Raw genomic sequence first — 111533 nt, forward strand, 5'->3', positions numbered from 1 at the left:
ACGACGCCGACCCCCGGCTCGTGCCCGACGCGCGCCGCATCGCCGCCCTGTCCTACGACGACGTGGTGCTGCTCGCCCGGCACGGCGCCAAGGTGCTCCACCCGGAGGCCGTGCGCGCCGCCGAGCGCGGCGGGGTGCGGATCGTGTGCCGCCTCAACTCCGGTGACTTCGCGGCCGGTTCGGTGATCGACGCGACGGGCTCGGGGCGCGGCGTGGACGCCGTCCTGCTCGACGCCCGGTCCGTCGTGGTCGCCTTCGGCACCGCAGGTGAGGCGGACGCCGCCCACACCGCCGTCGAGGCCGCGGGCGCCCCCGCGCACCGCCCGGCCGCCGCCGAGTCCGACGGGCGTCACCTGCTGGCGGTCAGCGGTGGCTTCTTCGACGTACGCCGCTGCCTCGACGAGGCCGGGCTCGGGGGCGAGATCACCGGCGAGCGGCTGCTCGCCGCCGTGACCGGGTCCCGTACCGCCCTGTACGTGGCGGCCGACCAGGACGCGGCGCTGGCACTCGGCCGCGACCTGCACCGCGACGTCTGCGGCGCGCTCCAGGCGGCCTGACCCCGCACGGGCCCACGGGCCCACGGGCCCGCAGGCACCCCGTGCACGCCCCGCACACGCCTCGCTCCGGCCGGCGCGGCGGGCGGACAGCCGGTGGCACCCGGCCGTCCGCCTTCATCGCGACGGTTCACGCACGCACCAGGAAAGACCCGACCTTCGAAGAGGAGTCCCCTGTGACCACCGCACCCGTAGCCATCGGCACCGAGTGGGAGATCACCCCGGAGTTCACGTTCACCGACGAGGAGCGTACCGCCCTCGAAGCGGCGCTCGGCGCGGTGACCGCCAACCCGTACCGCCTCTACGAGGCGCATCTGTTCCAGATCGACGCCGTCATCGCCGGCGGCGCCGTACCGCGGCGCTTCGTCGACTACGTCGCCACGCTGGCCGACCGCGACCGGGCCGAGGGCCCCGCGGTCGTCCTCAAGAACGTGCCGTACGACCGTGACGTCCCCGTCTTCGACTACGACGAGCCCGTCAGGTCGAAGTACGAGCTGAAGAAGACCTTCGTCGCCGAGAGCTTCCTCGCCCTGTTCGCGCAGCTCGCCGGGACCCCCGGCATCGGCTACGTCAACGTCAACGACGGCGACGTCTACCAGGACATCTACCCCAAGCGGGCCATGCGGGAGAGCCAGTCGCAGAAGGCCCTGCACCGGATCTACTTCCACAAGGACCTGGCCAACCACTTCGTCCGGCCCGACCAGGTCTACATGGTCGGGATGCGCTCCAACCCGGCGAACGAGGTGTACACCTCCTTCGTCCGCAACATCGACGTCCTCGCCGCCTTCGACGAGGCCGAGATGGAGGTCCTGCGCAGCCGCGAGTTCTACACGCCCTTCGACGACCTGACCGTGATGGGCGGCTCCCTGGAGCTCGGCGACGCCGACCTGCACCCGGTGATCGGCGGCGAGGACGACCTGCGCTACTTCGAGAACCGCACGGTCGGCGTCACGGACCGGGCCAAGGCCCTCGTACCCAAGGTCAACGAGGTGCTGCACGCCCTCAAGCGGCGGGTGTTCATCGAGCCGGGCGACTTCGTCATCACCTACAACAACCACACCGTGCACGCCAAGGAGGTGGTGTCCGTGGGCGACCCGGAGGCCCTGCGCACCCGCTGGATCATCAAGACGGTCAACGTCGACTCGATCGAGCCGCACCGCGCGCATCTCGTACCCGGCACCCAGCACCTCGTCAACGGCTGACGCCATGGGGATCGCGGCGACCACTGCCCGCCGGATGGTGCGGGCGCACCGGCCGGTGCTCTATGCCGGACCGGGTGCGCGGTGCGAACTCCTGCGTTTCGTGGCGGAGTTCGAGAACATCCCGGTGGTCGCCGGGCCCGGCGGGCCGGCCTTCGCCGGACTCGCGCAGTACCTCGGCGGCGTCGGCCGCGAGGGCCTCGCCGACCGGGTCCTGCGGGAGGCGGACGAGGTCTTCGACGCCACCGCGCTCGACCCGGCCCTGCTGGCCGACCTCCCGGCGGAGCGGGCGAGCGGCCCGTGCACCGAGCGCCTCGACTGGTGGGCCCGGATCACGCTGTGGCGCTTCGCGACGCGGGGCGGGGGCGGGAGCGGGAGCGGGGGCTCCGCGAGGGCCCGGGCCCACCCCGCCACGCACCACGACACGCACCACTCCACACACGGCGACGACAAGGAAGGACCCCGCACATGACAGAGCGCCCCACGGCCCCCACGGCCCCCATGGCCGCCCCGCTCCGCCGCAGGCCGGTCGCGCTGCTCGCCGCGGCGACCTTCGCCGACTCCGCGGGCAGCGGGCTCTTCCTCTCCTCCGCCGCCGTCTTCTACACCCGCCACCTGGGCCTGACCGCCACCGAGGTCGGCCTCGGCCTGTCGATCGCGGGCGTGGCCGCGCTCCTCCTCGGCACCCCGCTCGCCGGTCTCGCCGACCGGATCCCGGCCCGCACCCTGCGGATCTGCTTCGACCTGTGGCGGGCCGCGGCCATCCTCGGCTTCCTGCTCGTGGACGGCTTCCTCGGCTACACGCTGGTGCTCTCCCTGGTCCTGGTCGCCGACCGGGCCAACGGCACCACCTTCCAGATCCTCGTCGGCGGCCTCGTCCCGGCCGAGCGGCGGGTGGTGACCATGGCCCGGCTGCGGGTCGCGTTCAACGCCGGGTTCACCGTGGGCGCGCTGCTCGCGGGCCTCGCGCTGCTGCGGCCGGACGCCGGGACCTTCCGTACGGTCGTGCTCGTCGACTCGGCGACCTTCCTGCTCGCGACGGCGCTGATCGCGCTCGTGCCGTCGGTCGCGCCGGTCGCCGCCGGGGAGCGCGGGCGGGGGGCCGGCTGGGCCGAGGGGTGGCGGACGGCCGCCAAGGACCGCCCGTACCTGCTGCTCACCGCGGCGAACGGGGCGCTCAGCCTGCACCAGACCCTGGTCGGCATCGCGATCCCGGTCTGGGTCGCGACCCGCAGCGGGCTGCCGGGGCCGACCGTCGCCGCGCTCGCCGCCGTCAACACCGTGCTTGCCGTCACCCTCCAAGTGCGGGCGGCGCGCGGGGCGACCAGCCTCGACGGCGCCTCGCGCGCCCTGACCAGGGCCGGGTGGGCGCTGGCCGCCGGATGCGGGGCGATGGCCCTCGCGGACGCGGCCGGAGCCCGCTGGAGCGTGCTCGCCCTCACCGTCCTCGCGATGCTGTTCGTCACCGGCGCCGAACTGTGGCAGTCGGCGGGCGCGTGGTCGGTGGCGTACGAGCTGGCGCCCGAGGTGGACCGGGGCAAGTACCTGTCGGTCTTCGACCTGGGCGTCAACGCGGAACGCCTGGCGGGCCCCGCCCTGCTCACCGCCCTCGTGCTGCCCTCGGGCCCGGTCGGCTGGCTGGCCGTCGGAGTCCTCCTCGCCGCCTCGGGCCTGGGCGCCCGCTTCGCGGTGAGCCGCCACCGAAACGCGGGGGCGAGCGGCGACGCGGGTACGGACGCGGGCGCGGGTACGGACGCGGGCGCGGGTACGGACGCGGGCGCCGCGCCGGTCGGGGCGGAGGCGGCCCGATGAGCACGACGAGCATGGCGGGCGCGGCGAGCCCGACGCCCGGGCCCGAGGGCCAGGACGTGCTGCCGCTGGTCGCCGTCGCGTACGGCCTCGGTGCGGCGGGGCCGCTCGCGGTCGGCGCGGCGGCGGACGGCCTGTGCCGGGTGGTGTGGCTGTGCGACAGGACCGACCCCCACACCGCCGAGGTGCTGGCCTTCCTGGAGCGCAGCGGTGACGTCCTGGACGTCACCGGGCGCACGCCCGAGGAGGTCGCCGGGGCGCTGCGGGCCGCCGGTGCGCGAGGCGTCACCACCTTCAGCGAGGGCCGGATCCGGTGGACGGCCGAGGTCGCCGCCGTGGCGGGCCTCGACTACCACCGGCCGGACACCGCCCGCGCCCTCACCGACAAGTCCGCGCAGCGGGAGCTCTGTTCGGGTACGCCCGGCGCGCCCCGCCACGCGCGGATCGTCGGCCGGGCCGACGCACCGGCCGACGCACCGGCCGACGTACTGGCCGCCGCCCGCGCGGTCGGCTTCCCCGCCGTCCTCAAGCCGCTCTCCGGCTCCGGCAGCCGGGACACCGCCGAGGTCGCGGACCTCGCCGCCCTGCGAGCCGAACTGGCGGGCCTGGAGGGCGAGTTCGTTCTTGAGGAGCGGCTGATCGGTGATCCGGCGGTGGCGGGCGAGGGCTGGGGCGACTACGTCTCCGTCGAGACCCTCTCCACCCGGCGCGGACACCATGTCCTCGCGGTGAGCGGCAAGTTCCCGCTGGCCCCGCCCTTCCGGGAGACCGGCACCTTCTACCCCGCCACGCTCGGCCCCGCCGCGCTGCGGGCCGCCGAACAGGCCGCCGTCGCCGCGCTCGACGCGCTGGGCGTCACGTACGGCGTGAGCCACACCGAGCTCAAGCTGACCGCCGCCGGGCCCCGCCTCATCGAGGTCAACGGCCGCGTCGGCGGCGGCACCGCGCGGACCGTCCGCTCCGTCGGCGGCCCCGACCTGCTGCGCACCGCCCTGCTCGCCGCGCTCGGCCGCACCCGGGACGAGGTGCGCCGGTCGGCCGAAGGGCGGCCGTTCCCCGACCGGATCGGGTACGAGTACCTGCCGCCCGCTCCCCGCGCCGACGGCACCGTACGGGCCCTGGGTGGCGCCCGTGAGGTGCGGCGGCTGCCCGGCGTCGACGTCTTCACCCCGACCGTCCGGCGCGGCGCCCGCCTCGACTGGCGCACCGGGACCCTCAGCCACCTGGGGATGGTCTACGGCACGGCCGCCGACCACCGGGCCCTCGCCGGGACGGTCGCGGCGATCGACCGGGCCCTGGTCCTCGACCTCGACCTGGACCTCGACCTGGACCTCGACCTGGACCTGGCCCCCGACCCCGACCCCGACCAGCTCTTCTCCACCCCTCCCACCGGACAGGCGGCACAGCGATGACCGAGACCTTGACCTCCGCTCCCGGCGTGGCCGGGCCCGCGCCCGCGCCCGCGCGCTCGCTGTGCGGTGCGCTCGCCGCGCACGCCGCCGCGAACCCGACGGCCGTCGCCCTCGTCGACGGTGAACAGCGCGTCACCTACGACGAGTTGATGCGCGCGGCGGCCACGATCCGGGCGTCCTTCGACGCGTACGGCATCGGTGCGGGCCGCCGGATCGGGGTCGGGCTCGCCCGCTCGTGGCGGGTGGTCGCCGCCATCGTCGCTGTGCTCCAGCACGGGTGCACCTATGTGCCGCTCGACCCCGAATACCCGGCCGACCGGCTGGAGTTCATGGCCGAGGACAGCGGTCTGAAGGCCGTCTGCGTGGACCCCGGGGCCGCCTGGCCGTACGGGGCGGGGGCGACCGCCCCGTACCGCGTCGACGTCACCGGTGCGCGGGCCGGGGCCGAGGGCGGGGCCGGGCCGCTCCCGGCGGCCGTGCCGCCGCTGCCGGACACCCCCGCGTACCTGATCTACACCTCGGGCTCCACCGGCCGCCCCAAGGGCGTCGCCGTCTCCGAGAAGGCCGTCCTGAAGCTGTTCGCCTCGACCGATGAGCACTTCTCCTTCGGCCCCGACGACGTGTGGACGCTGCTGCACAGCTACAACTTCGACTTCTCCGTCTGGGAGATCTGGGGCGCGCTGCTGTACGGCGGCCGGCTCGTCGTCACCGGCAAGGACACCGCCCGCGACCCCCGGCTGGTCGCCGAACTCGTCGAACGGGAGGGCGTCACCGTCCTCAACCAGGTGCCGAGCGCCTTCAAGTCCCTGGTCCGCGCCCTGGACCGGGCCTCGGAGACGGAGCCGCGGACCCTGCCCTCGCTGCGCTATGTGATCTTCGGCGGCGAGGCGCTGGACCGGCCGTCGGTGCGCCGCTGGTTCGAGGCGGGGTACGGGGTGGGGGCGGGCGCCGCGGGCGGGGCCGGGCGGTGCGCGCTCGTCGACATGTACGGCATCACCGAGATCACGGTGCACGCCACCTACGCCCTGCTGACGCCCGAGGACGTGGCCGCCGACACCGGCCCGACCCGTATCGGGCAGCCGCTCGCCCACCTGCGGGCCGCCGTTCTCGACGAGCACGACCGGCCGGTGGCCGACGGCACCCCGGGCCAGCTCCACCTCGCGGGCCCCTCGCTGGCGCTCGGCTACGCGGGCCGCCCCGAGCTGACCGAGGAGCGCTTCCCCCGGCTCGCCCTCGACGGCGCCCCCGCCCGCTGGTACCGCACCGGCGACCTGGTGCGGCGGCGGCCGGGCGACGGGGAGCTGGAGTACCTGGGGCGGATCGACTCGCAGATCCAGCTGGGCGGCTTCCGCATCGAGCTCGGCGAGATCGAGGCCGTGCTGCGCCGGGCGCCCGGGGCCGCCGACGCCATGGTCGCCGTCCGCACCCTGCCGGGCGGGGAACCGGTGCTCGCCGCGTTCGTCGTCCCGGCCGACCCGGCGGCGCCGCCGGTCACGGCCGAACTCCGCGCCCACTGCCGGGGTGCGCTGCCCGCGCACATGGTGCCGCAGCGCTTCAAGGCGGCGGCCGCGCTGCCGCTGACCCCGAGCGGAAAGCTCGACCGGTCCGCCGACCCCGCCCCGCTCGCCTGACCACCCGTCCTCCCTCCCTTCTCGTACTGGAGCACTTCATGTCCAAGCCCGAACTCCTCGATCTGGTCAACGAGTTGTGGGAGGAGGTCCTCGGCGAGGCGCCGTCCGCGCCCGACGCCGACTTCTTCGACGACGGCGGCACCAGCCTGTCCGCCGTCAGCCTCACCTTCCTCCTGGAGGACCGCAGCGGCGTGCCGGTCCCGCTGGCCGTCCTGCTCAGCGACGGCACCCCCGAGGGCCTCGCCCGCCACCTCGCCGCCGCCTGACCCGTACCGCTCCCGTACCCGACCCCGTACCGCTCTCGCTGCCGCTCCCGTCTGGAGACCCACCATGACCACCTCCGCCGCTCCGGCCCCCACCACCTCCACCCCCGCCCGTACCGCCGCCGCGACCACCGGGAGCGCGCTGCTGCTGCGCCGCTCGCGCGCCGAGGAGGTCCGCGGTTCGGTGTTCTGCGCGCACGGCGCGGGCGGCGGCTGCCTGTTCTTCATGCCGGTCGCCCGGCGGATCTCCGGCGAGCACGACGTGTACGGCTTCCAGGCGCACGGCATGGACCACACGGTCGCCCCCGACACGACGCTCGCCGAGATGGCCGCCCGCTACGCCGCCGACCTGCGCGCGGCCGACCCGGTCGGCCCGTACAAGCTGCTCGGCTACTCGATGGGCGGGATCATCGCCCACGAGGTCGCCCGGATCCTGCTCGCGCAGGGCGCGCGGGTCGAGCTGGTCGGCCTGCTGGACACGCTGTTCCCGGCGCCCGCCGTGCGCAGGCCCCGGGAGGCGACGCTGACCCTGTGCTCGATCGCCCTCGCCCTGCCCGAGCAGTACCACGCCGCCGAGGGGCTGACCTGGGACGAGCAGTGCGACCGCTTCCTCGCCCACGCCCAGGCGAGCGGTTCGCTGCCGCAGGGCTTCGACCGGGCGCGCCTGGAGCGGATGGTCGACCTGTACGACATCAACCAGGACGCGGTCGCGGGCCACGAGCCGGCCGAGCTGCCGGTCCCGCTGCACATCCTGCTGACCGCCGACGGTTCGGCCCGGCACGACGTCGACCGCTGGAAGGCGACGGCGGCCGAGGGCACGGTCGTCGACACCATCGACGCCGATCATTTCAAGCTGATGAGCGAGGCGCACGCGGCGGAGGTCGCGGAGATCGTGACGCGCTGGCTGTCGGCGGCAGCGGCCTGAGGGGTACGGGGCGCGGGAGCGGGTGGCCGTCCCGGGCGGGCGCTGGCGTCCGGCGGCGCAGGGGCGACAATGTGAACATGGACGACATCGACCCCGTGGAACAGTCACTCCACGCCGCCCGTGCCCTGATCCTCGCCGACCTGGCGGCCCGCGAGGTGGCCATGGCCGAGGTGGTGTCGATGGTGGAGGAGGCGGTGGCGCACCGCCGCTGGTGGGTCGAGCAGTGGCCGGAGGGCCGGGCGTTCGTCGCGGGCCTCGTCGCCCAGGACGTCCAGGACGCGCTCCTCGAACGGTACGGCCGCTGGCCGATCTGCCCCGTCTGCTCCTCCGGCGACCCGCACGCCCTCGACGTCGAGCCGGAGATGGGCCCGGACCCGCACTGGGTCTGCGGCAAGCAGGGCGTGGTGGTCGCTCCGGTCGGCGGCCTGCGGTGACCGGCCCCGGGGCGACGGGGGTCCGCCGGTGACCCTCTACATCGACCCGCCCACCTGGCCGGGCCACGGCCGGATGTGGTCGCACCTGGTCAGCGACGTCTCCTTCGAGGAGCTGCACGCCTTCGCCGCCACGATCGGCTGCCCGCCGCGCGCCTTCGAGCGCGACCACTACGACATCCCCTCCGACCGGTACGACTCCGCCGTCGCGGCGGGCGCGGTGGAGGTCGGTTCCAAGGAACTGCTGCTGCGCCTGACGGAGGCGGGCCTGCGCCGCCCGAAGGGCCGCCCCGCGGATTAACCAGCGCCTCCGAAGCGGCTCACGGCAGCTCTCCGTACCTCACGGCAGCCTGGTCACGCCGACCTGCAGGTGGAAGTGGTTCTGGTGGGCCGCCGCCAGGGCCGGGTCCTTGTGGTCCGGGTAGATCACGAAGCCGCCGCCGCCCAGCTCGGGCATCGGCCACCGGTTCTGCGGGCCGATCGCGGTCGCCTCGCACTCGTAGGTGCCGAACCGGAAGACCGTCGTGAACAGGCCGTAGCCCAGCGCGTCGGCCGACGCGGAGATCCGCACCTTCACCCCGGCCGGGCGCGGCAGGTCGCCCCAGTGCTGCTGCACGGACCGGGCGAACGCCGTCCCGTCGACCGTACCGCTGATGCCGGACAGGTCGATCGCCCGGCCCTGGTTGTGGCAGTCCTTGGGGTCGCCGCCGCCGTGGCCGATGCCGAGGTGGAGGAGTTCGGCGACGTCCGGCTTCGAGGCGTTGATCCACCGGGTCAGCCGGTGCAGGACGATCAGCATCCGCTGGTCGAGGTTGTCGATGACGGTCGAGGCCGGGGCGATCTGGTTGGTGTAGCGGACGGCGCCGAAGGACGGCGGGCTCACCACCACCCGCTGGTCGGGCTTGGGCGACACGATCCCGGCCGGGCCGTCCACGAACGCCGGGCTCTTCAGGGTCAGCACCCCGCGCCGGATCAGGTCGGCCATCAGTCCGTTGGCCTGCGGCAGGGTGAGCAGTCGCGCGGCGGTGACGGCGCCCGAGGGGGTGGGCGCGAAGCGGAAGGAGGCGTCGAGCGGGCCGCTCGCGTCCACGGCGTCGGCGTCCACGTCGAAGCGGCGGTACTGCCCGCCGCTGAAGAAGTAGGCGTACCGGCCGCCCGCGTACGTCACGGCGTCGATGCCCGAGGGGAACACCCCGGCCCAGTTGCCCGCGATCGGCCGCGGATAGTCGGGGTCGGCCCGGTCGGCGGTGAGGTCGTAGCGCAGATACGAGCCGCCCTTGAAGAGGTACAGCTTGCCGTTGCCCCAGTTCACCGCCGCGTCGAAGCCGGTCCGCCAGTCCGGTCCGCCGGCCGAGCCGTCGGGCAGTCCGGCCCAGTTGCCCGCGATCGTGAACGGCGTGTCCAGATAAGCCTGTTCGACGCCGTCCGGGTTGGCGGCCGTGACCACGGTGGGCTCGTTGTAGCGGAGGTAGGTGGCGCCGGTGAACGCGTACGCCTTGTCGGCGCCCCACCACACGAAGGCGTCCGGCGAGCGGGGCAGCCGGGGCCAGTTCGACAGCGGCTGCCCGGTGGCCTCCGGCAGGCCGCTGACCGAGTCGTAGCGGGAGTAGGTGTCGTCGTCGTGGAAGAGGTACGTCTTGTCGTTCGGCCAGGAGACGGCCGTACGGAGGAGGGCCATGGTCTCGGCTCCTTTCCCGTGGGGTTCCTGTGGGGATTCCCATGGGTTTCCCGTGGGGTTTCCCGTGGGGCCGGGTCGCCGGTTGCTCGGCCCGGCCCCTCCCCGTCCCTCACGGGGCTCTCGTAGGACTCGTAGGACCCGGAGGACTCGGAGGACTCAGCGGGCTCACAGGACGCCGGTCCACCGGCAGCCCCCGGTCGGTGCGCACGTCCACCCCCGCCCGTACCCGTGCACGAGGGGTGCGGGGTCGGCGGGCAGCGGCCCGAAGGGCCCCTTGGGTGGCTGTTGCACCAGGAACTCGGGAAGGCCCGGGGGATGGGCGGTCACGATGATGCGGAACGGCAGGTAGTGCTCCCGCCGGTCCACCGACGGTGCCTGTATCGGCAGTTCGCGTCGCATGGCACTTCCTCTGGCACTTCCTCGTACGGAGAGTGGTGTGCCCGGTCGTCACCGGGCGGGTGCGCGGTGACGACCGGGACAGGTGGCCAGGTGACCTGGCGACCAGGTGACCAGGTGACCAGGTGACCAGGTCACTCAGAACGGGAACAGGTCGTCGATGCTCTGGCCGATGCTGCCCAGCCAGCTGCTGGCCTCACCGCCCCCCGAGAGGTAGCCCTCGGGGTGCTTGCCGCGCCGCACGGGCGCGGACTGCTGGGGCAGCTGCGTGCGGAGCTGTCCCGCCGCCGACCGGCGGGAGCCGCCGGTCTCGGCGTTCGTCGTGTCGTGGGTCTCGTCGAACATGGGGTGTTCTCCTTTCCCTTGGCTCTGTCCTGATGGGCGTCGTCTCCGGCGCTCTCGTGGCCCGCCGGGTCAGAACGGCAGGACGTTGCCGAGGACGTCGCCCAGGATGCTGAACAGACCGTTGGCCTCGGCGCCGCCCGAGGCGTGACCCTCGGGGTGCTTGCCGCGCTCGACCGGGGCGGACTGCTGGGGGAGCTGCAGCCGGAGCTGTCCGGCGGGGGACCGGCGCGGCGTGCCGCCGCCGGTGTCGTGGGTGGTGAGGGTCTCGTCGAACATCACGCTGTCCTTTCCACGGTTCCACGGTGTCCTTCAGGACGACTCGGTCAGGATCGGTCAGGTGGCCACGCCGTAACTGCCGTAGCACATCTGCCTGGCCGGGCCGGTCAGGGTGGCGCAGGGGGACTTGGCGGCCCCCGCACCGGTACGGGATGCCGCGCCGGCCTCGTACACGTCGCGGGAGACGGGGTGGGCGAGCAGGGGTGGTGCGCCGGGGCGGCCGGGGGGCGGGTTGCGCCGGGTGTTCATGGGGTTCTCCTCTCGTGACGCGCGTTCGCGATCGGTGATCCGTGATCGGATCCGTGACCGGCGATCCACGATCCTCAGTAGGAACCGAGGAAGGTGTGGAACGGCGCGAGGGTGACCGGGAGTTCGTCGCTGACGTCGATGGTGAACTGGTACGAGAGCCGGGACCTGCGTTCGTCCTCGGGGTCGTAGAAGGTCGCCGTGACGTCCTGGCAGTCCGAACCGACGCGGCAGTACGGGCTCTTGGTGACGGTGATGGTGTCGAGCGCGTACAGGTTCTTGCTCGATCCGGGCACCTTGCTCGCGGACAGCAGCCCCTGGGCGAGCAGGTTGCTGAACGAATAGGTGTTGGTGCCCATGAAGTTGAGCGCGCGGTCGGCCGAGGTCTGTCCCAGGTTGCGGAACTGGTAGTAGATCTTGTCGAGGAACGCGCGGATGGTGAGCCGCAGTTCGTCGAGGTTGCGGACCTCGGTGGCGGCGTTCGCGGCCTCGTCGGTGATCTGCTGGATGACGGCGTCGACGAGCAGCGACTCGTGCCAGGTGTACAAGCCGCGGCTCTTCACCTCGACCACGGGCACGATCTGGCCCGAGTAGAGACGGGTGGTGCGGCCGGTGAGGACGCCGGGGATCGACACCCGGGAGATGTACTCGTCACGCTTGTCCTCCTGGCGCTCGACGTTGATGGCCTGGCCCGCGATGGCGTCGCGGAACACCCGGTAGACGGTCGACACCGGGGGACTGGACAACATCTCGATGATCCGGTCGAGGTCCGGGTTCTTGGCGACCGCCAGGTCCCGGACCGGCTTGCGGGTCTCCTGGGCCTCCTCCGGGAGCACCAGGGGCTGGCTCCAGTCCATCGCCACGGCGGGCTCCGCCTCAAGGGCGTACACGGTGGCCCCGTCCATCACGAGGGTCCAGGTGAGTTTGGAGCAGGCCCACGGGGTGCTGACGAGGTAGTCGTGCAGCTGGTGGACGTTGTACGGGTCGGGTTCCTGCTCGACCTCCTCGTCGCCGACCGTGGCCGTGACGTACGGCATCTGCTGCCGGAAGCTGTCCCGGCGGGCCTCGGTCGGGTAGTCGAAGCCGATGGTGCCGATGGCGTAGATCAACGGGGGTCCGGCCGCCGGACCGCCGCCCCCGCCGCAGGTGCACGCGGCCGGGTCGCCGCCCCCGCAGCCGCACGCGGGGCGTACGCCGGAGTGCGTGGGGGCGTATGCGGGGGCGTACGTGGCGGCGGCGGCCGGGGGCGGCGCCGGGACCGGGGTCTGGGCGGCGACCGGGGCGGGGGCCGGGGGCTGGGCCGGTGCCGGTGCCGGGGCTTGGGCCACCGGGGGCGGCGCGGGTGCCCCGCCGTCCGCGGCGACGCCTGCCGGCACCGGTGCCGGGGCCTGGGGGAAGGCCGCCTGGGGGGCGACGGCCTGGGGGGCGAAGCCCTGCGGCGTGACGGCCTGGGGTGCGGGGGCCGGGGGCGGCGGGGCGGCCTGCGGCTGCTGGGCGGCCTGCGGGCCGGGCGCGGCCGGGGCGGCCTCCTGCGGCACGGGAACGGAAGCGGCTGCGGGAGTGGTCACGGCTGTCTCCTCTTTCCTGGTGGTGAGGGCGAGCGCCCGGACGGCGTCCAGGCTGCCGCCGAGCCCACGGCGGCAGGCCGGGGCTTCCGGATCGGCACAGTCGGAAGGGGCGGAGGCCGTCGTGAGCAGGGTCTGCCCGGCGCCTCTCGGGTCCGCCGCGCCCCCGCCGGCCAGCTGCGCGGCGACGAGCAGTGCCGCCGTACCGGCCACGAGCGGGGTGGCGAAGCTGCTCCCGGTCGGGGCGGCGAGGCCGCCGCCAGGGGCGGCGCCCTCGATGTCCTGGCCGGGGGCGAGGATGCCGTGGGTGCGGTACGCGGCACCCCAGTTGCTGAGATCGAGCGGTCTGCCGTCGGTCCCGGCGGCGCCGACGGCCAGGACGGTGGGATGGGCGGCGGGCACCTGGAGGGTGTCGGCGCCGTCGTTGCCGACGGCGGCCACGAGGAGCACGCCGTGCTCCTCGCAGAGCCGCAGGGCGCGGTCGAGCAGGGGGTCGGCCTGTCCGTCGGCGACCCGTTCGCCGCCGCTGATGTTGATGATGTGCGCGCCCGCCTCGACCGCCTGCTCGATGGCGCGGGCCAGGTCGAGCTGGGGCACCCGGCCGTCGCCGTCGTCGCGGAAGACCGGCAGCAGCAGTCCCCGGCAGTACGGGGCGAGCCCGGGGGCGGGTCCGTCCGGCACGCCGAACAGGACGCTCGCGACATGGGTGCCGTGCCGGGACATCGGGCCCTGCCCCGCGGGTTCCGCGACCACGGTGGGCAGCCGGGTGAGGTCGGCGCCCGCGAAGCAGGGATGGGCCAGGTCGACGGGGCCGTCGAGGAGCGCCACGCACACCCGGGGGTCGCCGTACGGCGCGGCCGTCCCGGTGCGGAGTCCGCCGAGGATCTCCCGAGGTCTCATGCCCGCCTGCCTTCCGTACCGGGGTGCGCGGGGCACCGCCCGGCGGGGGTGGGTGCGGAGGTGCTGTCGGTAGGAGCCTCGGCGGCCGGTGTGCGCGGGGTGTGCCCCGGACCGTCACCCGGACTGTCCAAACGGCGTCCCCGGAGCGTTTCCGGCGCATCGCCGTGACCGTTTCCGGAGCGTCTGCGCGCCGGTCAGACGGCTGCCCGGACGAGCGTCGGCGGGGGGCGGGGAGGGCCGGAAAAAAGTCGGTGCCGGGTCGGGAAGCCCGGAGTCAGGGGGTGGCGCGGGCGCGGGGCGCGGATGCGTGATGCAGCGGTCGGTTGCACAGTGAGGGATGTGTCATCGAACGGCGTATACCTCGAACTGCTCGGTGCCTTCGAGCTCTCGTACGCCGGATGCCGCATTCCCCTCCCCTCGGGGGCCCAGCGCCTGTTGGCGCTGCTCGCCGTGCACACGGCCGGTGTGTACCGGGGTGCGGCAGCCGAGCTGCTCTGGCCCGACTGCGTACCGCGCAGGGCGTCCGCGAACCTCAGGACCGCGCTGTGCCACGGGCGCAGGGCCGGGCCCGTGACGGCGGTCGAGTGCGTGGACCAGCGGCTGCGGCTCGCGCCGGTGGTGGACGTCGACCTGCCTCTCGTACGGGTGACGGCGCAGCGTGCGGTGACCGAGGGCACCCCGGCGGCGGAGCGCGAGGCGCTGGTGGGGCGGCTGCGGGACGAGCTGCTGCCGCGCTGGCCCGACGAGTGGCTGGTCCTGGAGCGGGAGCGCTGGGACCAGCTGCGGCTGCACGCCCTGGAGGGGCTGGCGGAGCGGCTGCGCCGGGAGGGCGAGTATCTGGACGCGTTCCAGACGGCGTTGACCGCGACGCAGATCGATCCGATCCGGGAGACGGCGCAGCGGATCCTGGTCGAGATCCATCTCGCGGAGGGCAACCGGGCGTGTGCGGTGAAGCGCTATCAGGAGTACCGGCGGTTGCTGCGGCGGGAGTTGGCGGTGGAGCCGTCGCCGTTGATGACGCGGCTGGTGCAGGACGCGATCTCGGCGTAGGGCCGCTCGGCGTGGTGCCGGGGCCGGGGCCGGGGTCGCGCCCTGCCGCCCTTCCCGTCCGCCTCGTCGTCAGACGGTGTAGGTGATCGCGGCGCCGTGTGTCCGGGCGATGGTGCCCGAGGTGTGGCCGTCGTGGATCAGGACCGGGTTGCCGCTGACGTTGCGGACCTTCAGCGTGGTGCGGACCTGGGGGCAGCCGGCGAGCTGGGCGGTGGTGAGGGTGAGGGTGTTCGCCGCGGTCTGGTGGTGCTTGGCGTCGGTGATGTTCCAGCGGGAGACCGGGCCGGTCAGCGGCGCGCCGCAGGGGGTGCCGTCGGCGGTGCGCGGCTGGGCCTCGACCCAGGTCTCGACGACGGTGCCCTGGTGGGCGGAGGTGCCGCCGGAGCAGATGTCCGAGTTGACCATGCAGGTGGAGAGGGCCGCGTCCTGGTAGAGCGAGACGCGGTTGCCGGTGGTCGGGGTGACCGTGTAGCCGAGGGTGGTGGCGGTGCTGCCCGCGGCGACGATGACACCGCTGCCCTGGGGCAGGGTCCAGCGCGGCATGTCGTTGTACACGGGGGCGGTCTGGCGGGCGAGTTCGGCACCGGCGGGGACCCGCATGGTGACGGTGCGGCCGTTCACGATGATCGAGGAGTACGACACGATCGACAGGCGGCAGCTGTACGAGCCGTCGGCGGGCGCGACGAACACCCAGCGCAGCGCGGCGGTCAGCGAGGTCTCGCCGGGCGGCACCAGGTTCGCCGCCCAGTAGGCGCCGCCCTCGGTACCGGCGGGCAGCGCGGCGCCCGTGGCCGTACCGCAGCGGATGGCGAAGGTGTTGCCGATGTTGTCGCCCTTGCCGACGGCGTCGACGGGGCCGGTGGCGAAGTTGCGCGACCACAGGTAGGAGCGTTCGCCCGCGGCGGCGTCGAAGGTGATCTCGGTGCCGGGCACGTCGAGGTAGGCCCCGGCCCCGCGGGTGACCTCGTAGCTGAAGGCGCCGGTGGCCGGGGCGGCGCTCGCGGCCGGTGCGGCGGCGAGGGCCGCCGCACCGGCGAGGAGGAAGGCACCGGCCGCCGCGACGGCGGTCCGGAGGGTGGTGAGTCGCACGGAGGTCTCGCTGCTCTCGTCGTGGTCGGTCCCGTCCGGGACGCGGGCGACCGGACGGCTGATCAGCTGATCAGCGAGACGATACGCGGCGGTCCGCCACGGCCTCCGTGGTGGTGGCCGCCTCGGTTCCGGTGCTGCGGGCCACCACCCGGGAACGGGTCCGGCCGAGGCGCAGCGAGATGATCACGGCGGCCAGGCCGACGACGGTCATGGCGGCGCCCGCCCAGGCCGGGGAGGCGAAGCCGTGGCCGGCGTCGATGACGGCGCCGCCGAGCCAGGGGCCGCCGGTGTTGCCGAGGTTGAAGGCGGCGGTGGTGGTGGCGCCCGCGAGGGTCGGGGCGGCGCCCGCGACGTTGAACATCCGGGCGTTGAGGGCGGGCGCGGTGTAGAAGGCGGAGACGCCGAGCAGGAAGGTCAGCACGATGGTGGCGACCGGGCTGCTCGCGAGCAGGGCGAGCGCGACGAGGAAGACGGTGGAGGCGGTGATGCCGGTGAGCAGCACCCCGAAGAGGTGGGCGTCGGCGACCCGGCCGCCGATGTACGTACCGATCAGGGCGCCGATGCCGAAGAGCGCGAGGACGCCGGAGACCCAGCCGTCGGCGAGGCCGGAGACGTCGGTGAGCAGCGGGGCGAGGTAGGAGAAGGCGCAGAAGACGCCGCCCGCGGCGAGCGCGGTGATCACGATGGAGAGCAGCACCTGCCGGTCGCGGTAGATGACCAGCTCGTCCATGAGGCGCGGCCGGGTGTCGGGCAGCGGGATGCGCGGGATCCGGGTGACGACGCCGACCAGGGCGATCGCGGAGGCGGCGCCGACGGCCCAGAAGGCGGAGCGCCAGCCGAGGTGCTCGCCGAGGAAGGCGCCGGCGGGGACGCCGAGCACGTTGGCGATGGAAAGTCCGCCGATCATCACGGCCATGGCCCGGGCCCGGGCGCCGCGCGGCACCATGGCGATGGCGACACCCGCGCCGACCGCCCAGAACCCGGCACAGGCGAGCGCGCTCACCACCCGTGACACGAACAGCACCGCGTAGTTCGGGGCCAGCGCGCCCGCGACCTGCCCGAGGCCGAAGAGGGTGATGAGGGCGATCAGGGTGGTCTTGCGGGGCAGCCGCAGGGTGGCGACGGCGAGCAGCGGGGCGCCGACGACCATGCCGATGGCGAAGGCGGAGATGAGCAGCCCGGCCCGGGGTATGGACACCCCCATGTCCTCGGCGATCGGCGGCAGCAGCCCGGACAGCATGAACTCGCTGGTCCCGAGCGCGAAGACGGAGAGGCCGAGGATGTAGACGGCTTTCGGCATCCGGGTGGTCGGGGCGGCGGGCGCCGCTGCGGTCGGATCCGACGGGTCGGGGTCGGGGTCGGAGGGGGCGGCTGCGGCGTCTGTCGAGGGCATAACAGGGGCAACCGGCCGTTCACCCCTGTCATTCCTGACCCCCCGATCGTCTCGCGATACGGAACGGTCACTTAGGGGGGCGGGGTGGGTCCGTCGGCCGAGCATGGCCTGTTCACGCCAGTCACGTCGTCCGCCTTGACGATCGCTTCGTCCGGCGAGACCGTCACGCGCAAGAACCCGCAACCGATGTGGTCAGGGAGCGCGTTGTGGATCTACAGTTCATCGGGATCGATCCGAGCACGGGCGGCGGTGGCTCGCCGACGGTGTGGGTCGACGAGGAAACAGCTGATCTGGTGCTCCAGGGCGTCAAGGCCGAGGCAGTGCTGGAGGCACTCGTCAGCGATACGGAGTGGGTCGCCGGGCATGAGCGAGGGATCCCTCCGCACGAGACCGTGATCCGCATTCCGGCCCGCATGGTGCCGATCTTGAGGAAGGCGTGCGATGTCGCGGACCGACGTGCCGGACTTCGGTGAACTTCTGCGATCGGCGGAGCACTCGGCCGTGCACCTGGAGATGCGGGACCTCTATGCGGTCGGTGACGAGGCCGAGGAGATCGCGCAGTTCAAGCGGACGGGCACGGTGGACCTCGACCCGACGGCGCGGTGGTGGCCCGAATGGCTGGGAATCGTGCGGGAGAGCGTCAGCCGGGGTGTGGCGATCCGCCGGGCCCGGATCGTCTCCGAGCCGGTCACCGACTACATCCGGTGGGAGCACGCGGTCACCTCGCTCAACGTCGGCGCCGGTGAGCAGGTCCGTTGGCTGCCTCGGCGCCTCGCCTCGGATCTCGCACTGCCGGGCAACGATCTGTGGCTGATCGACGACAGCCGTGTTCTCTTCCACTGGTTCACCGGGGACGGCGACTGGGCGGGGCACGACTTCAACGAAGATCCCGCAGTGGTCAAAATGGTGCGCGACGCCTTCCACGCGGTCTGGGAGCGTGCCATCCCCCACGAGCGTTTCACCGTCTGACCCGAGTCAGGTCCATGCCCGTATCTCCTTCCTCCAGTGCCCAGGCGGCGCGTGAAGCGCTTGCCGTGCGTCTCAACCATCTGCGCGTCGACTCCGGACTTTCGGGAAAGGAGCTCTCGGCACGATGCGGCTGGCACCCCGCGAAGACCAGTCGGCTTCAGAAGGGCGAAGCGCAGCCCTCGGACGCGGACATCCGCGCATGGTGCGCCGCCTGCGGTGCTGATGATCAGGTGCCGGACCTGATTGCCACGGCCCGCGCGGTCGATTCGATGTACGTCGAATGGCGACGGCGACACCGCAACGGCATGCGGAAGACCCAGGAGGACTTCTACGCGCTGTACGAGCGGACGGACGTGTGCCGCGTCTACGTCTCCAACGTCGTGCCCGGATTCTTCCAGACGCCGGCGTACGCAACAGCGCTGATGGAGTCGATCACCAGCTTCCAGGGCACGCCGAACGATGTCCCGGAAGCCGTCGCCTCACGCGTCGCCCGGTCCCGTTTTCTCTATGAAGGCGGACATCGCTTCGCTGTGGTCATGGAGGAGAGCGTGCTCCGCTTCCGTATCGGGGACCGGGAGACCATGGGTGACCAACTCCGGCACCTTCTCGCCGTCATGGCGCTGCCCGCCGTCTCCCTCGGAGTCATTCCCCTGGCCGCCACCCGGACCATGTGGCCTCTGGAAGCGTTCTACCTGCACGACGACACGCGCACGATCGTCGAGACCCTGACCGCAGAGGTCAACATCGTCCAGCCTCGTGAACTCGCCGACTACGCCAAGGCGTTCCGCGCCCTCTCCGCGATGGCTGTCCACGGGGCCCGTGCCCGCTCGCTCATCGAGTCGGCCATCGACTCCCTCGGATGATTCCCCCGCAATAGTCCGCAACCTCGTTGAGGGCGAATCACCCGTCTCCTTAGCGTGTGGAGTGCTGCCAGGGAGGCTGGTCCTCACGGCAGCTCCGCCGAGAAGCCGGACGCATGCGTCCCGCCTTCATTCAGGAGATGGCAATGATCGAGCCCAGTCCTCCCGCCCGCCCGTGCCAGGAACTCGCACTCCACGGACTGCCCAGCCCCGAACTCGCCGCCCGCGCCGCTTCCGGGTTCGCGAGGTTCCTCGCCCGCTGCGGTCAGGAGGACCGCAGCGGCGAGGAGCGCGCCCGGTGAACGGTCTCGGTGCCGGTTCCGGCACCGGCGTCGGCTCCTGCTTCCACGAGGACGACCACCCGTGGCTGCACCGCACCGTGCGGGACATCGCCAGTCGGGGCGAGGGCGAACTCACCGCGGTCGTCCACGAGGAAGCCGCCGGCCGGACCGTACGGGTCGCGTACATCCGACCGGCCTCCGGCGTGGAGTGGACCACGGCCGTCGACAACATCCAGCTCGTGTCGTGAGTGCCGAAGGATCCGCCGAAGCACAAGAAGGACTAGGGCCTGTCTGACAATTCCCGTCGGGTCCGGCCCGCCCGGCACGCACGCTCGCCGCACGGCCGAAACGCCCAAGTAGCTCCGCTACAAGGGCGCCCCGGCCGCACGCCGATCGCACGCACCGAACGACCCGGCCTGATCCGACGCGAATTGTCAGACAGGCCCTAGCGCGCGTGACGACATCGGATCCCGCCGCGGCCGAGCGGAACGCCCTGCGCGCTCTGCTCGGCATGGTGAGCGACGAGTTGGGGGCGCCGTTGGCGCCCGAGTGGGAGCGCGCCGCGTGGGTGGTGCCGCGCTCCGCGTTCGTTCCCGACCGGGTCTATCTCGGTGATGGGCTGGAGCCGTGCGACCGTGGCGAAGCTCCGGACACGTGGCTGCGATCGGTCTACGCGGACGACCCCGTGGTGACACAGATCAACGACGGCGTCGAACCGGGCGACGGCGAGCGGTGGCCGTCGTCCTCGGCGTCCGCCCCGTCCATCGTGTTCCGGATGCTGCACATGCTCGATGTACGTGAAGGACACCAGGTCCTGGAGATCGGCACGGGCACCGGCTGGAACGCGGGTCTGCTGGCGCACGTCGTCGGGCCGGACCGGGTGACGACCGTGGAGGTCGACGCGGCCCTGGCGTGCGGAGCCGGGGAACGACTCCGTAACAGGGGCGTGCGTGCTGCGGTGATCACCGGGGACGGCGCCGAGGGGTACGTGGACAGCGCGCCGTACGACCGGCTCGTGGCGACGTGTTCCGTGCGGTCCGTCCCGCGTCCCTGGGTCGATCAGGTGAAGCCCGGAGGCGTCATCCTCACGCCGTGGGAGAGCCCATGGTTCTGTTACGGGCTGCTGCGGATGGTCGTGGACGGCAACGGAACGGCGGCGGGGCGGTTCTCGCCGCACTCCGCGTTCATGCTGATGCGCAATCAGCGCACGGACCTGCGGATCTTCCGTGACGTGGTCCGCGACGACCACCGGCCCGACGAGTCGGCCACCGGCCTTCCGCCGTGGCGGGTGGCCGGTGACGATCCCGCCGCGCGGTTCGCCCTGGGGCTGCGGCTCCGTGACGTGTGGTGCACGTGGCACGACGACCCCGACGTGGCAGGGGTCGCGTCCCGGCTGTGGATCGCCACGACGGACGCCACGTCATGGGCCGCCGTGGACTGGGACGGGAAGGCGGACGACCGGTTCACCGTGTGGCAGCACGGACCGCGTCGGCTCTGGGACGAGGTGGCGGCGGCGTACGCCTGGTGGCTGAGGAACGACCGTCCCGGCCCCGGGCGGTTCGGGCTGACCGTCGCCGCCCAGGGGGAGTCCGTGTGGCTGGACGACCCCGGGCGGCCTCTTTCGCCCGGAGGCGGCTGACCGGCGCCCGCTACGCGCCGGGCTCCGCCAGTTCCGCCAGTTCCGTCAGCTCCCGTTCCAGGTTCTCCCGGGCCCGCTCCTCCCAGGCCGCCGCCCCGTACGGGGTGCGGAAGAGGCGGGGGAGGGCGAGGAGGTGGGTGAGGACGGCGGTGCGGCCGGTGCGGAAGGCGTCGTCCGGGACGAAGGCGTACTCCTCGCGGACCGCCCTCGTATACCCCCTATAGGTATCTGGGGAGCCGGCCAGGACGGCGAGGTCGGCGTCGCACAGGGTCTCGCCGTTGAGGTCGCCCGGGGCCGGGTCGTGGGTGATCGTGAGGCGGACCAGACGGGCCACCTCGGCCACCTCGTGCGGGGTCAACCCGGCCTCGGTCAAGGCGAGTTCGGCGAGGTGGGCGGAGCGTTCCTCGTTCTCCGAGCGGTCCGGGCGGTAGACCGCGTCGTGGAACCAGGCGGCCAGCCGCACCAGTTCGAGCTCCCCGCCCTCGTCGCCCTGGTCGGTGAGCTCGTCGATCCGGTCCAGGACCGCCCGCAGGTGGTCGACGGTGTGGTAGCGGCGCTGCGGCTCGGCCCAGCGGGCCAGCAGGTTCCGGCCGTACGGGAGGGGGTCGGGGCCCTCGCGGCCGGAGCGCGCGGCGAGCAGGGTCGCCGTCCAGCGGCGGAGCAGGTCGAGGTCCTCGTGGCCGGGTTTCCGCTCGCGTTCCCGCTGGTCACGGCCCTCTCGGCCGTGTCCGTCCGGCCCGCTCTCGGCCCCGTCGCGGTCGTCCAGGTCGTCCCGGTCGCGTTCTTCGGCTGCGGTCATGCCCCGCATTCTGCCGCTCCGTACCCGCCTCCCGCGCCCGCCCCGCGCCCCCGACCGGGCCGGAATCCGCACCCTCATCTCACCCTTACATACCCCCCATGGGTATGCTACGGTGCTCCACGCAGGTACCCCCTGGGGGTATGCATCGCCGAGTGAAGGGTCAGGGCAATGTCAACCTCAACCGTCAATCCCCGGCGCTGGTGGGCACTTGCCGTGCTCGCCGCAGCGCAGTTCATGGTCATCATGGACACGTCGATCATCGGGGTCGCGCTCCCGAAGATGCAGGAAGAGCTGGGCTTCTCGCAGGGCGAGCTCCAGTGGGTCTTCAACGCCTACGTCATCGTCTTCGGCGGCCTGCTGCTCCTCGGCGGCCGCCTCTCCGACCTCGTCGGAGCCCGCAAGATCTTCGTCTCCGGCTGGGCGATCATGATCGCCGGTTCGATCGTCGCGGCGGCCGCGCAGACCGCCTGGGTCGAGATCGTCGGCCGCGCCGTCCAGGGCGTCGGCGGCGCGCTCATCGCGCCCTCCGCGATGACCCTGCTGATGATGCTGTTCATGCACGACCCGCGCGAGCTCGGCAAGGCGATGGCCCTGTACGGCGCCGCCGCCCCGGCCGGCGGCACCGCCGGTGTCTTCCTCGGCGGCGTGTTCACCGAGTGGGCCGCCTGGCAGTGGTGCTTCATCATCTACGTGCCGATCGGCCTCGCCACCCTCGCCGCCACCAAGATCCTGCCCGACGTCGAGTCCCGCCGCGGCTCCGTCGACGTCCTCGGCGCCGTCGCCGTCACCGCCGGTCTCGCGCTCGCCGTGTTCGCCGTCGTCCGCGCCCCCGAGGTCGGCTGGGGCGCCACCGCCACCATCCTCGAACTGGTCGGCGCCGCCGCGCTGCTCCTGGTCTTCTTCCTGATCCAGAAGTCCCTGCGCGAGCCGCTCATGCCGCTCAGCGTCTGGCGGGTCCCGCGCCTCGGCTCCGCCAACCTGGCGATGACGCTGCTCGGCGCCGCCTGGATCCCGATGTGGTACTTCCTCAACCTCTACCTCCAGCAGGTGCTCGGTTACGGGGCCTTCGCCTCCGGCGCCGCCCTGCTCCCGATGACCGTGCTCCTCATGATCTTCATGACGGCCATCACCGCCCGGCTCATGGCCAGGTTCGGCGCCAAGCCGCTCATCGGCGGCGGACTCCTCGTCCTCGCCGCGGGCCTGGTCTGGCTGTCCGCCGTCGAGCCCACCGGCAGCTTCGTCGTCGACGTGCTGCCCGCCTCGCTGGTCGCCGCCCTCGGCATGTCCCTCGCCTACATCCCGGCGATGATCGCCGCCATGTCCGGCGCCCCGCAGGAGCAGGCCGGTCTCGCCTCCGGCATCGTCAACACCACCTACAACGTCGGCTCCGCGCTCGGCCTCGCCGCCCTCACCGCGGTCGCCATGTCCCAGGGCGCCGACCAGCTCGGCAACCTGCCCAAGCTCACCGACGGCTTCTCGTCCGCCTTCATCGGCGCCGCGATCATCGCCGCGGTCGGCGGTGTCATCACCCTTCTGGTGATGAAGAGCGACAAGGCGCTCGCCGCCGCGGCCCCGGCCGCCGACGCCCCGAGCGAGCAGGGCGCCAAGGTCTCCGCGTGAGCTGAGCCAGAAGCACCTCGGCACACCCCCGCACACCCCGGCACACCCCCGCACACCCCGGCAGACCCGGAAGGGGCCGCCCGACGTCCGTCCACCGGACCTCGGGCGGCCCCTTCCGCCGTACTGACCTTCGTACCGCTCCCATGACCGGAAGGACCCTCATGGAACTGACCACCCGCGCCGTGCACGTCGCCAACCCGCCCTTCCCGGACGGCAGTCGGCCGCTCTCCGTGCCCCTCGTCCAGTCCTCCGCCTTCGCCTTCGAATCCGCCGACGCGCTCGCCGAGGCCATGGCGGGACCCGACGGGCGGTACGTCTACAGCCGCCGCGGCAACCCGACCGTACGGGCCCTTGAACAGACCCTCGCCGGACTTGAGGGCGGCGCGGGCGGAGCCATCGCCTTCGCGTCCGGGATGGGCGCGATCAGCGGCGTGCTGCTCGCGCTCCTGAAACCCGGCGACCGGGTCGTCGCCCAGCGCTGCCTGTACGGCGGGACCTACGCCGTCCTGTCCGACCTGGCCGCCCGCTACGGCATCGACGTCGTGTACGTCTCCGGGGACGACGTCGCCGAGTTCGAGGAGGCCGCCCAGCACCCGGCGACCCGGCTGCTCGTCCTGGAGACCGTCGCCAACCCCACCGGGCAGGTCCCCGACCTGCCGGGACTGCTCTCCGCCGCCCGCTGGCTCGGCGTCACCAGCGTCGTCGACAACTCCCTCGCCTCGCCCGTCCTGTGCCGCCCGCTGGAACTCGGCGCCGACATCGTCGTGCACTCCACCACCAAGTACCTCTCCGGGCACTCCGACGTCCTCGGTGGCGCCGCCGTCTTCGCCGACGACGAGCTGCGCCGCACCGTGTGGCCGCGCACGGTCGAACTCGGCGCCTGCGCCGACCCGTTCGCCGCCTGGCTGACCCTGCGCGGGATCCCCACGCTGCCGCTGCGGATGCGCGAGCACTGCGCCAACGCCGAGGCGCTGGCCGCGCGGCTCGCCGCCCGGGACGACGTCGAGGCCGTCCACTACCCATGGCTGCCCGGCCATCCCTCGTACAAGAACGCCCGCTCCGTCCTCTCCGGCGGCGGCGGGCTGCTGTCCTTCGAGCTCGCGGGCGGGCGCGCGGCCGGCCGGGCGTTCATCGAGCGGGTCGGGATCGCCCGGCTCGCGCTGTCGCTCGGCGGTGTGGAGTCCCTGGTCACCCACCCCGCCTCCACCTCGCACCGGGAGCTGGACGGGCCCGCGCTCGCCGCCGCGGGGATAGCGCCGGGACTGGTGCGGATGTCCGTCGGGATCGAGGCGGTCGACGACCTGTGGGCGGACCTCCGGCAGGCGCTCGAACAAGGCGCTCCCTAGCGGGGGTTGGTGCCCGAACAGACTTGTCTCTTCTCGCACTTCGCCATTCTTTTGGCTTGACAAAATAAATGGCTGATTCGTAAATTAGGTGATGCCAGGGAACGACCACTCCTAGGTCAAGGAGGGCGCGCGATGCGCTACTTCGAGGACTTCCGGCCCGGCGACGTCCACCAACTGGGCACCGTCACCGTCACGACGGAGGAGGTGCTGGAGTTCGGCAGGCGCTTCGACCCGCAGCCCTTCCACACGGACCCCGAGCGCGCCAAGAACTCGCAGTTCGGCGGGCTGATCGCCAGCGGCTTCCACACCCAGTCGATGTTCATGCGCCGCTACGTCGACGGACTGCTCGCCTACAGCGCCTGCATGGGCTCGCCCGGCATCGACGAGGTCCGCTACCTGCGGCCCGTCCGCCCCGGCGACGTGCTCACCGCGCGCGTCGAGATCCTGGGCGCCACCCCGTCCCCGTTCAACTCCACCAGCGGCACCGTCAAACCGCGCTGCACGCTGGTGGCCGCCGACGGGACGGCCGTGTTCAGCATGATCCTGCACAGCATCTTCCGGCGCCGTCCCGCCGGATCCGAAGCGGCCCGACCGTCGTCGATGCCCGCCGCAGAGGACCCGGCCGGGTGCTGCACCCGGCCGCGGCAGAGCGCCGCCGCAGCGGCCATGAGCGCCTGAGGGCCACCCGGCCCGCACCGCGCCCGAACACGGCCGTCCGTACTTCTGATCCGGGATCTCGGATCCGATATCCAACATCCAACAGCTCGGATCTCGGATCCAACGTCCGGGATCCAACCTCCCGGATCTCGGATCCCGGATCCCGGATCCAACGTCCTGGATCCAACCCCCCGGATCTTGGATCCAACCTCCCGGATCCAATGCCCCGGATCCAACCTCCCGGATCTCGGATCCCGGATCCAACCTCCCGGATCCAGAATCCCGCATCCCACCCACCAGCGAAGGGGGACCTCCTGTGGAGGCCGTATCCCGCACCGCCCAGTGGACCGCCGCCGCGCGTGCCCTGGAGACCGAGCGCGAGGACCGGCTGTTCGCCGATCCGTACGCGCGCACCGTCGCCGACCAGATCGGCTTCGAGCTGCTGGAGCGCTACGCGGGCGGCGGCACCGTGCCGTTCCTCGCCATCCGCACCACCTACCTGGACCGCGCGATCGTCGCGGCGGTCGAGGAGCGCGGCATCCGCCAGGTCGTGTTCCTCGCCGCGGGCATGGACACCCGGTTCTTCCGGCTGCCCTGGCCGGACGGCGTCACCGTGTACGAGCTGGACCGCCCGGCGCTCCTGGCGGCCAAGGCCGCCATGCTCGCCGACGAGCCGCAGCCGGCCGGCCGGACCAGGATCACCGTCCCCGTCGACCTCACCCAGGACTGGACCGGGCCGCTGAAGGAGGCGGGCTGGAAGAGCGACGAGCCCGTCCTGTGGGTGGTCGAGGGCCTGCTGTTCTTCCTGCCCGAGCAGGCGGTACGGACCCTGATCTCGACGCTCGCCGCGCACGCGGCGCCCGGCTCGGTGCTGCTCGGTGACGTCATCTCGCGGGCCGCCCTGGAGAACCCGCTGGCCCGCGGCTTCCTCAAGGCCCTTGAGGAGGACGGTAACCCGTGGCTGTTCGGCACCGAGGAGCCCGAGGCGCTGCTCGACGACTGCGGCTGGGCGGTGCGCGAGGTGCGCCAGCCCGGTGAGCCCGGCGCCGACTTCGACCGCTGGCCCTACCCCGTACCGGCGCGGTCCGTGCCGCGGATCCCCCGGTCCTTCCTCTTCACCTGCGACCTGCCCACCGGGCAGCGGGAGGCGGCCGCATGAGCGCCCACGACTTCCACCAGCGGGTCATCTCCGACGCGGGCGCGGCCGTGCGCGGACTGACCGTCGCCCTCGGCGAACGCCTCGGCCTCTACCGGGCGCTCGCCGAACACGGCCCGCTCACGGCCGCCACCCTCGCGGAGCGGACCGGCACGAACGAGCGGTACGTCGAGGAGTGGCTGCACGCCCAGCTGTCCGCCGGGTACGTGGAGCGGCACCCCAGCTCGCGCACGTACACGCTGCCCGCCGACCACGTCGAGGTGCTGGCCGATCCGACGGCCGTCACGTACGCGGCCGGGTTCTTCACCGCCCTGAAGGCGCTGTACGCCACCGAGGACCTGCTGGTCGAGGCGTACCGCACCGGCGACGGGGTCGGCTGGGCCGAGCACGACGCGGCGCTCGACACCGGGATGGGCTCGTTCTTCCAGCCGACGTACGAGCACAAGCTGGTCGCCGACTGGCTGCCCGCGCTGCACCAGGTCACCGACAAGCTGGCGGCCGGCGGCACCGTCGCCGACGTGGGCTGCGGGGTCGGGCACACCACGCTGCTCATCGCCCGCGCCTTCCCGAACGCGACCGTGCACGGCTTCGACTACTCGGAGGAGGCGATCTCGATCGCCCGCCAGCTCGCCGAGGAGGCCGGGCTCTCCGACCGGGTCGTCTTCGAGGTGGCGTCCGCCGACGACTACCCGGGCACCGGCTACGACCTGGTGTGCTTCTTCAACGCCCTGCACGACATGGGTGACCCGGTCGCCGCCGCGCAGCACGTCCACAAGTCCCTGGACGGCGACGGTACGTGGATGCTCGTCGAGTCCAACGTGTCGCCCGAGGACATCGACACCCAGACCCCGGCCGCCCGCATGTTCATGGCGCTGTCCGCCGTGATGTGCCTGCCGGTGGCGGTCGCCCAGCGCGGCCCGCACGCCCTCGGCAACCACTCGGGCGAGCGCGCCTTCCGCGCCATCGCCGAGGAGGCGGGCTTCACCCGCTGGCGCCGCGCGACCGAGACCCCGGTCAACGCGGTCTACGAAGTCCGTCCCTGAGCCGGTCCCCACCCGCACCGAGCCACAAAAGAAGGAGCTTCCTCATGGGCGCCACGGCCCCGCTGCCCGTCACCGACCGGTTCATGGAGGTCCTGGAGCGGCTCAGCGAGCGTTCCGTCGAGGACTACTACAACCCGTACCAGACCTTCCAGTGGCCCGAGACCCTGGAGGAGAACCGTTTCTGGATGACTCCCGAGCTGCTCACCGTCTACGGCACCGAGCACTACGACCGCCTCGGCGAGGAAACGCTTCAGCGCCTCTCCAAGTGGGAGTCCGTCAACTTCTACAGCCTCAACGTGCACGGCATCCGCGAGCTCCTCATCGAGGTCGTCGGGCGGATCCACATGCCCGGCTTCGAGGTCCCCTCGGACTTCTTCCACCACTTCATCGGTGAGGAGAACGAACACATGTGGTTCTTCTCCGAGTTCTGCCGCCGCTACGGCCACAAGATCTACGGCTCCACCGCCATGCGCGCCGACGCCGCCTGGGAGCCCGAGGTCGAGAACTTCCTGGTCTTCACCCGCATCCTGTTCTTCGAGGAGCTGGTCGACCACTACAACTCCCGGATGGCCAAGGACGATTCCCTCTGCCACACCATCCGCGAGGTCAACCGCATCCACCACCAGGACGAGTCCCGCCACATCGCCTTCGGGCGCGAGCTGGTCTCCCTCCTCTTCCAGCGGATGTGCCAGGCGGTGAGCGCCGACCGGGTCCGTGAGGTCGAGGCGTACCTCAAGCGCTACGTCGTCTACAGCGTCAACTCGCTCTACAACCCCCACGTGTACAAGGACGCCGGCATCCCCGACCCGCTCGCGCTGCGCAACGCGCTGATCGCCGACGGGTCCCGCCGCGCCCACGAGCGCAAGGCGATCCGCAAGCCGCTCGCCTTCTTCCTGAAGACCGGCATCTTCTCCGACGACACCCTGCCCGTCCTCTGAGAGCCCGGTCCCGAGCGCGAATCTCGAATCCACCCGAGAGGTGCACCGACCATGACCGCGACCATCCCCGAGAACGCCGGGGCGACCAGGGGCCTGCCGGTACTCGGCCCCGAGGGGACCCGCCTGCTGCGGCTCCTCGACGACACCTTCGAGGGCTGGGGGGTGGCCGCGGGCGCCCGCCCGATGACCATGCCCCCGCTGCTCCCGGCCGCCGACCTGGCCCGGCTCGACTACTACGACAACTTCCCGCACCAGGCCGTCGTCGCCGCCCCGCTCGACCTGGACCGACGGGCGTCCGCGCCCTTCGCCACCGACACCGGCTGCTTCCCGACCGCCGCCCTCGAACCGGCCGCGCTCGGACTGCCCTCGGCGTCCTGCTACGCCGTCTACCTCACCCACCAGGGCCACCGGGTCGCCGACGACACCCTCGTCACGATCTGCTCCTGGTGCTTCCGCAAGGAGACCCACTACGAGGGCATGCGGCGCCAACTCGGCTTCCGTATGCGGGAGATCGTGGCGATCGGCGCGCAGCGGCACGCCGAGGACCACCTGACCGCCTTCACCGACCGCATCCACGCCTTCGCCGCGGCGCTCGACCTGCCGCTGCGCAAGGAGGCCGCCTGCGACCCGTTCTTCGACAAGGGCGGCTCCAAGGCGCTGCTCCAGCGGCTCACGCCGGTGAAGCACGAGTTCCTGTACGAGGACCTGGCGATCGCCTCGGTCAACACCCACCGCAACTTCTTCGGCGACCGCTGCGCCATCACCCTGGAGTCGACCGGTGGCCCGGCCTTCACCAGCTGCGTGGCCTTCGGTCTGGAGCGCTGGCTGTCCGCGCTGACCCGCAGGCACGGCAGCTGGGCGGCCGCCACCGACGCGGTGCTCGACGCGAACGCCCGGATGCGGGCCGGAGCGAGCGCCACGGCCGGGCCGGTGATCTGACGTGCCGGCCCGTCCCGTGGCCCCGCCGGCGGGCGGCCTGGGCTGGGCGAATCTCGGCATGGACATCGTGTCCGTCAACCGTGTCCGCAGGCTTCTCGCCGAGTACGGGGAGAAGTTCTTCGAGCGGATGCTCACCCCCGGCGAACTCGCCGACTGCCGTACCGCCAGCGGGCTCGACGTGCTGAGCCTGTGCGGCCGGATCGCGGCGAAGGAAGCGGCGTTCAAGACGTTACGGGTCAGGGGCAGGTTCCTGCCCTGGCCGGACATCGTCGTACGGCGTTCCGAGGGCGGCTGGCCGCTCGTGGAGCTGCGCGGCGCCGCGGCCGAGATGGCCGGCGAGTCCGGCATCTCCGAGATCACCGTGTCCATCAGCCATGACGTGGACTACGCGGTCGCGGTCGCCGCGCCGATCATCGCCCCGACCCTGCCCGCCCCCACTCCGCCCGCCGCCCCGGCCCTGCCCGCCCCTGTTCCGCCCGCTCCCACCCCTCCCAGCCCGTCAGTCCCCACCCCTTCCGCCATCAGCAGCAGCTAACAAGGAGAGCAACCATGTCCGACGGCCTGCAGACCGTGAAGAGCTGGATCCTCGACCGTCACCCGGAGCGCGAGGACATCGCGCCCGACCTCGACCTGATCGAGAACCGGCTGATCGACTCGCTGTCCTTCGTCGAGTTCGTCTTCCTGCTGGAGCAGGAGAGCGGCACCACCATCCAGATGGAGACCCTGGAGGTCGACTCCATCCGTACCCTCGGCGCCATCGAGCAGCACTTCTTCACCGGTGCCGGTGCCGCCGCCACCGCCAAGACCCCGGCGGAGGCCCAGGCATGAGCCGCCGCCTCTTCACCTCGGAGTCCGTCACCGAGGGGCATCCCGACAAGATCGCCGACCGGATCAGCGACACGATCCTGGACGCCCTGCTCGCGCAGGACCCGCACGCCCGGGTGGCCGTCGAGACCCTGATCACCACCGGTCAGGTGCACATCGCGGGCGAGGTCACCACCACCGCGTACGTGCCGATCGCGCAGCTGGTCCGCGAGGCGATCCTGGACATCGGCTACGACTCCTCGGCGAAGGGCTTCGACGGCGAGTCCTGTGGGGTGTCGGTGTCGATCGGCGCGCAGTCGCCGGACATCGCGCAGGGTGTGGACAGCGCGTACGAGTCCCGGGTCGAGGGCACCGAGGACGCGCTCGACGCGCAGGGCGCGGGCGACCAGGGCCTGATGTTCGGCTACGCCTGCGACGACACCGCCGAGCTGATGCCGCTGCCGATCGCGCTCGCGCACCGGCTGTCCCGGCGCCTGACCGAGGTCCGCAAGAACGGCACCGTGCCGTATCTGCGCCCGGACGGGAAGACCCAGGTCACCATCGAGTACGACGGCGACCGCCCGGTCCGCCTCGACACGGTCGTGGTGTCCTCGCAGCACGCCGCCGACATCTCCGTCGAGGGCCTGCTCACGCCCGACGTGCGCGAGTACGTCGTCGAGCACGTCCTCAAGGAGCTCGTCGAGGAGGGCGTGACCCTGGAGTCCGACGGCTACCGGCTGCTCGTGAACCCGACCGGGCGGTTCGAGATCGGCGGCCCGATGGGCGACGCGGGCCTCACCGGCCGCAAGATCATCATCGACACGTACGGCGGGATGGCCCGGCACGGCGGCGGCGCGTTCTCCGGCAAGGACCCCTCGAAGGTCGACCGCTCGGCCGCGTACGCCATGCGCTGGGTCGCGAAGAACGTCGTCGCGGCCGGGCTCGCCCGCCGCTGCGAGGTCCAGGTCGCCTACGCCATCGGCAAGGCCGAGCCCGTCGGTCTGTTCGTCGAGACCTTCGGCACCGGCGTGCTGCCGGACGAGCGCATCCAGGAGGTCGTCGGCCAGGTCTTCGACCTGCGCCCGGCCGCGATCATCCGCGACCTGGACCTGAAGCGCCCCATCTACGCGGCCACCGCCGCGTACGGGCACTTCGGCCGGGAACTGCCGGAGTTCACCTGGGAGCGCACCGACCGCGTGGACGCGTTGAAGACCGCCGCGGGGGTGTAGGGCGTGCGTATCGCTGTCACCGGATCCATCGCGACCGACCATCTGATGACCTTCCCCGGCTGGTTCAGCGAACAGCTGATCGCCGACCGGCTCGACAAGGTCTCCCTGTCGTTCCTCGCCGACAACCTGGAGGTGCGGCGCGGGGGAGTGGCAGCGAACATCGCCTTCGGGCTCGGCGTGCTCGGCCTGCGCCCCGTCCTGGTGGGCGCGGTCGGTGCCGACTTCGAGCCGTACCGGATCTGGCTGAAGGACCACGGTGTGGACACCGACTCGGTGCGCGTCAGCGAGTCGCTCCACACCGCCCGGTTCGTCTGCACCACCGACCGGGCCCAGAACCAGATCGCCACCTTCTATGCCGGGGCCATGGCCGAGGCCCGGGAGATCGACCTGCGGTCGGTGCTCGCCAGGGCCGGGCGGATCGACCTCGTGCTGATCTCCCCCGACGACCCCGAGGCGATGCTCCGGCACGCCCGTACCTGCCGCGCGCTCGGCGTCCCCTTCGCCGCCGACCCCTCGCAGCAGCTCGCCCGCCTCGACGGCGGAGAGGTCCGCGAACTCGTCGACGGTGCACGGTACTTGTTCACCAACGAGTACGAGACGGCGCTGCTCCTGGAGAAGACCGGCTGGTCCGAGGCCGACGTACTGCGCCGGGTCGGCGGCTGGGTCACCACCCACGGCGCCGCCGGGGTACGGATCAGGGGCGAGGACCGCGAGCCGCTCGCCGTGCCCGCGGTGGCCGTCGCGGGCGTGGTCGACCCGACGGGCGTCGGCGACGCCTTCCGGGCCGGCTTCCTCGCGGGCACCGCCTGGGGCGTGTCCGAGCGGTGCGCGGCCCAGCTGGGCTGCGCGGTCGCCGCGACCGTCCTCGACTACGTCGGCACCCAGGAGTACCGGCTGCACCGCGAGGCGGTTCTCGACCGGATCAGGACCACCTACGGCATGGGCTGCGCGGCGGCCCTGCTGACCCATCTGAGGGGGCTGACATGACCGGGACCGGGACCGGAACAGGGGCCGGGGCGGGCGGCGGCGCGCACCTGGGCGGCGCGCACGGCAACGGGACGCGCGGGAACGGGCGGCGTTCGCTGCGCGACGAGTTCGCCACCCGGGTGGTGGTGGCCGACGGGGCGATGGGCACCATGCTCCAGGCCGCCGACCCCACCATGGAGGACTTCGAGCAGCTGGAGGGCTGCAACGAGATCCTGAACGTGACCCGCCCGGACATCGTGCGCTCGGTCCACGACGCCTACTTCGCGGTCGGCGTGGACTGTGTCGAGACCAACACCTTCGGCGCCAACCTGGCCGCGCTCGCCGAGTACGGCGTCGAGGACCGGGTCCACGAACTGTCCGAGGCCGGTGCCCGGATCGCCCGCGCGTCCGCCGACGCCCACACCGCCCGCGACGGCAGGACCCGCTGGGTGCTCGGCTCGATGGGCCCGGGCACCAAGCTGCCGACCCTCGGCCACATCACGTACGAGCCGCTGCGTGACGCCTACCAGCAGAACGCCGACGGCCTGCTGCGCGGCGGCGCGGACGCCCTGCTCGTCGAGACGACGCAGGACCTGCTCCAGACGAAGGCGGCCGTCATCGGCGCCCGCCGTGCCCTGGACCAGCTCGGCCTCGACCTGCCGCTGATCGTGCAGGTCACCGTCGAGACGACCGGCACCATGCTGCTCGGCTCGGAGATCGGCGCGGCGCTCACGGCCCTGGAGCCGCTGGGCATCGACATGATCGGCCTGAACTGCGCGACGGGCCCCGCGGAGATGGCCGAGCATCTGCGCCACCTGTCCCGGCACGCCCGTATCCCGGTCTCCGTCATGCCCAACGCGGGCCTGCCGGTGCTCACTTCGGACGGCGCGCACTATCCCCTCTCGCCGGAGGAGCTGGCGGACGCCCAGGAGGCGTTCGTACGGGACTACGGACCGGCTCTGGTCGGCGGCTGCTGCGGTACGACCCCGGAGCACCTGCGGCAGATCGTCGACCGGGTGCGCGGCGCGGCCGTCCTGCCGAGGACCCCGGTGGCCGAGCCGGGGGCCGCGTCGCTCTACAGCCATGTGCCGTTCCGGCAGGACACCTCGTACCTGGCGATCGGGGAGCGGACGAACGCGAACGGGTCGAAGAAGTTCCGCGACGCGATGCTGGAGGCCCGCTGGGACGACTGTGTGGAGATGGTCCGCGACCAGATCCGTGAGGGCGCCCACATGCTCGACCTGTGTGTCGACTACGTCGGCCGTGACGGGGTCGCGGACATGGCGGAGCTCGCGGGCCGGTTCGCGACGGCGTCGACGCTGCCGATCGTGCTCGACTCCACCGAGGTGGCGGTGCTGCGGGCCGGCCTGGAGAAGCTCGGCGGCCGGGCGGTGATCAACTCGGTGAACTACGAGGACGGCGACGGCCCGCGCTCGCGGTTCGCGCAGGTCGCGGGTCTGGCGCGGGAGCACGGAGCCGCGCTGATGGCGCTGACGATCGACGAGGAGGGCCAGGCCCGTACGGTCGAGACCAAGGTCGCGATCGCGGAGCGGCTGATCGACGACCTGACCGGGAACTGGGGGATCCGCGAGTCGGACATCCTCATCGACACGCTGACGTTCACGATCTGCACGGGTCAGGAGGAGTCCCGGAAGGACGGGATCGCGACGATCGAGGCGATCCGCGAGCTGAAGCGGCGCCGTCCGGACGTGCAGACGACCCTCGGTCTTTCGAACATCTCGTTCGGTCTGAACCCGGCGGCCCGGATCGTCCTCAACTCCGTCTTCCTGGACGAGTGCGTGAAGGCGGGCCTGGACTCGGCGATCGTGCACGCGTCGAAGATCCTGCCGATCGCCCGCCTGGAAGAGGAACAGGTCCGGGTCGCCCTCGATCTGATCTACGACCGGCGGGCGGAGGGCTACGACCCGCTGCAACGGCTCCTCGAACTCTTCGAGGGCGCGACGGCGAAGTCGCTGAAGGCGGGCAAGGCCGAGGAGCTGCTCGCGCTGCCGCTGGAGGAGCGGCTGAAGCGGCGGATCATCGACGGTGAGAAGAACGGTCTGGAGGCGGATCTGGAGTCGGCGCTCGCGGAGCGGCCGGCCCTGGACATCGTCAACGAGGTCCTGCTCGACGGGATGAAGACGGTCGGCGAGCTGTTCGGCTCGGGCCAGATGCAGCTGCCGTTCGTGCTCCAGTCGGCCGAGGTGATGAAGACCGCGGTGGCCCATCTCGAACCGCACATGGAGAAGTCCGACGCCGAGGGCAAGGGCACCATCGTGCTCGCCACCGTGCGCGGTGACGTCCACGACATCGGCAAGAACCTGGTCGACATCATCCTGTCCAACAACGGCTACAACGTGGTCAACATCGGGATCAAGCAGCCGGTGTCGGCGATCCTGGAGGCCGCCGAGGAACACACGGCGGACGTGATCGGGATGTCCGGGCTGCTGGTGAAGTCCACGGTGATCATGAAGGAGAACCTGGAGGAGCTGAACGGCCGAGGTCTCGCCGCCCGCTTCCCGGTCATCCTCGGCGGCGCGGCGCTGACCAGGGCGTATGTCGAGCAGGACCTTCACGAGATCTACCAGGGCGAGGTCCGCTACGCCCGGGACGCCTTCGAGGGCCTGCGCCTGATGGACGCGCTGATGGCGGTGAAGCGCGGGGTGCCGGGGGCGGTGCTCCCTGAGCTGAAGCAGCGCCGGGTCGCGAAGCGGGACACCCCGGTGCTCGACGTCCGCGAGCCGGAACCGGCCGGACGCTCGGACGTGGCCACGGACAATCCGGTGCCGGAGCCGCCGTTCCTCGGCACGAAGGTCGTCAAGGGCATCCAACTGGCCGAGTACGCGGGCTGGTTGGACGAGAGCGCGCTGTTCAAGGGCCAGTGGGGTCTGAAGGACCGGGGCATGATCGAGTCGGAGGGCCGGCCGCGGCTGCGGGGCTGGCTGGACCGGCTGCAGACGGACCGGCTCCTTGAGGCGGCGGTGGTCCACGGCTACTTCCCGTGCGTGTCCAAGGGCGACGACCTGATCGTCCTCGACGAGGACGGGAGCGAACGGACCCGGTTCAGCTTCCCGCGCCAGCAGCGGGGCCGCCGCCTCTGCCTCGCGGACTACTTCCGCGCGGAGGACTCCGGCGAGGTCGACGTCCTGGCGCTGCAGATCGTCACGGTCGGCTCGCGGATCGGTGAGGCGACGGCGGAGCTGTTCGCCGCCGACGCGTATCGCGACTACCTCGAACTGCACGGACTGTCCGTGCAGTTGGCGGAGGCCCTGGCCGAGTACTGGCACGCGCGGGTGCGGGAGGAGTGGGGATTCGGCGGGGGTGACCCGGCGGGCATCGAAGGGATGCTGCGGACCGAGTACCAGGGCTGCCGCTACTCGCTGGGCTATCCGTCCTGCCCGGACCTGGAGGACCGGGCGAAGATCGCCGAACTCCTTCGGCCCGAGCGGATCGGCGTCCAGCTGTCCGAGGAGTACCAGCTGCACCCGGAGCAGTCGACGGACGCGTTCGTGGTGCACCACCCGGAGGCGACGTACTTCAACGCGGGAGGGCGGCGCCTGTGAACCCGACCAGTCCGACGAGCCCCACCGTGACGGGTCCGACGGGCCCCACCTTCTCGTTCGAGTTCTTCCCGCCGCGCACGGACGCGGGGGAGCGGACCCTGTGGGACGCGATCCGGCGGGTCGAGGCGCTGGCGCCGGACTTCGTGTCGGTGACGTACGGCGCGGGCGGCTCGTCCCGGGACCGGACCATCGACGTCACCCAGCGGATCGTGCGCGAGACGACCCTGCGGCCCGTCGCCCACCTCACGGCGGTGGGGCATTCGGTGGCGGAGCTGCGGGCGATCGTCGGCGCGTACGCGGACGCCGGGGTACGGGACGTCCTCGTGCTGCGGGGCGATCCGCCGGGCGATCCGCGCGGGGCCTGGACCCCGCACCCGGACGGCTTCCGGCACGCGTACGAACTGGTCGAGCTGGTCCGTTCGTTGGGCGACTTCCGGATCGGGGTGGCGGCGTTCCCCGAGGGCCATCCGCGGTCGCCGGACCCGGCGAGCGACCTGGAGTTCTTCGTGGCGAAGTGCCGGGCGGGCGCGGACTACGCCATCACGCAGATGTTCTTCGACCCGGAGGACTATCTGCGGCTGCGGGACCGGGTCGCCGCGGCCGGCTGCGAAACGCCGATCATCCCGGAGATCATGCCCGCCACCGACGTCCGCCAGATCCGCCGCTTCGCCGAGCTGTCGGACGCCGCCTTCCCCGAGGACCTGGCGCACCGCCTGGAGGCGGCGAAGGGCGACCCGGCCGCCGCGTACCGGACCGGGGTGGCGCACGCGACCGCGATGGGCCTGCGGCTGCTCGCCGAGGGCGCGCCGGGCCTGCACTACATCACGCTCAACAAGAGCACCGCAGCCCTCGACATTCACCGAACGATCCAAGCCTCAAGGAGCCTCGCACGTGTCTGAGTCCACCGAGTCCACCGAGTCCATCGAGTTCACGGATTTCAAGGTCGCCGATCTGTCGCTCGCCGCCTTCGGGCGGAAGGAGATCACGCTCGCGGAGCACGAGATGCCCGGCCTGATGTCGATCCGGCGTGAGTACGCCGAGACGAAGCCGCTCGCGGGTGCGCGGATCACCGGCTCCCTGCACATGACCGTACAGACCGCCGTCCTCATCGAGACCCTGGTCGCGCTCGGCGCCGAGGTCCGCTGGGTGTCGTGCAACATCTACTCCACCCAGGACCACGCCGCCGCGGCGATCGCGGCGGCGGGCATCCCGGTGTTCGCCTGGAAGGGCGAGACCCTTCAGGAGTACTGGTGGTGCACGGAGCAGGCGCTGACCTGGCCCGGCGGGCAGGGCCCGAACATGATCCTCGACGACGGCGGTGACGCGACCCTCCTCGTCCACAAGGGGGTGGACTTCCAGAAGACGGGCCGCCTGCCCGAGGCGGAGAACGAGGAACTGGCCGTCGTGCGCGCCCTGTTGGAGAACAGTGGTCTGGACTGGTCGGCGATGGCCGCGGAGATCCGGGGCGTGACGGAGGAGACCACGACCGGTGTCCACCGCCTCTACGAGATGCACGAGGCCGGGGCGCTGCTGTTCCCGGCGATCAACGTGAACGACGCCGTGACGAAGTCGAAGTTCGACAACAAGTACGGCTGCCGCCACTCCCTCATCGACGGCATCAACCGCGCCACCGACGTCCTCATCGGCGGCAAGACGGCCGTCGTCTTCGGCTACGGCGACGTCGGCAAGGGCTGCGCCGAATCCCTGCGCGGCCAGGGCGCCCGCGTGATCGTCACCGAGATCGACCCGATCTGCGCCCTCCAGGCCGCCATGGACGGCTACCAGGTCGCCACCCTCGACGACGTCGTCGAGACCGCCGACATCTTCATCACCACCACCGGCAACAAGGACATCATCATGGCGTCCGACATCGCCCGGATGAAGCACCAGGCGATCATCGGCAACATCGGCCACTTCGACAACGAGATCGACATGGCCGGCCTCGCCACCACCCCCGGCATCGTCAAGGACGAGGTCAAGCCCCAGGTCCACACCTGGACCTACCCCGACGGCAAGGTCGTCATCGTCCTCTCCGAGGGTCGCCTCCTCAACCTCGGCAACGCCACCGGCCACCCCTCCTTCGTGATGTCGAACTCGTTCGCCGACCAGACCCTGGCCCAGATCGAACTCTTCGCGAAGAACGCCGACTACCCCATCGGCGTCCACACCCTCCCCAAGCACCTGGACGAGAAGGTCGCCCGCCTCCACCTCGCCGCACTCGGCGTGAGGCTGACGACCCTGCGCCCCGAACAGGCCGCCTACATCGGCGTCCCGGTCGAGGGCCCCTACAAGCCGGACCACTACCGCTACTGAGGCCGACGTGTGCAGCGAATGTCCCAGATACCGCCCCACCGCGTGCTCCCCCACCTGCCCCACCTCCTGCTCCCCGACCTGCCCCACCGGATGCCCCGAGCAGGCACCCCGTGACCCGTGGCTCCCCGACCGGCTGCTGCGCACCGAACGGGACCTGCTGATGCCGCTGCTGCGGCGGATGCCCGAGGAGGCGTACGCGCTGCGCACCGCCTGCCCCGGCTGGACCGCCCGGCAGGTCGTCGCGCACTGCGGGGCCGCGCTCGTCAGGATCGTCGAAGGGCGCCTGGAAGAAGGCGTGTTCCTCCCCGAGGCCAACGCCTGCGACGTGGCCGAGCGCGAGCACTGGCCGCTCGACCGGGTCCTCGACGAGCTGGAGCGCGGCTTCGGCGAGGCCGGTCCCGTCATCGCCGAACAGGAGGACGGCCGGCTCGACGCGGTCGCCCTCGGCGAATGGGTGCACGCCGGGGACGTGCGCGAGGCGTTCGGCGAGCCCGGCGCCTACTGCGGCCGGGCGCTCGACCTGGCCCTGCCGCTGCTGTCCGTCACCAGCCGCCGCCGGGAGACCCCGCGCCTGGTCGGCACGCTCGCCGACCGGGGCGGCGAGGTCGCCCTCGGCAACGAGATCGAGGGGCGCGCCCCGGCCCGCTTCCACGGGGACGCGGCGACCCTGATCCGGATCTACTCGGGCCGCCCGCTGGTCAGGACCCGTTACGAGCTGACGGGCGCCACCGAGCAGGAACTGCTCATCTACCGCTAGCGCTCCCCCCAACCCCCCACCCGGCACCACCGCGGCGGGCCCCGGTCCTCAAGGACCGGGGCCCGCGCCTTTCCCACGCGCGGCCCGACGACACCCTCTCCTTCCGCGAGCTGTACGAGGGCGCCGCCGTCCTCGCGTCCTCCTACCGGCTGGGGAGGTGGCGGGGCGGTCGCTCGTTCGGCCCCGGCCGTGCTGCGGGCCGGGGTCCCGGCTGATGTGCTGACCGGGATCCCGGCCCGGCCGGGAGCAGACCCCGACCCCTCCTCCGTACGGGAGCGCCACCATGGCCGTCATCGTCACCGTCGAGATCCCCGGCGGCACCGAAGAGCTCTACCGCCGCACCAACGCGCGGATCACCGAAGCGCCCTGGTACCCGATGCCGGGCTTCCTCGCGCACGCGGCGGGCCCGGACGGGACCGGCGGGTGGCGGGTGATCGACTTCTGGGAGTCGGCGGAGGCGTTCGAGGCGTTCGTGGCGCGGGCGACGCCGATCTTCCAGGAGGAGGGGATGCCGCCGATCCTGCCGAGGATCGACGAGGCCGTGACCGTGACCGTGGCGCGGTGAGCCACAGGGTGGGGGCGGGCCGAAAACCCGTTGCGCGGGGGCGGCGCGCGGCGCGATTTTGTACGGCATGACCTCAGCCGAAGCCGAAGCCGAATCCGCCACGCCTGCCGGCACGCCTGCCGCCGGGCCCGCCGCCGCGCCGGGGCCCGCCGTGCGTGACCTGTTCTCCGCCGACGGCCGCCTGAAGGCCGTCCCGCGCCGCCCCGCCCGCCGGGCCGCGCTGCTCGACCACCTCGCCGGGACGCTGTTCGCGCCGGACACCGTGTACACCGAGCGCGAGGTCAACGAGGCGCTGAAGTCCGTGCACGCGGACTTCCCGGCGCTTCGCCGCTATCTGGTGATCGGCGGGCAGCTGGCCCGCACCAAGGACGGCGCCGCCTACCGCCGACAGCAGCAGCCCGGCGTCCCCGCAGGAGCGACCGCCTCCGTCGCGTGATCGCCGCGGCGGTGGCCGGCCTGCTGGCCGGCTACGGCATCGCGATCCCGGTCGGCGCGGTCGGCGCGTACCTGGTGGCGGTGACCGCCCGTACGGGCTGGCGCACCGGCGCCGCGGCGGCGCTCGGCGTGGCGACGGCCGACGGCCTGTACGCGGTCCTCGCGGTGGCGGGCGGCTCGGTCCTGGTGCCGCTGCTCACCCCGGTGACGACGCCGCTGCGCTGGGTCTCGGCGGCGGTCCTGCTGTTCCTCGCCGCCCGCGCGGCCCACTCCGCGCTGCGCGCCCACCGCTCGGGCACCCTCGCCTCCCGCGACGACGGCTCACCGGGCCCGGGCCCGCTGCGCGCGTACCTCACCTTCCTCGGCATCACCCTGCTGAACCCGATGACGGTGATCTACTTCGCGGCCCTGGTCCTGGCCACCGGCCCGGACACCCCCACCACCCCCGCGACCCGCCTGGTCTTCGTCCTGGCGGCCCTGCTGGCCTCCGCCTCCTGGCAACTCCTCCTCGCCACCGGCGGCACCCTCCTCTCCCGCACCCTGACCGGCCCGCGCGGGCGGTTGGCGACGACGCTGGCGTCGAGCGCGCTGATCGCGGTGCTGGCGGTGCGGTTGGTGGGGTGAGGGGCCCGCGCGGCGGGCGGAACTCCCGGGCGGGGCCCGGCCGAACGCCCGACTCGGCCGACGCGTCGGCCGGGTGGCTCATCGGCGGGAGCGCTCCCGCTCGGCCAGGAACCCGAAGCCGAGGAAGTCCTCGGCGTTGTCCTGGAGCCAGCGGAGCGCCCGCGCACGATCGTCCGCGCTGATCGCGGCTGCCATGGTCAGGGCCCGATTGACGGTGTCGCGTTCGGTCTTGGTGCCGAGCCGACGCCGGGCCCGGGCGAGCAGGACGTCGTCGACATCGATCGGGATCTTGGACATGTGCCCCTCCAGGGCCGCGCGTGCATCCGTCCGCGTCGACCATGAGTCGACTATGCATGGACGCTGTCCCTGGCGTCCGCCCTTCGTGAGGACTCCCGCTGATCCTCGGCGCGCGGGATTCTCGGCGCGCGGGACGCTTCCCGGGGCGGCCACCCCGAGTCGGGGGCGCGGAGGGCGGGGGCGCGGAGGCCGGGGGGCTACTCGCTTCGCTCGGGGACGATCGCGAACGCCTCGACCTCAAGGAGCAGTTCGGGCTTGAACAGGGCCGCCACCTGGACCGCCGAGGAGGCCGGGAGGCGGTCCGCCGGGATCACCGCGTCGCGGGCCTCGCGGATCGCGGGGAGGTGGGCGACGTCGGTGACGAAGTACGTCAGCTTCACCACGTCGTCGAAGCCCGCACCCGCCGCCGCCAGGCACCGGCGCAGGTTCTCGAACACCTGCCGGGCCTGCGCGGCGGCGTCGCCCGCGCCGACCAGTTCGCCGTTCTCGTCGAAGGCGCACTGCCCGGACACGGCGACGAACCGCCCGGTGCCCCAGACGACATGGTGGTACCCGGCGCCGGGGGCGACGCCCTCGGGCGCCGTGACGCGGGTGAGGTGCTGCCGGCTGTCGGATGAGCTGCTCATGGCCTGATCCTGCCCGCAGCCGCCCCCACCTGCCAACCAAGATCGACTGCGGGCCGCCAGGCCCGGTCAGGTCAGGTCGTGGGCTACCGCACCACGTCGAAGACCTGCTTCTGCAGCCCGTTCGGGTACGCCTCGCTCTCCACCAGCTTCAGCTTCTGCACGTCCTTGTCGGTCGTGCTGAACAGCCGCTTGCCCGCGCCGAGCAGCAGCGGGAACACCAGCAGGTGGTAGCGGTCGATCAGGCCCGCGTCCGACAGGGCCTGGTTCAGCGTGGCGCTGCCGTGGACGATGATCGGGCCGCCGTCGGTCTCCTTCAGGGCGGCGACCTCGTCGAGCGTGCGCAGGATCGTGGTGTCGCCCCAGTCGGAGACCAGGTCGTCCTCGCCGAGCGTGGTGGAGACGACGTACTTCGGCATCAGCTTGTAGTCGGCGAAGTCCGCCATGCCCGGCCACACCGGGCTGAACGCCTGGTAGCTGACCCGCCCGAGCAGCATCGCCGTCGCCTCCTTCTGCTCCCGGCCCTTGATCTCGAAGGCTTCGGGGAGGAAGTCGGTGTGCTTGAAGGTCCAGCCCGCGTTGCGGTAGCCGGGCTCGCCGCCGGGGGCTTCGACGACGCCGTCGAGCGAGATGAAGGCGGTGCTGATGAGCGTACGCATGGGTGTTCTTCCTCGTCGGTCGCAGGAGCCCGGGCTTCGCCGCCGGACGGTTCCATGGTCATGGACCGGTCGCGCCACCGGAACTCATCGCCGCACCGGATCTCATGGTTCTTCCACTACGGGGCGATGTTCTGGTTGTGGTGGAAGACGTTGTCGGGGTCGTACGTCCGCTTCACCTCCCGCAGCCGGTCGTAGTGGCCCCGGTAGGTGTCCCGCACCCGGCCCTCGCCCTCCTCCTCGCCGAGGAAGTTCACGTACGCGGCGCCCATGGACTGCGGATGCAGCGCGCTCCAGTAGTCCCGGGCCCAGGCGCGGACGGCGTCCGCCTCGGCGGGCTCGGTGCCGATGCCCGCGATGACCCCGGACCAGACGGCGTCGCGGTAGGCCCAGGCGGTGTCCATCGGCCCGGTGCGGCGGGTCGCGCCGTCCACCGGGTAGAGGTGCATGGTCGACAGCTCGGTCGGCATCCGCTCAAGGAACTCGCGGTGGGTGTCGACGGCGTCGTCCGTGATGCGGTCGAAGAGGTCCCCGCGCCAGTACCACTGCAGGCCCTTCGGGATCAGCTCGTCGAACATGGCCTGGAGCGCGGGGTACGGGATCGGCGTGGCGAAGTGGAAGGCGGGCGGCCCCGGTTCGGCGACCGGCGCGAGCGCCTCGGCCAGGCTCTCCTCGTCGGTCGGGCCGGTCAGGCACCACACCACCCCGCACATCTTGCGGTGGTGCAGCTCCTCGGGGAACGGGGGCCCCGGCGCCACGGTGAGGACGGCGAAGAAGCCGTTGACGTCCTCGGGCGCGTTCGGCAGGAACTCCCGGTACCAGCGCAGCACGTGACCGATCCGCTCCGGCTCCCACAGGGTGACGCCGAGGCCGACCGTGTCCACCGGGTGCAGCGCGAAGCGGAACGCCGTGACGATCCCGAAGTTGCCGCCGCCGCCCCGCAACGCCCAGAAGAGGTCGGGGTGTTCGTCGGCGGACGCGGTGACCGTCGTGCCGTCGGCGAGGACCACGTCGGCGCCGGTGAGGCTGTCGACGGTGAGCCCGTACCGCCGGGTCAGATGGCCGTGTCCGCCGCCGAGCGTGAGCCCGCCGACGCCGGTCGTCGACATCACCCCGGCGGGGACGCCGAGTCCGTACCCGTGCGCCTCGTGATCGAGGTCGCCGAGCTGCGTACCGCCGCCGACCAGGGCCGTACGGGCTTCCGGGTCGACCCGCACCCAGCGCAGACCGTCCGACAGGTCCACGACCAGCGCGCCGTCGACGACGCTCTGCCCGGCGCCGCTGTGGCCGCCGCCGCGCACGCTGAGGTCCATGTCGTGGTCGCGGGCGTAGCGCAGCGCGGCCCGTACGTCCGTGGTGTCGGCGCAGCGCGCGACGACGGCCGGCCGCCGGTCGATCATCGCGTTGTAGAGCGCGCGGGCCTCGTCGTACCCGCTGTCGGCGGGGCCGATGACCTCGCCCCGCAGCAGCTCCCGCAGGTCCGCGACCGCCGTGCCGCCCGCGCCGCCGATGCCACCCGTACCGCTCATGTCCTCGCCTCCAGGCCGGGGTGCCCGGATCGTCGTCGTCCGATTCCCCAGCCCGGCGGTCGCGCTACCCCTTCAGTCTCCGCCCGGCCGGGGTGCTCCGCGAGCGCATGACGGCGGCGGTGGAGCACCAGGACATGACGGAGAGGGCGGAGCGGGCGGAGAGGAGCGATCCGACGCTGAGGAAGGACCCGACGGAGCCGATGGAGAAGGCGGAGCCGACCGATCCGATGGACATGAAGGAGCCGACGGACCCGATGGAGAGGAACGAGTCCTTGGACCAGAGGGAGAGGCTTTGAGGCATGGTCCGATGGTAGACCCGCAACCTTCAGGTTGCGGGTCCTTTTGCGACGTGCAACCCTGAAGTTGCACCACTCGGGGTCGAGCATCATCGGCATCATCGAAAAGGGAGCAGGACCATGACCGAGGACCGGATCGAGCGGGACATCCTCATCGAGGCGCCGCTCGCGCACGTGTGGACGCTGGTCGCCCAGCCCGGATTCTGGGTGGGCGAGGAGATCGACCTGCCGGGCACGGTGGCGGTGGAGGGCGAGACGACGACCGCGCGGAACGCCACGTACGGCGACTTCCCGGTACGGGTCGTGAAGACCGAACCGCCGTCCTATCTCGCGTACCGCTGGGCCAGCGCCTTCCCCGGCGAGCAGCCGGGCGACGGCAACAGCACGCTCATCGAGTTCACCCTCACGGAGGAGGGCACCGGCACCCGCCTGAAGGTGGTCGAGAGCGGCTTCGCGACCCTCGCGGGCGGGCCGGAGCTGCGCGGCCGGGCCCTGGAGGACAACACGGGCGGCTGGCAGCAGGTCTTCGACGCGTTCAAGAAGCGCGCCGAGCAGTCGGCGACGTGAGCGGGGTGGGGGCCGGGGCTGGGGCTGCGCCTGGCGGCGGGGCCGGGGCCGGTGCGGGGGCCGGGGGGCCCGAGGACCGGGTGTTCGCGGCCCTGGCGGATCCGACCCGGCGGCGGCTGCTCGACCTGGTGGCCGAGGCGGAGGCCGATGTGTCCGCCGGGGCGGCGACGGCGACGTCGCTGGCCGAGCGCCTCCCGGTCTCGCGCCAGGCGATCGTCAAACATCTGGCGGTGCTCGACGCGGCCGGCCTGGTCACCGCGGCCCGGGTGGGCCGGGAGGTCCGCTACACGGTCCGCCCGGACACGATCGACGCGACGGCCCGCCGGCTGTCGGCGCTGGCCTCGCAGTGGGACCGGCGCCTGGCGGCGATCAAACGCGCGGCGGAGGACGCCTGAGGCCGTCACGTACGCCTGAGGCCCGCCCGGCGATGCCGGACGGGCCTCAGGCCCGTGCTCCCCTTAGGGGTGGGAACTACTTGAGCGCGGAGAGCGCGGCGTCGTAGTTCGGCTCCTCGGAGATCTCGTTGACGAGCTCGGTGTGCAGGACCTTGTCGTCCTCGTCGAGGACGACGACGGCGCGGGCGGTCAGACCGGCCAGCGGGCCGTCGGCGATCGAGACGCCGTAGTCGGTGTGGAACTCGCGGCCCCGCAGGGTGGAGAGGTTCTGCACGTTCTCGAGGCCCTCGGCACCGCAGAAACGGGCCTGCGCGAAGGGCAGGTCGGCGGAGATGCACAGGACCACGGTGTTCTCGAGCTCCGACGCCTTGGCGTTGAAGGCGCGCACCGAGGCGGCGCAGGTGGGGGTGTCCACGCTCGGGAAGATGTTGAGGACCTTGCGCTGCCCCGCGAAGTCCTTCAGCGACTTGTCGGCCAGACCCTCGCCGACCAGGGTGAACGCGGGCGCCTGGCTGCCCGTGGCGGGCACGGTGCCGTCGACGGTGACGGGGTTGCCCTTGAGCGCGACCTGAGCCATGAGGAATCTCCTTCAACTGATGATGGTGACGGTGATGCTGTCGTCAGCTGCAACGCCCCCGATCGTATTCCGCCGGACGGGGGCCCCGACGCCCAGCCGCCCTCCCGCCCCTTTCCGTTCATTTCCGGTCCCGGGCAACTCAAGATCCACGGGCGGCGTCTTCAGGGACAGGAGACGCAGAGAGCGGACCGGCAGACAGGGGGACGTCATGGAGGAGCTGGCGAAGGGACTCACGTGGATCGCGCGGGGGCTCGGGGCGGCGTTCGACTTCCTGATGTCCACGGGCCCGGTCGACCCCGAGGTCCCGGAGCGCCGTCGGCGCCGCCGCCGCGGCGGCCGCAAGCGCTGATCCGCCGGGAGCTCTCCGTCGCCTCCGGGGCCGCTGTCAGTGGTGCCGTGCATGATCGGCAGATCGGCACAGCAGCGGTTCACGGAGGGCGGGGGAGTCCCATGCGCATCACCAACCAGCGGGTCGTGGAGCACGCGTTCCTGCGACAGATGTACGACGACCCGTACTTCCCGGACCCTCTGGTCGACCGGGGCCGGCTGATCCTGCTGCGGCTCTGCGCGCGCGTGGAGGCCGAGGAGCCGACGGACCTGGGCGGCCTGTACGCGCTGACCGAGGCGGCGACGGAGAGGTTCAACGCCTTGGAGGGGGAGTTCGTGGCGGCCGGGAGCGAGATCGAGACGGTCGCGCGGGAGTGCATCTGCGAGGAGTTCTGCTTCGTGGCGTCGGCGTACGGCTTCGAGGACGCGGACGCGGAGAAGCTGACGGCGGTACGAGACTGGTGACCGGCCCGGCACGGGCCGCCCGCACGGAGGCCCGCTAGCCGCCCAGTTCCTGGACGGTGACCGACCAGGGCCCGTCCGACCGGCTGCTATCGGCCTCGCACGACGTCGCGGTCAGGCCACCGCCACCGCCAGCTCCGCGCGGGTCCGGCCGATGAACTCGCCGACGGCACGGTCGTTCTTCCACGGTTCCAGACTCGCGGTGAACTCCCGGAGGTAGCCGTGGGCTCGGGTGGAGGACACGGTGCGCAGCACGTCGAGAGCGCGCGAGCCGAGGGCGAGGCTCTGGTCGAGGTCGTTGTCCTGGAGGTGGCTTCCGGCCAGGACGGCGAGGCGGATGCCGACGGCGCGGGTGAACCGGTCGGAGGGCATGGCGTCGGCCTGGGCGTTCCAGGCGAAGGCGGCACGGGGCTGGCCGAGGTCGCGGTGGATCTCGGTCGCGTCGGCCGCCAGCCGGGCGTGCGTGAAGTAGGCCAGCCATTCGGGGTCCGGGGTGCCGGGCCGGATGGAGTCGAGCAGGTTCTCCGAGGTCACGAGCGCGGCCCCGGCCGCCTTGGCGTCATCGGCACGGCCGTGGGCGCGGGCCTCGACCAGCTTGGCGAAGGCCAGGACGCGAGGCGCGGCCACCGTCCTCGCGCGCGTGTAGGCGCCTTCCGCCATGTCGGCGGCCTGCTGCGGGTAGCCCCTGAGCATCGTCTGCAGGGCCATCGTGGTGAGCACGTAACAGCCCGCCTGCACGTCGCCGGCCGCCGGGGCGAGCCGCAGTGCCTGGATGAAGTGACGCTGGGCGGCTTCGTGCTGGCCGATGTCGAACGCGGACCAGCCGACGACCCGTGACAGTTCCGCGGTGGCGGAGAACAGTTCCTTGCCGATCGCTTCGGTGTAGGTGCCGGTCAGCAGCGGAGCCGCCCGGAGGCGTAGGCATTCGGTGACGGAGCTGGTCTTCCAGTTGCCGCCGCCGAACCGTGAGTCCCACAGCCGGGCCTCGTCGGCGGCCTGCCACAGCTCGTTCAGATCGGCGCGCCCGACCTGACGGCCGCCGCGGTGGACGGTGGCGGCGTCGGCGGGCTGGGTGAGCCATCTGGTGACGGGGGTGGTGAATGCGGTGACGGCGAAGCCGTTCCGGAGGAACTTTCGGCGGTCCACGGTTCTCCAGTAGGTCGCTGCGACGCGGGACTGCGGGGGATCAGGTCAAGCTTCACCCCATTGGCGATGCTCGTATGCCCGTCTAGCGGAAGCCCGGCGGAAGCCGAGGAGGGACAGGCCGGCGGGAGCGGGGGGCGTGCAGGGGGGTGGGTTCGGGACGTGAAGCGTGATGTGTGGCGCGGGGGTTGGGCGTTCACCGTTCTTGGATGCCTGGGCCGCGACGTAAATCATGCAGTCCCGGACCCGCCCCCCGGAACGACCCCCGCGCACCCCACCACTGCTCCCCCCCCCCCCGAGCCGGAAGACCCTCGTCATCCGGAAGTCACCCGTCCACGGGGCCGCGCCCACTAGGGTCCGCCCCGTGGGGATATCGGCGCTGTGGCGGCGCGACAAGGGGCGACGCGGTGGGCCGGCCGTACCGGCCCGGTGCGGGAGCGGCCGCCATGTTCTGCGGACGGACCGGCTCGTGCTGCACACGCCGCGGGACCACCTCGACCTGCTGATCGGGTGGGTGGCGGGGGCCGACAGCGCGGCGCAGCACTGGCTGGGGGACGTGGCGCGGAAGGAGCCGGTCGATCCCCGGCAGGTCGAGACGCTGCTGCGGATCGACCGCGGCAACCGCGACAAGGTGATGCGGGCGCTGCCCGATGCGCGCCGCGCGCAGATGGCGGCGCCGTTCTGGCCGTCCGACGGCGGGCCGACGAGCCTTCTCCTGGTGGTGGAGGAGGCGACGGGCCGGGTCGCGGGGCTGAGCCAGCTCACGATCGGCACGGAGCGCGGGAACGTGATGGGCGGCTGGCTGGCCCCGGACTTCCGGGGGCGGGGGTTCGGCGCGGAGGCGGCGCGGGCGACGCTGCGGTTCGGGCACGAGCATCTGGGTCTTGAGGCGGTGCGGGCGGGCACGGACCCGTCGAACGAGGCGTCGCGGCGCGTCCTGGCGGCGACGGGGTTCGTCCCGGCGGCGGGGCCGGCCCGGCACACGCTGGCGGACGGGCGGGTGATCGACGCCCTGTGGTTCGAGCACGCCGTCGCGCGGGACGCGACCGCCCGCTGCGCGGCGGGGGCGCCCGCCCGCTGACCGGCCGCACCCCCGCGCTCCACACCCCCGCGCTCCGCACCCGTTGATCGGACGTTGAGCGTTCGTCGATCTCCGTCCGGCCTACTGGTCACCGGCCGACGGACACCGGCCGTCAGACACCGGGGGCAGGGCGCATGACCGACATCGTGACGAGCCGACTGCGGCTGCGCCGCTTCCGGCAGACGGACGCGCCCGAGCTGGCCCGCTACCGCTCCGACCCCGACGTGGCCCGCTACCAGGGGTGGCGCTCGCCGATCGACGCGCGCGAGGCGGCGGCGATCGTCGCCGGGTACCGGGCGGAACGGGCCGACGAGCCGGGCCGCTTCCAGTACGCGGTGGAGGTCCGCGGGCAGCGCACGCTCGTCGGGGACATCGCGGTGACGCGGGACGACGACTGCGGTCCGGCGGAGGCCGAGCTGGGCATCACGCTGGCGCCCGGCGTGCGCCACCGGGGGTACGCGACGGAGGCGATGAGCGCGGTGGCGCACCATCTCTTCGCGACCGGGGTACGGCGGATCGGCGCGGTCTGCCACGTCCACAACACGGCGTCGGCGGCGATGCTGGGCCGGGTGGGCTTCCGGCAGTGGGGCCGGGGGCGCCAGTACCTGGGGGAGCGGGTCGGGTACGCCGACCTGCTGCTGTTCGCGATGTCGTACGAGCAGCTGCACCGCGCCCCGTGGATGCGCCAGGACCCGCCCCCGCTCGCCCCCTGCCCGGGCGGCCTCTCCCCCGCGCGGGAGCGCGAGGCGTAGCCGTACAACACAGGTCAGTCGATGTGCACGATCTGGAACGCCTCCGCCATCCGCCCCTGCGGCAGTCCGCCCGACCGCGCGTGCTCGCTCAGCCAGTCGCGCAGCAGGCCCGCCAGGTCGTCGAAGTGCGCGGTCTGGGAGGTGTGGATGCGCAGGGCCTCCACCTTGCGGTCGAAGACCGGGGTGACGTCGACGTACTGGTTCGGGGTGGGGCCGGTCATCAGCCACAGTTCGTGGACGGTCCAGGGCTCCAGGCCCTCGTCGCGGAGCAGTTCGGGGTGGGCGAACGGGTTGCGGGCCTCGGGGTAGACGACGCGGAGGCAGGCGTCGCCGACGGCGCGGTGGTCGGGGTGGAGGTCGGCGGCGCGGGACCAGTTGATCTCGGGGGAGGGGACGATGCAGCGCTGCGGACGGACCTCGCGGACCACCCGGCACAGGTCGCGGCGGAGGTCGACGTTCGCCTCGACGAAGCTGTCGGGGTAGCCGAGGAAGCGGACGTCGGCGACGCCGCTGAGTTTCGCGGAGTGGACCTGTTCGGCGCGGCGCAGGTCCGCCATGGCCTGGCGGGGCAGCTTCGGGTCGTAGCCGCCCGCGCCGCCGTCGGTGACGATGCAGTACGTGACGCGGGTGCCGCGCTCGATCCACTGCATGACGGTGCCGCTGACGCAGAACTCGATGTCGTCCGGGTGCGCGGCCACGACCAGCAGGGATTCCGGCGCGCCGCGGTCGGGCAGGGCCGCCTCCGGCACCGCCGTGGCGGCGGCCGGCCCAGGGGGTGCCGTCGTCGTGCTCGGTTCGCTCGCGAAGTCCTCGAAGTCCTCCATGCGGCCAGCCTCTTGGCGCGGCGGAGGCGTCGCAAGGCCAACTCCTGGCGTGAACAGGACATGGCACTTACGCGCCACTCAAAAAGTTGGTAGATTCAAATCATTGGCGAGCTCATGGGTTCCAGGGATCCCATGGGGACGACGGTGCGAGCTTCGGAGGCGACGGGCAATGTGCAGAATCCTCGGCATCTTCGCCGCGGGGGCGGACCGCCCCGACCCGGCCGAACTCGCGGCGGTCTCCGCCCGCCAGCGCCACGGCGGCCCCGACGAGCACCACGTGCTCAGCGGCCGCGGCTGGGCCCTCGGCTGCGACCGGCTCGCCGTCACCGACCCCTGCGGCGGGCACCAGCCGTACCGGCTGCCGCACCTGCCCGGCATCCTCGCCGTGCTCAACGGCGAGATCTACAACCACGCCGAGCTGCGCCGCACCCTCGCCGCCCGCGGCCACCGCTTCCCCGACCGGTGCGACGGCACCGTGCTGCCCGCGCTGTACGCGGAGTACGGGGCCGGGTTCGCCGAGCACCTCGACGGCATGTTCGCCGTCGCCGTCCTCGACCTGCGGCCCGGATCCACCCAACTCGTCCTCGCCGTCGACGACATGGGCATGAAGCCCGTGCACCTCCACCACGACCCGCGCGACGGCTCGACCCGCTTCGCCTCCGAGATCCCGGCGCTGCTCGCCTTCGAGGGGGTGCGGGTCGCACCCCGCGAGGACGCCCTCGACACCGTTCTCGCCACCCGCACCTCGTTCTCCGCGCACACCGTGCTCGACGGCATCGGGGTGCTGCCGCCGGGCGCGACCGCGCTCGTACGGCCCGGGGCGGCGCCCGTCGTACGGCGCCGGGCCCCGCACGCCCCACACGCGTCGCACGCCCTGCACGCCCCGCACGCCCCGCACGCCCCGCACGCCCCATACGCGTCGCCCGCGTCCGGCCGGGCCGAGGACACCCAGGACGTGCTGCGCCACGAGGTCCGGCGGCTCGCCACCGCCGACGCGCCGGTCTGCGCCATCACCAGCGGCGGCCTCGACTCCGGCCTCGTCACGGCCCTCGCCGCCGAACACGCCCGTGAGACCGACGCGCCCCCGCTGCACACCTTCCACCTCACCTACCGGGGCAAGTGGCCCGGCTCGGAAGCCGCTTACGCGCGCGCGGTCGCCCGCCGGGCCAGGACCGTGCACCACGAGGTGACCGTCGACCCCGACGAGATCCCCTCCCTGCTGACCCGCACGGTCCGCCACCTGGGGCAGCCGAACGCGGACCCGATCGCCCTCTCCACGTACGCCCTGTTCCGCGCCGTCCGCGCGAACGGCTTCACCGTCGCGCTCACCGGCGACGGCGCCGACGAACTCTTCGGCGGCTACGACCGGATGCGGGCCGCGCTCACCGCGCCCGCCGGGGCGGACTGGGCCGGAGCGTACGCGGACGCGCTCGCGGCGGCGCCGCGGCTGCTCCGCGAGCACCTGTACACGTCCTCGTACGCCGCCTTCATCGCCGACCAGGGCTCGGCGGCCGACCGTATCGAGCAGGAACTGCGCTCGGCGGAGGCGGCCGGCACGGACCGGGCGACCGCGCTCGGCGCGTTCGAGACGCGCTGGCGGCTGCCCGCGTACCACCTGCGGCGGGTCGACCACCTGTCGATGGCCTCGGCGGTCGAGGCCCGGCTGCCGTTCTGCCAGCCGTCGGTCGTCGCGCACGCGCGCGCCCTGCCGACGACGGCACGGCAGGGCAAACGGGCACTGTACGAGGCGGGCGCCGAGCTCCTCCCGTCGGCGGTGCTGCGCCGGCCGAAGCAGCCGTTCACGCTGCCGCTCGCGGCGATGCTGGGCCCCGGCGGCCCGCTCCTCGACACCGTGCGCGAACTCCTCTCGCCGGGGCGGCTCGTGCTCGGCGGAAAGATCCGGGCGGACCGGGTGGCCCGGCTGCTCGCCCGGCACCAGGAACGGCCGAACGAGCAGATCGCGCTGACCCTTTGGGCGCTCGCGGTGCACGAGCTGTGGGGGGACGTCGTGCGCGGGATGCGGATTCCGGTGGGCTGTGCGGTGGCGTGACGAGGCCGCGCGCCCCCGGCCGCCCCACGCGCTGGTGGTACGGGCCGAGGACGCGCCGGGCCCGACCCTGGTCCTGCGCGGCGACCAACTCCCGCCCAATGCCGTCATCTTGAGCCGGGAACTCGCCGAACTCCCTCCCCCATCGTCTCCGTTCGCCCGTACGCCCGGAAAGATCGCGGTGTACGGGCCGTCCGGCCACCCCGGCGCCGACCTCGACTACCGCTTCGTCCAGGCACTGCCGGGCGGCCGCTTCGACTTCCGTACGGGCTGCGGCCACTCGCTCCTCGCCTGCGTCGTCGCCCATGGCGCGAACCGGCCACCGGCCACCGCGCGCCGCCCCCTCACCGTCCGCGCCGTCACCGTCCGCGCCGTCACCACCGGCGACCTCGTGCGCTGCCTGCCCGAACCAGCAGACGAGAGCGATGGTGAAGGCGGTGACGGCGGTGACGGCGGCGACGGCGGGGCATACACCGTCGAGTTCCTGCGCGCCCCGGACGCGCCCGGCACGCTGCCCACCGGGGAGCCGGTGACCCTGCTCGACGGGGTGCCCGTGACCCTCGTCCGGTACGGCAACCCGTACGTCCTCGTGGACGCCCGCCGCACCGCCGTCACCGAGGCGCGGCTCCTGGACCTGCGGGCCCGCGCCGCCCGGATCCTCGGCCACCCGCCCCACTCACCGCTCCCGAAGATCGCCGCCGTGCGGCGCGCACCGGACGGGGGGCTCGCCGTCCGGGCGCTGACCGTCGGCGGCTGGCACCCGCGGCTCGCGCTCACCGGGGCGGCGGCCGTCGCGGCAGCGGGCGCGATCGCGGGGACGGTCGTCGACGGGCCGGTGGCCGAGATCCGCACCCCGCAGGCGCCGGTCAGCGTGTCCGTGACCGGCGGTTCCGTGCGCGTGCACCACAAGCGGGCGCGGGTCACCGGGCGGCTCGAACTGCCCTGGCGTATCCACGCAACGGCGTGAATGCGCACCCGTTCCGGAAGGCGATCCGCACCCCACCTCTGTCACGCTGAAGTGCGACCGGCTACCGCTGTCCGTATCCGTATCCGTATCCGTATCCGTATCTGAACCCGTATCTGAACCCGTATCCGTTTCGGTACCGGTATCCGCATGCGTATCCGTGGCCCGTAATCCGTGGGGAGAGCAGACGCACATGAAATTCGAGAATCTGCGTGTCGTCGTGACCGGGGCGTCCCGCTATTTCGGGGGCGCGCTCGCCGTCGGATTCGCGCATCTCGGCGCCGAGGTCTATGTGTCGGCCAGGACGGTGGAGGCCGCCGAGCGGACCCGCGCCGAAGTGCTCGGCTCGGCCCGTGACCGTATCCACGCGTTCGGCTGCGACCTGAGCCGGCCGGCCGAGATCCGGGAGTTCGCCGCCCGGGTCGGCGAGCGCACCGACCGGGTGGACCTGCTGGTCAACAACGGCGCCCGGTGGCTCGACGGGATGGACCTGGAGGCCGCGAGCGACGCGCAGATCGTGGAGACGATCGAGTCGACGGCGGGCGGCACGGTGCTGATGGTGAAGCACTTCCTGCCGCTGCTGCGCGGCTCGCTGCGGCCCGACATCGTCAACATGGTGGCCGTACGGGACGCCGAGGGCGCCTCCGCGGCGACCGCGGCCGTCGCGCACGAGGCGTTCTGGGCGGCGAAGAGCGCCCAGGCCGGTTTCGCCGACATCCTGTCCCGGCGGCTGCGGCCCTCCGGAGTGCGGGTGTTCTCGCTCTTCCCGCCGGACTTCTCCACCTCCGACCCGCGCTTCGCGGAATGGGACGGATCGAATCCGGACGGAATAGCCCCCGACGAGAAACTCACCACGCAGTCGCTCTTCGAATGCATCGTGTACGCGGTCGAGCAGCCCCGCGACTGCTTCATCCGCTCCTTCCACTTCGAGCCCCGGTAGCCAGACCCGGGCTCGGACATCCGGCGCACCCGGAACATCCGGCGTACCCGGAACATCCGGCGTACCCGGAACATCCGGCGTACTCGGACATCCGGCGTACCCGGAACACCCAGCGCACCCAGCGCACCGAGCACGACGAAACTCCCGTCAAGGAGGTTCAAGGCCCATGAGCACCCCCGTCTGGATCACCGCGACCCCTCCGGCCACCCACGGCGAACTCCACATCGGCCACCTGGCGGGACCGTACGTCGCCGCCGACGTCCTCACCCGCTTCCTGAGAGCCGAGGGCGAGCCGGTCCGCTTCACCACCGGCACCGCCGACCACGCCAGCTCCGTCGAGGTCCGGGCGAGACGGCTCGGCCGCAAGCCCGAGGAGGTCGCCGAGGGCTACCGCGCGGCGATCACCGCCGACTGGCTGCGCTCGGGCGTCGAGTTCGACCACATCGTCCGGCCGCGCCGGGACCGCGGCTACGCCCGCTGGGTGCAGGACCTGTTCAGCCGCCTGTACGCGCAGGGCGTCATCGCCCCGCGCACCCGGCTGCTGCCGTACTGCGAGCCGTGCGAGCGCTGGCTGTACGGGGCGCACGTCACCGGCAGCTGCCCGCATTGCGGGGCGGCCAGCGACGGCGGGATGTGCCACGAGTGCGCCCGGCCCAACGACGGCGGCGACCTGATCCAGCCGCGCTGCTCGCTGTGCGGCACCCCGGCGCTCGCCAAGCGCTGCCGCCGCCTGTACGTGCCCCTCGAGCCGTTCCGCGACCAGCTCGCCGACTACTGGGCGCTGGCCGGGCTGCCGCCGCGGCTCGCCGCGCTGTGCGAGTCGCTGGTGGAGGACGGCCTGCCGGACATCGCGGTCGGGCACCCGGCCGACTGGGGCCTTGACGTGCCCGTCGAGGGCTTCCCCGAGCACCGCATCGACGCCTGCTTCGAGGCGGCGGCGATGCATCTGTTCGGCTACGACACCAAGGGCCCGCTGCCCGCCCGCACGATCCACTTCTGCGGCTTCGGGCACGCCTTCTGCCACGCCGTGCTGCTGCCGGTGCTGCTGCTCGCGCAGGACGTGAAGCTGCCGCAGGAGTTCAACGTCAACGAGTCGTACGTGGTCGAGGAGGGCGTCCAGGAGGGCAACGTGTGGGCGCTCGACCTGCTCACCGAGTACGGCTCCGACACGCTGCGCCGCCATGTCCTGCAGACCCGGCCGACCGGGCGCAGGACGGTGCACCAGCGGGACCGGCTGGCCGCCGCCCGGCTCGAACTGGACGAGAGCTGGAACAGCTGGCTGGTCCGGGTGTTCGCGGCGGTCCGCGAGGAGTGCGCGGGGCGGGCGCCGCAGGCGCTGCCGGGCGGCACCGGCTGGGAGATCCTGGAGCGCAGGCTGCACCGGGGCGTGGACGACCTGCGGGAGGCGTACGGGCCCGACGCGTTCGACCCGCGGCGTGCGGTGGCCGTGCTCGACGAGATGGTCAGGTCGGTGGCCGACTTCGGCTACGTGAACGCGCACGAGCGGTGCCGTCCCACCACCTCGTGCCGCCATCTCCCGGCGTTGTCCGCGCAGTTGGCGGTGGCGTCGGCGCTGTCGGCGTGGGCGCGGCCGGCGATGCCGGAGGGCGCGGACCGGCTGGCGGCGGCGCTCCAGGTGACGCCGGGGCGACCGGTGGACTGGTCGGCGCTGATCGCCCCGCTGCCGGGGACGCGGCTGGCGCCGCCGTCCGGGCCGGTGTTCGGATTCTGACCCGTGCCGCCCCACTTCCCGACCCGTTCCCGGAGTTCCGCGGGCCCGCTCTTCTAAGGCCCTAAGAAGTCCCGTACTCGGACCGAAGTCCCGTACGCACAAACGAGCTCCCCCACTCGCACCCCCCGCCTTGCGGACCCACCCCTCCCCACCCCGCCGCGTGTCCGGCGCGCGCCTCGCGCGGGGGCACGCGGCTCACCCCACAGGAGCCTCACGTGTCCCTGCGCGTCGCCATGCTCAGCGTCCACACCTCCCCGCTCCATCAGCCGGGGACCGGGGACGCGGGCGGCATGAACGTCTACATGGTCGAACTCTCCCGGGCCCTGGCCGAACAGGGCGTCGCCGTCGACCTGTTCACCCGCTGCCGGGGCGAGGGGCAGCCCGGGACCGTCGACCTGGCGCCGGGGGTGCGGGTCCGGCACCTGTGGGCGGGGCCGCGCCGGGCGCTGCCCAAGGAGGCCATGCCGGGCCTCGTCCTGCCGTTCTCCCTGGCCCTGCTGAAGGAGGACCGGCGCTACGACCTGGTGCACTCGCACTACTGGCTGTCCGGGCAGGCCGGGCGGATCGCCGCCTTCGGCTGGGGGATACCGCTGGTGCACACCGCGCACACCCTCGCCCTGGTGAAGAACGCCCATCTGGCGGCCGGTGACACCCCCGAGCCCGAGCTGCGGATCCGTGGCGAGCGGCAGGTGGCGGGGGACGCCGACCGGCTGATCGCGAACACCGCGGACGAGGCGGCGGCGCTGCGGTCGCTGTACGGGGCGGAGCTGGGGCGGACGGAGGTCGTACGGCCCGGGGTGGACCTGCGGACCTTCGGCCCCGGCGGCCCCGGCGGTCCCGGCGGTCCCGGCGGGCCCGGTGGCCGGACCGGTCAGGCCGCGAAGGCGGCGGCGCGGGCCAGGCTCGGGCTGCCGGCGGACGCGTTCGTACCGCTGTACGCGGGCCGGATCCAGCCGTTGAAGGGGCCGGACGTGCTGGTGCGGGCGGTCGCCGAACTCCTGCGGATGGCACCGGAGTTGCGCCACCGGCTCGTCGTGCCGGTGGTCGGCGGGCATTCGGGGGCGACCGAGCAGGGCACGGTGTGGCGGCTCGCGGCGGAGCTGGGGGTGACGGACGTGCTGCGGCCGTGCCCGCCGGTGCCGCAGGACCGGCTCGCGGACCACTACCGGGCGGCGGACGTGCTGGTGGTGCCGTCGCGTTCGGAGTCCTTCGGTCTGGTGGCCCTGGAGGCGCAGGCGTGCGGGACGCCAGTGCTCGCGGCGGCGGTCGGCGGACTGCCGACGGCGGTGTGGGACGGGGTGACCGGCCTGCTCGTACCGGGGCACGAACCCGCCGAGTACGCACGGCGGTTGCTGTGGCTCGCGCGCAATCCGCGGGCGCTGGTCACGATGGGCGACGCGGCGGTGCGGCACGCCCGGGGGATGAGCTGGCGGGCGTCGGCCACGCGCACGATCGAGGTGTACGAGGACGCCGTGGCCCGACGGGACCGGCGGGGCCGGCCGGGCCTGTGCCGTACGGGCGCCGGGGCGGCGGACTCGGTGGCGGCGGACCCGGTGGTGGCGAACGCGGAGGTGCCCAACTCGGTGGTGGGGCAAGGGCGGCGGCACGCCCCTGCCCCGGCGGCCCCTCTCTCCTGGAGGAACGAGAAGGCCGTTGCACGAGTCTAGCACCTCTTTTGGTTCGACCAAAGGTTAGAAGCGCTCCGGATCAGCCAATTCCGTTGATTCGATGGCGCATTGCCGCGCATTGCCCTCGCCGGGCACCGGAAGATCCTTTTGCTGACGCACTCACGCCATGGCGGATCCACGCATGGAGATTCCCTGGATTCGCTTCGAACGGCCGGACAGAATAGAGATGTCTTCAGGGAGCGCCCGGCGGCACGGGCCCCCAGAAGGCGGAATTCACATTCCCACTCCTGGAGGAATCATGTCTGCTCGCGTGTCCACCCGGATCTCCACCACCGCCCGCCAGTTCACCCTCGCCCTGGTCGCCTGTCTGGCCGTCGCCGGCGGCGCCGCGCTCGCCGTGTCCGGCGACTCCGAGGGCTCCTCCGCCCCGCAGGTCCGGCTGGCGGACGACAACTGGCCGGTCCCGACGAAGGCCCCCGGTCACTGACCCGGTCACCCGGTCACTGCCCCGGCCACCGACCCGGTCACCGACCCGGAACAAGCGAAGCGAAAGGCCCCGTGATCGTCCTGCCACGATCACGGGGCCTTTCGCCTTTCCTGCCGCCCGCCGGGTTTTCCGTCAGGCGGAAATCAGTCGAGCCAGCCCATCCGCACCGCCCGCACCCCCGCCTCGAAACGACTTGTGGCGCCCAATTCCTGCATGAGTTCCGAGAGCATTCGGCTCACCGTGCGCAGCGACACCCCGAGATTGCGGGCGATCTTCTCGTCCTTCATTCCGGTCGCCAGCATCTGCAGGGCCGCCCGCTGCTGCTCGGACAGGCCGTCGCCGCCGCGCTCGGACGCGGCCCCCGTGCCGTACGGGACGGCCGTGTGCCAGCAGTGCTCGAAGAGGCCGAGGTACGAGCGGACCAGGGCGCGGCCGCGGGCCAGGATGGCGCCCTTGCGGGCGTCCTCCGGCCGGATCGGCAGCAGCGCGTACTGCTGGTCGATGATGATCATGTTGAGCGGCACGGACCCGGCGACCCGCACCTCCACCCCCAACTCGGAGCGGGCTTCGAGGAGTTCCGCGACATCGGGGCGGGTGGCGTGTTCGTGCGCGTAGATCGCCCGGACCCGGATGCCCTGCCCGAGCCGCCGCCGGTCGCGGTCGAGGGTCACCTCGTGCACCTCGCGGCTCGGCCCGCCCGGGTACATGGACGCCGAACTCTCCTGCATCACGTCGATGATGTCGTCCAGGGCCTGCTGGATCCGCCGGTAGTCGGTCAGCGCCTCCACCTCGACCTCGGAGCCGGTCAGGACGCTCGCCCGCAGATAGGTCGCCGCCAGCGTCTCCAGGGTGCCGTACGCCTGGTCCGCCTCCTCCAGGTGCTCGCGCAGCCGGGCCCGCTCGCGGTCCAGGAGCCGCAGCATCGCGATCTCCGGATCCACCGCGGCGACCGTGTCGGCGTCGGGCCGCCAGGAGGCGTCACGGACGTCGGAGATGGTGGCGTGGGTGCGCGTGGTCGGCACGACAAGGCCCAGCGCGATCAGTTCGGCCCGACATCGCTCGTGCTCCTCGGGCGAGAGGCCCAACGCCCCGGCGGCCTCGGGCAGGCTCGACACCCCGCGTCGGCGCAGTTCCTGGTAGAGCGCGACCAGTTGGGCGTTCCCGAAGGACGCTAAGCCGTCGTCGCCCCGCCCGTCCGCGCCGCTGTCCGTGCCACCGCCCGTCGTGATCACGCGAGTTCCCCCCATCTCCCGCCGACCGCGCGTGCTGCTCCCGCCGGTCCCGCCGGTCCGCTCGTCCCTGACCCGATCAGGCTACGTCGCCATGGCTACGACTCGTAGGACTCGCCGTCCAGGAGCCCGAGCCGCGCCGCCTTCACGCCCGCCTCGAAGCGGCTCGCGGCGCCGAGTTCCTGCATCACCTCGGAGATCAGCCGGCTGACCGTGCGCAGCGAGACGCCGAGGTTGCGGGCCACCTGCTCGTCCTTGATGCCGGACGCCAGCATCCGCAGCGCCGCGCGCTGCTGCTCGGTGACGCCGTCGCCGCCGTGCTCGGGGCGCTCCTCGTGGCCGTACGGGGTGGCCGCGTGCCAGCAGTACTCGTACAGGGCGCGGTAGGAACGCACCAGGCCGGAGCCGCGGGCGAGGATGGCGGCGGCGTCGGGGTCGCGCGAATCGCTGGGCAGGAGGGCGAAGTTGTCGTCGGCGAGAACCATGTTCATGGGCACGACGGGGGAGAGCCGCACCTCGACGCCGAGCGCGGTGCGCTCGGCGAGGTGCTGCACCATCTCGGGGACCTGGCCGACCCGGTGGCTGTACATGGCCTGCACGACCACGCCGCGGGCCACCCGCTCGCGGTCCCTGGCCAGTTCCTCGGGCATCTCCTCGCGCCGCACCGAACCGGTGAGCATCGAATGCACCGAGGACTTCACGGTGTGGGTGACCTCGGCCAGTTCCCGGCGGATCCGGGCCGGATCGTCGACGATCTCGACCTCGACCTCGGAGCCCGGCTCCATCCCGGCCCGCAGGAACGGACCGGCCAGGGTCTCCAGGGTGGCGTGCGCCCGGCTGGTCTCGGCCAACCGGCTTTCCAGGCGCTCGCGTTCGTGCTGGAGCAGCCGGAGCAGGGCCACGTCGGGGGCGATGACGGTGGGCGCGGGACCGGTGGGCGCGGGGCCGACGGGCACGGGGAGACGGTGGGCGGCGTCGTCGGTGTCCGGCATCGGCGGGCAGACCGTGTCGATCAGGCCGAGCGCGGCCAACTCCGCGCAGCAGCGCGCGCTTTCCTCGTCCGTCAGGTCGAGCCGTCGGGCGACCTGGTCGAAGGAGTCGCCGGGCGCGCCGCGGAGCTCCTGGTAGAGCGCGAGGGCCTGCTCGCTTCCCGTACGCGCTCCAGCGGCGTTCTTGGACACGGCGCAGCAGACTCCCCTCGGATCGCGCGGATCCTGTTGAAACGCCCCGCTAGACCCTGCCACAGAATCGAACGCGTCGCACGGTGTTCCCGCGGTTCCGGCGTGGCGGTTCCGCCGGTTCAGGCGGCTTCGGCGTGCCGCGCGCAGTCGGGGCAGAGGCCCTTGAAGACCACTTCGGCGTCGTCGACCCGCCACTCGGGCAGGCTGCCGGCGGGCGGTGCGGGGGCGGCGGTGGCCGCCACGTTCTCCACCCGGCCGCAGCGCACGCACAGGGCGTGCTGGTGGGCGGGGCCCGCGACCTCGAAGACGGCCGGGAGGCCCGGCCGGTCGAACTTGCTGACCAGGCCGGTCTCCTGGAAATGCCGCAGCATCTCGTAGACGGCCTGGCTGGTGAGGGTGCCGAGGCGCTCGCGCGCGGTCGCGGTGATGGCCTCGACGTCGAGGTGGCCGCCGGCGGCGAGCACGGTGAGCACTTCGAGGCGCGGCCCGGTGACCCGCAGGCCGACGTCACGCAGGCGCTGGATCACCGCCTCGCGGCCCGTCAGCTCTTCCACGACTGCCATCTTCTCCGCCCGCCACGCGCTACCCGGTCGGCCGTCCGGCCATCTGGTCGGCCCAAACTTTTGTGGGCATCGTACCTCTTGGCCGACCCGGTCGTCAGGACGCTCTTCGGTCACATGTCCGCACGGCCGGGCCGCCGGGCCCCTGGTCTTGCGGGCCCTTCGGGGGTCCGGCCGCTCAGTCGTCCGTACGGCACACGAGGAGCACGCTCTCCGTCCGGTCGTCGATCCGGTGCCGCCGCCTGCCCTCGATGTGCAGACCGGCCGAGTGCAGCTCCGCCGCCAGATGGTCGCCGTCGACGATCCACTTGTCGGTGCTGAGCACCACCCGCTCGGTCGACAGCTTCCCGGTCCGCGCCGCGTAGTACGTGATCCGCTCGCTCATCGTGCGCATGTCGAAGTTCTGCCGGGCCACCACCCACTCGTCGACGCCGTCGAACCGCGGCACCTGGAACGCCCAGGTCCGCTGCGGCTCGGCGATCAGGCCGGGCACCAGGTGCGCCGTGTAGTCGAGGGCGAGCGCGCCGCCCGCGCCGAGGTGCGAGGCGATCTCGCGGAGCAGCCCGGGCCTGGCGTCGGGCGGTACGGCGGAGACCATCGCGCCCGCGAGCAGGGCGAGCCGGTAGTCGCCGTGAAGGCGCAGCTCGGTGAGGTCGGCCCTGGTGGTCACGACAAGGCCGGCGACCTGCGGTCCGATCCGCCGGGCCCAGGTCTCGAGGCGCTCCAGGGCGGGGCCGTCCCGGTCCACGGCCTCCACGGCGAAGCCGTGCCGGGCGAAGGGGACGGCGAGCCGCCCGGCGCCCGAGCCGAGATCGAGGACGGGGCCGCCGGTGGACCGGGCGAGACCCAGGTACCGGACGATGTCGGCGCTGTGCGGGCCGAGGAGCGCGTCGTGCAGCCAGACCGCGTCGGGGTCGGTGGCCGCGACCGTCTCCAGGCCGGGCAGCGTGTCCGGCCGCAGCCGGATCCCGGCGCCGGGCGCGGGCGCGCCGTGCGCGTCGGCGCCGTGGTGCGGAGCGTGGCCGTGGTGGTGGCCGTGGCCGGGGCCGTGATGGGGGTGGTGCGGGTCGTGCGGGTCGTATCGGCACGGCAGGACCGGGGCGAGCGCTGCGGGCACGACGGGCAGGGATGTGCCGCTCGGTGTGTGCATCGCTCCTCCAGGGGCTCGCTCGGTCCGTGCCGTCCGGGCGGGGACCCCGTGCCGCCGGGGCCGCGCCGCTGTGCTCCATCCTGACCTGCGGTGGAGGGCGGTTCCAGCGGATCCGGGGGCGTGAACACGCGATGGCGTGAGTCCGCCAGGGCGGACGAGGGCGAGAGCCGAGGGACCGGCGAGGGACCGGCGAGGGAGGGAGTCGCGGGGCGGGGAGCCGATCGACGAGGCGGCGAACGGACGGGTCAGAGCGGGCGGGTCAGAGCGGGCGGCCCCGACGGTTCGCGCCGTCCAGCGGCACGAAGCCCGCACGCGCGTAGAACGGAAGCGAAGGATCGTCCTCGGCGGGCAGCGTGACCCGCTGCTCGGTCGCGCCGAAGGCCCGCATCCGCTCCGTGGCGGCGGCGAGCAGCGCCGTACCGGTGCCGGTCCTGCGGGCTCCGGCGGCCACGGCCAGCGCGTACAACTCGCCCTCGCCCGGCACCGGAACACCCCCGGCCACGGCGCCGATCAGGGTGCCGTCGGGGGCGGTGGCGACCAGCCAGCCGAGCCAGCCGGGGGCTCCGCCGGGAATTTCAATTTCCGCGCGGATACGGGGGAGTGAGCATTGGGCGGAGACAAGGCGGCGCGTGGGGATTTCGCCGAGTATTTCGGCGTAGCTGCCCCGAATGGCCTCCGCAAGCAGCCTGGATATCGTCGCCGCGTCGGCAGCAGCCGCCGCCCGCACGTCCGCCAGCTGCATTGGTTCGTACCCTTCGACGTGCCCAGCCGAACGCCAACATACCCACAATAGCCGGGAATTCAGGCGGTGTGTGACCGTTGTGAAATCTACGAATTCTCTTAGTAATTAATTCGGGAAGGAGCAGCAGGCGATGATCAGCGGGGCGGCGGCGAGGCCGGCCGCGGCGACGGTGAGCAGTCCCCACAGCACCGGGTGGCCCGCGCTGTGCGGGGCGAGGATGCGGCGCATCCGCAGCGCGGCCGAGGGCCCGCCCGCCGCGAACGCCTCGCGGGGCGCCCGGCCGGAGGCCAGCGCGTAGAGCGCGGTCGCGAGCGCGTCGCGCGAGCAGCGGCGCAACGCCCGGTCGTCGGCGGCCATTTCGAGCAGCAGGGGTACGGCGCTGCCGCCGTGCCGGGCGAGCGGGAGGTACGGGAACACCGCGGCGAACGACTCGGCGGCGGCGACCAGCAGGTGGTGGCGGCCGGAGATGTGGGCGCGTTCGTGCGCGAGCGCGGCGTCGAGCTGGGGCGTGGTGAGGGTGGTGAGCGCGCCGGAGGAGACGACGACCCGGCGGGAGCGGCCCGGCAGGCAGTAGACGGCGGGCCGTGCGTGGTCGAGGACGGTGGCGCCGAGCCCGGCGTCGTACCGGCCGACCAGGCGGAGCGTCTCCGCGTGCCGGGTGCGTCGGCGACGGGCCCGCAGCAGCGCCCGGGCGAATCCGGCGACGGGCACGGCGAGCACGGCGGCGGCCACCCCGAGCGCCAGGTATTCGCGCGGGCTCAGTTCCAACAGGCGGTGGGCGGGCGGGAATTCGAGGGTGAAGAGCGCGTCGCTGAACCGGTGGCCGGTGGGGCTGGGGAGCAGCAGCTGGGCCGGGAGCAGGGCTCCGGCGCCCGCGAAGACGGCGCCGCTGGCCACCCACACGGCGAGCGCGAGCCGGGGCACCTGCTGCGCCCAGCGGGCCCGGACGAGCAGCCAGGGGAGCAGGAAGCCGGTGCAGAGGACGAGGCCGAGGGGCGGCAGGGTGTGGTGGTTCACCGTGGGTCGCCGCCTTCGTCGTGTCCGGGACTGGGGAGGGTGGGGCCGATGTCGTGGTCCGGGTACGGGTACGGGTCCTGGTCCGGGTGCGGGGGGCGGCGGGCGGTGCGCAGGGCCGCGTCCAGGGCGGCCATGTCCTCGTCGGAGATGGTCTCGACGAAGCGCAGCAGCGCGGCGGGCCGGTCCTGGCTGTCGCCGAGGGCGTCCTGCATGAGGCCCGCGGTGTACTCCTCGCGGCTGCGGACCGGGTCGTACAGCCAGGCGCGGCCGGATTTCTCGCGGCGCAGCCAGCCCTTGCGGTGGAGGATGTCGGCGACGGTCATCACCGTCGTGTAGGCGACCCGGCGCCCCAGATTGATGTCGTCCACGATCTCGCGGACGGTCGCGGGCCGTTGCCAGGCCCACAGTCGGTCCATGATCTCGGCCTCCAGCTCTCCCAGCCGGCGCACGTGCATCCCCTCCCCGCTCACGGGCGGCTCATCGTACGGGCCGCGCCACCCGCCGAGATATACCCCCCAGGGGTACGATGGCGGGATGACGACCCTGACGGCGACCCCGATGAAGAGCCGCTCCTGCGCGCAGGTCTGCGTCCCCGGTCTCCCGGGTGCGGCGGAACTGGTGTTCCTCGGCAGGGTGCTTGGCCTGTGCCTTCGGCTGAGCGTCCGGCTGACCGCCGACTGCCCCGCGCGCGGGGGCGGCTGACACTTTTCCCTTGTCACACGCGAAGTGCGTCAGGTCGGTTCGGTACGGACTTCCCGTCCGTTCCGAACCGACCTGACGCGCGTGGTGCCTGTCGTGCCTGTCGTGCCTGTCGTGCCGTGCTGCGGTGCTGCGGTGCTGAGGGTGTCGGCCAGGCCGTCTAGGTGCGGATCAGGCGGGCGATCGCCTTCGACGCCTCGCCCACCTTCACCTTGGCCTGGTCCCCGCCCGCCTCGATGGCCTCGGTGACGCAGCAGCTGAGGTGCTCGTCGAGGAGGGCCACCGCGCAGGACTGGAGCGCCGCGTTGATCGCGGAGACCTGGGTCAGCACGTCGATGCAGTAGGTGTCCTCGTCGACCATCCGCTGCACCCCCCTGACCTGCCCCTCGATCCGTCGCAAGCGTCTGATGATGTCTTCCTTGTGCTGTACGTAACCGGCCACGGCGGCCTCCCGTCACATCACGCGCCGACGCTCACGCTGTCGTGGTCGGCATTCACTTGTCGGCGGCTTGGAAGCCCCGCAGGCGGAGGCTGTTGCCGACCACGAAGACCGAGGAGAAGGCCATCGCGGCACCGGCGATCATCGGGTTGAGCAGACCGGCCGCGGCGAGCGGCAGGGCGGCCACGTTGTAGGCGAAGGCCCAGAACAGGTTGGAGCGGATGGTGCCGAGGGTCTTGCGGGAGAGCCGGATGGCGTCCGCCGCGGCCCGCAGGTCACCTCGTACGAGAGTGAGGTCACCGGCCTCGATGGCGGCGTCGGTGCCGGTGCCCATCGCGAGCCCCAGATCGGCCTGGGCGAGCGCGGCGGCGTCGTTGACGCCGTCGCCGACCATGGCGACCGAACGGCCCTCCGCCTGGAGGCGCTTGACCACGTCGACCTTGTCCTGCGGCATGACCTCGGCGAACACCTCGCCGATCCCGACCTCGGCGGCGACGGACTCCGCGACCGCCTTGTTGTCGCCGGTCAGCAGGATCGGGGTGAGACCGAGCGCCTTCAGCCTGCGGATGGCCTCCGGGCTGGTCTCCTTGATCGCGTCGGCGACCTCGAGGACCGCGCGGGCCTCGCCGTCCCAGGCGACCGCGATGGCGGTACGGCCGGACCGCTCGGCGGCGTCCTTCGCGGCCTTCAGGGACGGAGTGAGCTCCATCGCCCACTCCTGGAGCAGCTTCTCCCGGCCGACCAGGACCGCGTGGCCCTCGACGACGCCCTGGACGCCGAGACCGGGGATGTTCGCGAAGTCCTCGGGAGTGGGCAGGGTGCCGACGCGGGCGGCGGCGCCGGTGGCGACGGCCTGGGCGATCGGGTGCTCGGAGGAGTGCTCCAGGGCGCCCGCGAGCCGCAGCACGTCCTTCTCCTCCGTACCGGCGGCGGTGTGCACCTTCAGGAGGGTCATCCGGCCGGTGGTGACGGTGCCGGTCTTGTCCAGGACGATCGTGTCGACCTTGCGGGTGGTCTCCAGGACCTCGGGGCCCTTGATCAGGATGCCGAGCTGGGCGCCGCGCCCGGTGCCGACCATGAGGGCGGTCGGGGTGGCGAGGCCCAGGGCGCAGGGGCAGGCGATGATCAGGACGGCGACGGCGGCGGTGAAGGCGGCGGTCAGACCCTGACCGGTGCCCAGCCAGAAGCCGAGGGTGCCGAGCGACAGCGCGATGACGATCGGGACGAAGACGGCGGAGATCTTGTCTGCGAGGCGCTGGGCGGCGGCCTTGCCGTTCTGCGCGTCCTCGACGAGCTTCGCCATCCGGGCCAGCTGGGTGTCGGAGCCGACCCGGGTCGCCTCGACGACAAGCCGGCCGCCCGCGTTCAGGGTGGCGCCGGTGACCGCGTCGCCGACCGAGACCTCGACCGGCACGGACTCGCCGGTCAGCATGGAGGCGTCGACCGCCGACGAACCCTCGACGACCGTGCCGTCGGTGGCGATCTTCTCACCGGGGCGGACCAGGAAGCGGTCCCCGACCTGGAGTTCGGCGGTCGGTACGGTGACCTCGCGGCCGTCCCGCAGGACCGTGACCTCCTTCGCGCCCAGCTGCATCAGCGCCTTCAGCGCCGCGCCCGCCTTGCGCTTCGAACGGGCCTCGAAGTAACGCCCGGCCAGGATGAAGGCGGTGACACCGGCCGCCGCCTCCAGATAGATGTTCCCGGCGCCGTCGGTGCGCGCGATGGTGAACTCGAACGGGTGGGTCATGCCGGGCGTGCCGGCGGTCCCGAAGAACAGCGCCCACAGCGACCACAGGAACGCGGCGATGGTGCCGACCGAGATCAGCGTGTCCATCGTGGCGGCGCCGTGCTTGGCGTTGGTCCAGGCGGCCTTGTGGAACGGCCAGGCGGCGTACGTGACGACCGGCGCGGCGAGCGTCAGGCTCAGCCACTGCCAGTAGTCGATCTGCAGGGCGGGGACCATCGCCATCGCGATGACCGGTACGGCGAGCGCGACGGCCGTGATCAACCGCTGCTTCAGCGGCCGGAGTTCGGCATCGGCCAGCTCGTCGTCGGTGGGCCCGTCCGCCGCGCCGCCGGCACCGGCACCGCCACCGGCCGGGCGCTCGGGCTCCGGCTCCTTGGCGGTGTAGCCGGTGGCCTCGACCGTGGCGATGAGGTCGGTGACCGGGATGTCGGCGGCGAAGGTGACCTTCGCCTTCTCGGTCGCGTAGTTGACGGTGGCCTCGACCCCGTCCATGCGGTTGAGCTTCTTCTCGATCCGGGCCGCGCACGAGGCGCAGGTCATGCCGCCGATGGCAAGCTCGACCTGGGCGGTGCCCGGAGTGGTCGTCGTCATGAAACTGCTCCTCTTTTCTTGGTGGCTCGGTTCGCCTCCGGACGCCTCAGCGGGTGTCGACGGTCGACCGTGCTCGGCCCCTCGTTCCTCGGGACCTCCGCGCGCTCTCCACTTTCGACACCCACGGCGTCCTTCGGCTCACTCGCCCGTAAGGGCGGAGCCGCACCAGCAGGCGTCCCCGGGGCTCGGCCCGCACCCTCAGGGCCGGCCCGCACCAGCGGGCGCCCCGGGGGCTCGGGCGCGGCCGGGACCGATCAGGCGCGGCCGGTCAGCTCGTAGCCGGCGTCGTCGACCGCCGCGGCGATCCGGGTGTCGTCGGGCTCGCCGCCGGTGACGACGGTGACCTTGCCCGCGTCGACGTCGACGTCGACGGAGATGACGCCGTCGAGCGCGCTCACGGAGTTGGTGATGGCGGTACGGCAGTGGCCGCAGGTCATGCCGGAGACGGCGTAGACCGTGGTGGTGGTGTCGGCGATGGCGACCGTGGTGGTCGCGGTGTCGGCGCCGGTCGAGCAGCTGTTGTCGGGGGTGCAGCAGGAACCCATGTCGTCCTCCGTCGTTTCGGATCATTAATACCCTCGGGGGGTATCGCTTCTGTTCCATGTATACCCCCAGCAGGTATCCCGCGCAAGCGCCGATCCGGCTTGACTTGATACCCCCTAGGGGTATGGTGAAGTGCAAGGACCACCCCTCGTACGGGAGAGAGCAGCCATGAACACCGGAGTGAAGATCACTGCCTTTGCCGCCGCGCTCGCCGCGACCTTCGGGACCGCGTACGGGGTCGGCAAGGGAATCGGCCCCGTGGGGGAGCCGACGAAGGCGGAGCACGGCGGACACGCGCAGGCCGGCGCGGGTACGGGCTCGGGATCGGGTGCGGCCTCGGGCTCGGCGGAGAAGGGGGACGGGCACGGCGGGCACGACGCCCAGGCGGCTTCGGCGGCCGCGCCCGGCGGGCTCCAGGTGTCGGAAGGCGGCTACACGCTCGCCCTGGACACGGCGACGCCGCCGGCCGGCCGCAGCACCCTGAAGTTCTCGATCAAGGACGCGGCGGGGAAGAAGGTCACCGCCTTCACCACCGAACATGACAAGGAACTGCACTTCATCGTCGCCTCGCGCGACCTCACCGTCTTCCGCCACCTGCACCCCGTGAAGGGCGCGGACGGCACCTGGACGGTGGACGCGGATCTGCCCGCGCCGGGCGGCTACAAGGCGTTCGCCGACTTCAAGCCCGCCGGGAAGGACGCCAAGGGCGTGACGCTCGGCGTCGACCTGTCGGTGCCGGGCGGGTTCGCGCCGAAGCCGCTCCCGCCGGTGGCGCCGGTCGCCGACGTGGACGGCTACCAGGTGCGGCTCGGCGGCACCCTGGACCCGGGCAAGGCGGGCGAGCTGCGGCTCACCGTCAGCAAGGGCGGCAAGCCGGTGACGGACCTGGAGCCGTACCTCGGGGCGTACGGGCACCTGGTCGCGCTGCGCGCCGGTGACCTGGCCTATCTCCACGTGCACCCGAACGAGGGCGGTCCCGGCCCGGACGTGTCGTTCACGGCGACCGCGCCCAGCTCGGGGACGTACCGTCTGTTCCTGGACTTCCAGCGCGAGGGGAAGGTCCGGACGGCGGCGTTCACGGTACGGGCGGGGGCCGCGACCGGGGCGACGACCGGGTCGGCGACCGGCGGCGGAGCGGCCCCGTCCGCTTCATCGGTGCCGACCGATGCGGCGTCGCACGATGCGGGCGGGCACGCGCACGGCTAGTCTGGACATTGGACTAGACCTGTCCGCGTCATCGCGACCCGTGGAGGATTGGGCTCAATGAGCAACCGTGCAGTGCTGGAGGTGATCGCCCTCGATGAGGAGGACGCGGTCGCTGCCCAGGCCGGTGGGGCGGACCGCCTCGAGCTGGTCACCGACATGGCGGCGGACGGACTGACGCCCGCCACGACCGGCTTCGCGGCGATCCGCGCCGCGGTGGACATCCCGCTGCGCGTGATGCTCAGGCTGACGGACGGCTTCGCCGCCGGGGACGCGGAGCAGGTGGACGAGCTGGTCCGGCGCACGGCGCAGCTGCGCGAGGCGGGGGCGGACGAGTTCGTGCTCGGCTTCCTGACGCCGGACGGGGACGCGGACCTGGTGGCGGTGGAGCGGCTGGTCGCCGTGCTCGACGGCTGCCGCTGGACCTTCCACCGGGCGATCGACCGGGCTGCGGACCGGGACGCGCTGCGCAAGCAGCTCGCGGACCTGCCCGGGCTCGACACGTACCTCACGGCGGGCGCGGCGACGGGCGTCGACGACGGCCTGCCGACGCTCCTCGCGGAGGCGGCGCGGGCGGGCGAGCCGGGCTACGAGCCCCAGATCCTGGTCGGCGGCGGCCTCCGCCTCGACCACCTCCCCACCCTCCGGGCGGCGGGCCTGACCGCCTTCCACATCGGCGGCGCGGCCCGCCCCCAGGGCTGGACGGCCCCGGTGTCGGCGGAGGCGGTACGGGTGTGGCGCGAGGCGGTCGACGCGTAGCGCGTGGCGCGTAGCGCTTGGCGCGGGGTGGCCCCGGTTGCCTGAGCGTTGCTCGCGGGCTTCTGGCCCCGCCCCACCCAGGCCCGCGCGAGCGGACTGTGGATCGGGAGCGGGGGACGTGCAGGGGGGTGGGGCCGGGACGTGAAGCGTGATTTGTGGTGCGGGAACAAGGGCCCGAACTCATCAGGACCAGGCCCCGCGCCGTAAATCATGCAGTCCCGGACCCACCCCCCGGAACGGCCCCCGCGCCGCACCGCTCAGCTCTCGTCGTCCTCCACCGGCTTCGTGTACAGCACCTCCCGCGCCTGCTCCGCCGCCCTCGTGATGCTCTCCCCGATGAAGTCCACGAACCGCGCGATGTTCTCGAGGCGCACCGCCGCCGGTGTCCCCGACCCCAGCACCGCGACCCCCTGTCGCGCCGCCTCCCCCAGGTCGAAACTCGCCTTCGCCGCCGCCATCGTCGAGTCGTACCAGACGTTGTCGTCGGCGATGTAGCGCTCCCTGCGGCCCTCCGCCCGCTCGCGCGCGATCAGCCCCTGGTTCTCCAGGAACGCGACCGCCTTGGAGATGGAAGCCGGGCTGACCTGGAGCCGCTGGGAGAGTTCCGCCGCCGTGAGGCTGCCCTCGTCCGTCGTGTAGAGGCAGGTCAGGACCCGCGACATCATCTTCGGCAGGCCCTGCGCCATCAGCAGGGTCGTGAACATCTCCTCGTACTCGTGCACCGCCGCCGCGTCCCTGCCGTGCGCCATCGGGACCGTCTCCGTGCCGCGCGGCACGGCCGGGCGGCGCCGGTGGGTGCGGCGTTCGGTGGCGCGGTGGGCGAGGTCCGCGCGGTAGCCCGCCGGGCCGCCGTTGCGCATGACCTCGCGGGTGACGGTCGACGTCGGCCGGTCGAGCCTGCGGGCGATCTCCGCGTAGGCGAGGCCGTCGGCCAGTCCCAGCGCGATCTGCTGGCGTTCCTGCTGGGTGAGTCTGCCTCCGGGCACTGCCTGCTCCCTTCGCTGCGTGTGTGGCTCCGACTATAGCGTTCACTCCTCACCCATTGCAACGCAACGTCTGTCTGACGTTGCGTTGCCTTGTCGCCCGTTGCAACGATTTCTTACCGCTGACCTGCAATGACGCACCTCTTTCGCAACGAACCTGTTGCCACTCCTGCGAATGCAACGTAGCGTTTCCATTGTCAGAAACGAGGGCGGCCAACCGGTCGACCGCGACGAAGCAAAGGAAACAAGGAGCCCGTCATGAACAAGTTCCAGACCTCCGCCCCGGTCACCGCGATCATCGACATCCCCGCCGGCCGCATCGAGCTCGTCGCCGTCGACGGCCTCTCCGCCGCCACCGTCGACGTCCGCCCCGCCGACGCCGACAAGTCCCGCGACGTGACCGAGGCCGAGCGGATCCGGATCGGCTTCGCCGACGGGGTCCTGCGGATCGAGTCGCCCGAGGCCGAGAGCAAGGTCTTCGGCAAGTTCGGCTCGCTCGACGTCACCGTCCAGCTCCCCGCCGGATCCCGGGTCCAGGCCAAGGCCGCCGCCGCCGACCTGGTCGGCACCGGCCGGCTCGGCGACATCGACTTCGAGGCCGCCCAGGGCGACGTCACGCTCGACGCGACCGGCGCCGCCCGGCTCGTCGTCCAGGCGGGCGACCTCACCGTCGGCCGGCTCGGCGGCGCCGCCGAACTCCGCACCCAGAAGGGCAGCCTGCGCGTCGCCGAGGCCGTCACCGGCGCCGTCCTCCTGGAGACCATGCAGGGCGACATCAGCATCGGCGCCGCCCCCGGCGTCTCCGCCACCCTCGACGCGGGCACCGCCCAGGGCCGGATCAGCAACTCCCTGCGCAACAGCGACGGCGCCGCCGCCGCGCTGAACATCCGCGCCACCACCATGCAGGGCGACATCGCCGCCCACAGCAACTGACCCCGCCCCCGGACCACCCCACCCGCCCCGAAGGAGCCCGTCGATCATGACCGAACTGGCCATCTCCGCCACCGGACTTCGCAAGTCCTACGGCGACAAGAACGTCCTCGACGGCGTCGACATCGCCGTCCCGCAGGGCACGATCTTCTCCCTGCTCGGGCCGAACGGCGCGGGCAAGACCACCGCCGTCAAGATCCTCTCCACCCTCATCTCCGCCGACCCGGACAGCGGTCCGGTCCGGGTCGGCGGGCACGACCTCGGCACCGCCGCCCAGGCGGTCCGCGCGTCGATCGGTGTCACCGGCCAGTTCTCCGCCGTCGACGGCCTGATCACCGGCGAGGAGAACATGCTCCTGATGGCCGACCTGCACCACCTCCCGAAGGCCGAGGGGCGCCGGGTCACCGCCGAACTCCTCGCCCGCTTCGACCTCACCGAGGCCGCCAAGAAGCCCGCGTCCACCTACTCCGGCGGCATGAAGCGCCGCCTCGACATCGCCATGACCCTGGTCGGCGACCCGCGGATCATCTTCCTCGACGAGCCGACCACCGGACTCGACCCGCGCTCCCGCCACAACATGTGGCAGATCATCCGCGAGCTCGTCGCCGACGGCGTCACCGTCTTCCTCACCACCCAGTACCTGGAGGAGGCCGACGAACTCGCCGACCGGATCGCGGTCCTGCACGACGGAAAGATCGCCGCCGAAGGCACCGCCGAGGAGCTGAAGCGGCTCGTCGCCGGCGGCCACGTGAAGCTCCGCTTCACCGACCCCACCGCCTACCAGCGGGCCGCCGCCGCACTCGCCGAGGCCGCCCGCGACGACGAGTCGCTGTCCCTCCAGCTCCCCAGCGACGGCAGCCAGCGCGAACTCCGCGCCATCCTCGACCGGTTGGACACCGCCGCCATCGAGGCCGACGAACTCACCGTCCACACCCCCGACCTCGACGACGTCTTCTTCGCCCTCACCGGCGGCCTCGCCACCGTCCCCCCGCAGAACCCCACCGCACCCGCCGCCGACGTCACCGCCGCCAACTCGCCCAAGGAGAACGTCCGATGAGCAGCCTCTCCCTCGCCGCCCGCGACTCCGCGACCATGCTGCGCCGCAACCTGCTGCACGCCCGGCGCTACCCCTCGCTCACCCTGAACCTGCTGCTCACGCCGATCATGCTGCTCCTGCTGTTCGTGTACGTCTTCGGCGACACCATGAGCGCGGGCATCAACGGCGGCGTGGCCGACCGCTCCGTCTACATCGCCTACATCGTCCCCGGTCTGCTCCTGATGACCGTCGGCAGCACGGTCATCGGCACCGCCGTCTCGGTCGCCAACGACATGAACGAGGGGATCATCGCCCGCTTCCGCACCATGGCCATCCACCGGCCGTCGGTCCTCGTCGGCCATGTGGTCGGCAGCGTGTTCCAGTCGGTCGCCAGTGTCGTCCTGGTCGGCGCGGTCGGCGTCGCCATCGGCTTCCGCTCCACGGACGCCACCGTGCTCGAATGGCTCGCGGCCTTCGGTCTGCTCGTCCTCTTCACCCTGGCGCTGACCTGGATCGCCGTCGGGATGGGCCTGGTCAGCCCGAACGCCGAGGCCGCCAGCAACAACGCGACCCCGCTGATCCTGCTCCCGCTGCTGTCCAGCGCCTTCGTCCCGCTGAACGCGATGCCCGGCTGGTTCCAGCCGATCGCCCAGTACCAGCCCTTCACCCCGGCCATCGAGACCCTGCGCGGTCTGCTGCTCGGCTCGGAGATCGGTGACAACGGCTGGATCGCGGTCGCCTGGTGCGTCGGTCTGGTGGTCCTCGGATACTTCTGGGCCACCTCGAAGTTCAACCAGGACCAGAAGTAGTCGTCGTGACGGCGGGCACCACCCGCGGCGCGTCCCACCCGAGGGCGGCGCACACCGGCAGAAACACACTTGCCGGAGTGCGCCGCCCCTTTCGTATGCTCCCGGGCATGGACACCACCCAGGACGCGACCCCGGACATCGACGTCGCTCTGGTACGGCGGCTGGTCGCCGCCCAGTTCCCGCACTGGGCCCACCTGCCCGTCGTACGGTTCGCGTCGGCCGGCACCGACAACGCCATGTTCCGGCTCGGCGACGCCCTCGCCGTACGGCTGCCGAAGGCCCCCTGGGCCACCGGGCAGATCGAGAAGGAACTGCGCTGGCTGCCGCGGATCGCGCCCGGGCTGCCGCTCGACGTGCCCGTGCCGGTCGGCGCCGGTGCGCCGGGCGAGGGGTTCGGTCAGGTGTGGGCGGTGTACGAGTGGCTGGCCGGGCGCGACGCGTTCGAGGCGCCGGTCGCCGAGGGAGCGGCGCTGGCCGAGGCGGCCACGGCGCTCGGGCGGTTCGGGGTGGCGCTGCGCGCCGCCGACGCGAGCGGCGGGCCGACGTCGTTCCGGGGCGGCCCGGTCACCGACTGGGAGGAGGGCGAGCTGCCCGGCTCCGTCGCGACCCTCACCGCCGCCGGGCTCATCACCGCCGAGGAGGCCGAACTGGCCCTCGCCGCCTGGGAGTCGGTGCTGCGGCTGCCCGCGTACGAGGGTTCCCCGGTGTGGGTGCACGGCGATCTGCTGCCCGGCAATCTGCTCACCCGGGACGGGCGGCTCGGCGCCGTCATCGACTTCGGCGGGCTCGGCACGGGCGATCCGGCCGTCGACATGATGGCCGCGTGGACGCTGTTCACCCCCGAGACCCGCCCGCTGTTCCGCGCGGCCGCCCAGGTGGACGACGGGACCTGGGCGCGCGGGCGCGGCTGGGCGCTGTGCTGGGGCCTGGTCACCGAGGCGTACTACGGCCTCCCGGACGGCACGGCCGGTACCCCGGGGGCCCGTAACCCCGTGCTCGCCGCGGTCGCCCGCCGCTCCTGGCGGCAGGCGCTCGCCGAGTACCCGGAGACCTCGCCCCGCTAGTCCGTCGGCCGGCCCAACTGCTCGGGCAGCTCCGCCGCGTGAATGATCGTCAGTCCGGACACGGCACGGGTCAGGGCCACGTAGAGGCGTCGGAGTCCGGTCCGCTCGTCCGGCTCGCCGTCGACGACGGCGGCCGGTTCGTCGAGGACCACGTAGTCGTACTCCAGGCCCTTCGCGAGCGAGGCGGGGACCAGGGTCAGCCGGGACTCGGCGGTGGTCTCCTCGCCGGGGGACAGGTACGGCAGGCCCGCCGCCGTCAGGGCCTCGGCGAGCGGGGCGATCCGGGCGTCGGCGGCGATCAGGCCGATGGAGCCCTCGTGCGCGAGCGACTCCACGCAGGCCGCGACCACGTCGGCGTCCCGCTCCTCGGTCCCGGCGGCCTGGCGGATCACCAGCGAACCGGGGTTCTCCCGGACGGAGGCGACCGGGGTGAGCCCCGGCGACATGTGGGGGAGCAGTCGGGAGGCGTACGCGATGACCTCGCGCGGCACACGGAAACCGGCGGTCAGCTCCTCGACGTGGGCGTCCGGCTTGCCGAGGTGGGTGAGGGCGAGCTGCCAGGTCTCGGTGGCCCACGGGGTGGTGCCCTGGGCGAGGTCGCCGAGGACGGTGGCGGAGCCGGTGGTGCAGCGGCGGCCGACGGCCCGGTACTGCATGGGGGAGAGGTCCTGGGCCTCGTCGAGGACGACGTGGCCCAGCGAGTGGGTGCGCTCGATCAGGTCGGTGGCCTCGTCGATGAGGACGGCGTCGGCGGCGGACCACTTGGCGGTCTTCACGCTGCGCGCGGGCTTCGCCCAGAGCAGCAGCTTCTGTTCGTCCTCGTCGAGGAGTCCTTCGGCGTGCGCGGCGAGGAAGTCGGCGTCGGAGAGGAGGCGCAGGACGAGCTTGGCCGGGTCGACGGCGGGCCAGCAGGCGTTGACGACGGCCTTGACGGCGGTGTTGCGGGCGACGGTGTTCTGCACCCGGTCGTCGGGGGCCTCGCCCGCCTGTTCCATGCGGACCAGGACGGCGTGCGCGATGCGCTGCGGCAGGGCCTCGCGGGCCGCCCCGTACCGGATGTCACGGTCCGTCAGTTCCTGCACGATCTCTTCGAGTTCGTACGCGGGGACGCGCCAGCGCCGGGAGCCGCGGACCACCATCAGGGGTTCGGTCGGCAGCGCGATGTGGGAGCGGACGGCGCGGCGCAGCAGCTCGGCCATCCGGGCGTCGCCCTTGACGACGGCGGTCGGCGCGGAGTCGGTGCCGCGCACCTTGACGTGGGCGACGAGGTCGTCGACGGTGGCCTGGCGGACCTCCAGCTCGCCGAGGGCGGGGAGCACCTGCTCGATGTACTGGAGGAAGGACCGGTTGGGTCCGATGACGAGGGTGCCGGTGCGGGCGAGGCGCTCGCGGTGGGCGTACAGCAGGTAGGCGACACGGTGCAGGCCGACGGCGGTCTTTCCGGTGCCGGGGCCGCCCTGCACGCAGACGGTGCCGGACAGGTCGGAGCGGACGATCTCGTCCTGCTCGGGCTGGATGGTGGCGACGATGTCGCGCATCGGGCCGACGCGGGGGCGTTCGATCTCGGCCTGGAGCAGCCGGCTGGTCCGTTCGAGTTCGGCGGGGTCGGAGAGGTGCTCGTCCTCGTAGGCGGTGAGGTCGCCGCCGGTGTAGCCGAAGCGGCGGCGCAGGCCGACGTCCTGCGGGTCCTTCTTGGAGGCCCGGTAGAAGGGCTGGGAGACGGGGGCGCGCCAGTCGATGACCATGGGGTCGCCGTGGGCGTCGTGGACGTGGCGGCGGCCGATGTAGAAGCGCTGGCCCTCCTGCGTGGTGTGCAGGTAGTCGAGGCGGCCGAAGAAGAGGGGGGTGTCGGCGAGGTCGGCGAGGGCCTTGATGCGGTCCTCGATCTGCCGGGTGAGGACGATCGAGTTGACCCAGTTGGCGGTGACGTCCGTGATGTCGAGCGACTCGACGTCCTCGCGCATGGCGCGCAGGGCGGCGCGGGAGCTGCCGAGGTGGGCGCGTTCGCGGGCGAGCGGGTCGTCGTGGGTGCCCTCGGGAGCGCCTTCAGGGGTGCCTTCGGAGGGGGCGGCGGACGGTGCGGACACGGGGGGGCCTCCGGGTATGCGGACACGTCAAGGTGGCCGCCGGTTTCCGACCGGGCGGCGGCGCTCCACGAGCGGGAGGCGGGGAAGCTGGCGAGTGTAACCCCGGGTGCGGGGTCGGTGCCAATGGATTTATCGGGGGATGTGCCGGGGGGTGTACCGGGGGGTGTACCGGGGGTACGGCGTTGCCGGGGCCGGGGTGGGCCCCGGGTCCGACCCGTAGGGGACGGGGTCCGACCCGAGGGGGACCCAGGTTCGACCCTGAGGCCGATGTGTTCCGAATGTCCGTTTCGGATGATGGAGGCATGACCGCGACGACCTTCACCCCAGCGCCCACCGCCCGCTCCGGCCGCAGAACCGGCCCCGGAATCACCCACCGCCTGGCCTTCGGCCTGCGCGCGATACGCGTCTTCGGCGCCGCCCTCGTGGGCGTCGTGCTGCTCGGCACGGCCGCCGAGGCGTACGGCGAGGACGCGGGCGTCCGCAGCGCGCGCCCCGACCACGTGGACCAGGACATGAACTCGAACGATCAAGCTGCCGCTTAAGGGCAACCTTCCCTCCGTCTCGGGGGTCTCCTCAGCGCACCGCCTTTGCACCGCCTCGGTGCGGACTTCGCACCGCCTGTGCATGCCACAGACGAACGAGGAGATCATGAACAAGCCTTCCACCGGCCGTCGCCGTACCGCGCGGCTCGGTGCCTGTGCCGCCGCTGCCGGGCTCGTCACGGTCGGACTGACCGCGGGCCCCGCCTTCGCCGACAGTGACCAGCTGTGGATCAGCTCGTCGCCGTACGAACTCGTCCTCCCCCGGACCGCCGCCGGTGTCGACCTCCCGGCGACCACCCTCACGCTCGGCCTCTCGCACGACAACTCCGACTTCCGGGTGACCGACGGCCGTATCACCGTCGACGTCTCCGGTCTCGCGGGCATCGCCGTGGTCGACTGGCCCGCCGCCTGCGCGCCCGCGCCCTCCGGCACCTCCGCCGAGTGCGCCGTCGACGAGGTGACCGGCACCGGGAACGCCTCCGCCACGCCGCTGAAGCTGGCGGTCCGCGCCGCCGCGGGCGCCGCCGACGGGGCCTCGGGCCGTATCTCCTACACCGCGAAGGCCACCACCACCGGCGAGGGCGGTCAGCTCGTCGCCGAGAACTGGGGCACCGTACGGGTCGCCTCCGGGCCCGACCTGGTCCTTGACCGGACCGCCCCGGTCACCGGTGTGGCGCCGGGCGCGACCGTGCCCGTGCCGGTGAGCGTCACCAACCGCGGCGACCAGGCCGCCCAGGGCGTGCGCGCCACCTTCTACGTGACCCGGGGCCTGACCCTGAACCTGGGCGGGCTCGCGCCGAAGTGCGTGAGCACCCCGATCGGCGAGGGCGGCCCGGGCTCCGGCGCCATCAAGCCGCTGACCAAGGTCGAGTGCGTCGTCGACACCGTCGTGCAGCCGGGCGGAACGTTCCCGCTGCCCGCCGCCCTGACCGCCAAGGCCGCCCGCTTCGCGCTGGCCGAGCGGATCGACATCGGCGTGGAGGCGGCCACCGGGCCCGCCGACATCCAGCCGGAGAACAACGGCGACGTCCTGGCGGTCGGGGTCACCAACACCGCCGACTTCGCCGTGACCGGCGCCCGGCTGACGGCCGCCGCCGGGGAGACGGTGACCGCGCCGGTCACCTTCCGCAACCGGGGCCCGGCCTGGGTCGCGAACCTGACCTCGGGCGACCCGGTCGCCAAGGTCGACGTGACCGTGCCGCGCGGCGCGACCGTCACCACCGTCCCGGACGGCTGCGAGCCGCGCACGGCGGACGGCGGCTGGTGGGAGAGCGAGACCCGTACGGGCGCGCCCCGCTACGAGTGCGGCCTTCCGCTGTGGGTGGCGGAGCGGCAGACGGTGACGTTCCCGTTCGGGCTGCGGGTCGACACGGTCGTGAAGGCGGCGAAGGGCGAGGTCGTGCTGAAGCCGTCGTACGGCACGCAGCGGCCGGTGTTCGACCCGAACGCGGGCAACGAGCGGGCGCGGCTGGTGCTGAACCCGTAGGGGTCCGCGCCGGTACGCAGAAGGGGCCCCGTCCGTGTCGCACGTGTCGCACGGGCGGGGCCCCTTCGCGTACCCGCTGGGCGTCAGTCCTCGGCGAGCAGCTCGCTCGCGTCGAGGATCCGGTACGCGTAGCCCTGCTCGGCCAGGAAGCGCTGCCGGTGGGCGGCGAAGTCCTGGTCGATGGTGTCGCGGGCGACGACCGAGTAGAAGTGCGCCTGGTGGCCGTCGGCCTTCGGGCGGAGCACCCGGCCGAGCCGCTGGGCCTCCTCCTGGCGGGAGCCGAAGGTGCCGGAGACCTGGATGGCGACGGTGGCCTCGGGCAGGTCGATGGAGAAGTTGGCGACCTTGGAGACGACGAGGACGCTGATCTCGCCGTTGCGGAAGGCGTCGAAGAGCTTCTCGCGCTGCGCGTTGGAGGTCTCGCCCTTGATCACGGGGGCGTTCAGGTGCTCGCCGAGCTCGTCGAGCTGGTCGATGTACTGGCCGATGACGAGGATCTGCTGCCCGGCGAACTTCCGTACCAGGGCCTCGGTGACCTTCCGCTTGGTGGCGGTGGTCGCGCAGAAGCGGTACTTCTCCTCGGCCTCGGCGGTGGCGTAGGCGAGCCGCTCGGAGTCGGTGAGGTCGACGCGGACCTCGACGCAGTCGGCGGGCGCGATGTAGCCCTGGGCCTCGATCTCCTTCCAGGGGGCGTCGAAGCGCTTGGGGCCGATGAGCGAGAAGACGTCGGACTCGCGGCCGTCCTCGCGGACCAGGGTGGCGGTGAGGCCGAGGCGGCGGCGGGCCTGGAGGTCGGCGGTGAACTTGAAGACGGGCGCGGGCAGCAGGTGCACCTCGTCGTAGACGATCAGGCCCCAGTCGCGGGAGTCGAAGAGCTCCAGGTGCGGGTAGACGCCCTTACGCCGGGTGGTGAGGACCTGGTAGGTGGCGATGGTGACCGGGCGGATCTCCTTGCGGGTGCCGCTGTACTCGCCGATCTCGTCCTCGGTCAGCGAGGTGCGCTTGACCAGCTCGTTCTTCCACTGGCGGGCGGAGACGGTGTTGGTGACGAGGATCAGCGTGGTGGCCTTGGCGCGGGCCATCGCCCCGGCGCCGACCAGCGTCTTCCCGGCGCCGCAGGGCAGCACGACGACGCCGGAGCCGCCGTGCCAGAAGCCCTCGACGGCCTGCTGCTGGTAGGGCCGCAGCTGCCAGCCGTCCTCGGCCAGGTCGATCCGGTGGGCCTCGCCGTCGACGTATCCGGCGAGGTCCTCGGCGGGCCAGCCGAGCTTCAGCAGGGTCTGCTTGATCTGGCCCCGCTCGGAGGGGTGCACGGCGACGGTGTCGGGGTCGAGCCGCTCCCCGACGAGCGGCTGCACCTTCTTGGACCGCAGCACCTCCTCCAGGACCGGCCGGTCGGTGGTGGTGAGCACGAGCCCGTGGGTGGGGTGCTTGGACAGGGTGAGCCGCCCGTAGCGGGCCATGGTCTCGGCGACGTCCACGAGCAGCGCGTGCGGCACGGGGTAGCGCGAGAACTCCACGAGCGCGTCGACGACCTGCTCGGCGTCGTGCCCGGCGGCCCGCGCGTTCCACAGCCCGAGCGGGGTCACCCGGTACGTGTGGATGTGCTCGGGCGCCCGCTCCAGCTCGGCGAACGCGGCGATGGCCCGCCGGCAGGCGTCGGCCTGCTCGTGGTCGACCTCCAGCAGGAGCGTCTTGTCGCTCTGGACGATGAGTGGACCGTTCACGTTGCGTGCATCCCCTTCCGCGCACGGCCCGCGGCTTCTCCGAGCTTCGGGCCAAACAACCAGTCTGCCTGACGCGGGGGAAAACGGCGCCGCCCCCGCCCGGGCCACCAGGCCCGCCCCCGCCCAGCAGCGCCCCGCCTCAGCCCGCCGTCGTCCGCATCAGCGGGTTGTGTCCGATCGCGTTGTGGACCGTGAAGCTGACCGCGTCCGGGCGGTAGCGGTCGTCGGACCATTCGACCGGGCGGCCGTCGTGGGTGGTGGTGACGCGGCGGACGCGGAGCAGGGGGCTGGTGCGGCGCAGGGCCAGGAGGGCGGCGTCCTGGGCGCCCGCCGAGATCGCGTCGATGACGTGCTCGCCGTGGGCGAAGACCAGACCGGTGTCGGCGTACAGGCGCTGGGTGACCGAGGCGCACTCGGGGTCGATGGCGGCGACGGCGGGGGAGATCCAGTCGGCGTAGACGGAGCGCTCGACGAGCACCGGGTCGCCGTCCAGGCCGCGCAGCCGGAGCACGTTCAGGACGGGGGTGCCCTGGGCGAGCTGGAGGCGGGTGGCGTCCTCTGCGGTGGCCGGGCGGTACTCCTGGACGATCACCCGGCCGGTGGCGGTGCGGCCCATCGCCTGCGCCCACTGGGCGAAGCTGCGCAGCTCGGCGAAGCTCTGGCTGCGGCGCGGGGCGAGGACCACCCGGCGGGCGCCCTGGCGGGAGCCGATCAGGCCCTCGGCGGTGAGTGCGGCGACGGCCTGCCGGACGGTGCCGCGGGAGACGCCGTACTGCGTGGCGAGCTCGGTCTCGGCGGGCAGCCGGGCGCCCACCGGGTACTCCTCGCGGTGGATCGCGAGGCGCAGGGCCGCGGCGATCTGTTCGTGGCGCGCGGTCATCGTTCTCCCTTGCCCCTTCGGGTCGTTGGGCCGCCGTACGACGGGCGCGCCCGGCCCGGCGGAGCGGCGGGGACACGGGCGGCGGCGTGCACGGCGGTGGGTTCGCGGTGGGGACAGCTGTGCGCTGTCGTGTGCGGCAGGGTCAGAGTAGACCAGCGTTCAACTCGCGGGAAACAACCGCGATTGTGCAAGGAATGGGCGTGAACCGTTCCCGTCTCGTTCACCTTCAGGTCATCGTCGCCCGGCGTACTGGGGCCAACTTGTCCATACAAGTTGTCGCCCCCCGACTTTCCTGGAGCAGCCGTGCCCGTCCCCGCGACCCTCCCGAGAAACGCCTTCGTCGGCGGTTCCCTCGCCGTCGTCGCCGCGCTCGCCCTCACCGCCTGCGGCGCCGCCCCCGAGGCCACCACCACCCCCGACGGCAAGAACGCCGCCACCGCCACCTCCGCCGCCGACTTCGGCGGCATGGACGCCCTGATCAAGGCGGCCAAGAAGGAGGGCTCGCTGCACGCCATCGCGATCCCCCGCGACTGGGCCAACTACGGCGCCGTCATCGACGGTTTCCAGGCGAAGTACGGCATCAAGGTGGAGGTCGAGAACCCCGACGCCTCCAGCCAGGACGAGATCAACGCCGTCACCTCCCGCAAGGGCCAGGACCGCGCCCCCGACGTCCTCGACCTCGGCATCTCCTTCGCGCTCAGCGCCGCCCAGCAGGGCCTCACCGCCCCGTACCAGGTCGCCGCCTGGAACGACATCCCGGCGGGCCAGAAGGACCCGAAGGGCCGCTGGTTCAACGACTACGGCGGCTACGTCTCCATCGGCTGCGACGCCAAGCGCGTCAAGGTCTGCCCGACCACCTTCAAGGACCTCCTGAAGCCCGAGTACAAGGGCCAGGTCGCGCTCAACGGCAACCCGACCAAGTCGGGTTCGGCGTTCGGCGGTGTGTACGCGGCGGCGCTCGCCAACGGCGGCTCCTTCGACGACATCCAGCCCGGCCTCGACTTCTTCGCCCAGCTGAAGAAGAACGGCAACTACACGCCCGTCGAGTCCACCCCGGCCACCGTCGAGAAGGGCGAGACGCCCATCTCCATCGACTGGGACTACCTGAACGCCGGTTACGCCGCCGAGTTCAAGTCCAAGGGCCTCGACTGGAAGGTCGCCGTCCCCGCCGACGGCAGCTACGCCCAGTTCTACTCGCAGGCCGTCAACAAGGACGCCCCGCACCCGGCGGCCGCCCGCCTGTGGCAGGAGTACCTGTACAGCGCCGAGGGCCAGAACCTGTGGCTCAAGGGCTTCGCCCGCCCGGTCCTGATGCCCGCCCTGGAGAAGGCCGGCACCCTGGACAAGGAGGCCGCCGCCAAGCTGCCCGCCGTCACCGGCACCCCGGCCTTCCCGACCGAGGCCCAGCTCGCCAAGGCCAAGAAGACCCTCGCCGAGGGCTGGGGCAAGGCCGTCTCCGGATGACGAGCGACACCCTCACGGCGTCCGCCGCCGCCGCGCCCACCGGTACCGGCCCCGCCGGTGCCGCCGGGGCCCGGCAGCGGCGGCGCCGCCGCACCCCCGGCTGGCTCGCCACCGTGCCGCTGCTCGCGTTCACCGCGATCGCCTTCGGCGTCCCCGTGATCGCCATGCTCAGCGGCGCCCTCACCGTGGACGACCCGGTGACCGGCGCCGGCTCGTACGGCACCGCGAACCTGACCGCCTCCGTCCAGGGCGCCTACCTCACCGCCCTGCTCGGCAGCGTGAAGCTGTCCGCGACCGCCGCGGGACTCGCCGCCGTGCTCGGGCTGCCGCTCGCGCAGGCCGTGGTGTCCTCCCGGTCCCGGGCGCTGCGCGAGGCCGTGCTCACCGCCTCCGGCGTCCTCGCCAACTTCGGCGGCGTGCCGCTCGCGTTCGCGTTCGTCGCCACCCTCGGCAACTCCGGTGTGCTCACCCGCCACTTCGCGCTCGGCGACAAGGGCTGGAGCCTGTACAGCTTCTGGGGCCTGGTCCTGGTCTACCTGTACTTCCTCATCCCGCTGATGGTCCTCACCATCACGCCCGCGCTCGACGGACTGCGCACCCAGTGGCGCGAGGCCGCCCGCAACAACGGCGCCACCGGCCTCCAGTACTGGCGGCACGTGGCACTCCCGGTGCTGCTTCCCAGCCTCCTCGGCGGGCTCGTGCTGCTGTTCGGCAGCGCGTTCGCCGCGTACGCCACCGCCGCCGCGATGGTCGGCAGCGCCGTCCCGCTGGTCACCCTGCAGATCTCCGACGCGCTCTCCGGCAACGTCCTGGTCGGCCAGGAGAACGTGGCGCTCGCCCTCAGCCTCGACATGGTCGTCATCGCCGGGCTCGTCATGGCCGTCTACCTGCCCCTGCAACGCCGGAGTTCCCGATGGCTCGCCTGAACAAGCCCCGACCGTTCTGGCGTTGGGGCGTCCTCACCGTCGCCGGGCTCTACTTCCTGATCCCGCTCGCCGCCTCGGTGATCTTCACGGTCGACGTGCCGGGCCAGGGCATCACCTTCGACGCCTACACGCAGATCATCGGCACCGAGGGCTTCCTCACCAGCCTGCTGCTCTCGCTCGGCCTCGCCGCCGTCACCATCGTCGTCGTGCTGCTGCTCATGGTGCCCGCGATGGTCGCGCTGCGGCTCGGCGCGCCCCGGCTGCGGCCGCTCGTCGAGACGGTCTGCTCGCTGCCGCTCGTGGTGCCGCCGATCGCGTTCGTCGCCGCCCTCGTCACGGTCCTGAAGTGGGGGCCCGAGCACCTCGCCCGCACCCCCTTCTTCCAGACCTTCATGGCGCTGCAGAACCCGTCCTTCCCGGTGATCCTGGTCCTCGCGTACGTGGTGATGGCGCTGCCCTTCGTCTACCGCGCCCTCGACGCCGGACTGCGCGCCGTCGACGTCCGCACCCTCGTCGAGGCCGCCCGCAGCTGCGGCGCGGGACCGGTCCAGGCGCTGGTCAAGGGCGTGCTGCCGAACCTGCGCGGCGCGCTGATGAACGCCGCCTTCCTCACCCTGGCCCTGGTCCTCGGCGAGTACACGGTCGCCCAGCTGCTCGGCTTCCGGCCGTTCGCCGTCTGGATCGTGAACGTCTCCGGCTCCCAGGCCCAGCTGTCCGTGGCCGTCTCCGTGCTCAGCCTCCTCGTCACCTGGGTGCTGCTCCTGGCCCTCGCGGGCGCCGGCGGACGCACCCCCGGCGCCGCCCGCGCCGGCAAGGCCGCCCGCCGCCGCTCCCGTACCACCAAGGGATGATCATGACCGCCCCCACCGTTGCCACCGCCACCGCCGCCGCCCCCCACGGCGAGGCCGCGACCGTCGAATTCCGCGGACTGCGCCGCCAGTTCGGCGCCACCACCGCGCTCGACGGGCTCGACCTCACCGTCGCCCCCGGCGAACTGCTCGCGCTGCTCGGCCCGTCCGGCTGCGGCAAGACCACCGCCCTGCGGATGCTCGCCGGGTTCGAGCACCCCGACTCCGGCGCGGTCCTCGTCGACGGCCAGGACGTCACCTCGGTGCCCGCGCACCGGCGGGACGCGGGCATGGTCTTCCAGTCGTACAGCCTCTTCCCGCACCTCGACTGTGTCGACAACGTCGCCTTCGGACTGCGGATGCGGAAGGTCGGCAAGACCGAACGCAAGGCCCAGGCACAGGAGTTGCTGGACCTCGTCGGCCTCGCCGACAAGGGCGGCCGCTACCCCCACGAGCTGTCCGGCGGCCAGCAGCAGCGCGTCGCCCTGGCCCGCGCCCTCGCGCTGCGGCCCCGGGTGCTGCTCCTCGACGAGCCGCTGTCCGCGCTCGACGCCAAGGTGCGGCTCACGCTGCGTGAGGAGATCCGCCGCATCCAGCGCGAACTCGGCATCACCACCCTCTTCGTGACGCACGATCAGGAAGAGGCGCTGTCGATGGCCGACCGGGTCGCCGTGATGCGCGACGGCCGACTTGAGCAGTGCGCCCCGCCCGCCGAGCTGTACGGGCGTCCCGCCACCGCGTTCGTCGCCGAGTTCGTCGGCACCATGAGCCGGATCCCCGGGGACCTCGACGGCAGCACCGTCGAGGTCCTCGGCCGGACCCTGCCGGTGGACGGCGACGCGCCCGCGGGGCGTGCGGTCGACGTGCTGGTACGGCCCGAGGACGTCAAGGTCGCCGTCGACGACGACGGCATCGACGGCGCGGGCTTCGGCCGGATCGTCGGCACCGCGTTCCTCGGCGCCACCACCCGCCTCACCGTGCGCATCGAGAGCGGACTCGCGGGCGGCACCGAGGTCAAGGCGGACCTGCCCACCCATGAGGCCACCACCCTCACCGCGGGTCACGCGGTACGGGTCACCCTGCGCGAGCGCCCGGTCCTGGTGGCCCCGCGCACCGCCACCGCGTGACCGCGTGACCGCTGGTCCCCGCGCCCTCCTCCGTCACGTCGTGACGTCGTGACGTCGTGACCTCCTGACCGTACAGAGAGAGAACACCGTGCCCGTGCCCGTACTTCACGCCGTCCTGTTCGACATGGACGGCACGCTCGTCGACACCGAGGGCCTGTGGTGGGAGGCGGTGGAGCACGTCGCGGGGCGGGTCCTGACCGAGGCCGACCGGCCCGAGGTGCTCGGCCGCGCGGTCGAGGACACCGCCGCCTGGCTGGCCGGGACCGCCGGTGCCGCCGAGGCGGACCGGCTCGCGGCCGCCCTGCACCACGAGTTCGACACCCGGGTGCGCGGCGGTGTCGAGGTGCGCCCCGGCGCGCTCGACCTGCTCGCCGCGCTCGCCCGCGACGGCGTCCCCACGGCCCTCGTCACGGCCTCGCCGCGGCCGGTCGCCGACACCGTGCTCGCCGCCCTCGGCGCGCTCGGGGCGCCCGCGTTCGCCGTGTCGGTGACCGCCGACGACACCGAGCGCACCAAGCCGGAGCCCGACCCGTACCTGGCCGCGTGCCGCGCCCTCGGCGTCGAGCCCGCGTACTGCGTGGCCGTCGAGGACACTCCGACCGGTGTCGGCTCGGCGGAGGCCGCCGGGTGCGCGGTGCTCGCGGTGCCGTCGGTCGCGCCGATCCCGCCCGCGCCCGGCCGGACGGTCCTGGACAGCCTGGCCGAGGTGACCCCTGACCGGCTGCGCGCGATGACCCACCAGTCGATGACGGAACGTCAGGAGGGCGGACGGCTGCGGGTGATGAGCTGGAACCTGTGGCTCGGCGGCGCGTTCGTCGACGACCACCGGGCCAAGCAGCTCGCCGCGATCCGCGCCTCGGGCGCCGATGTCGTCGGCCTCCAGGAGACCGGCGGCACGGCGACGAAGGAGCTGGCCGACGCCCTCGGCTGGCACCACCACACGGCGGGCGAGAACCTCGGCATCCTCTCCCGGCACCCGATCGTCGCCCGGTTCGGCGACCCGGAGGTCGGCTTCTACGGCGCGGCGGGCGTCCGCATCCGCCTCGGGGGCCCGGAAACGCCGGGGGCGCGGGAGGTCGACGTGTGGACGGCGCACCTGCACTACACGCCGTACGGCCCGTACGAGGCGGATCTCGACGGCCTGGCGGCGGCCGAGCTGGTCGCCCACGAGGAGGTCAGGCGGGGGCAGTTGGCGGACGCCCTGGACCGGATCGCGGCGGCGAGCGCCACCGGAGGGGACGGGGTCCGGCCGGTGGTCCTGGTCGGTGACTTCAACGCGCCCTCGCACCTCGACCGTACCGACGTGCCCTGGCCGGTGTCGCTCGCGGCGGAGGCGGCCGGGCTGCGCGACTCGTACCGCGAGGCCCACCCCGACCCGGTCCGCGCGCCCGGCCACACCTGGTCGCCGGTCCACCCGGTGCACCCCGAGGAGGGCGCCCACGCGGGCCGCCCCGAGCCGCAGGACCGGATCGACTACGTCCTCCACGACGGCCGCGGCCTGCGCGTCCTCGACTCCCGCACGCTGGTCCTCGGCACCCCCACGCCCTGGCCGGACGTGGCGGCGAACACGTGGCCGTCCGACCACGCGGCGGTGGTGACCACCTTCGCCCTCTGACCGGCCCGCCCTCCGGCCCCCGCGCGCCCGCCGCCGCCCACCTGACCGGGGCACGGCGGGCCCCCACCGCGCGGCGCGTCCGGAGGGCGGGTCGCAACTCGCCACCCGGAGCCATCGCCTTGTTCGGCCGCTGAACCCCTGATGCCCCCTCTCGCGCTGCGTGCGCGGGAGGTGGGATTCGTCGTCTCCCCGACGCATTCGGGGAGTACGTTCTGAGTGTCGAGGTCAGAACGAGGAGCCCAGTATGTCTGAGCAGCCCCGCCCCGCACCCACGCCTGAGACATTCGCCCAGCGTGTCCGCCGAGCCCGTGATCGGGCCGGCCTCACCCGACCCGTAGCCGGCGGCTTGGTCGGCCGGTCCGCCGAGTGGGTCAAGGGCATCGAGAACGGCACGATCGGCATGCCACGCCTGCCCATGCTGATTCGCCTGGCCACCATGTACGAGTGCGACATCGCCGACCTCACCGGAGACGAGCGCATCTCAGCCACCACCTACACCAAGGCCATGCACACCGACCTGCCCGTCATCAAAAGGGCCCTGACCGCCTACCGACTCAGCCCGGACGATCGCGAGCCGGAGCCGGCCGCCGTCCTCGCGGCTCGCGTACGGCAGGCATGGCAGTTGTGGCACGGCACGGGCGACCACCGGTCCCGGATCGCCTCGCTGCTGCCGGATCTCCTCGCCGACGCACAGCACTCGGTCCGTGCCCTCGACGGCGCGGACCGACGCCACGCACTCGTCGCCCAGGCCCAGGCGTACCACCTGACACAGCTGTTCCTCTCCTTCCAGCCCGCTCCCGACCTCGTCATGCTGACGGGCGACCGGTCGATGACCGCCGCCCAGGACGCCGACAGCCCCCGGGCGATCGCCGGTGCCGCCTGGTACATGAACCACGTCCATCGCGACGCGAACGAGGCGGCGGAGGTCCGCGTCGAACTGGCCGATCAGGCATCAGCGTTGCTCCGCCAGGACAGTGAGGACGACCTCGCGCGCTGGGGACTCCTGCAACTCGCCGTCGCCCTGAGCTACGCCAAGACGGGCCGTGCCGGGGACGCGTGGCGGTACTGGGACCGTGCGAACGACGCCGCCCGCCGCCTCGGCCCCAACTACGCCCACCCCTGGCTGATCTTCGGGCAGGGCATCGTCGACGGCTACGCCATCACCATGCACAACGACCTCATGCAGCCGGGTAAAGCCCTCGACGTCGCCCTGGCGCTCGACCTCGACCAGATCCCGTCCGCGACCCGCCGCTCGTACCACCTCGTCGAGACCGCCCGCGCCCACGGGATGCAGGATGAGGGAGTGGCCGCGGTCGCCCTGCTGCAAAAGGCGTGGCGCGAGTCGCCGGAGACCCTCCGGTACAACATGTACACCCGCATGGTCCTGCCGGAGTTGGCGACGGCCGGGCCTCGTATGGTCCGGGCCGACGCGCGTGCCCTGGCGCAGGAACTCGGTGTAGCCGTGTGATCACGTAGGGGGTGGAAACCTTACCCCCCGACGCAGGGGTAGGAACCGTACCCGCTGCCCAGCGCCCCCGCCCCTACCGTCGTGGACACCGCAGATCACCACGACGGCAGGGAGCCGGAGCATGGACGAGCAGCCGCAGCACGGCAGGGCCGACGAAACCGTCGGCGTAGACCTCGGCGCGCTGCTCGCCGCCCTGGTCGAGCCCGTCGAGGAGCACGCCGAGCAGCAGGTCGAGCGGCACCTCGCCTCCGCCACGAAGTTGGAGAAGCATCACCCCGGCGACGTCGCCGTCGCCCACCTCGTCGACACCCTGATCACGGACTGCCAGTCCCTCGCCGACGGCATCAGCCTCATCCCCGAGGAACAGCGACCCCGCCGAGGCACCGCCGCGGCCAAAGTCTGGACCGACCTCGCCGAGCGAGGACCGGACTCCGGGCCGCTCGGCACCTGGTCGTACGCCCGCCATCTCGCGCAGGCGGCCCGGGACATGCTGACCGCGATCCGCGAGCACCGCACCGCCGAGCACCCGGCCTCGTTCGTGGGCCGCGCGGCGATGCCGCCGGTCCGGGCGGACCTGCGGTGACCGAGCAGGTCCGCCAGACGCTGTGCGTTCTGATCGCCGCCGGTCTGCTCGCGGCGCTCGCCATCCGCATCACCCAGTGACTTCCCGCCCTGGACGCTGAGCAGCGCACCGCGCGGGGCGGCCGGAGGGTGGGTCGTACGACTCGCGAACTAACTTTCCTCGTCGGCGAGTTCCGCCACGCCGGTGATCCGGTGCAGCGGGTACGTGCGGACCTCGTCGGCCGTGTGGTCGTAGCCGGTCACGAAGCCGCCCTCCACCCGCACCGGCGCGATCACCCGCTGGCTGGCCGCGCCCTCGGCGTTGACGTAGCCGATCCAGAGCGCCGAGCCGGTCATCGCGGCGGCCTGGACGGTGGCCAGGGTGTCGGCCGGTGAGGTCCGGGGGAGTTCACCGGCCGTCAGGGGGGCCGCCGCGGCCGGTTCCTTGCGGACCACCGTGGCGGCCCGGTCGCCCGCCCGCACCGCCCGTACCGCCGCCTTCAGCAGGGTGGCGTCCGGGGTCGGCGGCCCGTCGGGGACCGGCGCGGGCGCGGTGCGCGGCGGGGTGCGGTGGGCGTCGGCGCGGGTGATCAGGACATCGCCCTCGGCGGACTCGGCGGCCGGCGCGTAGCCCATCGACCGCAGCCCGTCGAGGAGCGTCGCCGGGTCGGCCTGCGCGGCGAGCACGGTCGGCGCGAGGCGGCGCAGCCGCAGGGCGGCGGACCGCCGGTCGGCGAGGATCTCGCCGAGGACGGCGTCGTCGTCGCAGCGGACGTAGGCGGAGGCGGCGCCGACCCGCAGGTGCCCGTGCTTCCTGGCCACGTCGTCGATGAGGTAGGCGAGCGGCTGCGGCACCGGGGTGCGGGAGTGCGCGGTGAGGAAGTCGTGCAGGTCGGAGGCGCTGCGCCCGGCGTCGAGGGCGCGCCGTACGGAACCGGGCGTGAAGCGGTAGACGGTCGCGCCGCCCTTGGACTCGACGTCGGCGAGCACGGACAGCGTCTCGGCGAGCGGGCGGCGCAGCGGGCCGGGCGCGACGGCCGTCAGGTCGGCCTGGAGCAGCACGTGGTCGACGGCCTCGGGGAGCAGCGGGGCGAGCAGCGCCGCGGCGCGCGAGGCGGCGAGCGCCGGCTCGCAGTCGTGGTCGTGCTCCTGGCCGCCGCCGGGACCTTCGGGGGAGAGCGGGGCGGCCTCGGCGAGCGGCAGGTTGAGCAGCGCGCGGGCGGGCGAGGCGAGCGCGCCGCGGCCGGTGATGCCGAGCGTCTCGGCCTCGTCGAGGGTCCACACGGCGAGCTGTTCGCGCAGTTCGGCAAGGGGTCCGCCGCGCGGCGGCCGGTCCCAGCGCAGCCGGGCGAGCAGCGTCTCGCGGTCGGCGGCGGCGCCCGGCGGCAGGGTGGCCTGGAGCAGCAGCACCCGGCGGCGCACCTCGGGCGCCTGGGCCCGGTCGAGGCCGGGGCCGAGCGCGGACAGGACGCGGCCCTTGGCGTCCTGGGTGCCGATGACGCCGGAGGTACGGGTGGCGGTCAGCCAGGTGGCGGCGAGCAGCGCCCAGCGTTCGGCGGGCGGCAGGTCGAGCCAGTCGTCGTAGGCGGGGGTGGGCGCGAAGCGTTCGTCGGCCTCGCCGTCGGAGGCGAGAAGGCCGGCGCAGTGGACGAGTTCCAGCCAGAACGCGGCGGTGGCCTCGGGCACGTCGAGGGCGGCGGCGGTGCGCTTGAGGTCGCGGACGGCGAGCCCGCCCGCGCGCAGCACCTGCGGACCGCCCTGGTGCCAGGACTTGAGCAGTTCCTCGGCGGTGGCGAGCGCGAGGTGGGCCTGCCCGGCCGCCGCGCTGTCCACCACCTGTGGACGGTGGTCGCGGGCGACGGCCACGACGGGCGCGACGGGCTCGGGCACCCGGTGCGCCCGGCCGCCGCGCAAATGCAGCGCGGCCTCGCGGGGCAGCACGACGGTGCGGGTCGACACCGGGAGCAGCAGCCCCCGGTCGCGCAGCCAGCGCACCGGCGGCGCCGGGTCGGCGGTGACCTCGCCGTACGGGGGTCCCCAGACCAGCCGGTCGAGCACGGCGAGCGCCTCGGGCGGCGCGGTGTCGAGCAGCGCGGCCATTCTCGTACGGTCGGTGAACAGGCCCGCGAGGGCGGTGACGGCGGACACCGGGTCGTGCGTCGCGGGCAGTCCCGCGGTCGCGATGATGTCCTGGATCCGGCCGGGCGACATGCCCGAGGTGGCCTCGGCGACGGTCGGGCCGAGGCCGGTGGGCGAGGGGTGCTGCGGGGTCGGCGCGAGGAGTTCGCGGGCGGTGCGGACGAGCCGGATCCGCTCGTCGTCGCCCCAGATCAGGGCCTGCGCGCGCAGCACGCCGACGGCGCGGGGCAGCGCCTCGGTGATGGCGGCGACGGTGGCGTCGGTGGTGTCGCCGCCGCTCCCGCTGCCGGTGAGGAGCGAGAGCAGCACGTCGTACGGGGCGGGGTCGGGGGCCACCGCGAGCGCTTCGGCCGTCTGGAGGGCGAACCGGTCGAGCCGCTCCAGGGCGCGGACCACCGAGGCGCGGGTCCCGGCGCGGGTGGCGAGCTGCGTCAGGTCGTTCGGGACCGGCGACAGCAGATCCGGGCGGGCGCGCAACAGCGCGGCCAGCGCCTCGTCACCCCCGGCGCGCAGCGCCTCGGCGAGGGTGCGCGGCGCCGTGCCGACGCCAGTTCCTTCGGGCACGTCCGCCTCCCGGTCGAGCTCAGCGATCCCCATCCGGACCACGTTAGCCCCTGCGCAGGCGCTAACGTCGTGCCGTGGGGATCGAGAATGACCGGTTGGTCTTCGACTATCTGAGCCGGGTCGGCGATCTGGCGGAGCAGCGGCGGCTTCCGGCGGAGGAGCGGCGCGAGCTGGTGACGGGTCTGCGCGACGAGATCGAGCGCCGTCGTGAGGTGCGCGGGGAGCGTGTCGAGGGCATCCTCGACGACCTCGGCAGCCCGGCGGAGGTGGTGGACCGGGCGGCCCCGGCGGCTCCGACGGCTCCGGAGAAGCCCGCGGTGCCCGCGCAGCGGGCGCCCAAGGCGCCGAAGCCGCCGGAGTGGTGGCAGGCGGACGACACCAGGGACGGGTCCCGGGGTGAGGTGGCGGGGTTCGTGGGCGGGGTGGAGATCCCGGAGCTCCTGAAGCCGCCGCCGGTGGAGGACGACGAGGACGAGGACGCCGACGAGGACGGGGATCCGGAGGACGAGGCGGAACCGGACGGTCCGCGCAGCCGCCTCCGCCGCCGCCTCCCTCGGGGCCTCGGCTTCGGCAGCCCGCTCCTCGTCATCGCGGCCGTCCTGCTCCTGGTCGGCGCGGCCCTCGGCAACCTGATCCCCCTCGGCCTCGGCTGGCTCCTCGCCTACTTCTCCCCGGCCCGCCGCGCCGCCGTCCTCACCCTGCCGGGCCTGACGGCGGCGGGCGCCGCGATCTGGCTCTGGGGCCGCGTCGAGAACCGCTGGGGCAGCCCCGTCGCCCCGGGCGGCGAGGCCATGGGCGCCGCGGTGGCCGAGACCTGGCCGTGGGCCCTGAAGACGGCGGCGATCGCCTCGGCGCTGTTCCTGCTGTGGCGGGCGCGCCGCGTGTGACGCCTGCCGATGCCTACGAGGCGTCGGGGCTCCCGGGGACGAAGCGGAACCGGATCATGTTCTGCGGGAGGGGCTCCTCGGTCTCCCAGCGGACGAAGCCCGCCTTCTCCAGGACGCGCGCCGAGGCCGGGTTGCTCGGATGCACCTCCGCGCTGACCGTGTGCACCCCGGGCGCGGTGAGCCCGAACTCCGCGACGGCACGGGCCGCCTCGGTGGCGTAGCCGCGCCCCCGGTGGCCGGGCGCGATGCCGTAGCCGAGTTCGAGGACGCCCTCCTTCGGCGGCCACTTCAGGCCGATGGAGCCCACCACCTGCCCGGTCTCCCGCTCCACGACGAGCCGGTGGCCGTACGGGCCGCGCCAGTCGGGGCGCTCGGCGATGAGACCGGCGATCATCCGGTCGGGACCGCTGGGGAAGTCCTCCGCCCAGTCGGCGGCCCGGTCGCCGGCGACCGCGAGCGCGGTGTCGTCGGTGCTCCAGGGGCGCAGCACGAGGCGGTCCGTGGTGAGGGAGGCGGGCGGGGTGCTCAGCGGCACATGAACTCCAAGAACGGGAACGGGGGAAGACGACGGGGCCGTGGGCACGACCGCCCACGACCCCCGCACTCAATCCGCTCCGCACCCGCCCCGCAATCGGTTTACGGCCACGCGCGGCGCACCAGCCGTACCGCCGCGCTCCTACGGCTCCAGCGACGGCTCCGGCGACCGCTCGTCGCCCGACCACGGCGCCCCCGGCACCACCAGCGGCGACCCCGTCACCGGATCCGGCACCACCACCGCGTCAAGCCCGAACACGTCCCTGACCAGCTCGGCCGTCACCACCTTGCCCGGCGGGCCCTCGGCCACCACCCGGCCGTCCTTCATCGCGACCAGGTGGTCGGCGTACCGGGCCGCCTGGTTGAGGTCGTGCAGGACCACGACGACCGTCCGGCCCCGCACCCGGTTGAGCCGCCGGACCAGGTCGAGGACCTCCACCTGGTGGGAGATGTCCAGGTACGTGGTCGGCTCGTCGAGCAGCAGCAGATCGGTCTCCTGGGCGAGCGCCATCGCGATCCACACCCGCTGCCGCTGCCCGCCCGACAGCTCGTCCACCGACCGGTCGGCGAGCGCGCTCACGTCCGTACGCGCCATGGCGTCGGTGACCGCCCGCTCGTCCTCCTCCGACCACTGCTTCCACCACGCCTGGTGCGGCTGGCGCCCGCGCGCCACCAGGTCGGCGACCGTGATGGCCTCCGGCGCGACCGGCGTCTGCGGCAGCAGCCCGATCCGCTGCGCGATCCGCTTCGTCGGCAGCTTCGCCAGCTCCTCGCCGTCGAGCAGCACCGCCCCGCCGCGCGGCCGCAGCAGCCGCCCGAGCGCGCGCAGGGTGGTCGACTTGCCGCACGCGTTCGGCCCGACGATGACCGTCACCCGGCCGTCCGGGACCGCCAGGTCCAGCTCGTGGACGACGGTCCGCTCCTCGTACGCGAGGGTCAGCGCCCGGGTCCGCAGCCTGCTCGCCACCGCCGAGCCCGAGCCGGAGTCCGAACCCGTCATCGTCTCGCTCTTCTGCCCGCTCAACGTCCACCTCCGGCGCGTCCACCGCGCACGATCAACCAGATCAGATACGGCGCGCCCACCGCCGCTGTGAGCACTCCCACCGGCAACAGCGTGGGCGCCAGGAGCCGCTTGCCGAGCAGATCGGCCAGGACCACGACCAGCGCGCCCACCAGCGCCGAGCACAGCAGCGGGATCTGCGCGGTCCGCGTCGTCCGGCGGGCGATCTGCGGGGCGAGCAGGGCGACGAAGTCGACCGGCCCGGCGACGCCGGTCGCCACCGACGCGAGCACCACGCCCACCGCGACCAGCCCCAGCCGCACCCGGCCGAGCCGCACCCCGAGCGCCGTCGCCGTGTCGTCGTCGAGGGACACCGTGCGCTGCGCCCGCGCCGCCCACAGGATCGCGGGCAGCAGCACGAGCAGCGTGATCCGCAGCGGCAGGTTCTCGTCCATGCCGCGCCCGTTGAGCGAGCCGGTCATCCAGATCTGCGCCTGCTGGGCGACCAGGTAGTCGCCCTTGGTCATGAACAGATGGGTCAGCGAGCGCAGCGCGATCGCGACCCCGATGCCGATCAGCACGAACCGGGTCGCGTGCAGCCCGCCGCGCCACGCGAACACGTACACGAGCGCCGCCGCGAGCAGGCCGCCCGCGATCGACACGTACGGCACGAGGTCGTACGAGACGAGCCCGAAGGTCATCGCGGCGACCGTGACGGCCCCCGCGCCCTGGCTGATGCCGATGACGTCGGGGCTGGCCAGCGGGTTGCGGGCGACGGTCTGGATCAGCGTGCCCGCGATGCCGAAGGCGGCGCCCACCAGCAGTCCGGTGACCAGCTGCGGCAGCCGCAGCTCGGTGACGACGAACGACCGGCCGTCGCCGAGCACCGCGTCGAGCACGTCGCCGGGCGGCACGAACCGCTCGCCGACGCAGAGGTACGCGACCGAGGCCACCGCGAGCAGCACGGCGAGGCCGCCCGCGACCAGCGCCGCACGCCGGTGGACCAGGAAGGAGGCCGGTCCGAGCCGGACCAGACCGTAGCCGTACGGGCGCGGGGCGCGGGGCGGCCCGGACGGCTTCTCGATGAGCGTGGTCATGCCGGGACCGCCTTCCGGCGCACCAGGGTGACCAGGAACGGCACCCCGATCAGCGCGGTCATCACACCCGCCGGGACCTCGCCCGGCGGGAACAGGATCCGTCCGAGCACGTCCGCGACCAGCAGCATCACCGGCCCGATCAGCGCCGCCATCGGCAGCACCCAGCGGTGGTCGGAGCCGACCACGGCCCGCGCGATGTGCGGCACGGCGAGGCCGACGAACGCGATCGGTCCGGCCGCCGCGACCCCGGCGCCGGTCAGCACGGTGGCACCGGCCACGGCCACGATCCGGACCGTGGCGACCCGCTGGCCGAGGCCCTTGGCGACGTCCTCGCCGAGCGCGAGCGCGTCGAGCCCGCGCGCCACCGACACCACCAGGACCGCGCCGATCAGCAGGAACGGCCAGATCTGCCCGACGATCTGGGCGTCCCTGCCGTCCAGCGAGCCGATCTGCCAGAACCGGAACTCGTCCAGCGCCGACGCCTTCGTGGTCAGCACCCCGGTGGTCACCGAGAGCAGCAGCGCGTTGATCGCGGCGCCGCCGAGCGCCAGTTTCACCGGGGTCGCCCCGCCCCGGCCGCTGGACGCGATCGCGTACACGGCGACGGACGCGACGGCCGCGCCCGCGAACGCGAACCAGACGTAGCCGGTGAGGGTGTGCACCCCGGCGAAGGCGATGGCGAGCACCACGCCGACCGAGGCGCCCTGGCTGACGCCGAGGATGCCGGGGTCGGCGATCGGATTGCGGGTGACGCCCTGGAGCGCGGTCCCGGCGAGCGCGAGCGCCGCCCCGACCATCAGGCCGATCAGCGTGCGCGGCACCCGCAGCTGCCGCACCACCTCGCCGTCGTCGCCGCCGGTGCCGTGCAGCAGGGCGTCGAGGACGGTGCCGGGGGCGATGGCGCGGGCGCCGACCGCGAGGCTGAGCAGGACGGCGAGCAGCAGGGCGACGACGGCGAGCGTGGTCGCGACGGCGCGCCGCCGCCCGGAGCGGGGCGGACGTGGGGCGGTGGTGGCGGACATGGACACCCATCGGAATCGGGCGGGCGGACGACTTCGGTACATCGGTACATCGGTACGGCCGGGGGTACGGCTTCGGCTTCGGTACGGGCTCGGCGCGGCTCGGCCAGGTACCGCTTCCGTACCGCTTCCGTACAGCTTCGGTACGACTTCGGTAAGGCTTGGCTAAGCTGCCCGGCCGCTCAGTCTAGACAGCGGCCGAAAACGCCCGCACGGGCACAATGGCCCTCATGGCACACCAGGAACCTCAGGCACCTCAGGCACTTCAGGAATCCACGGGGGCCCGCACCGCTCCCACCGTCGGCTTCGACCTCGACATGACCCTGATCGACTCCCGCCCCGGCATCCGGGCCGTCTACGTGGCCCTGACCGCCGAGACCGGTGTCCCCATCGACGCCGACCTCGCGGTCTCCCGGCTCGGGCCGCCGCTGGAGCACGAGATAGCCGAGTGGTTCCCGGCGGAGCGGGTCGACGAGATGGTGGCGCGCTACCGCGCGCTCTACCCGGCGTACGCCATCGAGACGAGCCTTCCGCTGCCCGGCGCGAGGGATGCGATTCAAGCCGTTCGTGACGCGGGCGGCCGGACCCTCGTCGTGACCGCGAAGAACGAGCCGCACGCGCGGCGGCACCTCGACCACCTCGGCATCGAGCCGGACGAGGTGATCGGCGGACTGTGGGCCGAGGGCAAGGCGACCGCGCTGCGCGCGCACGGCGCCGGGGTCTACGTCGGCGACCACCTCGGCGACGTGCGCGGGGCGGAGGCGGCAGGTGCGCTGTCGGTGGCCGTCGCGACCGGCCCGTACACCCCGGAGGAACTGCGGGCGGGCGGCGCCGACGTGGTGCTCACCGACCTGACGGACTTCCGCGCCTGGTGGGCCGGGCACCTCGACGGTGGCGTGGCCGGAAACGGCGCCTGACCAGGGCGTACGGGCCCGGGGCCGGGTCCGTACGGGGCCGGGCCGAGGGTGGTGACGGGTCCGGCTAGGAGGCGCTCGGGCCGGTCGGCACGACCGTCGCGGCCTGCACGGCGCGCGCCCTGCGGCGCTGCGCGGCGATGGAGCGGAACACCCCGGCCCCGGCGATCAGGAACCCGACGCCCATCAGCATCGACACCAGATAGGCGACCGTCGGGAACGGGTCGGAGCCGAGGAACAGCGGCGCCACCGTGACCAGGGTCGCGACCGCGCCGACGATGAAGACGATCGCACCGGCGCGGACGAGGCCGTCACCCGGAGCGCTGTCGTCGGTCGCGGCCGTGGGGGTTTCACTACGCATTCGGCCAGGGTAGTTCCCAGGCCGGAGGAACGAACCGGCGACGTCTTGTCACCGGGCCCTGGCCCATTAGCCTTGGTGCCATTCATGCCGGGATCCCGGCGCACCCATCGAGTACGAGGACGAGGAACGGACGTGCCTACCGGCAAGGTCAAGTGGTTCAACAGCGAGAAGGGCTTCGGCTTTCTCTCCCGCGACGACGGCGGCGACGTCTTCGTGCACTCGTCAGTGCTCCCCGACGGCGTCGAGGCCCTGAAGCCGGGCCAGCGCGTGGAGTTCGGCGTCGTCGCCGGCCAGCGCGGCGACCAGGCACTCTCCGTCACGGTCCTCGACCCGACCCCGTCCGTCGCCGCGGCGCAGCGCCGTAAGCCCGACGAACTGGCGTCCATCGTGCAGGACCTGACCACGCTCCTGGAGAACATCACCCCGATGCTGGAGCGCGGCCGCTACCCCGACAAGGTCCACGGCAAGAAGATCGCGGGCCTGCTGCGCGCGGTCGCCGACCAGCTCGACGTCTGACCGCGAACGTCCGACCGCGAACGTCCGACCGCGGACGTCCGCACAGAGCCCTGCGGTCCCTCAGCGGTCCCTCAGGGGAACGCGCTCCCTCAGGGGAACCGCAGGGCGTCCGGGCCGAGGGGTGGTACGAGTCCCTCGGCCGCGGCGCGGGTGAGCAGCCCGCGCACCGCCGCGTAACCGCTCTCGCCGAGGTCCGCGGTGAACTCGTTGACGTAGAGGCCGATGTGCTGATCGGCCACCCGCGGGTCCATCTCCTGCGCGTGCTCCAGTACGTACGGCCGGGAGACGGACGGGTCGTCCCAGGCCATCCGGACCGAGCTCCGGGCCGCGTCGGCGAGCGTACGGAGCATGTCCTCGCCCAGCGACCGCTTGGCGACGATCGCGCCGAGCGGGATCGGCAGGCCGGTGGTGTGCTCCCAGTGCTCGCCCATGTCGGCGAGCGCGTGCAGCCCGTACTCCTGGTACGTGAAGCGGGCCTCGTGGATGACGAGTCCGGCGTCCACCTTGCCGTCCCGCACGGCGGGCATGATCTCGTGGAACGGCATCACGACGACCTCGCCGACCCCGCCGGGCACCAGGTCCGCCGCCCACAGCCGGAACAGCAGATAGGCCGTCGACCGCTCGCTCGGCACCGCCACCGTCCGGCCCGCGAGCCCGGCCGGGTCGCCCGGCTCCCGGGTCAGCACCAGCGGCCCGCAGCCACGCCCGAGGGCGCCGCCGCACGGCAGCAGCGCGTACTCGTCGAGGATCCAGGGCAGCACGGCGTACGACACCTTCAGGACGTCGTACGGCGCTCCGCCGCGCTCCGCCCAGCCGTTGGTGAGGTCGATGTCGGCGAAGGTCACGTCGAGCCGCGGGGCGCCGGGGACGCGGCCGTGCGCCCAGGCGTCGAAGACGAAGGTGTCGTTCGGGCAGGGCGAGTAGGCGATCTTCAGCTTGGTCATGACGGCGGCTCCAGGGGCTCGGCGGAGACGAGGGCGTGCGGGGCGAGCGTCCGGAAGGCGGCGGCCAGGGCGGCGAGCGCGTCGCCGATCCGCCAGGCGGCGCGGTCGCGCGGGCCCACGGCGTTGGACACGGCACGGATCTCGACGACGGGCACCCCGTGCGCGGCGGCGGCCTCGGCGACCCCGAAGCCCTCCATCGCCTCCGCCGCGGCCCCCGGGTGACGTTCCGCCAGCTCGGCGGCGCGCCGGGCGGTGCCGGTCACCGTCGACACGGTGAGCACCGGACCGACGGCGTACGGGACCCCGGCGGCGCCGAGAGCCCCGGCGAGGGCGGTGGTGAGAGGGGCGGCGACCGGGTGGGCCGAGCGGCCGAAGCCGAGCCGGTCGACGGGGAGATAGCCGTCCGGGGTCTCGGCGCCGAGGTCGGCGGCGACGACCGCGTCCGAGACGACGACGGTGCCGATCGGGGCGCGCGGGAGGAAGCCCCCGGCGATGCCGGCCGAGACGACGAGGTCGTACGGGGCGGGGGCGCCGGTCGCAAAGGCGCTGGCCGCGACGGCGAGCGCGGTGGCGGTGGCGGCGGCGGCCATGGCCGGTCCGACGCCAGCGACCAGGACGTCCACGACGAGGCCGTCCGTGCGGCCGGGCAGGGTCAGGCGGCGCAGCGCGAAACCGCCGGGCAGTGGGACGGACTCCGTGCGGGGAGCCGCGTCCGGGGCCGTGCCCGGGGCGGTGCCCTGGGCCGCCGACGCGAGGCCGGTGGCCACGGAGTCCGCCTCCGCCGCCACGGCCGTCACGATCAGGATCCGGTGGGTCACCGGTGGATCAGGAGTCCTTCTTCTTGAGCTCGAAGGACCAGATGCCGGTCACCGACTTGCCCGAGCTCTCGACCAGGGTCACCTGGGTCTGGCTGGTGGCCTCGCCGGTCTGGCTGGAGAAGAAGGCACTGGCCGGGATGGTCCGGTAGGTCTTCTTGAACGGCTCCGGCTCGGCGTTGGTGCCGTTCAGGAAGATCGTCCAGCCGTTCTCGGCGACGTCCGGGTCCACGCCGAAGCGGACCTTGTCGGACGGGTCGACGGAGATCGTCTTGCCGGCCTTCTTGTTGAGGCAGGCCGCGATCTCCTTCTCGGGGAGGGCCTTGCCGTCGTTGTAGCAGGCGGCCTCGGAGTTCACCGACGAGGAACCGACCGTCACGGTCGCAACCGGGGTCGGCTTGTCGCAGGCGGAGAGGACGAGGAGCCCGGCGGAGACGGCCCCGAGGGCCGCGACGGCACGGCGGCGCTTGCGGGTGAGGAACGCAACGGTCATGGCCCGAAGGCTATCGGGCCCTCGCGCCCACGACACGCGGGGGTACGGCGTGCCGCCCCGACATCCACCCCGAGCCCGGCGGCGACCGCCGCCCCGCGCCCGCCCGGCAGCACCCTCACGCCACCCGCGTCTTCTCCGTACGGCCCTTCCCGCCGCCGCCCCCACCGCCCCCACCGGTCCCGCCACCGCCCTGGCGGCGGGCCGCCGTGAGCAGGCCGCGCACCGACAGCAGGACGCCGAGACCCAGGATGCCCGCCGCCACCGACAGGCCGAGGGTGCCGTTCAGGGGCAGCGAGATGCCGATCGCGCCGCCCACCACCCAGGCCATCTGGAGCGCCGTCTCGGAGCGGGCGAACGCCGAGGTGCGCACCACCTCGGGCACGTCACGCTGGATCAGCGCGTCCAGGGACAGCTTCGACAGGGCCTGGGTGAGGCCCGCGACCGCGCCGAGCACGGCGACCATCGGGCCGCCGAAGAAGACGGCCGCGAGGATCGCGGTGACCAGGACCGTCGACACCATGGTGGCGATGATCACCTCAGGGCCGTGGCCCCGGTCGCGCAGCAGCGAGCCGCAGGCCGTCCCGCACGCGTTGCCGACGCCCGCCGCGACCGCGACCATGCCGAGCGACACGGCGGCGCTCTGCCCCGGCAGCGGATGCACCCGCAGCAGGAACGCCAGGAAGAAGATCAGGAAGCCGGAGAGCATCCGCTGCGAGGCGTTCGCCTGCAGCCCGTGCAGGACCGCCGGGCCGACCGTGCGCAGACTGGGCTTCTTCTCGCCGTGCGTCAGCAGATGGGCCCGCCGCTCACCCTTCGCCGAGTCGACCTTCGGCGGCATCCGCAGCGCCCAGAAGGTGCCGAGCAGGAACAGCGCGCACGCGCCGTACAGCGGCCAGCCGGGGCCGATCAGCTGGAGCCCGGCGCCGGCCGGGGCGGCGATGCCGGTGGCGAGCAGGCCCGCGAGGGTCACCCGCGAGTTCGCCTTCACCAGGGAGAAGTTCGGTGGCAGCAGGCGCGGCACGACGGCGCTGCGCACCACCCCGTACGCCTTGGAGGCGACGAGGACGCCGAGCGCCGCCGGGTAGAGCTCCAGGCCGCCGGTGGCGACCGCGCCCGACATCAGGATCGCGAGCACCGCGCGGGTCAGCATGGCGCCCGCCATGGCCGCCCGGCGGCCGTGCGGGAGCCGGTCGAGCAGCGGGCCGATGACCGGGGCGAGGAGGGTGAAGGGCGCCATGGTGATGGCGAGGTAGAGCGCGACCCGGCCGCGGGCCTCGTCGGTGGGGACCGAGAAGAAGACGGTGGAGGCGAGCGCGACGGTGATCATGACGTCGCCCGCGCCGTTGACGGCGTGCAGCTCGATCAGTTTTCCGAGTCCCGATTCCCCGGCGCCGTGCGCGTGGGTGGCCTTGCGGATGCCCTTCGCGGTGCCGGTGAAGGGCAGGTGGAGGGCGCGGCCGACCGCCCGGCCCGCTCGGCTGAGCGGCCCGGCATGATCGTGGGATCGTGCGGAAGACCGTGCGGCTGCCACCCCGTCATAGTGCCCCACCCGCAGGTCGTACGAACCGATGGCGGGGCCGCCCGGGCCCCTCGACGCCGTTCCGACGGCCCGCGGACGCCGCCCCGACGCCGTACGGATGCCGCCCCGACGCCGGGCGGAGGCCGGGCGGGCCCCGGGCGCATCCCGGGCGGATCCCGTACGGGACGGGAGTGGGACGGGAGTGGGACGGGAGTGGGCAGGGGTGAAGGTCGCGGGGGGCGAATTCCGGCCGTCCGGCGGCCCGTGGGACACCCTTCGCACGGCGCGCCGAAGGGTCCCGGAGCGCGTTCCGGGGTCCGCGATGCGGGCCACTTGGAGCGGGCAGGTGGGCTGAGCGCTGCGAACGGGGTAGCGTGCGTAGCGCGCCACCGGCGGTTGTTCTCGGCCGCGCGCCTCTTCGGCATCCCGCAGAATGGATGACGTTAGGTGTGCCCGAGACGCGCGAGATGAACGAGTACGAGAGACATCGCCGGGCGTGGACGTCGATGCGGCCCTCTGGTCCGCTCCGTCCACAGCCCGGGACTTCGCTCCGCTCGCTCCCGCTGCCCTCGGCCGGCGCACCCGTGAGACGGCGTAGGAGAGAAGCGAGACCTGTGAGTGCTGCGACGAGTGCTGCGACGACGCGAAGCCGTACCCCGCGAGCCACGCGTACCCCCGACCGTCTCTGCGCCGAGGCGGTAGACCTCGCGAGGGAGGCCGCCGAGGAGGCGGCCGCGCCCGGCGTGGTCGGCGAGCATGTCGACGTCGTGGCCGAGGGCGACCGGGTCGTCACCCATTTCTTCGAGAGCAAGGAGCCGGGGTACCGGGGCTGGCGCTGGGCCGTCACCCTCACCCGGGCGTCCCGCGCGAAGAACGTCACGCTCGACGAAACCGTCCTGCTGCCCGGCCCCGACGCCCTCCTCGCACCCGAGTGGGTGCCGTGGAGCGAGCGGCTGCGCCCCGGCGACATGGGCCCCGGCGACCTGCTCCCCACCGAGCAGGACGACCTGCGCCTGGAGCCCGGCTGGACCGGCGAGGACGTGCCGCCGCCGAATTCCATCGTCTCCGAGGAGATGGAGGAGCACCTCGACGACGAGGACGCGGAGCTCACCTCCCGTACCCCCGCGCGCGGCTCGATCGCGGCGGTCGCCGAGGAGCTCGGCATGCGCCGGGCCCGGGTGCTGTCCCGCTACGGCCTGCACATCGCGGCCGACCGCTGGGACGAGGCGTTCGGCGCGAAGACCCCGATGGCCCTGGCGGCGCCCGCGACCTGCGAGTCCTGCGCCTTCCTGGTGCCGCTGGCCGGATCCCTGAAGCAGGCGTTCGGCGTCTGCGCGAACGAGTTCGCGCCCGCCGACGGCCGGGTGGTGTCGCTGTCGTACGGCTGCGGCGGCCACTCGGAGGCGGCCGTCATGCCGAAGCCCCCGCGCCCGGCGGAGCCGGTCCTCGACTCGATGGCGGTGGACGCGTTCCCGCTGCGCCCGGCCCGCGACTCGGGTTCGGTGACGGAGCCGGACGGGGCGTCGGAGGACCTGGGTCACTCGTAGCGGCGAGCCCGGTGGGCCTGCGGGCCGGTGGGCCCGTGGCGGGCCCCACGGCCCGGTGGACGCCCCCGGCGGTCGGCGCCCGGCCCCCCAAGCCCGGCCGCAGGGCCGCAGGGCCGTACGGACCGTCAAGGCCCTCGTACGGCCCTGGTCCGGGCCCTGCCACGGCCCAGGCCAACCCCTGCCACGGCCCAGGCCAACCCCTGCCCGGCCCCGCAGGGCTGATCCCCGGCGGACCCCCGACGCGCCCTCGCCCGGCGTGCGCGCGGGGGCGCGGGAGTGATCCCGTACGCCCTGTCGCGGGGACGTGCCCCGGCGGTGGGCGGGGTGTGGAGCACGGTACCTTCGGGCACCCGGTCAGAAACCGAACAGGCCGAGACCGCAGTCCCCGCAGTGCCCGTAGTCCCCGCAGCGAGCGCGCTGCGATCCGGCAGCAGTCCCGCAGCAGTCCCGCGGCAGCCCCGCAGAGTGGAGTCAGGCGTGAGCGTCAGCGTCAGGACGTCGACCGACGGAACCGACCCCTTCGGTACCGCACGGCTCCGCAGAGGCGTGCTCGACGCGTGGGGCGCGGGCCCGGCCCGGTTCCGGGAGGACGCCAACGCCGAGGAGGACCTGGTCCTCGGCGGCTACCGCGACCGGCTGGTCGTCGAGCTGGCGCAGAACGCCGCCGACGCGGCCCGCCGGGCCGGCGTCACCGGCCGCTTCCGGCTCACCCTGCACCCGGCGGACGCCGACGGGCCCGCCGTCCTCGCCGCCGCGAACACCGGCGCCCCGCTCGACGCCACCGGCGTCGAGTCGCTGTCGACGCTGCGCGCCTCCGCGAAGCGCGGCGACCAGGACAACGACCAGGACAACGGCGCCGTCGGCCGGTTCGGCGTCGGCTTCGCCGCCGTCGTCGCCGTCACCGACGAGCCCGCCGTCCTCGGCCGCCACGGCGGCGTCCGCTGGTCCCTCGCCGAGGCCCGCGAACTGGCCACCGACGCCGCCCGGCACAGCCCGGGACTCGGTGACGAGCTGCGCCGCCGCGACGGCCACGTACCGCTGCTGCGCCTCCCGCTGCCCGCCGAGGGCACCGCGCCCGACGGCTACGACACCGTGGTGGTGCTGCCGCTGCGCGACGCCGCCGCCGTCGACCTGGCCGAACGGCTGCTCGCCGCGGTCGACGACGCCCTGCTGCTGACCCTGCCGGGGCTGACCGAGATCGTCGTCGAGACGGTCGACGGCACCCGCGTCCTGACCCGCTCCGAGGCGGACGGCTACGTCCACCTGACCGAGACCACGGCCGCCGTCGGCCCGGGGGCCGACGACACAGCCGCGACGACCCGCCGCTGGCGGACCGTCAGCCACGGCGGCCCGCTCGACCCGGCGCTGCTCAAGGACCGCCCGGTCGAGGAGCGGCTGCGCCCCCACTGGTCGGTCACCTGGGCCGTACCGGTGGACGCCGAGGGCGCGCCCGAGCACCCGCGCACCGCGCCCGTGGTGCACGCGCCGACGCCCACCGACGAGCCGCTCGGGGTGCCCGCGCTGCTCATCGCGTCCTTCCCGCTCGACACCGCACGCCGTCACCCGGCACCCGGGCCGCTGACCGACTTCCTGGTGGACCGTGCGGGCGAGGCGTACGCCGAACTGCTCGGCGACTGGCGGCCGGTGACCACCGGCACGCTCGACCTGGTGCCGGGCCCGCTCGGCAAGGGCGCGCTCGACGGGGCGCTGCGGGCGGCGATCCTGGACCGGCTGCCCCGGGTGGCGTTCCTGGCCCCGGCCGCCGTGTCCGAGGAGCTGCCCGCCGCGCTGCGCCCGATCGAGGCGGAGGTGGTGGAGGGCGCGGGCGCCGAGACGGTGCTGGTGCTCGCCGAGGTGTTCCCGACGCTGCTCCCGGCCGGACTTGAGCGCCGTACGGAGCTGCGCACGCTGGGTGTCGGGCGGCTGCCGCTGACCGAGGCGATCGACCGGCTGGCGGGTGTGGAGCGGACGCCGGAGTGGTGGTGGCGTCTTTACGACTCGCTGGCGGGCGTCGATCCGGACCGGCTGACGGGCCTGCCGGTGCCGCTGATGCCGACGGGACCGGCGGGACCGGCGGGACCGGCGAGTCCTGCGGACCCCGAGGCCCCCGGGGCTCCCGAGGGCGGTCCGGCCCGGGCGCGGACGACGATCGGCCCCCGGCAGGTCCTGCTGCCGCTGGAGCACACCCCGGTGGACCTGGTGCGGCTCGGGCTGAAGGTGGCGCACCCGGACGCGGCGCACCCCATCCTGGAGAAGCTGGGCGCGGTCCCGGCGACCCCGCGCGCGGTGCTGACCACCCCGCAGGTGCGGGCGGCGGTGGCGGGGTCGCTCGACGCGGGGGAGATCTGGGACGAGGACGCCGACGCCCCGGACGCGGAGGAGCTCGCCGAGACGGTCCTCGCGCTGGTGCGGGACGCGGACCTGGCGCCCGGCGACGAGCCGTGGCTGGGCGCGCTCGCGCTGCCCGACGAGGACGGCGAGCCGGCCCCGGCGGGTGAACTCGTGCTGCCGGGTTCGGCGTTCGCGGCGGTGATGCGCGAGGGCGAACTCGCCCTGGTGGACGCGGACCTGGCCGAGCGGTGGGGCGAGCAGCCGTTGGCGGCGTGCGGGGTCCTGGCCGGTTTCCAGCTGGTGCGGGCCGCCGATCTGGTGCTCGACCCGGACGAACTGGAGCCGAGGGACGGCGACTTCGCCGAGCCCGACGACGCCGGGCTGCTCGACGCGGTCGACGTGTGGTGCGAGGACGTCCTGGACCGGCTGCCGGAGACCCCGGTGCCGCCGGTGGCGACCGAGATCGTCGCCGTACGGGATCTGGACCTGGTCGACGACGACGCCTGGCCGCAGGCCCTCGCCCTCCTCGCCCAGCCGCCGCTGCGGGACGCGCTGGTGCAGCCGGTGCGGGTGCTGCTCCCGGACGGCACCACGGAGACCGTCCGCTCGTACACCGCGTGGTGGCTGCGCGACCACCCGGTCCTGGACGGGCGGCGCCCGGCCGGACTGCGGGCGGCGGGCACCGACCCGCTCCTGATCGGCCTGTACGACTCCGCCGACGCGACCGGCTTCGAGGACGAGCAGGTGCTGCGCGCCCTGGGCGTACGGACCTCGGTGGCGGCGCTGCTCGACGAGCCCGGCGGCGCGGCCGAACTCCTCGCCCGGCTCGCGGACCCGGACCGCGAGGTCTCCGGGGCCCAACTGCATGCCCTGTACACGGCGCTGGCCGATCTCGACCCGGAGCAGGTGACGCTGCCGGACGAGCTGCGCGCGGTGGTCGACGGCGAACTGGTGGTCGTCGACGCGGCCGACGCGCTGATCGCCGACGCCCCCGACCTGCTGCCGCTCGCGGCCGGCCTGCCGCTGCTCCCGGTGGCCCCGTCCCGGGCGGCGGACCTGGCGGAGCTGCTCCAGGTGCGGCGGCTCGGCGAGACGGTGGCGGCGGAGGTGACCACGGAGGGCGAGGAGCACGAGGTCCCGCCGTCGGTCCTCGCCCTGCTCGGCCCCGCGACCCCCACCACGTACGTCGAGCACGAGGAACTCCTCGCCGCGGACACCGAACTCGACTGGCGCCGCACCCCCGACGGGGTCCTGCACGCCGCCACCCTGGAGGGGGTGGCGGCGGGCCTGGCCTGGGCGGCGGGGCAGTGGCCGCGCCGCTTCGAGGTGGCGGCGTTGTTGGAGGACCCGTCGAGGACGGCGGAGCTGGCCCGCGACCGCTGGTTCGACTAGCGGTCGGGCGGGGGCCCTTGGGCCAACCGGGCTACCGGGCTACCGGGCTACCGGGCTACTTGGCGCAGCTGATGTCGGCGGCGGGCAGCCGTCCGGTGCCCAGGTAGGCGTTGACGGCGCCGTCGATGCAGGCGTTGCCGTAGAACCCGTACAGGCCATGGGAGTTGACGTCCTTCAGCGTCACCATCCGGGAGCTCGGCAGCATCCGGTGCAGGGCGACGGCGCCCTTGTAGACGGTGCGGGTGTCGCCGGTCGCGCCGACGATCAGGGCGGGCAGGTCGGTGCGGACCTGGGTGAGGGGTTCGCGGGGGCGGTCCCAGAAGGCGCACGGGGTGACGTTGCTCAGGGCGGGGCCGAGGACGGGGTGCGCGGCCCGGCTCGCCTCGACCTGGCGCCAGTACGTCTCGGGGTCGCGCGGCACGGCCTTGTCGGCGCACATGATGGCCATCTGGGCCCCGGCGGACGCGCTGTCCGCGTCGGTGAACACGTACCGGAGCAGGGCGGCGAAGTCCGGGGTCAGCGGTCCGGTGGGCTGCCCGGCGGCGGCCTTCGCGAGGGCGCCGACGGCGACGGCGAGGCTGTCCAGGGACGGTTCGCTGTCGTCGACGAGGCCGCCGAAGACGATGAACGGCACCTGCGTGTCGTCGAGCCGGAAGGTGTCGGCACCCTCACCGAGCACCAGCGGGCCGCGCCCGGCGGCCTCGACGGCGTGCCGGACCGCGCCGAGCACCTCGGGCGCGGTGCGGCCGAGGCTGTAGGTCGTGTGCCGGGCGGCGGTCCAGGCGGCCCAGTCGTCGAGGGCGTGCTCGTTGGCGTCGATCATGCCGGGCAGCATCGTGGCCCCGTACGCGGTCGGGTCCAGGGCTCCGTCGAACACGAACCGGCCGACCCGGTCGGGGAACAACTGGCTGTAGACGGTGCCCAGGTAGGTGCCGTACGACACCCCGAGGTAGTTCAGCTTCCGCTCACCGAGCGCGGCCCGGATCCGGTCCATGTCCCGCGCGGTGTCCCTGGTCGACGCGTACGGCAGCAAGTCGCCCGCGTTCTTACGGCACTTGGCGGCCAGGTCCTTCTGGAACGCGACCTGCCGGTCGAAGCTGGCCCGGCTGTTCCCGGCCCCTGTGATGCCGCTGCCGACCGGCCACTTGCAGTCGATCGGGTTGCTCCGGCCGACGAACCGCGGATCCATCCCGATGATGTCGTACCGCCCGGCGACCTCCTTCAGCGCCGCCTTCACCCGCGGCGGCGCCCCGAGCGTGGGCCCACCGGGCCCGCCGTCGTCGAGCAGCAACGCCCCGATCCGGTGCGCCCGGTCGGTGGCCGCGATCCGCGAGATCGCGATCCCGATGCTCCGCCCCGCCGGCCGCCGATGGTCCAACGGCACCCGCACCTCGGCACACTGGGCCCCGGCGTCGGCCAGCTCCTGCCCGACCTGATCGTCCGGCCCGAGGACGCAGCTTCCCCACCGCAGCCCGCCGGTGCCCTGCGGTACGGCGCTCTGCGGTCCGTCGCTCCGGGGATCGGCCTGGGCGGCCCCGGCCCCCGACAACCCGATCCCGGCACACATGGCCAAGGCCGCCCCGAGGGCGACTATGTGATGACGTGTCATGCCATCGACCGTAGGGCCGGCCGAGCCGGGCCCGCAGCGCGGCAACCCCCCGGATCGGCCCGGGGGTTGTCCCCCGGTCGCTTTTCGGACGGGTGGGCGGGCTCATCGCGCGGGCTGGATGTTGTCGGCGGACGCCGTCCACTCGGTGCCCGCCGGAGACCTGATGTGCGCGATCCGCAGCAGGCGGCCGTCGCCGTGCAGTTCGTGGGTGACGGCGGTGAGCAGCCCCTCACCCCCGCTGGCGATGTCCCGGACCCGCTCGCGCAGCAGAGGATGCGCGTCCTCGTGCCCGTCCGGCCCCGCCGGAGGCAGGGCCTCCGCGTCGGCCTTCTGCTCGACCCGCTCCCAACCGCGCGCCGCCCGCACGCGCGGATCGGGCGGGCCGAGGTCGAGGCGATCATCGCCATGACCGAGCACATCAGCGATCTCGACGACAAGTTCGGCGGGCGGATGGCCAGGCCCATGGCGGCGGCCTTCCTCGTGAACACGATCGTGCCGGGGCTGCGGGCGAGCGCGTCCGATGGCGTGCGCTACGCGCTGCGTTCGGCCGCTGCCGACCACTGCTACCTCACCGGTTACATGGCGATGGACGAACGTGCGGACGGGCTCGCGCAGGCGTACTACACGAAGGCCCTGGAGCTGGCAGGGGCGGCGGGCGACCATCTGACCTACTGCACCACCCTGCGGGGGATGAGCGTGCAGGCCGTCGACCTCGGGCACGGGTCGCTCGCCGTCCGTCTCGCCGACGCCGCCGCCTCGGCGGCGCCCGAGGCGGGGCCGAGGATGCGCGCTTTCCTCGCCGGGCAGCAGGCGCACGCCGCCGCGCGGACCGGTGACCGGACGCGGGCGCTGCTGCACATCAAGGAGGCGGAGGCGGCGATGGAGAAGGCGGAGTCGCGGGCGAAGGCGTTCGGCTCGTACGACCCGTCGGCGCTGAACTACCACGTCGGACAGGTACGGCACGAACTCGGCGACGGCGCGGGCGCGGTGGAGTCCCTGGAGCTCGCCGACCGGCTCCGGGAGCCCGTCTACCGGCGCACGCGGGTGCGCTACAACGCCATGCTCGCGGAACGGAAGCTGGCGGTCGGGCGGCTGGAGGAGGCGTGCTCGGTCTGGGACCGGGTCCTCGACGACTACCCCCATGTGCGGTCGGGGCGCTGTGACGACCGGGTGCGGATCATGCTGTCCGCGCTGCGGCCGCACCTCGGGAACGCGCGAGCCCGGGAGGTCTTCGAGCGGGGGCGGACCTCGGCGATCGGGGTGCGGTCGGCCGGGATGCGGTAGGGCTCGACGCCCTGGTACGTACGGGTGGGAGACGACGGTCAGCGCGCTCGCCCGTTGAACTGGACGATGTTCCCCGAGAGTTCGGCCAGGCTCTCGACCCGGAAGGTCGGAAGCTTCGTCGCCTCCTCGGTGTGCCACTGGATCGTCGCCCAGGGGCCGCGGTGCACGAGCGCGGTCCGCATCCCGGCCGTGACCGCCGGGCGCAGGTCGTTGTCGACGCGGTCGCCGACGTACAGGATCTCGCCCGGCTCGAACGGCACGACCTCGGCAACCCGGTGGAAGAACGCGGGGTCGGGCTTGCTCGCGCCCCAGTCGTCGGAGGTGCCGATCAGCTCGACGTCGTCGCTGAACAGCTCACGCAGGATGCCGCCCGCGCGTGTCGTCTGGTTCCCGGCGATGCCGAGCCACAGGCCGTCGGCGCGGAGCTGCGTGAGTGCGGGGCGGACATCGGGGTAGAGGTCGTCCTCGCCGAAGTGCTCGGGGTGCCCGGCGGCGGCGCGGGCTTCGCGCTGCTCATAGAGGTCGAATCCCGGCCGGAACTCCTGGAACGTCTCCCGGTAGTCGCGGCCCTGGGCGATGACCGCGCCGAACATGGCGGCGAAGGTGTGCCGGGGGACACCGAGCCAGTCGGCCCAGGTGCCGTACTCCCGGGTCTCGTCCACCAGGCACTCGCCAACGTCGAAGACCACTGCGCGAATTCTCATGGCGGGATCCTACGGACGCGTCAACGGCGGTTGCCGGGTCGGTCTCTTCGACCGGGGCGTGGCCGGCCGGGATGCGGTACGACTCGACGCCCTGTAAGTACGGCGGGCAAGGAACACCAAACCCACCCCCTCCATCCCCCAACTCCCCACGCCACACGATCGGGTGAAGGATTGTCCGGTAGCCGGACGGGTGCGGTACGGTCAGCCGCACAACGGCATATGCAATAAGTCAGCCCCCGGCAGGACGGCAATCCTGACGAGGGCCTACCGCTTAGGAAGTAGCGCTCTTCCCAATGGCTGTCACGCAGTCTAACGCGACCCTGTCCGCGTACCCCGCCCCGTTCGAGATCCCCTTCGGCGCACCACGCTCAGGGGTGATCCATGTGCGACACCGGCACCGTACGAGCTTCACGGTGGTCGGGAACCATCTGGCCCAGTTCCAGGGGATGTCCGCCGTCG

The 111533-nt window shown here is 73.2% G+C and carries 114 protein-coding genes (2 of these 114 running past the window's edge); 70 read left to right on the top strand and 44 right to left on the bottom strand.

The annotated features are described in order from the left end of the window. The 10 genes from ACIPXM_RS00795 to ACIPXM_RS00840 all read left to right on the top strand — a co-directional run. Nucleotides 1–557, top strand: the end of a protein-coding gene (locus ACIPXM_RS00795) for an aspartate kinase (protein ID WP_401650220.1). The gene continues 616 nt to the left of window position 1, outside the view; the window shows 557 of its 1173 coding nt (coding positions 617–1173); its start codon lies beyond the left edge, outside the window; the stop codon is at nt 555–557. A gap of 173 nt (nt 558–730) precedes the next feature. Beyond that, nucleotides 731–1756, top strand: coding sequence for a hypothetical protein (locus ACIPXM_RS00800; RefSeq protein WP_401650222.1), 1026 nt, complete (start codon nt 731–733; stop codon nt 1754–1756). A 4-nt stretch (nt 1757–1760) separates the two neighbouring features. After that, nucleotides 1761–2225 (top strand): hypothetical protein, encoded by a 465-nt coding sequence (locus ACIPXM_RS00805; protein ID WP_401650225.1) that lies wholly within the window; start codon nt 1761–1763, stop codon nt 2223–2225. Further along, nucleotides 2222–3565 carry an MFS transporter gene (locus ACIPXM_RS00810; RefSeq protein ID WP_401650228.1) on the top strand — a complete coding sequence of 448 codons (1344 nt, stop codon included), beginning with the start codon at nt 2222–2224 and terminating at the stop codon, nt 3563–3565. Before ACIPXM_RS00805 ends, ACIPXM_RS00810 begins: the two co-directional genes overlap by 4 nt. Then, entirely contained in the window at nt 3562–4974 is a 1413-nt protein-coding gene (locus tag ACIPXM_RS00815) for an ATP-grasp domain-containing protein (protein WP_401650231.1), read from the top strand. The genes ACIPXM_RS00810 and ACIPXM_RS00815 overlap by 4 nt, the downstream gene beginning before the upstream one ends. Further along, the gene (locus ACIPXM_RS00820; protein WP_401650233.1) at nt 4971–6605 is read left to right on the top strand and encodes an amino acid adenylation domain-containing protein; all 1635 of its coding nucleotides are present in this window, start codon (nt 4971–4973) and stop codon (nt 6603–6605) included. Before ACIPXM_RS00815 ends, ACIPXM_RS00820 begins: the two co-directional genes overlap by 4 nt. Nucleotides 6606–6643: 38 nt before the next feature. Further along, a complete protein-coding gene (locus ACIPXM_RS00825) occupies nt 6644–6871 on the top strand; it encodes an acyl carrier protein (RefSeq protein WP_401650236.1) in 228 nt (75 codons plus the stop codon). Between the two features lie 64 nt (nt 6872–6935). Beyond that, nucleotides 6936–7793, top strand: a complete 858-nt coding sequence (locus tag ACIPXM_RS00830; protein ID WP_401650239.1) for an alpha/beta fold hydrolase — start codon at nt 6936–6938, stop codon at nt 7791–7793. A 77-nt stretch (nt 7794–7870) separates the two neighbouring features. After that, nucleotides 7871–8227 carry a hypothetical protein gene (locus ACIPXM_RS00835; RefSeq protein WP_401650242.1) on the top strand — a complete coding sequence of 119 codons (357 nt, stop codon included), beginning with the start codon at nt 7871–7873 and terminating at the stop codon, nt 8225–8227. Nucleotides 8228–8255: 28 nt separating this feature from the next. Then, a complete protein-coding gene (locus tag ACIPXM_RS00840) occupies nt 8256–8525 on the top strand; it encodes a DUF4031 domain-containing protein (RefSeq protein ID WP_401650245.1) in 270 nt (89 codons plus the stop codon). Between the two features lie 39 nt (nt 8526–8564). Here ACIPXM_RS00840 and ACIPXM_RS00845 read toward each other — a convergent pair whose 3' ends face one another. The 6 genes from ACIPXM_RS00845 to ACIPXM_RS00870 all read right to left on the bottom strand — a co-directional run bounded on the left by ACIPXM_RS00845 (nt 8565) and on the right by ACIPXM_RS00870 (nt 13630). Continuing rightward, entirely contained in the window at nt 8565–9902 is a 1338-nt protein-coding gene (locus ACIPXM_RS00845) for a hemopexin repeat-containing protein (RefSeq protein ID WP_401650248.1), read from the bottom strand. Between the two features lie 165 nt (nt 9903–10067). Then, on the bottom strand, nt 10068–10301 hold the full coding sequence (locus tag ACIPXM_RS00850) for a hypothetical protein (protein ID WP_401650251.1): 234 nt from the start codon (nt 10299–10301) through the stop codon (nt 10068–10070). Nucleotides 10302–10436: 135 nt separating this feature from the next. Further along, the gene (locus tag ACIPXM_RS00855) at nt 10437–10643 is read right to left on the bottom strand and encodes a hypothetical protein (RefSeq protein ID WP_401650254.1); all 207 of its coding nucleotides are present in this window, start codon (nt 10641–10643) and stop codon (nt 10437–10439) included. Between the two features lie 69 nt (nt 10644–10712). Next, the gene (locus ACIPXM_RS00860) at nt 10713–10919 is read right to left on the bottom strand and encodes a hypothetical protein (RefSeq protein WP_401650257.1); all 207 of its coding nucleotides are present in this window, start codon (nt 10917–10919) and stop codon (nt 10713–10715) included. Nucleotides 10920–10976: 57 nt separating this feature from the next. After that, a complete protein-coding gene (locus ACIPXM_RS00865) occupies nt 10977–11168 on the bottom strand; it encodes a hypothetical protein (protein ID WP_401650260.1) in 192 nt (63 codons plus the stop codon). 74 nt (nt 11169–11242) lie between these two features. Next, nucleotides 11243–13630, bottom strand: a complete 2388-nt coding sequence (locus ACIPXM_RS00870; RefSeq protein WP_401650263.1) for a S8 family serine peptidase — start codon at nt 13628–13630, stop codon at nt 11243–11245. Between the two features lie 339 nt (nt 13631–13969). Here ACIPXM_RS00870 and ACIPXM_RS00875 point away from each other — a divergent pair, with 339 nt between their 5' ends. Continuing rightward, nucleotides 13970–14680, top strand: a complete 711-nt coding sequence (locus ACIPXM_RS00875; RefSeq protein WP_401650266.1) for a BTAD domain-containing putative transcriptional regulator — start codon at nt 13970–13972, stop codon at nt 14678–14680. Between the two features lie 69 nt (nt 14681–14749). Here the strand turns inward: ACIPXM_RS00875 and ACIPXM_RS00880 are convergent, their stop codons facing one another. Together ACIPXM_RS00880 and ACIPXM_RS00885 are read right to left on the bottom strand one after the other, a co-directional pair. Next, nucleotides 14750–15769 carry a hypothetical protein gene (locus tag ACIPXM_RS00880; RefSeq protein ID WP_401650269.1) on the bottom strand — a complete coding sequence of 340 codons (1020 nt, stop codon included), beginning with the start codon at nt 15767–15769 and terminating at the stop codon, nt 14750–14752. Between the two features lie 70 nt (nt 15770–15839). Beyond that, nucleotides 15840–17069, bottom strand: a complete 1230-nt coding sequence (locus ACIPXM_RS00885; protein ID WP_401652415.1) for a Cmx/CmrA family chloramphenicol efflux MFS transporter — start codon at nt 17067–17069, stop codon at nt 15840–15842. Nucleotides 17070–17368: 299 nt separating this feature from the next. On the opposite strand from ACIPXM_RS00885, the gene ACIPXM_RS00890 reads away from it, so the two are divergent. The 6 genes from ACIPXM_RS00890 to ACIPXM_RS00915 all read left to right on the top strand — a co-directional run bounded on the left by ACIPXM_RS00890 (nt 17369) and on the right by ACIPXM_RS00915 (nt 20911). Next, entirely contained in the window at nt 17369–17635 is a 267-nt protein-coding gene (locus ACIPXM_RS00890) for a hypothetical protein (protein ID WP_401650272.1), read from the top strand. Further along, nucleotides 17604–18131: a DUF6879 family protein gene (locus ACIPXM_RS00895; protein ID WP_401650274.1), complete on the top strand. Its 528-nt coding sequence runs from the start codon at nt 17604–17606 to the stop codon at nt 18129–18131. Before ACIPXM_RS00890 ends, ACIPXM_RS00895 begins: the two co-directional genes overlap by 32 nt. A gap of 14 nt (nt 18132–18145) precedes the next feature. Continuing rightward, on the top strand, nt 18146–18994 hold the full coding sequence (locus ACIPXM_RS00900) for a helix-turn-helix domain-containing protein (protein WP_401650277.1): 849 nt from the start codon (nt 18146–18148) through the stop codon (nt 18992–18994). Nucleotides 18995–19137: 143 nt separating this feature from the next. Next, a complete protein-coding gene (locus ACIPXM_RS00905) occupies nt 19138–19293 on the top strand; it encodes a hypothetical protein (RefSeq protein ID WP_401650279.1) in 156 nt (51 codons plus the stop codon). Then, a complete protein-coding gene (locus tag ACIPXM_RS00910) occupies nt 19290–19520 on the top strand; it encodes a hypothetical protein (protein WP_401650282.1) in 231 nt (76 codons plus the stop codon). Before ACIPXM_RS00905 ends, ACIPXM_RS00910 begins: the two co-directional genes overlap by 4 nt. Before the next feature lie 206 nt (nt 19521–19726). After that, complete coding sequence (locus ACIPXM_RS00915) at nt 19727–20911, top strand: methyltransferase domain-containing protein (RefSeq protein WP_401650284.1); 1185 nt, start codon at nt 19727–19729, stop codon at nt 20909–20911. A gap of 10 nt (nt 20912–20921) precedes the next feature. On the opposite strand, the gene ACIPXM_RS00920 is transcribed toward ACIPXM_RS00915, so the two are convergent. Continuing rightward, the gene (locus ACIPXM_RS00920; protein WP_401650287.1) at nt 20922–21710 is read right to left on the bottom strand and encodes a hypothetical protein; all 789 of its coding nucleotides are present in this window, start codon (nt 21708–21710) and stop codon (nt 20922–20924) included. 168 nt (nt 21711–21878) lie between these two features. Here ACIPXM_RS00920 and ACIPXM_RS00925 point away from each other — a divergent pair, with 168 nt between their 5' ends. The 18 genes from ACIPXM_RS00925 (at nt 21879) to ACIPXM_RS01010 (ending at nt 40665) form a co-directional block, all read left to right on the top strand. Further along, nucleotides 21879–23330 carry an MFS transporter gene (locus tag ACIPXM_RS00925; RefSeq protein WP_401650290.1) on the top strand — a complete coding sequence of 484 codons (1452 nt, stop codon included), beginning with the start codon at nt 21879–21881 and terminating at the stop codon, nt 23328–23330. A gap of 161 nt (nt 23331–23491) precedes the next feature. Then, nucleotides 23492–24676, top strand: a complete 1185-nt coding sequence (locus ACIPXM_RS00930) for a trans-sulfuration enzyme family protein (RefSeq protein ID WP_401650293.1) — start codon at nt 23492–23494, stop codon at nt 24674–24676. A gap of 132 nt (nt 24677–24808) precedes the next feature. Next, a complete protein-coding gene (locus ACIPXM_RS00935; protein ID WP_401650296.1) occupies nt 24809–25354 on the top strand; it encodes a MaoC family dehydratase in 546 nt (181 codons plus the stop codon). 295 nt (nt 25355–25649) lie between these two features. Beyond that, entirely contained in the window at nt 25650–26492 is an 843-nt protein-coding gene (locus ACIPXM_RS00940) for a class I SAM-dependent methyltransferase (RefSeq protein WP_401650299.1), read from the top strand. Then, on the top strand, nt 26489–27532 hold the full coding sequence (locus tag ACIPXM_RS00945; RefSeq protein WP_401650302.1) for a methyltransferase domain-containing protein: 1044 nt from the start codon (nt 26489–26491) through the stop codon (nt 27530–27532). Before ACIPXM_RS00940 ends, ACIPXM_RS00945 begins: the two co-directional genes overlap by 4 nt. 44 nt (nt 27533–27576) lie before the next feature. Continuing rightward, nucleotides 27577–28470 (top strand): diiron oxygenase, encoded by an 894-nt coding sequence (locus ACIPXM_RS00950; RefSeq protein ID WP_401650306.1) that lies wholly within the window; start codon nt 27577–27579, stop codon nt 28468–28470. Between the two features lie 51 nt (nt 28471–28521). Then, nucleotides 28522–29409 carry a hypothetical protein gene (locus tag ACIPXM_RS00955; RefSeq protein ID WP_401650308.1) on the top strand — a complete coding sequence of 296 codons (888 nt, stop codon included), beginning with the start codon at nt 28522–28524 and terminating at the stop codon, nt 29407–29409. A 58-nt stretch (nt 29410–29467) separates the two neighbouring features. Beyond that, nucleotides 29468–29944 carry a holo-ACP synthase gene (gene acpS / locus ACIPXM_RS00960; protein WP_401650311.1) on the top strand — a complete coding sequence of 159 codons (477 nt, stop codon included), beginning with the start codon at nt 29468–29470 and terminating at the stop codon, nt 29942–29944. Nucleotides 29945–29958: 14 nt separating this feature from the next. Next, nucleotides 29959–30237, top strand: a complete 279-nt coding sequence (locus tag ACIPXM_RS00965) for a phosphopantetheine-binding protein (RefSeq protein WP_401650314.1) — start codon at nt 29959–29961, stop codon at nt 30235–30237. Further along, nucleotides 30234–31442: a methionine adenosyltransferase gene (metK, locus tag ACIPXM_RS00970; protein ID WP_401650317.1), complete on the top strand. Its 1209-nt coding sequence runs from the start codon at nt 30234–30236 to the stop codon at nt 31440–31442. The genes ACIPXM_RS00965 and metK overlap by 4 nt, the downstream gene beginning before the upstream one ends. Before the next feature lie 3 nt (nt 31443–31445). Beyond that, entirely contained in the window at nt 31446–32429 is a 984-nt protein-coding gene (locus ACIPXM_RS00975) for a carbohydrate kinase family protein (RefSeq protein ID WP_401650320.1), read from the top strand. Next, a complete protein-coding gene (metH, locus tag ACIPXM_RS00980) occupies nt 32426–35971 on the top strand; it encodes a methionine synthase (protein ID WP_401650323.1) in 3546 nt (1181 codons plus the stop codon). The genes ACIPXM_RS00975 and metH overlap by 4 nt, the downstream gene beginning before the upstream one ends. Nucleotides 35972–35997: 26 nt before the next feature. Continuing rightward, nucleotides 35998–36870, top strand: a complete 873-nt coding sequence (gene metF, locus ACIPXM_RS00985; protein WP_401650326.1) for a methylenetetrahydrofolate reductase [NAD(P)H] — start codon at nt 35998–36000, stop codon at nt 36868–36870. Nucleotides 36871–36892: 22 nt separating this feature from the next. Further along, nucleotides 36893–38284 (top strand): adenosylhomocysteinase, encoded by a 1392-nt coding sequence (ahcY, locus tag ACIPXM_RS00990; RefSeq protein WP_401652416.1) that lies wholly within the window; start codon nt 36893–36895, stop codon nt 38282–38284. Nucleotides 38285–38417: 133 nt separating this feature from the next. Further along, nucleotides 38418–39041, top strand: a complete 624-nt coding sequence (locus ACIPXM_RS00995) for a maleylpyruvate isomerase family mycothiol-dependent enzyme (protein ID WP_401652418.1) — start codon at nt 38418–38420, stop codon at nt 39039–39041. Between the two features lie 283 nt (nt 39042–39324). Continuing rightward, a complete protein-coding gene (locus ACIPXM_RS01000) occupies nt 39325–39606 on the top strand; it encodes an antibiotic biosynthesis monooxygenase (protein WP_401650329.1) in 282 nt (93 codons plus the stop codon). A gap of 67 nt (nt 39607–39673) precedes the next feature. Next, nucleotides 39674–40042 carry a DUF2087 domain-containing protein gene (locus ACIPXM_RS01005; protein WP_401650332.1) on the top strand — a complete coding sequence of 123 codons (369 nt, stop codon included), beginning with the start codon at nt 39674–39676 and terminating at the stop codon, nt 40040–40042. After that, complete coding sequence (locus ACIPXM_RS01010) at nt 40039–40665, top strand: LysE family transporter (RefSeq protein ID WP_401650335.1); 627 nt, start codon at nt 40039–40041, stop codon at nt 40663–40665. Before ACIPXM_RS01005 ends, ACIPXM_RS01010 begins: the two co-directional genes overlap by 4 nt. Nucleotides 40666–40743: 78 nt before the next feature. On the opposite strand, the gene ACIPXM_RS01015 is transcribed toward ACIPXM_RS01010, so the two are convergent. From ACIPXM_RS01015 to ACIPXM_RS01035, 5 genes are all read right to left on the bottom strand, one after another. Beyond that, entirely contained in the window at nt 40744–40962 is a 219-nt protein-coding gene (locus ACIPXM_RS01015) for a type II toxin-antitoxin system VapB family antitoxin (protein WP_401650338.1), read from the bottom strand. Between the two features lie 197 nt (nt 40963–41159). Beyond that, on the bottom strand, nt 41160–41588 hold the full coding sequence (locus ACIPXM_RS01020; protein WP_401650341.1) for a RidA family protein: 429 nt from the start codon (nt 41586–41588) through the stop codon (nt 41160–41162). Nucleotides 41589–41671: 83 nt separating this feature from the next. Further along, nucleotides 41672–42244: a dihydrofolate reductase family protein gene (locus ACIPXM_RS01025; protein WP_401650343.1), complete on the bottom strand. Its 573-nt coding sequence runs from the start codon at nt 42242–42244 to the stop codon at nt 41672–41674. Between the two features lie 116 nt (nt 42245–42360). Next, the gene (locus tag ACIPXM_RS01030; protein ID WP_401650345.1) at nt 42361–43770 is read right to left on the bottom strand and encodes an FAD-binding oxidoreductase; all 1410 of its coding nucleotides are present in this window, start codon (nt 43768–43770) and stop codon (nt 42361–42363) included. Between the two features lie 64 nt (nt 43771–43834). Further along, nucleotides 43835–44071: a hypothetical protein gene (locus ACIPXM_RS01035; RefSeq protein WP_401650348.1), complete on the bottom strand. Its 237-nt coding sequence runs from the start codon at nt 44069–44071 to the stop codon at nt 43835–43837. A 115-nt stretch (nt 44072–44186) separates the two neighbouring features. Between ACIPXM_RS01035 and ACIPXM_RS01040 the strand changes: the two genes are divergently transcribed. Together ACIPXM_RS01040 and ACIPXM_RS01045 are read left to right on the top strand one after the other, a co-directional pair. Beyond that, nucleotides 44187–44633 carry an SRPBCC domain-containing protein gene (locus ACIPXM_RS01040; protein WP_401650351.1) on the top strand — a complete coding sequence of 149 codons (447 nt, stop codon included), beginning with the start codon at nt 44187–44189 and terminating at the stop codon, nt 44631–44633. Nucleotides 44634–44713: 80 nt separating this feature from the next. Next, the gene (locus ACIPXM_RS01045; protein ID WP_401650354.1) at nt 44714–45028 is read left to right on the top strand and encodes an ArsR/SmtB family transcription factor; all 315 of its coding nucleotides are present in this window, start codon (nt 44714–44716) and stop codon (nt 45026–45028) included. A 76-nt stretch (nt 45029–45104) separates the two neighbouring features. On the opposite strand, the gene tpx is transcribed toward ACIPXM_RS01045, so the two are convergent. Then, nucleotides 45105–45605 (bottom strand): thiol peroxidase, encoded by a 501-nt coding sequence (gene tpx / locus ACIPXM_RS01050; protein ID WP_401650356.1) that lies wholly within the window; start codon nt 45603–45605, stop codon nt 45105–45107. A 208-nt stretch (nt 45606–45813) separates the two neighbouring features. Here tpx and ACIPXM_RS01055 point away from each other — a divergent pair, with 208 nt between their 5' ends. Together ACIPXM_RS01055 and ACIPXM_RS01060 are read left to right on the top strand one after the other, a co-directional pair. Next, nucleotides 45814–45954, top strand: coding sequence for a hypothetical protein (locus ACIPXM_RS01055; protein ID WP_401650359.1), 141 nt, complete (start codon nt 45814–45816; stop codon nt 45952–45954). Nucleotides 45955–46055: 101 nt separating this feature from the next. Beyond that, complete coding sequence (locus tag ACIPXM_RS01060; RefSeq protein WP_401650362.1) at nt 46056–46397, top strand: DUF5713 family protein; 342 nt, start codon at nt 46056–46058, stop codon at nt 46395–46397. Between the two features lie 111 nt (nt 46398–46508). Here the strand turns inward: ACIPXM_RS01060 and ACIPXM_RS01065 are convergent, their stop codons facing one another. Further along, nucleotides 46509–47540 carry a sporulation protein gene (locus ACIPXM_RS01065; protein ID WP_401650365.1) on the bottom strand — a complete coding sequence of 344 codons (1032 nt, stop codon included), beginning with the start codon at nt 47538–47540 and terminating at the stop codon, nt 46509–46511. Nucleotides 47541–48006: 466 nt separating this feature from the next. Here ACIPXM_RS01065 and ACIPXM_RS01070 point away from each other — a divergent pair, with 466 nt between their 5' ends. Together ACIPXM_RS01070 and ACIPXM_RS01075 are read left to right on the top strand one after the other, a co-directional pair. Beyond that, nucleotides 48007–48618 carry a GNAT family N-acetyltransferase gene (locus ACIPXM_RS01070; protein ID WP_401650368.1) on the top strand — a complete coding sequence of 204 codons (612 nt, stop codon included), beginning with the start codon at nt 48007–48009 and terminating at the stop codon, nt 48616–48618. Nucleotides 48619–48752: 134 nt separating this feature from the next. Further along, entirely contained in the window at nt 48753–49370 is a 618-nt protein-coding gene (locus ACIPXM_RS01075) for a GNAT family N-acetyltransferase (protein WP_401650371.1), read from the top strand. A 14-nt stretch (nt 49371–49384) separates the two neighbouring features. Here ACIPXM_RS01075 and ACIPXM_RS01080 read toward each other — a convergent pair whose 3' ends face one another. Continuing rightward, nucleotides 49385–50194, bottom strand: a complete 810-nt coding sequence (locus ACIPXM_RS01080) for a PIG-L deacetylase family protein (RefSeq protein WP_401650373.1) — start codon at nt 50192–50194, stop codon at nt 49385–49387. Nucleotides 50195–50363: 169 nt separating this feature from the next. Here ACIPXM_RS01080 and asnB point away from each other — a divergent pair, with 169 nt between their 5' ends. From asnB to ACIPXM_RS01110, 6 genes are all read left to right on the top strand, one after another. Beyond that, nucleotides 50364–52244, top strand: coding sequence for an asparagine synthase (glutamine-hydrolyzing) (gene asnB, locus ACIPXM_RS01085; protein ID WP_401650376.1), 1881 nt, complete (start codon nt 50364–50366; stop codon nt 52242–52244). After that, nucleotides 52231–53208 (top strand): PrpF domain-containing protein, encoded by a 978-nt coding sequence (locus tag ACIPXM_RS01090; protein WP_401650379.1) that lies wholly within the window; start codon nt 52231–52233, stop codon nt 53206–53208. Before asnB ends, ACIPXM_RS01090 begins: the two co-directional genes overlap by 14 nt. Before the next feature lie 190 nt (nt 53209–53398). Then, on the top strand, nt 53399–54145 hold the full coding sequence (locus tag ACIPXM_RS01095; protein ID WP_401650382.1) for an SDR family oxidoreductase: 747 nt from the start codon (nt 53399–53401) through the stop codon (nt 54143–54145). Between the two features lie 166 nt (nt 54146–54311). Continuing rightward, a complete protein-coding gene (locus ACIPXM_RS01100) occupies nt 54312–55877 on the top strand; it encodes a class I tRNA ligase family protein (protein WP_401650384.1) in 1566 nt (521 codons plus the stop codon). Between the two features lie 233 nt (nt 55878–56110). Next, nucleotides 56111–57544, top strand: a complete 1434-nt coding sequence (gene mshA, locus ACIPXM_RS01105; RefSeq protein ID WP_401652420.1) for a D-inositol-3-phosphate glycosyltransferase — start codon at nt 56111–56113, stop codon at nt 57542–57544. Nucleotides 57545–57803: 259 nt separating this feature from the next. Beyond that, entirely contained in the window at nt 57804–57992 is a 189-nt protein-coding gene (locus ACIPXM_RS01110; protein WP_401650387.1) for a hypothetical protein, read from the top strand. 143 nt (nt 57993–58135) lie between these two features. On the opposite strand, the gene ACIPXM_RS01115 is transcribed toward ACIPXM_RS01110, so the two are convergent. From ACIPXM_RS01115 to ACIPXM_RS01145, 7 genes are all read right to left on the bottom strand, one after another. Further along, a complete protein-coding gene (locus ACIPXM_RS01115) occupies nt 58136–59224 on the bottom strand; it encodes a LuxR C-terminal-related transcriptional regulator (protein ID WP_401650390.1) in 1089 nt (362 codons plus the stop codon). Nucleotides 59225–59319: 95 nt separating this feature from the next. After that, nucleotides 59320–60402, bottom strand: coding sequence for a LuxR C-terminal-related transcriptional regulator (locus ACIPXM_RS01120; protein ID WP_401650393.1), 1083 nt, complete (start codon nt 60400–60402; stop codon nt 59320–59322). Between the two features lie 119 nt (nt 60403–60521). Next, nucleotides 60522–60956, bottom strand: coding sequence for a Fur family transcriptional regulator (locus tag ACIPXM_RS01125; protein WP_401650396.1), 435 nt, complete (start codon nt 60954–60956; stop codon nt 60522–60524). Between the two features lie 184 nt (nt 60957–61140). Next, complete coding sequence (locus ACIPXM_RS01130; protein WP_401650399.1) at nt 61141–62112, bottom strand: SAM-dependent methyltransferase; 972 nt, start codon at nt 62110–62112, stop codon at nt 61141–61143. Nucleotides 62113–62371: 259 nt separating this feature from the next. Beyond that, a complete protein-coding gene (locus tag ACIPXM_RS01135; protein WP_401650402.1) occupies nt 62372–62854 on the bottom strand; it encodes a GNAT family N-acetyltransferase in 483 nt (160 codons plus the stop codon). A gap of 105 nt (nt 62855–62959) precedes the next feature. Beyond that, nucleotides 62960–63871, bottom strand: coding sequence for a M56 family metallopeptidase (locus ACIPXM_RS01140; RefSeq protein WP_401650405.1), 912 nt, complete (start codon nt 63869–63871; stop codon nt 62960–62962). Next, a complete protein-coding gene (locus ACIPXM_RS01145) occupies nt 63868–64320 on the bottom strand; it encodes a BlaI/MecI/CopY family transcriptional regulator (RefSeq protein WP_401650408.1) in 453 nt (150 codons plus the stop codon). Before ACIPXM_RS01145 ends, ACIPXM_RS01140 begins: the two co-directional genes overlap by 4 nt. An 85-nt stretch (nt 64321–64405) precedes the next feature. On the opposite strand from ACIPXM_RS01145, the gene ACIPXM_RS01150 reads away from it, so the two are divergent. Next, complete coding sequence (locus tag ACIPXM_RS01150) at nt 64406–64573, top strand: hypothetical protein (protein ID WP_401650410.1); 168 nt, start codon at nt 64406–64408, stop codon at nt 64571–64573. 157 nt (nt 64574–64730) lie between these two features. Here ACIPXM_RS01150 and ACIPXM_RS01155 read toward each other — a convergent pair whose 3' ends face one another. The 3 genes from ACIPXM_RS01155 to ACIPXM_RS01165 form a co-directional block, all read right to left on the bottom strand. Further along, nucleotides 64731–65012, bottom strand: coding sequence for a metal-sensitive transcriptional regulator (locus ACIPXM_RS01155; RefSeq protein ID WP_401650413.1), 282 nt, complete (start codon nt 65010–65012; stop codon nt 64731–64733). 52 nt (nt 65013–65064) lie between these two features. Beyond that, the gene (locus tag ACIPXM_RS01160; protein ID WP_401650416.1) at nt 65065–67347 is read right to left on the bottom strand and encodes a heavy metal translocating P-type ATPase; all 2283 of its coding nucleotides are present in this window, start codon (nt 67345–67347) and stop codon (nt 65065–65067) included. Between the two features lie 254 nt (nt 67348–67601). Continuing rightward, nucleotides 67602–67892 (bottom strand): heavy-metal-associated domain-containing protein, encoded by a 291-nt coding sequence (locus ACIPXM_RS01165; protein WP_401650419.1) that lies wholly within the window; start codon nt 67890–67892, stop codon nt 67602–67604. A gap of 166 nt (nt 67893–68058) precedes the next feature. Between ACIPXM_RS01165 and ACIPXM_RS01170 the strand changes: the two genes are divergently transcribed. Both ACIPXM_RS01170 and ACIPXM_RS01175 read left to right on the top strand, forming a co-directional pair. Further along, a complete protein-coding gene (locus ACIPXM_RS01170; RefSeq protein WP_401650422.1) occupies nt 68059–69096 on the top strand; it encodes a hypothetical protein in 1038 nt (345 codons plus the stop codon). A 57-nt stretch (nt 69097–69153) separates the two neighbouring features. Continuing rightward, entirely contained in the window at nt 69154–69852 is a 699-nt protein-coding gene (locus ACIPXM_RS01175) for a copper homeostasis protein CutC (RefSeq protein WP_401650424.1), read from the top strand. A gap of 257 nt (nt 69853–70109) precedes the next feature. Here the strand turns inward: ACIPXM_RS01175 and ACIPXM_RS01180 are convergent, their stop codons facing one another. Then, nucleotides 70110–70838, bottom strand: a complete 729-nt coding sequence (locus ACIPXM_RS01180) for a helix-turn-helix domain-containing protein (protein WP_401650427.1) — start codon at nt 70836–70838, stop codon at nt 70110–70112. A gap of 255 nt (nt 70839–71093) precedes the next feature. Here ACIPXM_RS01180 and ACIPXM_RS01185 point away from each other — a divergent pair, with 255 nt between their 5' ends. From ACIPXM_RS01185 to ACIPXM_RS01200, 4 genes are all read left to right on the top strand, one after another. Further along, nucleotides 71094–71768 (top strand): DUF4097 family beta strand repeat-containing protein, encoded by a 675-nt coding sequence (locus ACIPXM_RS01185; protein ID WP_401650430.1) that lies wholly within the window; start codon nt 71094–71096, stop codon nt 71766–71768. Between the two features lie 46 nt (nt 71769–71814). Next, on the top strand, nt 71815–72822 hold the full coding sequence (locus ACIPXM_RS01190) for an ATP-binding cassette domain-containing protein (RefSeq protein ID WP_401650433.1): 1008 nt from the start codon (nt 71815–71817) through the stop codon (nt 72820–72822). Further along, nucleotides 72819–73610 carry an ABC transporter permease gene (locus ACIPXM_RS01195; RefSeq protein ID WP_401650437.1) on the top strand — a complete coding sequence of 264 codons (792 nt, stop codon included), beginning with the start codon at nt 72819–72821 and terminating at the stop codon, nt 73608–73610. Before ACIPXM_RS01190 ends, ACIPXM_RS01195 begins: the two co-directional genes overlap by 4 nt. A gap of 107 nt (nt 73611–73717) precedes the next feature. Continuing rightward, nucleotides 73718–74674, top strand: coding sequence for an aminoglycoside phosphotransferase family protein (locus tag ACIPXM_RS01200; protein WP_401650440.1), 957 nt, complete (start codon nt 73718–73720; stop codon nt 74672–74674). On the opposite strand, the gene ACIPXM_RS01205 is transcribed toward ACIPXM_RS01200, so the two are convergent. Further along, nucleotides 74671–76761 carry a HelD family protein gene (locus ACIPXM_RS01205; RefSeq protein ID WP_401650442.1) on the bottom strand — a complete coding sequence of 697 codons (2091 nt, stop codon included), beginning with the start codon at nt 76759–76761 and terminating at the stop codon, nt 74671–74673. The genes ACIPXM_RS01200 and ACIPXM_RS01205 overlap by 4 nt on opposite strands. 302 nt (nt 76762–77063) lie before the next feature. Here ACIPXM_RS01205 and ACIPXM_RS01210 point away from each other — a divergent pair, with 302 nt between their 5' ends. Further along, nucleotides 77064–77303: a hypothetical protein gene (locus tag ACIPXM_RS01210; protein WP_401650445.1), complete on the top strand. Its 240-nt coding sequence runs from the start codon at nt 77064–77066 to the stop codon at nt 77301–77303. A 106-nt stretch (nt 77304–77409) separates the two neighbouring features. Next, nucleotides 77410–78789: a hypothetical protein gene (locus ACIPXM_RS01215; protein WP_401650448.1), complete on the top strand. Its 1380-nt coding sequence runs from the start codon at nt 77410–77412 to the stop codon at nt 78787–78789. Between the two features lie 83 nt (nt 78790–78872). Here ACIPXM_RS01215 and ACIPXM_RS01220 read toward each other — a convergent pair whose 3' ends face one another. Further along, nucleotides 78873–80516: a DNA repair helicase XPB gene (locus tag ACIPXM_RS01220; protein ID WP_401650451.1), complete on the bottom strand. Its 1644-nt coding sequence runs from the start codon at nt 80514–80516 to the stop codon at nt 78873–78875. Between the two features lie 139 nt (nt 80517–80655). Next, nucleotides 80656–81396 carry a GntR family transcriptional regulator gene (locus ACIPXM_RS01225; RefSeq protein ID WP_401650453.1) on the bottom strand — a complete coding sequence of 247 codons (741 nt, stop codon included), beginning with the start codon at nt 81394–81396 and terminating at the stop codon, nt 80656–80658. A 303-nt stretch (nt 81397–81699) separates the two neighbouring features. On the opposite strand from ACIPXM_RS01225, the gene ACIPXM_RS01230 reads away from it, so the two are divergent. From ACIPXM_RS01230 to ACIPXM_RS01260, 7 genes are all read left to right on the top strand, one after another. Beyond that, nucleotides 81700–82860, top strand: coding sequence for an ABC transporter substrate-binding protein (locus tag ACIPXM_RS01230; protein WP_401650456.1), 1161 nt, complete (start codon nt 81700–81702; stop codon nt 82858–82860). Continuing rightward, on the top strand, nt 82857–83786 hold the full coding sequence (locus ACIPXM_RS01235; RefSeq protein ID WP_401650459.1) for an ABC transporter permease: 930 nt from the start codon (nt 82857–82859) through the stop codon (nt 83784–83786). The genes ACIPXM_RS01230 and ACIPXM_RS01235 overlap by 4 nt, the downstream gene beginning before the upstream one ends. Continuing rightward, complete coding sequence (locus tag ACIPXM_RS01240) at nt 83774–84637, top strand: ABC transporter permease (RefSeq protein ID WP_401650462.1); 864 nt, start codon at nt 83774–83776, stop codon at nt 84635–84637. Before ACIPXM_RS01235 ends, ACIPXM_RS01240 begins: the two co-directional genes overlap by 13 nt. A 2-nt stretch (nt 84638–84639) precedes the next feature. Continuing rightward, entirely contained in the window at nt 84640–85761 is a 1122-nt protein-coding gene (locus ACIPXM_RS01245) for an ABC transporter ATP-binding protein (protein ID WP_401650465.1), read from the top strand. An 88-nt stretch (nt 85762–85849) separates the two neighbouring features. After that, entirely contained in the window at nt 85850–87376 is a 1527-nt protein-coding gene (locus ACIPXM_RS01250; protein WP_401650468.1) for an HAD-IA family hydrolase, read from the top strand. A 244-nt stretch (nt 87377–87620) separates the two neighbouring features. After that, nucleotides 87621–88844: a helix-turn-helix domain-containing protein gene (locus ACIPXM_RS01255; protein WP_401650471.1), complete on the top strand. Its 1224-nt coding sequence runs from the start codon at nt 87621–87623 to the stop codon at nt 88842–88844. 121 nt (nt 88845–88965) lie between these two features. Then, on the top strand, nt 88966–89427 hold the full coding sequence (locus ACIPXM_RS01260; protein ID WP_401650474.1) for a hypothetical protein: 462 nt from the start codon (nt 88966–88968) through the stop codon (nt 89425–89427). 149 nt (nt 89428–89576) lie between these two features. Here the strand turns inward: ACIPXM_RS01260 and ACIPXM_RS01265 are convergent, their stop codons facing one another. After that, complete coding sequence (locus ACIPXM_RS01265) at nt 89577–92141, bottom strand: helicase-associated domain-containing protein (protein WP_401650477.1); 2565 nt, start codon at nt 92139–92141, stop codon at nt 89577–89579. Nucleotides 92142–92182: 41 nt separating this feature from the next. On the opposite strand from ACIPXM_RS01265, the gene ACIPXM_RS01270 reads away from it, so the two are divergent. Next, nucleotides 92183–92995 carry a hypothetical protein gene (locus ACIPXM_RS01270; RefSeq protein WP_401650480.1) on the top strand — a complete coding sequence of 271 codons (813 nt, stop codon included), beginning with the start codon at nt 92183–92185 and terminating at the stop codon, nt 92993–92995. A 13-nt stretch (nt 92996–93008) separates the two neighbouring features. On the opposite strand, the gene ACIPXM_RS01275 is transcribed toward ACIPXM_RS01270, so the two are convergent. From ACIPXM_RS01275 to ACIPXM_RS01290, 4 genes are all read right to left on the bottom strand, one after another. Further along, a complete protein-coding gene (locus ACIPXM_RS01275; protein WP_401650483.1) occupies nt 93009–93530 on the bottom strand; it encodes a GNAT family N-acetyltransferase in 522 nt (173 codons plus the stop codon). Between the two features lie 141 nt (nt 93531–93671). Then, on the bottom strand, nt 93672–94529 hold the full coding sequence (locus ACIPXM_RS01280) for an ABC transporter ATP-binding protein (protein ID WP_401652422.1): 858 nt from the start codon (nt 94527–94529) through the stop codon (nt 93672–93674). Between the two features lie 20 nt (nt 94530–94549). Continuing rightward, the gene (locus ACIPXM_RS01285) at nt 94550–95626 is read right to left on the bottom strand and encodes a FecCD family ABC transporter permease (protein WP_401650486.1); all 1077 of its coding nucleotides are present in this window, start codon (nt 95624–95626) and stop codon (nt 94550–94552) included. Next, a complete protein-coding gene (locus ACIPXM_RS01290; RefSeq protein WP_401650489.1) occupies nt 95623–96648 on the bottom strand; it encodes a FecCD family ABC transporter permease in 1026 nt (341 codons plus the stop codon). The genes ACIPXM_RS01285 and ACIPXM_RS01290 overlap by 4 nt, the downstream gene beginning before the upstream one ends. 227 nt (nt 96649–96875) lie before the next feature. Here ACIPXM_RS01290 and ACIPXM_RS01295 point away from each other — a divergent pair, with 227 nt between their 5' ends. Beyond that, nucleotides 96876–97562 (top strand): HAD family hydrolase, encoded by a 687-nt coding sequence (locus ACIPXM_RS01295; RefSeq protein ID WP_401650492.1) that lies wholly within the window; start codon nt 96876–96878, stop codon nt 97560–97562. Nucleotides 97563–97626: 64 nt separating this feature from the next. Here ACIPXM_RS01295 and ACIPXM_RS01300 read toward each other — a convergent pair whose 3' ends face one another. Beyond that, the gene (locus tag ACIPXM_RS01300) at nt 97627–97920 is read right to left on the bottom strand and encodes a hypothetical protein (RefSeq protein WP_401650495.1); all 294 of its coding nucleotides are present in this window, start codon (nt 97918–97920) and stop codon (nt 97627–97629) included. Between the two features lie 132 nt (nt 97921–98052). Here ACIPXM_RS01300 and ACIPXM_RS01305 point away from each other — a divergent pair, with 132 nt between their 5' ends. Next, the gene (locus ACIPXM_RS01305; RefSeq protein ID WP_401650498.1) at nt 98053–98436 is read left to right on the top strand and encodes a cold-shock protein; all 384 of its coding nucleotides are present in this window, start codon (nt 98053–98055) and stop codon (nt 98434–98436) included. 89 nt (nt 98437–98525) lie between these two features. On the opposite strand, the gene ACIPXM_RS01310 is transcribed toward ACIPXM_RS01305, so the two are convergent. From ACIPXM_RS01310 to ACIPXM_RS01325, 4 genes are all read right to left on the bottom strand, one after another. Beyond that, nucleotides 98526–99380 carry a 1,4-dihydroxy-6-naphthoate synthase gene (locus ACIPXM_RS01310; RefSeq protein WP_401650501.1) on the bottom strand — a complete coding sequence of 285 codons (855 nt, stop codon included), beginning with the start codon at nt 99378–99380 and terminating at the stop codon, nt 98526–98528. Next, nucleotides 99377–100198: a futalosine hydrolase gene (locus tag ACIPXM_RS01315; protein ID WP_401650504.1), complete on the bottom strand. Its 822-nt coding sequence runs from the start codon at nt 100196–100198 to the stop codon at nt 99377–99379. Before ACIPXM_RS01315 ends, ACIPXM_RS01310 begins: the two co-directional genes overlap by 4 nt. Before the next feature lie 7 nt (nt 100199–100205). After that, nucleotides 100206–100688, bottom strand: a complete 483-nt coding sequence (locus ACIPXM_RS01320) for a DUF2771 domain-containing protein (RefSeq protein ID WP_401650507.1) — start codon at nt 100686–100688, stop codon at nt 100206–100208. A 115-nt stretch (nt 100689–100803) separates the two neighbouring features. Continuing rightward, nucleotides 100804–102219: an MFS transporter gene (locus tag ACIPXM_RS01325; protein ID WP_401650510.1), complete on the bottom strand. Its 1416-nt coding sequence runs from the start codon at nt 102217–102219 to the stop codon at nt 100804–100806. Nucleotides 102220–102713: 494 nt separating this feature from the next. On the opposite strand from ACIPXM_RS01325, the gene ACIPXM_RS01330 reads away from it, so the two are divergent. Both ACIPXM_RS01330 and ACIPXM_RS01335 read left to right on the top strand, forming a co-directional pair. After that, the gene (locus tag ACIPXM_RS01330) at nt 102714–103754 is read left to right on the top strand and encodes a DUF3027 domain-containing protein (RefSeq protein WP_401652424.1); all 1041 of its coding nucleotides are present in this window, start codon (nt 102714–102716) and stop codon (nt 103752–103754) included. A gap of 465 nt (nt 103755–104219) precedes the next feature. After that, nucleotides 104220–107477, top strand: a complete 3258-nt coding sequence (locus ACIPXM_RS01335) for a sacsin N-terminal ATP-binding-like domain-containing protein (protein ID WP_401650513.1) — start codon at nt 104220–104222, stop codon at nt 107475–107477. A gap of 55 nt (nt 107478–107532) precedes the next feature. Here ACIPXM_RS01335 and ACIPXM_RS01340 read toward each other — a convergent pair whose 3' ends face one another. Together ACIPXM_RS01340 and ACIPXM_RS01345 are read right to left on the bottom strand one after the other, a co-directional pair. After that, complete coding sequence (locus ACIPXM_RS01340) at nt 107533–109086, bottom strand: alpha/beta fold hydrolase (protein WP_401650516.1); 1554 nt, start codon at nt 109084–109086, stop codon at nt 107533–107535. A 102-nt stretch (nt 109087–109188) separates the two neighbouring features. After that, nucleotides 109189–109452 carry a hypothetical protein gene (locus ACIPXM_RS01345; RefSeq protein ID WP_401650519.1) on the bottom strand — a complete coding sequence of 88 codons (264 nt, stop codon included), beginning with the start codon at nt 109450–109452 and terminating at the stop codon, nt 109189–109191. Between the two features lie 39 nt (nt 109453–109491). Between ACIPXM_RS01345 and ACIPXM_RS01350 the strand changes: the two genes are divergently transcribed. Continuing rightward, a complete protein-coding gene (locus ACIPXM_RS01350; RefSeq protein ID WP_401650521.1) occupies nt 109492–110370 on the top strand; it encodes a transcriptional regulator in 879 nt (292 codons plus the stop codon). A 38-nt stretch (nt 110371–110408) separates the two neighbouring features. On the opposite strand, the gene ACIPXM_RS01355 is transcribed toward ACIPXM_RS01350, so the two are convergent. Then, nucleotides 110409–111074, bottom strand: a complete 666-nt coding sequence (locus ACIPXM_RS01355; protein WP_401650524.1) for an HAD family hydrolase — start codon at nt 111072–111074, stop codon at nt 110409–110411. Nucleotides 111075–111367: 293 nt separating this feature from the next. Here ACIPXM_RS01355 and ACIPXM_RS01360 point away from each other — a divergent pair, with 293 nt between their 5' ends. Further along, nucleotides 111368–111533 carry the start of a hypothetical protein gene (locus tag ACIPXM_RS01360; protein WP_401650527.1) on the top strand. It continues 911 nt past the right edge of the window, so the window shows 166 of its 1077 coding nt (coding positions 1–166); its start codon is at nt 111368–111370; its stop codon lies off the right edge, out of view.

It is taken from the genome of Streptomyces sp. NPDC090025 (genome assembly GCF_044748125.1).
Lineage (GTDB): Bacteria > Actinomycetota > Actinomycetes > Streptomycetales > Streptomycetaceae > Streptomyces.

Excerpts from the sequence above, each read along its gene's own strand:
- ACIPXM_RS01195 (WP_401650437.1), top strand. The coding sequence starts at position 72,819 with ATGAGCAGCCTCTCCCTCGCCGCCCGCGACTCCGCGACCATGCTGCGC.
- ACIPXM_RS01350 (WP_401650521.1), top strand. The coding sequence starts at position 109,492 with ATGACCGAGCACATCAGCGATCTCGACGACAAGTTCGGCGGGCGGATG.
- ACIPXM_RS00825 (WP_401650236.1), top strand. The coding sequence starts at position 6,644 with ATGTCCAAGCCCGAACTCCTCGATCTGGTCAACGAGTTGTGGGAGGAG.
- ACIPXM_RS01200 (WP_401650440.1), top strand. The coding sequence starts at position 73,718 with ATGGACACCACCCAGGACGCGACCCCGGACATCGACGTCGCTCTGGTA.
- ACIPXM_RS01265 (WP_401650477.1), bottom strand. The coding sequence starts at position 92,141 with ATGGGGATCGCTGAGCTCGACCGGGAGGCGGACGTGCCCGAAGGAACT.
- mshA (WP_401652420.1), top strand. The coding sequence starts at position 56,111 with ATGCTCAGCGTCCACACCTCCCCGCTCCATCAGCCGGGGACCGGGGAC.
- ACIPXM_RS01030 (WP_401650345.1), bottom strand. The coding sequence starts at position 43,770 with ATGAGCGGTACGGGTGGCATCGGCGGCGCGGGCGGCACGGCGGTCGCG.
- ACIPXM_RS01320 (WP_401650507.1), bottom strand. The coding sequence starts at position 100,688 with ATGACCGTTGCGTTCCTCACCCGCAAGCGCCGCCGTGCCGTCGCGGCC.
- ACIPXM_RS00845 (WP_401650248.1), bottom strand. The coding sequence starts at position 9,902 with ATGGCCCTCCTCCGTACGGCCGTCTCCTGGCCGAACGACAAGACGTAC.
- ACIPXM_RS01170 (WP_401650422.1), top strand. The coding sequence starts at position 68,059 with ATGAACACCGGAGTGAAGATCACTGCCTTTGCCGCCGCGCTCGCCGCG.
- ACIPXM_RS01095 (WP_401650382.1), top strand. The coding sequence starts at position 53,399 with ATGAAATTCGAGAATCTGCGTGTCGTCGTGACCGGGGCGTCCCGCTAT.
- ACIPXM_RS01290 (WP_401650489.1), bottom strand. The coding sequence starts at position 96,648 with ATGTCCGCCACCACCGCCCCACGTCCGCCCCGCTCCGGGCGGCGGCGC.
- asnB (WP_401650376.1), top strand. The coding sequence starts at position 50,364 with ATGTGCAGAATCCTCGGCATCTTCGCCGCGGGGGCGGACCGCCCCGAC.
- ACIPXM_RS01135 (WP_401650402.1), bottom strand. The coding sequence starts at position 62,854 with ATGCAGCTGGCGGACGTGCGGGCGGCGGCTGCTGCCGACGCGGCGACG.
- ACIPXM_RS01040 (WP_401650351.1), top strand. The coding sequence starts at position 44,187 with ATGACCGAGGACCGGATCGAGCGGGACATCCTCATCGAGGCGCCGCTC.
- ACIPXM_RS00925 (WP_401650290.1), top strand. The coding sequence starts at position 21,879 with ATGTCAACCTCAACCGTCAATCCCCGGCGCTGGTGGGCACTTGCCGTG.
- ACIPXM_RS00865 (WP_401650260.1), bottom strand. The coding sequence starts at position 11,168 with ATGAACACCCGGCGCAACCCGCCCCCCGGCCGCCCCGGCGCACCACCC.
- ACIPXM_RS01240 (WP_401650462.1), top strand. The coding sequence starts at position 83,774 with ATGGCTCGCCTGAACAAGCCCCGACCGTTCTGGCGTTGGGGCGTCCTC.
- ACIPXM_RS01015 (WP_401650338.1), bottom strand. The coding sequence starts at position 40,962 with ATGTCCAAGATCCCGATCGATGTCGACGACGTCCTGCTCGCCCGGGCC.
- ACIPXM_RS00955 (WP_401650308.1), top strand. The coding sequence starts at position 28,522 with ATGACCGCGACCATCCCCGAGAACGCCGGGGCGACCAGGGGCCTGCCG.
- ACIPXM_RS01330 (WP_401652424.1), top strand. The coding sequence starts at position 102,714 with ATGCGGCCCTCTGGTCCGCTCCGTCCACAGCCCGGGACTTCGCTCCGC.
- ACIPXM_RS01000 (WP_401650329.1), top strand. The coding sequence starts at position 39,325 with ATGGCCGTCATCGTCACCGTCGAGATCCCCGGCGGCACCGAAGAGCTC.
- ACIPXM_RS01130 (WP_401650399.1), bottom strand. The coding sequence starts at position 62,112 with ATGCACACACCGAGCGGCACATCCCTGCCCGTCGTGCCCGCAGCGCTC.
- ACIPXM_RS00885 (WP_401652415.1), bottom strand. The coding sequence starts at position 17,069 with ATGCCGAAAGCCGTCTACATCCTCGGCCTCTCCGTCTTCGCGCTCGGG.
- ACIPXM_RS01110 (WP_401650387.1), top strand. The coding sequence starts at position 57,804 with ATGTCTGCTCGCGTGTCCACCCGGATCTCCACCACCGCCCGCCAGTTC.
- ACIPXM_RS00935 (WP_401650296.1), top strand. The coding sequence starts at position 24,809 with ATGCGCTACTTCGAGGACTTCCGGCCCGGCGACGTCCACCAACTGGGC.
- ACIPXM_RS01280 (WP_401652422.1), bottom strand. The coding sequence starts at position 94,529 with ATGACGGGTTCGGACTCCGGCTCGGGCTCGGCGGTGGCGAGCAGGCTG.
- ACIPXM_RS00860 (WP_401650257.1), bottom strand. The coding sequence starts at position 10,919 with ATGTTCGACGAGACCCTCACCACCCACGACACCGGCGGCGGCACGCCG.
- ACIPXM_RS01190 (WP_401650433.1), top strand. The coding sequence starts at position 71,815 with ATGACCGAACTGGCCATCTCCGCCACCGGACTTCGCAAGTCCTACGGC.
- ACIPXM_RS01225 (WP_401650453.1), bottom strand. The coding sequence starts at position 81,396 with ATGACCGCGCGCCACGAACAGATCGCCGCGGCCCTGCGCCTCGCGATC.
- ACIPXM_RS01295 (WP_401650492.1), top strand. The coding sequence starts at position 96,876 with ATGGCACACCAGGAACCTCAGGCACCTCAGGCACTTCAGGAATCCACG.
- ACIPXM_RS01035 (WP_401650348.1), bottom strand. The coding sequence starts at position 44,071 with ATGCCTCAAAGCCTCTCCCTCTGGTCCAAGGACTCGTTCCTCTCCATC.
- ACIPXM_RS01075 (WP_401650371.1), top strand. The coding sequence starts at position 48,753 with ATGACCGACATCGTGACGAGCCGACTGCGGCTGCGCCGCTTCCGGCAG.
- ACIPXM_RS01215 (WP_401650448.1), top strand. The coding sequence starts at position 77,410 with ATGAACAAGCCTTCCACCGGCCGTCGCCGTACCGCGCGGCTCGGTGCC.
- ACIPXM_RS01165 (WP_401650419.1), bottom strand. The coding sequence starts at position 67,892 with ATGGGTTCCTGCTGCACCCCCGACAACAGCTGCTCGACCGGCGCCGAC.
- ACIPXM_RS00870 (WP_401650263.1), bottom strand. The coding sequence starts at position 13,630 with ATGAGACCTCGGGAGATCCTCGGCGGACTCCGCACCGGGACGGCCGCG.
- ACIPXM_RS00930 (WP_401650293.1), top strand. The coding sequence starts at position 23,492 with ATGGAACTGACCACCCGCGCCGTGCACGTCGCCAACCCGCCCTTCCCG.
- ACIPXM_RS01235 (WP_401650459.1), top strand. The coding sequence starts at position 82,857 with ATGACGAGCGACACCCTCACGGCGTCCGCCGCCGCCGCGCCCACCGGT.
- ACIPXM_RS00905 (WP_401650279.1), top strand. The coding sequence starts at position 19,138 with ATGATCGAGCCCAGTCCTCCCGCCCGCCCGTGCCAGGAACTCGCACTC.
- ACIPXM_RS00945 (WP_401650302.1), top strand. The coding sequence starts at position 26,489 with ATGAGCGCCCACGACTTCCACCAGCGGGTCATCTCCGACGCGGGCGCG.
- ACIPXM_RS01340 (WP_401650516.1), bottom strand. The coding sequence starts at position 109,086 with ATGACACGTCATCACATAGTCGCCCTCGGGGCGGCCTTGGCCATGTGT.
- ACIPXM_RS01255 (WP_401650471.1), top strand. The coding sequence starts at position 87,621 with ATGTCTGAGCAGCCCCGCCCCGCACCCACGCCTGAGACATTCGCCCAG.
- ACIPXM_RS01210 (WP_401650445.1), top strand. The coding sequence starts at position 77,064 with ATGACCGCGACGACCTTCACCCCAGCGCCCACCGCCCGCTCCGGCCGC.
- ACIPXM_RS00900 (WP_401650277.1), top strand. The coding sequence starts at position 18,146 with ATGCCCGTATCTCCTTCCTCCAGTGCCCAGGCGGCGCGTGAAGCGCTT.
- ACIPXM_RS01160 (WP_401650416.1), bottom strand. The coding sequence starts at position 67,347 with ATGACGACGACCACTCCGGGCACCGCCCAGGTCGAGCTTGCCATCGGC.
- ACIPXM_RS00810 (WP_401650228.1), top strand. The coding sequence starts at position 2,222 with ATGACAGAGCGCCCCACGGCCCCCACGGCCCCCATGGCCGCCCCGCTC.
- ACIPXM_RS00895 (WP_401650274.1), top strand. The coding sequence starts at position 17,604 with ATGTCGCGGACCGACGTGCCGGACTTCGGTGAACTTCTGCGATCGGCG.
- ACIPXM_RS01175 (WP_401650424.1), top strand. The coding sequence starts at position 69,154 with ATGAGCAACCGTGCAGTGCTGGAGGTGATCGCCCTCGATGAGGAGGAC.
- acpS (WP_401650311.1), top strand. The coding sequence starts at position 29,468 with ATGGACATCGTGTCCGTCAACCGTGTCCGCAGGCTTCTCGCCGAGTAC.
- ACIPXM_RS01020 (WP_401650341.1), bottom strand. The coding sequence starts at position 41,588 with ATGAGCAGCTCATCCGACAGCCGGCAGCACCTCACCCGCGTCACGGCG.
- ACIPXM_RS01300 (WP_401650495.1), bottom strand. The coding sequence starts at position 97,920 with ATGCGTAGTGAAACCCCCACGGCCGCGACCGACGACAGCGCTCCGGGT.
- ACIPXM_RS01310 (WP_401650501.1), bottom strand. The coding sequence starts at position 99,380 with ATGACCAAGCTGAAGATCGCCTACTCGCCCTGCCCGAACGACACCTTC.
- ACIPXM_RS00835 (WP_401650242.1), top strand. The coding sequence starts at position 7,871 with ATGGACGACATCGACCCCGTGGAACAGTCACTCCACGCCGCCCGTGCC.
- ACIPXM_RS01055 (WP_401650359.1), top strand. The coding sequence starts at position 45,814 with ATGGAGGAGCTGGCGAAGGGACTCACGTGGATCGCGCGGGGGCTCGGG.
- ACIPXM_RS01100 (WP_401650384.1), top strand. The coding sequence starts at position 54,312 with ATGAGCACCCCCGTCTGGATCACCGCGACCCCTCCGGCCACCCACGGC.
- ACIPXM_RS01260 (WP_401650474.1), top strand. The coding sequence starts at position 88,966 with ATGGACGAGCAGCCGCAGCACGGCAGGGCCGACGAAACCGTCGGCGTA.
- ACIPXM_RS00855 (WP_401650254.1), bottom strand. The coding sequence starts at position 10,643 with ATGTTCGACGAGACCCACGACACGACGAACGCCGAGACCGGCGGCTCC.
- ACIPXM_RS00850 (WP_401650251.1), bottom strand. The coding sequence starts at position 10,301 with ATGCGACGCGAACTGCCGATACAGGCACCGTCGGTGGACCGGCGGGAG.
- ACIPXM_RS01080 (WP_401650373.1), bottom strand. The coding sequence starts at position 50,194 with ATGGAGGACTTCGAGGACTTCGCGAGCGAACCGAGCACGACGACGGCA.
- ACIPXM_RS01060 (WP_401650362.1), top strand. The coding sequence starts at position 46,056 with ATGCGCATCACCAACCAGCGGGTCGTGGAGCACGCGTTCCTGCGACAG.
- ACIPXM_RS01185 (WP_401650430.1), top strand. The coding sequence starts at position 71,094 with ATGAACAAGTTCCAGACCTCCGCCCCGGTCACCGCGATCATCGACATC.
- ACIPXM_RS01285 (WP_401650486.1), bottom strand. The coding sequence starts at position 95,626 with ATGACCACGCTCATCGAGAAGCCGTCCGGGCCGCCCCGCGCCCCGCGC.
- metK (WP_401650317.1), top strand. The coding sequence starts at position 30,234 with ATGAGCCGCCGCCTCTTCACCTCGGAGTCCGTCACCGAGGGGCATCCC.
- ACIPXM_RS01025 (WP_401650343.1), bottom strand. The coding sequence starts at position 42,244 with ATGCGTACGCTCATCAGCACCGCCTTCATCTCGCTCGACGGCGTCGTC.
- ACIPXM_RS00805 (WP_401650225.1), top strand. The coding sequence starts at position 1,761 with ATGGGGATCGCGGCGACCACTGCCCGCCGGATGGTGCGGGCGCACCGG.
- ACIPXM_RS00920 (WP_401650287.1), bottom strand. The coding sequence starts at position 21,710 with ATGACCGCAGCCGAAGAACGCGACCGGGACGACCTGGACGACCGCGAC.
- ACIPXM_RS01245 (WP_401650465.1), top strand. The coding sequence starts at position 84,640 with ATGACCGCCCCCACCGTTGCCACCGCCACCGCCGCCGCCCCCCACGGC.
- ACIPXM_RS00820 (WP_401650233.1), top strand. The coding sequence starts at position 4,971 with ATGACCGAGACCTTGACCTCCGCTCCCGGCGTGGCCGGGCCCGCGCCC.
- ACIPXM_RS00950 (WP_401650306.1), top strand. The coding sequence starts at position 27,577 with ATGGGCGCCACGGCCCCGCTGCCCGTCACCGACCGGTTCATGGAGGTC.
- ACIPXM_RS00965 (WP_401650314.1), top strand. The coding sequence starts at position 29,959 with ATGTCCGACGGCCTGCAGACCGTGAAGAGCTGGATCCTCGACCGTCAC.
- ACIPXM_RS01355 (WP_401650524.1), bottom strand. The coding sequence starts at position 111,074 with ATGAGAATTCGCGCAGTGGTCTTCGACGTTGGCGAGTGCCTGGTGGAC.
- ACIPXM_RS01005 (WP_401650332.1), top strand. The coding sequence starts at position 39,674 with ATGACCTCAGCCGAAGCCGAAGCCGAATCCGCCACGCCTGCCGGCACG.
- ACIPXM_RS00830 (WP_401650239.1), top strand. The coding sequence starts at position 6,936 with ATGACCACCTCCGCCGCTCCGGCCCCCACCACCTCCACCCCCGCCCGT.
- tpx (WP_401650356.1), bottom strand. The coding sequence starts at position 45,605 with ATGGCTCAGGTCGCGCTCAAGGGCAACCCCGTCACCGTCGACGGCACC.
- ACIPXM_RS01150 (WP_401650410.1), top strand. The coding sequence starts at position 64,406 with ATGACGACCCTGACGGCGACCCCGATGAAGAGCCGCTCCTGCGCGCAG.
- ACIPXM_RS00815 (WP_401650231.1), top strand. The coding sequence starts at position 3,562 with ATGAGCACGACGAGCATGGCGGGCGCGGCGAGCCCGACGCCCGGGCCC.
- metH (WP_401650323.1), top strand. The coding sequence starts at position 32,426 with ATGACCGGGACCGGGACCGGAACAGGGGCCGGGGCGGGCGGCGGCGCG.